102 protein-coding genes (1 of these 102 cut by a window edge) are annotated in these 113,755 nt (G+C 70.1%); 47 read left to right on the top strand and 55 right to left on the bottom strand.

Annotated elements, in window-relative coordinates; genetic code table 11:
• The 7 genes from CIW48_RS12475 to CIW48_RS12445 form a co-directional block, all read left to right on the top strand.
• On the top strand, positions 1-852 hold the 3' portion of the coding sequence (locus CIW48_RS12475) for a LysR family transcriptional regulator (RefSeq protein ID WP_149311060.1). 42 nt of this gene lie to the left of the window's left edge; the window shows 852 of its 894 coding nt (coding positions 43-894); its start codon lies off the left edge, out of view; its stop codon occupies positions 850-852.
• A gap of 164 nt (positions 853-1,016) precedes the next feature.
• Positions 1,017-1,832 (top strand): putative hydro-lyase, encoded by an 816-nt coding sequence (locus CIW48_RS12470; protein ID WP_149311059.1) that lies wholly within the window; start codon positions 1,017-1,019, stop codon positions 1,830-1,832.
• Between the two features lie 43 nt (positions 1,833-1,875).
• On the top strand, positions 1,876-3,147 hold the full coding sequence (locus CIW48_RS12465; RefSeq protein WP_149311058.1) for an MFS transporter: 1,272 nt from the start codon (positions 1,876-1,878) through the stop codon (positions 3,145-3,147).
• Between the two features lie 28 nt (positions 3,148-3,175).
• Positions 3,176-3,937, top strand: a complete 762-nt coding sequence (locus tag CIW48_RS12460; protein ID WP_149311057.1) for a 5-oxoprolinase subunit PxpA — start codon at positions 3,176-3,178, stop codon at positions 3,935-3,937.
• Positions 3,934-4,668, top strand: coding sequence for an allophanate hydrolase subunit 1 (locus CIW48_RS12455; RefSeq protein ID WP_149311056.1), 735 nt, complete (start codon positions 3,934-3,936; stop codon positions 4,666-4,668). Before CIW48_RS12460 ends, CIW48_RS12455 begins: the two co-directional genes overlap by 4 nt.
• Positions 4,668-5,684 (top strand): biotin-dependent carboxyltransferase family protein, encoded by a 1,017-nt coding sequence (locus CIW48_RS12450; RefSeq protein ID WP_149311055.1) that lies wholly within the window; start codon positions 4,668-4,670, stop codon positions 5,682-5,684. The genes CIW48_RS12455 and CIW48_RS12450 overlap by 1 nt, the downstream gene beginning before the upstream one ends.
• A gap of 93 nt (positions 5,685-5,777) precedes the next feature.
• The gene (locus CIW48_RS12445; protein WP_149311054.1) at positions 5,778-6,566 is read left to right on the top strand and encodes an aldolase; all 789 of its coding nucleotides are present in this window, start codon (positions 5,778-5,780) and stop codon (positions 6,564-6,566) included.
• Positions 6,567-6,573: 7 nt separating this feature from the next.
• Here the strand turns inward: CIW48_RS12445 and CIW48_RS12440 are convergent, their stop codons facing one another.
• Positions 6,574-7,857 carry a lytic murein transglycosylase gene (locus tag CIW48_RS12440; protein ID WP_149311053.1) on the bottom strand — a complete coding sequence of 428 codons (1,284 nt, stop codon included), beginning with the start codon at positions 7,855-7,857 and terminating at the stop codon, positions 6,574-6,576.
• 154 nt (positions 7,858-8,011) lie between these two features.
• On the opposite strand from CIW48_RS12440, the gene CIW48_RS12435 reads away from it, so the two are divergent.
• The 3 genes from CIW48_RS12435 to CIW48_RS12425 all read left to right on the top strand — a co-directional run bounded on the left by CIW48_RS12435 (position 8,012) and on the right by CIW48_RS12425 (position 10,294).
• A complete protein-coding gene (locus CIW48_RS12435; RefSeq protein WP_149311117.1) occupies positions 8,012-8,506 on the top strand; it encodes an SRPBCC family protein in 495 nt (164 codons plus the stop codon).
• A 151-nt stretch (positions 8,507-8,657) separates the two neighbouring features.
• The gene (pyk, locus tag CIW48_RS12430; RefSeq protein ID WP_149311052.1) at positions 8,658-10,070 is read left to right on the top strand and encodes a pyruvate kinase; all 1,413 of its coding nucleotides are present in this window, start codon (positions 8,658-8,660) and stop codon (positions 10,068-10,070) included.
• A gap of 95 nt (positions 10,071-10,165) precedes the next feature.
• Positions 10,166-10,294 carry a TFIIS helical bundle-like domain containing protein gene (locus CIW48_RS12425; protein ID WP_149311051.1) on the top strand — a complete coding sequence of 43 codons (129 nt, stop codon included), beginning with the start codon at positions 10,166-10,168 and terminating at the stop codon, positions 10,292-10,294.
• Between the two features lie 81 nt (positions 10,295-10,375).
• Here CIW48_RS12425 and CIW48_RS12420 read toward each other — a convergent pair whose 3' ends face one another.
• On the bottom strand, positions 10,376-11,563 hold the full coding sequence (locus CIW48_RS12420; RefSeq protein ID WP_149311050.1) for a patatin-like phospholipase family protein: 1,188 nt from the start codon (positions 11,561-11,563) through the stop codon (positions 10,376-10,378).
• Positions 11,564-12,001: 438 nt separating this feature from the next.
• On the opposite strand from CIW48_RS12420, the gene CIW48_RS12415 reads away from it, so the two are divergent.
• Positions 12,002-12,529: a GcrA family cell cycle regulator gene (locus CIW48_RS12415; RefSeq protein WP_149311049.1), complete on the top strand. Its 528-nt coding sequence runs from the start codon at positions 12,002-12,004 to the stop codon at positions 12,527-12,529.
• Positions 12,530-12,541: 12 nt separating this feature from the next.
• Here the strand turns inward: CIW48_RS12415 and CIW48_RS12410 are convergent, their stop codons facing one another.
• Positions 12,542-13,558, bottom strand: a complete 1,017-nt coding sequence (locus CIW48_RS12410; RefSeq protein ID WP_246695214.1) for a TAXI family TRAP transporter solute-binding subunit — start codon at positions 13,556-13,558, stop codon at positions 12,542-12,544.
• 212 nt (positions 13,559-13,770) lie between these two features.
• On the opposite strand from CIW48_RS12410, the gene cysK reads away from it, so the two are divergent.
• The 5 genes from cysK (at position 13,771) to CIW48_RS33225 (ending at position 16,289) form a co-directional block, all read left to right on the top strand.
• Positions 13,771-14,745: a cysteine synthase A gene (gene cysK, locus CIW48_RS12405; protein WP_149311048.1), complete on the top strand. Its 975-nt coding sequence runs from the start codon at positions 13,771-13,773 to the stop codon at positions 14,743-14,745.
• 308 nt (positions 14,746-15,053) lie between these two features.
• The gene (locus tag CIW48_RS12400) at positions 15,054-15,551 is read left to right on the top strand and encodes a hypothetical protein (protein WP_149311047.1); all 498 of its coding nucleotides are present in this window, start codon (positions 15,054-15,056) and stop codon (positions 15,549-15,551) included.
• Between the two features lie 89 nt (positions 15,552-15,640).
• Positions 15,641-15,820 (top strand): hypothetical protein, encoded by a 180-nt coding sequence (locus CIW48_RS12395; protein WP_149311046.1) that lies wholly within the window; start codon positions 15,641-15,643, stop codon positions 15,818-15,820.
• The gene (locus tag CIW48_RS33925; RefSeq protein ID WP_149311045.1) at positions 15,820-16,134 is read left to right on the top strand and encodes a hypothetical protein; all 315 of its coding nucleotides are present in this window, start codon (positions 15,820-15,822) and stop codon (positions 16,132-16,134) included. The genes CIW48_RS12395 and CIW48_RS33925 overlap by 1 nt, the downstream gene beginning before the upstream one ends.
• On the top strand, positions 16,131-16,289 hold the full coding sequence (locus tag CIW48_RS33225) for a hypothetical protein (RefSeq protein ID WP_173009250.1): 159 nt from the start codon (positions 16,131-16,133) through the stop codon (positions 16,287-16,289). Before CIW48_RS33925 ends, CIW48_RS33225 begins: the two co-directional genes overlap by 4 nt.
• 428 nt (positions 16,290-16,717) lie before the next feature.
• On the opposite strand, the gene typA is transcribed toward CIW48_RS33225, so the two are convergent.
• Positions 16,718-18,541 (bottom strand): translational GTPase TypA, encoded by a 1,824-nt coding sequence (gene typA, locus CIW48_RS12380; protein ID WP_091781123.1) that lies wholly within the window; start codon positions 18,539-18,541, stop codon positions 16,718-16,720.
• Between the two features lie 406 nt (positions 18,542-18,947).
• Between typA and CIW48_RS12375 the strand changes: the two genes are divergently transcribed.
• Positions 18,948-21,596: an ABC transporter ATP-binding protein/permease gene (locus CIW48_RS12375; RefSeq protein ID WP_149311044.1), complete on the top strand. Its 2,649-nt coding sequence runs from the start codon at positions 18,948-18,950 to the stop codon at positions 21,594-21,596.
• Positions 21,597-21,673: 77 nt separating this feature from the next.
• Positions 21,674-23,110 carry a cytochrome P450 gene (locus CIW48_RS12370; protein WP_091781117.1) on the top strand — a complete coding sequence of 479 codons (1,437 nt, stop codon included), beginning with the start codon at positions 21,674-21,676 and terminating at the stop codon, positions 23,108-23,110.
• Here the strand turns inward: CIW48_RS12370 and CIW48_RS12365 are convergent.
• The 5 genes from CIW48_RS12365 to minC (CIW48_RS12345) form a co-directional block, all read right to left on the bottom strand.
• The gene (locus CIW48_RS12365) at positions 23,100-23,984 is read right to left on the bottom strand and encodes an alpha/beta hydrolase (RefSeq protein WP_149311043.1); all 885 of its coding nucleotides are present in this window, start codon (positions 23,982-23,984) and stop codon (positions 23,100-23,102) included. The genes CIW48_RS12370 and CIW48_RS12365 overlap by 11 nt on opposite strands.
• 162 nt (positions 23,985-24,146) lie before the next feature.
• Complete coding sequence (gene minE / locus CIW48_RS12360; protein ID WP_091781111.1) at positions 24,147-24,488, bottom strand: cell division topological specificity factor MinE; 342 nt, start codon at positions 24,486-24,488, stop codon at positions 24,147-24,149.
• Entirely contained in the window at positions 24,485-25,300 is an 816-nt protein-coding gene (gene minD / locus CIW48_RS12355) for a septum site-determining protein MinD (protein WP_149311042.1), read from the bottom strand. The genes minE and minD overlap by 4 nt, the downstream gene beginning before the upstream one ends.
• 13 nt (positions 25,301-25,313) lie before the next feature.
• Positions 25,314-26,042 (bottom strand): septum site-determining protein MinC, encoded by a 729-nt coding sequence (minC, locus tag CIW48_RS12350; RefSeq protein ID WP_149311041.1) that lies wholly within the window; start codon positions 26,040-26,042, stop codon positions 25,314-25,316.
• 301 nt (positions 26,043-26,343) lie between these two features.
• A complete protein-coding gene (gene minC, locus CIW48_RS12345; protein ID WP_149311040.1) occupies positions 26,344-27,108 on the bottom strand; it encodes a septum site-determining protein MinC in 765 nt (254 codons plus the stop codon).
• A gap of 115 nt (positions 27,109-27,223) precedes the next feature.
• Between minC (CIW48_RS12345) and addA the strand changes: the two genes are divergently transcribed.
• Both addA and trxA read left to right on the top strand, forming a co-directional pair.
• Positions 27,224-30,721: a double-strand break repair helicase AddA gene (gene addA, locus CIW48_RS12340; RefSeq protein ID WP_149311039.1), complete on the top strand. Its 3,498-nt coding sequence runs from the start codon at positions 27,224-27,226 to the stop codon at positions 30,719-30,721.
• A gap of 225 nt (positions 30,722-30,946) precedes the next feature.
• A complete protein-coding gene (gene trxA, locus CIW48_RS12335; protein WP_091781096.1) occupies positions 30,947-31,270 on the top strand; it encodes a thioredoxin in 324 nt (107 codons plus the stop codon).
• A 121-nt stretch (positions 31,271-31,391) separates the two neighbouring features.
• Here trxA and CIW48_RS12330 read toward each other — a convergent pair whose 3' ends face one another.
• From CIW48_RS12330 to trpA, 4 genes are all read right to left on the bottom strand, one after another.
• Entirely contained in the window at positions 31,392-32,291 is a 900-nt protein-coding gene (locus CIW48_RS12330; RefSeq protein WP_091781093.1) for a porin family protein, read from the bottom strand.
• A gap of 233 nt (positions 32,292-32,524) precedes the next feature.
• Positions 32,525-33,850 carry a folylpolyglutamate synthase/dihydrofolate synthase family protein gene (locus CIW48_RS12325; RefSeq protein WP_149311038.1) on the bottom strand — a complete coding sequence of 442 codons (1,326 nt, stop codon included), beginning with the start codon at positions 33,848-33,850 and terminating at the stop codon, positions 32,525-32,527.
• 7 nt (positions 33,851-33,857) lie between these two features.
• Positions 33,858-34,754: an acetyl-CoA carboxylase, carboxyltransferase subunit beta gene (gene accD / locus CIW48_RS12320; RefSeq protein ID WP_149311037.1), complete on the bottom strand. Its 897-nt coding sequence runs from the start codon at positions 34,752-34,754 to the stop codon at positions 33,858-33,860.
• A gap of 76 nt (positions 34,755-34,830) precedes the next feature.
• The gene (trpA, locus tag CIW48_RS12315; protein ID WP_149311036.1) at positions 34,831-35,670 is read right to left on the bottom strand and encodes a tryptophan synthase subunit alpha; all 840 of its coding nucleotides are present in this window, start codon (positions 35,668-35,670) and stop codon (positions 34,831-34,833) included.
• Positions 35,671-35,879: 209 nt separating this feature from the next.
• On the opposite strand from trpA, the gene CIW48_RS12310 reads away from it, so the two are divergent.
• The 3 genes from CIW48_RS12310 (at position 35,880) to CIW48_RS12300 (ending at position 40,203) form a co-directional block, all read left to right on the top strand.
• On the top strand, positions 35,880-36,545 hold the full coding sequence (locus tag CIW48_RS12310) for an HAD-IA family hydrolase (protein WP_149311035.1): 666 nt from the start codon (positions 35,880-35,882) through the stop codon (positions 36,543-36,545).
• 102 nt (positions 36,546-36,647) lie between these two features.
• A complete protein-coding gene (locus tag CIW48_RS12305) occupies positions 36,648-37,430 on the top strand; it encodes a fumarylacetoacetate hydrolase family protein (RefSeq protein WP_149311034.1) in 783 nt (260 codons plus the stop codon).
• Between the two features lie 100 nt (positions 37,431-37,530).
• Entirely contained in the window at positions 37,531-40,203 is a 2,673-nt protein-coding gene (locus tag CIW48_RS12300) for a glucosidase (protein ID WP_149311033.1), read from the top strand.
• A gap of 43 nt (positions 40,204-40,246) precedes the next feature.
• Here CIW48_RS12300 and CIW48_RS12295 read toward each other — a convergent pair whose 3' ends face one another.
• Positions 40,247-40,654 carry a MucR family transcriptional regulator gene (locus CIW48_RS12295; RefSeq protein ID WP_149311032.1) on the bottom strand — a complete coding sequence of 136 codons (408 nt, stop codon included), beginning with the start codon at positions 40,652-40,654 and terminating at the stop codon, positions 40,247-40,249.
• 302 nt (positions 40,655-40,956) lie between these two features.
• On the opposite strand from CIW48_RS12295, the gene CIW48_RS12290 reads away from it, so the two are divergent.
• Positions 40,957-42,054, top strand: coding sequence for an NAD(P)/FAD-dependent oxidoreductase (locus CIW48_RS12290; protein ID WP_149311031.1), 1,098 nt, complete (start codon positions 40,957-40,959; stop codon positions 42,052-42,054).
• A 4-nt stretch (positions 42,055-42,058) separates the two neighbouring features.
• On the opposite strand, the gene CIW48_RS12285 is transcribed toward CIW48_RS12290, so the two are convergent.
• The 6 genes from CIW48_RS12285 to CIW48_RS12255 all read right to left on the bottom strand — a co-directional run bounded on the left by CIW48_RS12285 (position 42,059) and on the right by CIW48_RS12255 (position 46,787).
• Positions 42,059-42,775: an LrgB family protein gene (locus tag CIW48_RS12285; RefSeq protein ID WP_149311030.1), complete on the bottom strand. Its 717-nt coding sequence runs from the start codon at positions 42,773-42,775 to the stop codon at positions 42,059-42,061.
• 3 nt (positions 42,776-42,778) lie between these two features.
• Positions 42,779-43,183, bottom strand: coding sequence for a CidA/LrgA family protein (locus tag CIW48_RS12280; protein ID WP_149311029.1), 405 nt, complete (start codon positions 43,181-43,183; stop codon positions 42,779-42,781).
• A 15-nt stretch (positions 43,184-43,198) separates the two neighbouring features.
• The gene (locus CIW48_RS12275; RefSeq protein WP_091781064.1) at positions 43,199-43,660 is read right to left on the bottom strand and encodes a TerB family tellurite resistance protein; all 462 of its coding nucleotides are present in this window, start codon (positions 43,658-43,660) and stop codon (positions 43,199-43,201) included.
• Between the two features lie 272 nt (positions 43,661-43,932).
• Positions 43,933-44,631 carry a thiaminase II gene (tenA, locus tag CIW48_RS12265; protein ID WP_149311028.1) on the bottom strand — a complete coding sequence of 233 codons (699 nt, stop codon included), beginning with the start codon at positions 44,629-44,631 and terminating at the stop codon, positions 43,933-43,935.
• Positions 44,632-44,634: 3 nt separating this feature from the next.
• On the bottom strand, positions 44,635-45,309 hold the full coding sequence (locus CIW48_RS12260) for a response regulator transcription factor (RefSeq protein WP_012320334.1): 675 nt from the start codon (positions 45,307-45,309) through the stop codon (positions 44,635-44,637).
• Positions 45,306-46,787, bottom strand: coding sequence for an ATP-binding protein (locus CIW48_RS12255; protein ID WP_149311027.1), 1,482 nt, complete (start codon positions 46,785-46,787; stop codon positions 45,306-45,308). The genes CIW48_RS12260 and CIW48_RS12255 overlap by 4 nt, the downstream gene beginning before the upstream one ends.
• Positions 46,788-47,066: 279 nt before the next feature.
• On the opposite strand from CIW48_RS12255, the gene CIW48_RS12250 reads away from it, so the two are divergent.
• The gene (locus tag CIW48_RS12250) at positions 47,067-47,948 is read left to right on the top strand and encodes a hypothetical protein (RefSeq protein ID WP_149311026.1); all 882 of its coding nucleotides are present in this window, start codon (positions 47,067-47,069) and stop codon (positions 47,946-47,948) included.
• A 52-nt stretch (positions 47,949-48,000) separates the two neighbouring features.
• On the opposite strand, the gene CIW48_RS12245 is transcribed toward CIW48_RS12250, so the two are convergent.
• Positions 48,001-49,752 (bottom strand): DEAD/DEAH box helicase, encoded by a 1,752-nt coding sequence (locus CIW48_RS12245; protein WP_149311025.1) that lies wholly within the window; start codon positions 49,750-49,752, stop codon positions 48,001-48,003.
• 403 nt (positions 49,753-50,155) lie between these two features.
• On the opposite strand from CIW48_RS12245, the gene CIW48_RS12240 reads away from it, so the two are divergent.
• Positions 50,156-51,253, top strand: coding sequence for a calcium:proton antiporter (locus CIW48_RS12240; RefSeq protein ID WP_149311024.1), 1,098 nt, complete (start codon positions 50,156-50,158; stop codon positions 51,251-51,253).
• A 102-nt stretch (positions 51,254-51,355) separates the two neighbouring features.
• Here CIW48_RS12240 and CIW48_RS12235 read toward each other — a convergent pair whose 3' ends face one another.
• Positions 51,356-52,117, bottom strand: coding sequence for an FAD-binding oxidoreductase (locus CIW48_RS12235; protein WP_246695213.1), 762 nt, complete (start codon positions 52,115-52,117; stop codon positions 51,356-51,358).
• Entirely contained in the window at positions 52,092-52,697 is a 606-nt protein-coding gene (locus CIW48_RS12230) for a sulfite oxidase-like oxidoreductase (protein ID WP_149311023.1), read from the bottom strand. Before CIW48_RS12230 ends, CIW48_RS12235 begins: the two co-directional genes overlap by 26 nt.
• A gap of 158 nt (positions 52,698-52,855) precedes the next feature.
• Between CIW48_RS12230 and CIW48_RS12225 the strand changes: the two genes are divergently transcribed.
• The gene (locus CIW48_RS12225; protein WP_149311022.1) at positions 52,856-53,158 is read left to right on the top strand and encodes a hypothetical protein; all 303 of its coding nucleotides are present in this window, start codon (positions 52,856-52,858) and stop codon (positions 53,156-53,158) included.
• On the opposite strand, the gene CIW48_RS12220 is transcribed toward CIW48_RS12225, so the two are convergent.
• The 3 genes from CIW48_RS12220 to CIW48_RS12210 form a co-directional block, all read right to left on the bottom strand.
• Positions 53,128-54,096: a DMT family transporter gene (locus CIW48_RS12220; protein WP_149311021.1), complete on the bottom strand. Its 969-nt coding sequence runs from the start codon at positions 54,094-54,096 to the stop codon at positions 53,128-53,130. The two genes, CIW48_RS12225 and CIW48_RS12220, sit on opposite strands and share 31 nt — an antisense overlap.
• Entirely contained in the window at positions 54,093-54,368 is a 276-nt protein-coding gene (gene infA / locus CIW48_RS12215) for a translation initiation factor IF-1 (protein ID WP_091781030.1), read from the bottom strand. Before infA ends, CIW48_RS12220 begins: the two co-directional genes overlap by 4 nt.
• Before the next feature lie 211 nt (positions 54,369-54,579).
• A complete protein-coding gene (locus CIW48_RS12210) occupies positions 54,580-55,716 on the bottom strand; it encodes a branched-chain amino acid ABC transporter substrate-binding protein (protein ID WP_149311020.1) in 1,137 nt (378 codons plus the stop codon).
• Positions 55,717-55,928: 212 nt separating this feature from the next.
• Here CIW48_RS12210 and CIW48_RS12205 point away from each other — a divergent pair, with 212 nt between their 5' ends.
• From CIW48_RS12205 to CIW48_RS12195, 3 genes are all read left to right on the top strand, one after another.
• Positions 55,929-57,134: an amino acid aminotransferase gene (locus CIW48_RS12205; protein ID WP_149311019.1), complete on the top strand. Its 1,206-nt coding sequence runs from the start codon at positions 55,929-55,931 to the stop codon at positions 57,132-57,134.
• A gap of 6 nt (positions 57,135-57,140) precedes the next feature.
• Positions 57,141-58,178, top strand: a complete 1,038-nt coding sequence (locus tag CIW48_RS12200; RefSeq protein WP_149311018.1) for an NAD(P)-dependent oxidoreductase — start codon at positions 57,141-57,143, stop codon at positions 58,176-58,178.
• Between the two features lie 478 nt (positions 58,179-58,656).
• Positions 58,657-60,660, top strand: coding sequence for a TonB-dependent siderophore receptor (locus CIW48_RS12195; RefSeq protein WP_149311017.1), 2,004 nt, complete (start codon positions 58,657-58,659; stop codon positions 60,658-60,660).
• A 9-nt stretch (positions 60,661-60,669) separates the two neighbouring features.
• Here the strand turns inward: CIW48_RS12195 and CIW48_RS12190 are convergent, their stop codons facing one another.
• The 3 genes from CIW48_RS12190 to CIW48_RS12180 all read right to left on the bottom strand — a co-directional run bounded on the left by CIW48_RS12190 (position 60,670) and on the right by CIW48_RS12180 (position 63,234).
• Positions 60,670-61,467, bottom strand: a complete 798-nt coding sequence (locus CIW48_RS12190; RefSeq protein ID WP_149311016.1) for a TIM barrel protein — start codon at positions 61,465-61,467, stop codon at positions 60,670-60,672.
• A 3-nt stretch (positions 61,468-61,470) separates the two neighbouring features.
• Complete coding sequence (locus tag CIW48_RS12185) at positions 61,471-62,142, bottom strand: aspartate/glutamate racemase family protein (RefSeq protein WP_149311015.1); 672 nt, start codon at positions 62,140-62,142, stop codon at positions 61,471-61,473.
• Between the two features lie 102 nt (positions 62,143-62,244).
• A complete protein-coding gene (locus CIW48_RS12180) occupies positions 62,245-63,234 on the bottom strand; it encodes a LacI family DNA-binding transcriptional regulator (protein WP_246695212.1) in 990 nt (329 codons plus the stop codon).
• Between the two features lie 265 nt (positions 63,235-63,499).
• On the opposite strand from CIW48_RS12180, the gene CIW48_RS12175 reads away from it, so the two are divergent.
• The 7 genes from CIW48_RS12175 (at position 63,500) to CIW48_RS12145 (ending at position 72,881) form a co-directional block, all read left to right on the top strand.
• On the top strand, positions 63,500-64,807 hold the full coding sequence (locus tag CIW48_RS12175; protein ID WP_091781012.1) for an alpha-hydroxy acid oxidase: 1,308 nt from the start codon (positions 63,500-63,502) through the stop codon (positions 64,805-64,807).
• 381 nt (positions 64,808-65,188) lie between these two features.
• Complete coding sequence (locus CIW48_RS12170; protein ID WP_149311014.1) at positions 65,189-66,253, top strand: lactonase family protein; 1,065 nt, start codon at positions 65,189-65,191, stop codon at positions 66,251-66,253.
• A gap of 156 nt (positions 66,254-66,409) precedes the next feature.
• On the top strand, positions 66,410-67,705 hold the full coding sequence (locus tag CIW48_RS12165) for an MFS transporter (protein ID WP_149311013.1): 1,296 nt from the start codon (positions 66,410-66,412) through the stop codon (positions 67,703-67,705).
• A 16-nt stretch (positions 67,706-67,721) separates the two neighbouring features.
• Positions 67,722-68,555, top strand: coding sequence for an NAD(P)-dependent oxidoreductase (locus CIW48_RS12160; RefSeq protein ID WP_149311012.1), 834 nt, complete (start codon positions 67,722-67,724; stop codon positions 68,553-68,555).
• Between the two features lie 311 nt (positions 68,556-68,866).
• Complete coding sequence (locus tag CIW48_RS12155; RefSeq protein ID WP_149311011.1) at positions 68,867-69,568, top strand: substrate-binding domain-containing protein; 702 nt, start codon at positions 68,867-68,869, stop codon at positions 69,566-69,568.
• Positions 69,569-69,774: 206 nt separating this feature from the next.
• Positions 69,775-71,406, top strand: a complete 1,632-nt coding sequence (locus CIW48_RS12150; protein WP_149311010.1) for an AarF/UbiB family protein — start codon at positions 69,775-69,777, stop codon at positions 71,404-71,406.
• 248 nt (positions 71,407-71,654) lie between these two features.
• Positions 71,655-72,881, top strand: a complete 1,227-nt coding sequence (locus tag CIW48_RS12145; protein ID WP_149311009.1) for a PAS domain-containing sensor histidine kinase — start codon at positions 71,655-71,657, stop codon at positions 72,879-72,881.
• A gap of 320 nt (positions 72,882-73,201) precedes the next feature.
• Here CIW48_RS12145 and CIW48_RS12140 read toward each other — a convergent pair whose 3' ends face one another.
• Positions 73,202-73,543 (bottom strand): Hpt domain-containing protein, encoded by a 342-nt coding sequence (locus CIW48_RS12140; protein WP_149311008.1) that lies wholly within the window; start codon positions 73,541-73,543, stop codon positions 73,202-73,204.
• A gap of 539 nt (positions 73,544-74,082) precedes the next feature.
• On the opposite strand from CIW48_RS12140, the gene CIW48_RS12135 reads away from it, so the two are divergent.
• From CIW48_RS12135 to CIW48_RS12115, 4 genes are all read left to right on the top strand, one after another.
• Positions 74,083-74,868, top strand: coding sequence for a YfdX family protein (locus tag CIW48_RS12135; protein WP_149311007.1), 786 nt, complete (start codon positions 74,083-74,085; stop codon positions 74,866-74,868).
• A 574-nt stretch (positions 74,869-75,442) separates the two neighbouring features.
• A complete protein-coding gene (locus tag CIW48_RS12125) occupies positions 75,443-76,900 on the top strand; it encodes a HAMP domain-containing sensor histidine kinase (protein ID WP_149311006.1) in 1,458 nt (485 codons plus the stop codon).
• Positions 76,885-78,285 (top strand): sigma-54 dependent transcriptional regulator, encoded by a 1,401-nt coding sequence (locus tag CIW48_RS12120; protein WP_149311005.1) that lies wholly within the window; start codon positions 76,885-76,887, stop codon positions 78,283-78,285. The genes CIW48_RS12125 and CIW48_RS12120 overlap by 16 nt, the downstream gene beginning before the upstream one ends.
• Positions 78,286-78,431: 146 nt before the next feature.
• Positions 78,432-79,751, top strand: a complete 1,320-nt coding sequence (locus tag CIW48_RS12115) for an MFS transporter (RefSeq protein WP_149311004.1) — start codon at positions 78,432-78,434, stop codon at positions 79,749-79,751.
• A 53-nt stretch (positions 79,752-79,804) separates the two neighbouring features.
• Here the strand turns inward: CIW48_RS12115 and CIW48_RS12110 are convergent, their stop codons facing one another.
• The gene (locus CIW48_RS12110) at positions 79,805-80,032 is read right to left on the bottom strand and encodes a hypothetical protein (protein ID WP_149311003.1); all 228 of its coding nucleotides are present in this window, start codon (positions 80,030-80,032) and stop codon (positions 79,805-79,807) included.
• A gap of 170 nt (positions 80,033-80,202) precedes the next feature.
• Between CIW48_RS12110 and CIW48_RS12105 the strand changes: the two genes are divergently transcribed.
• The 3 genes from CIW48_RS12105 to eda all read left to right on the top strand — a co-directional run bounded on the left by CIW48_RS12105 (position 80,203) and on the right by eda (position 84,224).
• Positions 80,203-81,324: a type II asparaginase gene (locus CIW48_RS12105; RefSeq protein ID WP_149311002.1), complete on the top strand. Its 1,122-nt coding sequence runs from the start codon at positions 80,203-80,205 to the stop codon at positions 81,322-81,324.
• A 421-nt stretch (positions 81,325-81,745) separates the two neighbouring features.
• Positions 81,746-83,572 carry a phosphogluconate dehydratase gene (edd, locus tag CIW48_RS12100; RefSeq protein ID WP_149311001.1) on the top strand — a complete coding sequence of 609 codons (1,827 nt, stop codon included), beginning with the start codon at positions 81,746-81,748 and terminating at the stop codon, positions 83,570-83,572.
• Positions 83,573-83,594: 22 nt separating this feature from the next.
• A complete protein-coding gene (gene eda / locus CIW48_RS12095; RefSeq protein ID WP_173009249.1) occupies positions 83,595-84,224 on the top strand; it encodes a bifunctional 4-hydroxy-2-oxoglutarate aldolase/2-dehydro-3-deoxy-phosphogluconate aldolase in 630 nt (209 codons plus the stop codon).
• An 89-nt stretch (positions 84,225-84,313) separates the two neighbouring features.
• Here eda and CIW48_RS12090 read toward each other — a convergent pair whose 3' ends face one another.
• Together CIW48_RS12090 and CIW48_RS12085 are read right to left on the bottom strand one after the other, a co-directional pair.
• Positions 84,314-86,425: an ABC transporter ATP-binding protein/permease gene (locus tag CIW48_RS12090; protein WP_149311000.1), complete on the bottom strand. Its 2,112-nt coding sequence runs from the start codon at positions 86,423-86,425 to the stop codon at positions 84,314-84,316.
• Positions 86,426-86,577: 152 nt separating this feature from the next.
• Positions 86,578-86,895, bottom strand: a complete 318-nt coding sequence (locus CIW48_RS12085; RefSeq protein ID WP_091780957.1) for a hypothetical protein — start codon at positions 86,893-86,895, stop codon at positions 86,578-86,580.
• 291 nt (positions 86,896-87,186) lie between these two features.
• On the opposite strand from CIW48_RS12085, the gene CIW48_RS12080 reads away from it, so the two are divergent.
• Entirely contained in the window at positions 87,187-87,819 is a 633-nt protein-coding gene (locus CIW48_RS12080) for a 2OG-Fe(II) oxygenase (RefSeq protein ID WP_091780954.1), read from the top strand.
• Between the two features lie 22 nt (positions 87,820-87,841).
• Positions 87,842-88,501: a peptidase inhibitor family I36 protein gene (locus CIW48_RS12075; RefSeq protein ID WP_149310999.1), complete on the top strand. Its 660-nt coding sequence runs from the start codon at positions 87,842-87,844 to the stop codon at positions 88,499-88,501.
• Positions 88,502-88,503: 2 nt separating this feature from the next.
• Here CIW48_RS12075 and lpxB read toward each other — a convergent pair whose 3' ends face one another.
• The 9 genes from lpxB to CIW48_RS12030 form a co-directional block, all read right to left on the bottom strand.
• Positions 88,504-89,664, bottom strand: coding sequence for a lipid-A-disaccharide synthase (gene lpxB, locus CIW48_RS12070; protein WP_149310998.1), 1,161 nt, complete (start codon positions 89,662-89,664; stop codon positions 88,504-88,506).
• Positions 89,661-90,524: a UDP-2,3-diacylglucosamine diphosphatase LpxI gene (gene lpxI / locus CIW48_RS12065; protein ID WP_149310997.1), complete on the bottom strand. Its 864-nt coding sequence runs from the start codon at positions 90,522-90,524 to the stop codon at positions 89,661-89,663. The genes lpxB and lpxI overlap by 4 nt, the downstream gene beginning before the upstream one ends.
• Before the next feature lie 11 nt (positions 90,525-90,535).
• Positions 90,536-91,354 (bottom strand): acyl-ACP--UDP-N-acetylglucosamine O-acyltransferase, encoded by an 819-nt coding sequence (lpxA, locus tag CIW48_RS12060; RefSeq protein WP_149310996.1) that lies wholly within the window; start codon positions 91,352-91,354, stop codon positions 90,536-90,538.
• Positions 91,351-91,827 (bottom strand): 3-hydroxyacyl-ACP dehydratase FabZ, encoded by a 477-nt coding sequence (fabZ, locus tag CIW48_RS12055; RefSeq protein WP_149310995.1) that lies wholly within the window; start codon positions 91,825-91,827, stop codon positions 91,351-91,353. The genes lpxA and fabZ overlap by 4 nt, the downstream gene beginning before the upstream one ends.
• 109 nt (positions 91,828-91,936) lie before the next feature.
• Positions 91,937-92,998 carry a UDP-3-O-(3-hydroxymyristoyl)glucosamine N-acyltransferase gene (lpxD, locus tag CIW48_RS12050; RefSeq protein ID WP_149310994.1) on the bottom strand — a complete coding sequence of 354 codons (1,062 nt, stop codon included), beginning with the start codon at positions 92,996-92,998 and terminating at the stop codon, positions 91,937-91,939.
• Positions 92,999-93,046: 48 nt separating this feature from the next.
• Entirely contained in the window at positions 93,047-95,617 is a 2,571-nt protein-coding gene (gene bamA, locus CIW48_RS12045) for an outer membrane protein assembly factor BamA (RefSeq protein WP_149310993.1), read from the bottom strand.
• Between the two features lie 422 nt (positions 95,618-96,039).
• On the bottom strand, positions 96,040-97,194 hold the full coding sequence (locus CIW48_RS12040) for an RIP metalloprotease (protein ID WP_091780931.1): 1,155 nt from the start codon (positions 97,192-97,194) through the stop codon (positions 96,040-96,042).
• Between the two features lie 166 nt (positions 97,195-97,360).
• A complete protein-coding gene (locus CIW48_RS12035; RefSeq protein ID WP_149310992.1) occupies positions 97,361-98,947 on the bottom strand; it encodes a DHA2 family efflux MFS transporter permease subunit in 1,587 nt (528 codons plus the stop codon).
• Positions 98,948-98,955: 8 nt separating this feature from the next.
• On the bottom strand, positions 98,956-100,206 hold the full coding sequence (locus CIW48_RS12030; protein WP_149310991.1) for an HlyD family secretion protein: 1,251 nt from the start codon (positions 100,204-100,206) through the stop codon (positions 98,956-98,958).
• 138 nt (positions 100,207-100,344) lie between these two features.
• Here CIW48_RS12030 and CIW48_RS12025 point away from each other — a divergent pair, with 138 nt between their 5' ends.
• Positions 100,345-100,983: a TetR/AcrR family transcriptional regulator gene (locus CIW48_RS12025; protein ID WP_149310990.1), complete on the top strand. Its 639-nt coding sequence runs from the start codon at positions 100,345-100,347 to the stop codon at positions 100,981-100,983.
• Positions 100,984-100,992: 9 nt separating this feature from the next.
• Here the strand turns inward: CIW48_RS12025 and dxr are convergent, their stop codons facing one another.
• From dxr to CIW48_RS11960, 13 genes are all read right to left on the bottom strand, one after another.
• Positions 100,993-102,171, bottom strand: a complete 1,179-nt coding sequence (dxr, locus tag CIW48_RS12020; RefSeq protein WP_149310989.1) for a 1-deoxy-D-xylulose-5-phosphate reductoisomerase — start codon at positions 102,169-102,171, stop codon at positions 100,993-100,995.
• Between the two features lie 19 nt (positions 102,172-102,190).
• Complete coding sequence (locus CIW48_RS12015; RefSeq protein WP_149310988.1) at positions 102,191-103,048, bottom strand: phosphatidate cytidylyltransferase; 858 nt, start codon at positions 103,046-103,048, stop codon at positions 102,191-102,193.
• A gap of 19 nt (positions 103,049-103,067) precedes the next feature.
• Positions 103,068-103,631: a ribosome recycling factor gene (gene frr / locus CIW48_RS12010; RefSeq protein ID WP_149310987.1), complete on the bottom strand. Its 564-nt coding sequence runs from the start codon at positions 103,629-103,631 to the stop codon at positions 103,068-103,070.
• 342 nt (positions 103,632-103,973) lie between these two features.
• Positions 103,974-104,696, bottom strand: a complete 723-nt coding sequence (gene pyrH, locus CIW48_RS12005; RefSeq protein ID WP_149310986.1) for a UMP kinase — start codon at positions 104,694-104,696, stop codon at positions 103,974-103,976.
• A gap of 454 nt (positions 104,697-105,150) precedes the next feature.
• Positions 105,151-106,077, bottom strand: a complete 927-nt coding sequence (gene tsf / locus CIW48_RS12000; protein WP_149310985.1) for a translation elongation factor Ts — start codon at positions 106,075-106,077, stop codon at positions 105,151-105,153.
• 118 nt (positions 106,078-106,195) lie between these two features.
• Positions 106,196-107,263: a 30S ribosomal protein S2 gene (locus CIW48_RS11995; RefSeq protein ID WP_091780903.1), complete on the bottom strand. Its 1,068-nt coding sequence runs from the start codon at positions 107,261-107,263 to the stop codon at positions 106,196-106,198.
• Between the two features lie 342 nt (positions 107,264-107,605).
• The gene (locus CIW48_RS11990) at positions 107,606-108,346 is read right to left on the bottom strand and encodes a pseudouridine synthase (protein WP_149310984.1); all 741 of its coding nucleotides are present in this window, start codon (positions 108,344-108,346) and stop codon (positions 107,606-107,608) included.
• Positions 108,343-109,248, bottom strand: coding sequence for a methyltransferase (locus tag CIW48_RS11985; RefSeq protein WP_149310983.1), 906 nt, complete (start codon positions 109,246-109,248; stop codon positions 108,343-108,345). The genes CIW48_RS11990 and CIW48_RS11985 overlap by 4 nt, the downstream gene beginning before the upstream one ends.
• A 151-nt stretch (positions 109,249-109,399) precedes the next feature.
• Complete coding sequence (era, locus tag CIW48_RS11980) at positions 109,400-110,416, bottom strand: GTPase Era (protein ID WP_149310982.1); 1,017 nt, start codon at positions 110,414-110,416, stop codon at positions 109,400-109,402.
• On the bottom strand, positions 110,413-111,192 hold the full coding sequence (rnc, locus tag CIW48_RS11975) for a ribonuclease III (protein WP_149310981.1): 780 nt from the start codon (positions 111,190-111,192) through the stop codon (positions 110,413-110,415). Before rnc ends, era begins: the two co-directional genes overlap by 4 nt.
• Entirely contained in the window at positions 111,189-111,974 is a 786-nt protein-coding gene (gene lepB / locus CIW48_RS11970) for a signal peptidase I (protein ID WP_091780884.1), read from the bottom strand. Before lepB ends, rnc begins: the two co-directional genes overlap by 4 nt.
• 188 nt (positions 111,975-112,162) lie before the next feature.
• Complete coding sequence (gene acpS, locus CIW48_RS11965) at positions 112,163-112,573, bottom strand: holo-ACP synthase (protein ID WP_149310980.1); 411 nt, start codon at positions 112,571-112,573, stop codon at positions 112,163-112,165.
• Positions 112,570-113,319, bottom strand: coding sequence for a pyridoxine 5'-phosphate synthase (locus tag CIW48_RS11960; protein ID WP_149310979.1), 750 nt, complete (start codon positions 113,317-113,319; stop codon positions 112,570-112,572). Before CIW48_RS11960 ends, acpS begins: the two co-directional genes overlap by 4 nt.
• Positions 113,320-113,755 lie beyond the last annotated feature (436 nt).

Raw genomic sequence — 113,755 nt, 5'->3', positions numbered from 1 at the left:
AAACTCTCGAGCTTCCGGCGCGCCAGCGAGAAGGTGAACACCACCCAGCCGGCGGTCTCCCAGCGCATCGCGGCCCTGGAGCATGAGTACGGGACGCTGTTCGAGCGCCGCAGCCGCGACGTCGCGCTGACGGAGCGGGGACGTCTCCTCCTCGGTTTCGCGGAGCGGTTCCTGGCCCTCCAAACCGAGATGAGCGCGGCCCTGCACGAGACCGGCCGGACGCGGGGCACCCTGCGGCTCGGCGTGTCCGAGACGATCGTCCACCTGTGGCTGTCGCGCTTCATCGAGCGCATGCGCGCCGCCCATCCCGGGATCGGCGTCGACATCACGGTGGACATCTCGCCGAACATGCAGGCGGCCCTCGTCGCCGACGAGATCGATCTGGCCTTCCTCGTCGGCCCGATCACCCTGCCGAGCTTCGCCAACAGGCCCCTGTTCAGCACGCCCGTCGCGTGGATCGCCGCGCCCGGCCTGCTGCCGGGCGACGAACCCCTGAGCCTCGGCGCCCTGCTGCACCATCCGCTCATCACCTACCCGCGCAATACCAGCCCCTACGTCGAGCTGCGCGACCTCGTCCTGCAGGAGAACCTCCTGCCGAGCCAGATCCACACGAGCGCCTCGCTGGCCACCATCGTGAAGATGGGCGTCGAGGGCCTCGGGATCTGCGTGATCCCGCCGGCCGTAGTCGAGGCCGAACTCCGTGCCGGCACCCTGCGGGTCCTATCGGCCGAGCCTCTGCTCTCGGACCTGACCTTCACGGCGATGCATACGAAGCGGCCGGCCCACCACTTCGTGGCAGACGCGGCCCGTTTGGCCCAGGACGTCGCCGAAACCTGGGCCGCCGGCCGATAAGACGGCTTTATCGCGCCCATTCGCAATCACGATTGGCGTGCCCCGCAGCGCGATGGGATCGTTGCCGCAGGAAATGAATCGCTGAAGCGATCGGGATCTTGCGGAATCCGGGCGGCCGACACGGCCGGCCCGGCGCTCGACGACCAGCCAGGGAGATCAACGCGGTGAGCCAGCACCCGGGCGTCGACGGCGCCGCACCTGTCTTCGCCGACGCGGCGGACGCGCGGCGCGCGATCCGCGCGGGCCGGTTCCGGGGCCACACCTCAGGTCTCGCGCCCGCCCACGCGCAGGGCAACCTGATGATCCTGCCGCGGGCCATGGCGGAGGATTTCCACCGCTTCTGCCAGCAGAACCCGAAGCCCTGCCCGATCCTCGGCGTCTCGCGGCCCGGCGCCCGCGCCCTTCCGACGCTCGGGACCGATCTCGACCTCGCCACCGACGTCCCGGGCTATCGCGTCTACGAGGGCGGCGAGCTCGTGGCGGAGCTGCCCGACCTGACCGGCGTGTGGCGGGATGACCTCGTCACCTTCGTCCTCGGCTGCTCCTTCTCTTTCGAGGCCGGCCTGATCGAGGCGGGCATCCCGCTCCGGCACGTCGCCCTCGGCCGCAACGTCGCGATGTACCGGACCTCGATCGCCACCCAGCCCTCGGGCCCGTTCCACGGCCCGCTCGTAGTCTCCATGCGGCCGATGAAGGCGGCCGACGCCATCAAGGCCGTGCAGGTGACGGCGCGCATGCCGGCGGTCCACGGAGCGCCGATCCATCTCGGCGACCCGAGCCTCATCGGCATCCGCGACATCGCGCGGCCGGATTTCGGCGACCCCGTCCCGATCGAGCCCGACGAACTCCCGGTCTTCTGGGCCTGCGGGGTCACCCCGCAGGCGGTGGCGATGGCGGCGCGGCTGCCGCTCTGCATCACCCACGCGCCCGGTCACATGCTGATCACCGACCTCCTCAACCGCGACCTGCCGTTCCTGTGACCCTCCCGGCCGCGTGGCGGCCCGTCCGCAAAGGAGTTGCGCCATGTGGGTGAAAGACACGAGTCCGGCGGAACGCCGGGTCCTGGGCGCGGCCTTCGCGGGCTACGGCGTCGATGCGTTCGACTACATGGTCTACACCTTCCTGATCCCGACGCTGGTCGTGGTCTGGGGCCTGACAAAGGTCGAGGCGGGCAACATCGCCACCGCCGCGCTGGTGACCTCGGCGATCGGCGGCTGGGCGGCCGGCGTCTTGGCCGACCGCTACGGCCGGGTGGTCGTCCTGCAGGGCACCGTCGCGTGGTTCACCCTGTTCACGGTGCTCAGCGGCTTCACCCAATCCTACGAGCAGCTCCTCGTGACCCGCGCGCTGCAAGGCTTCGGCTTCGGCGGCGAGTGGTCGGTGGGCTCCGTGCTCATCGCCGAGACAATCCAGGCCCGCTACCGCGGCAAGGCGGTGGGGCTCGTCCAGTCGAGCTGGGCGGTCGGCTGGGCCTGCGCGGCGATCGCCTTCTGGGCCGTGTTCGCCCTGGCTGAGCCCGCCGTGGCGTGGCGGATCCTGTTCTGGCTCGGTGCCCTCCCCTCGGTGCTGATCTTCTGGATCCGCCGCAACATCGAGGATCCCGAGGTGTACCGGCAGACCCGCGCCGCCATGCGGGACGTCGGCGATACCGGCAGCTTCCTCGACATCTTCTCCCGGCCCCTAATCGGCCGGACCGTGCTGGCGAGCCTGCTGGCGACCGGCATGCAGGGCGGCTACTACGCGGTGACCACCTGGCTGCCGACCTACCTGAAGACCGAGCGTAACCTCTCGGTCCTGAACACAAGCGGCTACCTGCTGATGCTGATCTTCGGGTCGTTCGTCGGGTACCTGACCAGCGCCTACCTCTCCGACCGCATCGGGCGCCGCCTGGGCTTCGTCCTGTTCGGCTTCTGCGCCGGCATCCTCGTCCTGGCCTACACGCTGATCCCGATCACCGATCCGGTGATGCTGGTCCTCGGCTTCCCACTCGGCTTCTTCCTCTCGGGCGTCTTCTCCGGGATGGGCGCCTTCCTGAGCGAGCTGTTCCCGAGCCGGATCCGCGGCTCCGCGCAGGGCTTCTGCTACAATTTCGGCCGCGCCACGGGGGCGACCTGCCCCGCCCTTGTGGGCCATCTCAGCGGCTCGCTGACACTCGGCATCGCCATCGGCGTCGTGGCGGCGGGCGCCTATTGCCTCGTGATCGTCGCGGCGCTTCTCTTGCCCGAGACGGTGGGCCGCGCGCTCGATTCTTGCAGCGAGGATCCGGCCGAGCCTGAGCCCGTTGCGGCCCTATGAGACCCGATCGGCACGCGGAGCAGCGGCGATGACCAGCGTGGACCTGAATTCCGACCTCGGCGAGGGCTACGGCGCCTACGCCTGCGGCGACGACGCGGCGATCCTCGGAATTGTCACCTCGGCCAACGTCGCCTGCGGCCTCCATGCCGGCGACCCCGAGATCATGGCCCGGACCTTCGCGCTGGCGAAGGAGCGCGGCGTCGCGGTCGGCGCCCATCCGGGCTTTCCGGACCTCTGGGGTTTCGGGCGGCGGCGGATGCCGTTCAGCCCGGCCGAGATCGAGCGGCTCGTCGCCTACCAGATCGGCGCCGCGCAGGCGCTCGCCGCCTATGCCGGCCACCGCATCACCTACGTGAAGGCGCACGGGGCGCTGGCCAACGTGGCCGCCGAGGAGCGGCCGGTGGCCGACGCCATCGCCCGCGCGGTCCGCGCGGTGGACCGGGAGCTCGCGCTGCTCGCCATCGCGCTGACCGCCCAAGTGCCGGCGGGCGAGGCCTGCGGCCTCGACGTCCACCAAGAGATCTTCGCCGATCGCGGCTACACGCCGACCGGCCTGCTGATCCCCCGCAGCCAGCCCGGCGCGATGATCACCGATTCCGGCGAGGCGGCCGATCGGGTCCTGCGCATGGTCGAGGCGGGCGCGATCCTCACGGCGGACGGTCAGGCGCTGCCGACGCTGATCCGCTCGATCTGCGTCCACGGCGATTCCGACCACGCTGTCGCCACGGCGCGGGCGGTGCGGACCCGGCTGGAGGGCGCGGGCATCACGCTGGCGCCGTTCCGGCCATGAGCGCGGCGCTGGACGAGCCGCGCCTCCTCGACGCCGGCGAGGCGGCCCTCGTGGTCGAGTTCGGCAGCACGGTCGACCCCGCGATCAGCGACCGGGTGCTGGCGCTCGACGACGCCCTCGGGGCGGACCCGCCGGAAGGTCTGCGGGAGCGCGTGCCGACCTACCGCTCCCTGATGCTGCACTACGATCCGCTGGTTCTCGACCGCGGGACGCTCGCCGCGCGGGTCCGGGCGCTGGTGGCGGGCGCGACCGCGCGCGCGGCCAGCCCGACGCTGTGGACCCTGCCCTGCTGCTACGACGCCCCCCACGGGGAGGACGTCGCGCAGGTCGCGGAGCAGAGCGGCCTGACGGCGGAGACGGTGGTGTCGACCCATGCGGCCACGACCTTCCGGGTCTACATGTACGGCTTCGCGCCGGGCTTCGCGTATCTCGGCGGCCTGCCGAAGTCCCTGGCGGTGCCCCGGCGGGCGAGCCCGCGGCCGCCGCATCCGCGCAATGCGATCATGATCGGCGGCGGCCTCGCCGCGGTGGCGACCGTGCCGATGCCGACGGGCTGGTACGTGATCGGCGCGACGCCTTCCCGCCTCTACGCGCCGGAGCGCGACCCGAGCTTCTTCGTCGGCGCCGGCGACCTGATCCGCTTCGAGCCCGTCGATGCCGCGACCTTCGACGCCCTGACGGCCCGCGAGGCGGCGGGCGAGCCGGTGGCCCGGCGCGGGGAGGCCCGCTGATGCCCGCCCTCGTCATCGAGTCCGCCGGACCCGGCATCACCCTGCAGGACAGGGGCCGGCACGGCTACCTGCGCTACGGCATCACCGCCGCGGGCCCGATGGATCCGCTGATGCACGCCGCCGCCAACCGGGCGGCGTCAAACGCCCTCGACGCCACCGCCCTCGAGATCTCCACCGGCGGCGTCACCGTCTCGGCGGAGGACGGCGCCGTCGGGATCGCCCTGCTCGCGCCGGGCTTCCGCGTTGCGCTGGACGGCGTGCCGCTGCCCGACACGGTCGCGCTCACCCTGGAGCCCGGCCAGGCGCTCGTCGTGCGCGCCGGCGACGCAGGGGCCTGGGGCTACCTCGCGGTCGCCGGGCGGCTCGACGTGGCGCCGGTCCTCGGCTCGGCGGCGACCCACACACGCTCGGGGCTCGGCGGCCTCGACGGGCGCGGCCTCGCCGCGGGCGACCGCCTTCCCGTCGCCGAGGGCCGTACTCCAGACGGACCGCCGCACCGGCTCGTCGCGCCCTGGCTCGACCGGGACGGCCGGGAGATCCGGGTCGTGCTGGGCCCGCAGGACGATTACTTCGCGCCCGACCAGATCGAGGCGTTCCTGGCCGGTCCCTGGACGGTCTCGCCGCGGGGCGACCGGATGGCGTGCTTCGTCGACGGCACGCCGCTGAAGCACGCCAAGGGCCACGACATCGTCTCCGACGGCGTCGCCATGGGGGCGATCCAGGTGCCCGGCAACGGCCTGCCGATCATCCTTATGGCCGACCGGCAATCCACCGGCGGCTACCCGAAGATCGCCACGGTGATCGGCCCGGATCTCGGGCGGCTGGCGCAGGTCCGGGGCGGGGCGAGCCTGTCGTTCCGGCGCGTCTCGGTCGAGGAGGCGGTCGCGGCGCGGCGCGGCGAGCGCGATCTCCTGCGCGAGGCGTTGCCGCGCGAGCCGGTCATCCGCACGGATTTCGCGTCGGATTTCCTCCTCGGCCTCAACCTCGTCGGCGGCGTCACCGACGGCCGCGCCTGAGCGCATAGCGGCTGCGCGGGGGCGAGCGAGCGTCTAGAGTGCGGGACCGACCGAGTCCCCGGCCCGAACCCCGACACAGGAAAGCCCGCACGCATGGCGCACGCCGTTACCGCCCCGGCATCCCCGTCTGCCCGCAGCAACGAGCCCCTGAACGCCGACAGCGTGCGCCGCGCCCGGATCGACCTCGCCGCCTGCCTGCGCTGGGCCGCGCGCAACGGCCTGGAAGAGGGCATCTGCAACCACTTCTCGGCGGTGCTGCCGGAGCGGCCCGACCTGTTCCTGGTCAATCCCTACGGCCTCGCCTTCGCGGAGGTCACCGCGTCGAGCCTGCTGCTCTGCGACTTCCACGGCAACGTCATCGAGGGCGACGGCCAGCCGGAGGCCACCGCCTTCCACATCCACGCCGAGCTGCACCGGCTGAAGCCCCGCGCCCGTGCCGCGTTCCACACTCACATGCCCTACTCGACGGCTTTGGCCATGCTGGAGGGCGAGCCCCTGATGTGGGCGGGCCAGACGGCGCTGCGCTTCTACGGCCGGATCGCGGTGGACGAGGACTACAACGGTCTCGCGCTCGACTCGTCCGAGGGCCGGCGGATCGCCGAGAGCGCCGGCGAAGCGGACGTCGTGTTCCTGAAGAACCACGGCGTGATGGTGCTGGGCGAGACCATCGCGGAGGCTTGGGACGACCTCTACTACCTCGAGCGTGCCGCGCAGGCGCAGGTTCTGGCCATGAGCACGGGCCGCGCACTCAAGGCCGTGCCCGAGGCGATCGTGAAGCGCGTGGCGGCGCAGGAGGCGGCCGGCCGCGCCGAGAGCGCCCGCCTGCACCTGGAGAGCGTCAAGCGGGTCCTGGCCCGGGACGAGCCCGCCTTCCTGGCGTGAGAGGCCGTCAGGGCGCCGCCCGCACCCGGTCCAGCAGCGCCGCGTCGGCGTAGCCGTCCGGCGGCAGGCCGACCGAAACTTGGAAGGCGCGCAGCGCCGCGCGCGTCCTCGGGCCGATCTTGCCGTCGACTCCGCCGGTGGCGAAGCCGCGCTCGGTCAGGCGGGTCTGCAGATCGCGCCGCTCGTCGGCGGTGAGCGGCCGGTCGCCGCGCGGCCAGTCGTGCACCAGGCCCGTGTCGCCGTGCAGGCGATCCGACAGGAGCGCGACGGTCAGCGCGTAGGCCAGGGCCGTGTTGTAGCGGAGGATCACCGCGAAGTTCGGCTGCAGCAGGAAGGCGGGGCCGCGGATCCCGGCGGGCAGGATCAGGGTCGCCTCGGCCGTGTCCGGCACGGCACGGTCGCGGGCGGGCTTCACGCCCAGCGCCCGCCACGCCGCGACGGTGCGGATTGTCGTCTCGTCGGCCAGCGCCGCGTCGAAAGTCTCGGGCAGGACCACCTCGGTACCCCAGCCCTCTCCGGGCTTCCAGCCGTGGCTGCGAAGGTAGTTCGCCGTCGACGCGAGGGCGTCCGGCACCGAGGTCCAGATGTCGCGCCGGCCGTCGCCGTCGAAATCGACCGCCTCGCGCTGGTAGACACTGGGCATGAACTGCGTATGTCCCATGGCGCCGGCCCAGGATCCGGTCAGCCCGACTTGCATCCGGTCGAGGGGTGCCTGGTTCCAGGCCAGGATCTGGAGCGCCGCCGCCAGTTCGTCGCGCCAGTAGGTCGCGCGAGTGGGGTCGCTGCAGCCGAGCGTCGCGAGCGAGCGGACGACCGGCTTCACCACCGCCGCGTTATCGAGCACGGCGCCGTAGCTCGATTCCACGCCCCAGAACGCCACCAGGATGTGGCGGTCGACCCCGTACTGGGCCTCGATGGCCGCGAGCGTGTCGGCGAACTCGGCGAGCTTGCGCTGGCCGGCCTCGATGCGGGCCGGCGTGACGCTGGCCTCGATGTAGTCCCAGATCGGCCGGACGAACTCGCCCTGACTCAGGGTCGCGGCGATCACGTCCGGGTCGGGTGTGAGATTGGCGAGCTGCGCCTCGGCGAGGCTCTGCGGCACGGCCCGCGCCGTGACCCAGGCGATCAGGTCGGCCCGGCAGGCCTCGAAGGCCTGCCGCGCGGCCGGGTCGGGCTCAGCGGCGACCGCCGGCACGACCGTGCCGAAGAGTATCGCGGCGCCGGTCGCCAGGATCGCGCGCGCGGCGCCGCTCCGGGTCGCGAACCGCTTCGGCGCAGCGCGATCGTCCATGGGCATCTCCGGTGATCCAGATCGGCGCGGCGTAGCATACCAGGCCCGCATCGACACCTTCGTGAGGAAACCCGTCGTCGCCCGGGCTCGCCGTGACCGCAGCGTCGCCCCAAGTCGCGTCACGTTGGCCTGATTGCCAGGAGACAGACCCGTGATTCATCCCGCTTCCCTGACGGCGATCGGTGCGGTCGTCCTGGCCGCCGGACCGGCCAGCGCCCTGGAAGTCACCCGCAGCCGCGACATCCCGGCCCCGCCCGCGGCGGTCTGGGCGCTGGTCGGCGAGTTCTGCGCGATCCAGAACTGGCACCCACAGGTCCAGCGCTGCATCCTGTCGGGCGAGGACGACGATGACGGCATCCGCGCGCAGATCCGCGGCCTCGTGGTGAAGGGCGCGCAGGGCACGATCGCGGAAGTCGAGACCGCACGCGACGAGGCGGGCATGAGCTACAGCTACAGCTTCATCCAGGGCCCCCTGCCGGTGCGTGCCTACAATGCGACGCTGGCGGTCCGTCCCAACGGCGAGGGGTCCACGGTGATCTGGAGTGCGACCTTCGACGCAGACGGCATGAGCGACGCCGACGCAGTCGCCAACATCACGGGCGTGTTCGACGCCGGCCTCGCGGGGATCGTTCGGGAATCGGCCAGATAGGCGCCGACTGAATCGGGCCCCGTGCGAAATTTCGCCCGCCGGGCGCCGCGGGGCCTCGCCGCGGGGCCGTCGCGGACCGATGTGAGCGGCGTCGGCGCGACCAAGCGCCTGGCTCGATTCCCAGAGGCAGCCTCAGGAGGCCGAGACCCGCATGCGCCGTCACCGCCACGCCAAGATCGTCGCCACCGTCGGTCCCGCCAGCTCCGCTCCGGACCAGCTCCGCGCCCTGTTCCTCGCCGGGGTCGACACCTTCCGGCTGAACTTCAGCCATGGCGTTCGAGAAGATCACGCCAAGGTCCACGCGGCCATCCGCGTCCTGGAGAAGGAGGTCGGCCGGCCGATCGGTATCCTGCAGGATCTCCAGGGGCCGAAGATCAGGATCGGCACCCTGCAGGGCGGCCGGCTCGATCTTCAGGCCGGCGAGACGGTGCGCTTCGTCCTCGAAGGCGCAGACGGCGACAAGCAGGCAATCCCGCTGCACCACCCGGAGATTTTCGACGCCGTCGTGCCGGGCCAGGAACTCCTCATCGACGACGGGCGGGTGCGGGTGCGGGTCACCGGACCCGAGCGGACCTCCATCACTGCCGAAGTTGTCACCGGCGGGCCGATCTCGAACCGCAAGGGCGTGAATCTGCCGGGCACGCTGCTGGACCTGTCGCCGCTGACCGAGAAGGACCGGGCGGACCTCGCCTTCGGGCTCGATCTTGGCGTCGACTGGGTCGCCCTGTCCTTCGTGCAGAAGCCCTCCGACGTCATCGAGGCACGCGGGATCATCGGTGAGCGCGCCGGCATCATGTCGAAGATCGAGAAGCCGCAGGCGCTAGAGCGCATCGACGACATCATCCGTCTCTCCGACGCCGTCATGGTTGCCCGGGGCGATCTCGGTGTCGAGATCCCGAACGAGGACGTGCCGCGGCGGCAGAAGGAGCTGATCCGCGCTTGCCGGCTCGCCGTGAAGCCCGTGGTGGTGGCGACCCAGATGCTCGACTCCATGGTCAACGCCCCCGCGCCCACCCGGGCGGAGGCGTCGGACGTCGCCACTGCCATCTACGATGGTGCCGATGCCGTGATGCTCTCTGCGGAATCCGCCACCGGCCGCTACCCGGTCGAGGCGGTGGCGATGATGGACCGGATCATCCGGAGCGTGGAGGGGCACAAGCTCTACCACTCGATCGTCGCGGCCTCGGAGCCGGGCGAGGAGGAGACGCCGCCGCACGCGGTGGCGACCGCCACGGCCGACCTCGCCGAGGCCGTGCGCGCCGCCGCGATCGTCGCCTACACGGCGAGCGGGACGACGGCCGCGCGGGTGGCGCGCAAGCGTCCCGCCGCCTCGATCCTGGCCCTGACCCCCAACGTCGCGACCTCGCGGCGGCTCAGCCTGCTCTGGGGGGCGCACAGCGTCCTGACGGAGGACGTCGACAGCTACGAGGAGATGACCTCGAAGGCCTGCCACCACGCGCAGGACGAGGGCTTCGCGCGGCCGCACGACCTTATCGTGGTCACCGCCGGCATCCCGTTCCACACCGCCGGCAATACCAACAACATCCGCCTGATGCAGGTCTGAGCCGTCCCATCCGGCACAGGGCTGGAACGCGGCCCGCGCCTCAACCGTTGTTGGGGAAGCTGCGCCATTTGGGCGCGATCACCGAGGGCCGACCCATGAACCTGATCGGACGTATCGTCACCAAGATCCTCGGCACCGAGAATCGCCCCGTCGACCGCGACGACCGGAACGCCAGCACGGCGACGCCGCTCGGCCGGCTCGTCACGAAGATCCTGGGCAAGTAGGGATCCCGGGCCGGCGAGCACGTCGCCGGCATCACGCCGGCCGCGCGCCCGCCCGGGCGCGCGGTGGAGCCGCTCGGACGATCAGTTCGCCACGGCGCTCGCGGTCGCCTTGAGCAGTGGCGCGGCCGGGATCGTGTGTTGCCAGAACGTGCCGGTCCGACCCTTCTCGTAACCGGCCTCGTACAGAGCCCGCATGTAGACGGTGTCGAAGCCCTTGGCGGCCGACGCCTTTGGGCCGTTCTCGTCGATGTAGGTGAGGTTGAAGCCGATGCCGTTGGCGCGTGCCAGCGCATAGGTCGCCGTCAGGGTCGCGCGGGAGCGGGCGCGGCTCGCCGTCGTGAAGGAGCGCTCGACGATCGAGAGCGTGTTGTCCTTCGTGACCTCGAAGTCCGGCTCCAGGCGGCCGTTGATCACCACGTAGATCTCGGCCTTGCCGCCGGTGCGGATCCGTCTGTCGCGCAGCAGCAGTGTCTGCGGCAGAGTGAAGACCGGGGTCACAACCGACCCGTCCACATGCATCTCCTTGAAGCGCGCATCGCCGGCCGACACATCGATGAACTGCGGCGGGAACACCGCCGGAATACTGGCGGAGGCCGCTAGAACGTCGCGGAACAGCTCCCGGGCATTCGGCACGCCACTCCCCGCGATCGCGCCCATGTTCCAGATCACCGCCCGCTGGGAATCCAGATTCGTCGTCACAACGAGCAGGCGACGCCCCTTGGCGTGCTCCTCGGCGACCGCCTTCAGGAAATCGTCCGTGACGTAGCGGTCGATAAGGCTGCGCAGGCGTCCGTCGCCGAACAGGCCGGATCCGAACAGCACGTTCGCCAGGTTCGGCGAGGCGACCAACTCGCTGGCGACGCCGCTCGTGTAGAACTCGGTCAGATAGGGGTCGTAGGCTGAGCCCAGGAACGCGAAGGGCGCGATCAGTGCACCGGTCGAAACGCCCGAGACCAGGGTGAAGTCCGGCCGCTTGCCGGATGCCGACCAGCCATTGAGCACGCCTGCCCCGTAGGCGCCGTCGCCGCCGCCGCCCGACAGGGCCAGATAAGAGAAGCCCTTGAGGCGCCGCTCCGGATTGGCGGCGAGTTCTGCGATCGTTTCCACCGACGCGTCGGCGAAGACGCGGGCGCCCGGAATGCCCGGCACGGTCGCGAACGCCGCCTGCTCGGCGGTGTAGGGCGTCCGCGGAACGCTGCCGCAGGCCGCCACCTGACCCGCCAGCCCGAACGCAATCGCCATGCGCAGGCTGACCTGACGAACACACATCGTCACTTCCTCGAACCGCGAAACGCGCCCACTCTGCCACACGGAACGAGCTTGGCCGTATCGCCTGTTCCGTCTTAGCCGGCTCAGCGGAGCGATAAGGCCGCGCTGTTGCGGTGAGGTCACGATCACACGCGATCGGGGCGCAAGCGTGGCCGCTGCAGCAGGCTCGCCTGCCGCCGCCGCGCTGCGCCAATGTCGGTGGACAGGCGGCGGAGCGGCATGCGCCCGGAGCCTGCCTGCCCTTGCAAGCCGCGCGAACGCCGCGCTAGGGTTCCCCCGTGGCCTGGCGAGACAGGGTGTCGCACGCGATGCGGCAGCCGGCGCGCGAGGGTGCGGTCTGCGCGGCGACATGGCCGGCCGAGATCCGGCTCCTGTTGGCCTGAAACACACGGACTCGCCTTCGGAAACGCAGCCGAGCCGCACGGGGCGGAGGGGATGATGGAAGCGGGTCTCGGCTGGACGGATGATCGCGTGGCGCTGCTGCGCCGGCTGTGGGAAGACGGGCAGAGCGCGAGCAAGATCGCGGCGCAGCTCGGCGGCGTCACCCGCAACGCGGTCATCGGCAAGGTCCACCGCCTGGGCCTCGCCGGGCGCGCACGGGGCGGCGAGGAGGCTCCCGCCGTTGCGCCGCCCGCGAAGTCCGTCGAGATCGAGACGGCCATTGCGGTGGTCGAGACACAGGCGCCGGAACCGGTCGCGATCCTGACGCACCGTCCGGCCCCGGAATTCCCGGCGCCCGCGCCGACCCCCGAGCCGGTAGCCCTGGCGGTGTCGCAGCGTGTCACCATTATGGATCTGCGTGAATCCATGTGCCGCTGGCCGCTCGGCGACCCGACGACCCCGGAATTTCGCTTCTGCGGCGCCCGGTCGATCACCGGTCTGCCCTACTGCACCCATCACGCCGAGATCGCCTATCAGCCCGCCGCCGAACGGAAGCGCGATCGCCGCGTCGCCTCGTTCCGCTGAGGCGCCGCGCCTTCAGCGCAGGATCACACCGGCTTCCCGGAGGACGCGCGCGGTCCCGGAATTGACCCTGTCGGCCTGGACGAGGCCGACGAGGTTCTTCGGCTGGGCGTTGGTCAGATCGGTCCGCGCCAGAGTCCGGGCGACGCGATAGGCGGTCTCCTCGTCGAGCCCGGGCCGCGCGAGCACGAAGCTCCAGGATCCAACCGTCTCGATCGCGTCCGCCTGTCCAGCGAAGCTACCGGCCGGAACCGTCAGGCGCCGCATCGCCGCGCCGGGCTGGGCGAGGCGGGCGATGGCGGCCTCGGACGGTCCGAAGAAGTGGGCACCGCCCGGGTCGCCGGCCAGGGCATGGAAGCCCGGCCAGTCGAGTCCGCCGCCCCAGAGCGCATCGGCGTGGCCCTCCCGCACCAGGGTCGGACCGTCGCCGGCCCGATCGAGGAAAATCGGCCTGATATCGCGCTCAGGATCGAGGCCCGAGGCGTTGAGGGCGCTCCGGCCCATGACGGTGAGCCCCGATTTGTGTGTGCCGAGCACGACCCTGCGTCCGCGCAGATCCGCCACAGAGCGGATCGCGCTGCCGGCCTGAACCACGAACAATCCCGGCGTGGGATACATCGGCGCCAGAACGGTCAGGCCGCCACCCTCAGCGAGGGCCGGATAAGCGTACTCGCCCTGAACGAGGCCGAGATCGACACGACCGGCGCGAAGGAGGCCGATATTCTCGGCCGACCCGCCGGTCGTGCGCCGCTCGATCGTCACGGCCGGGTCGGTAGCCGTGATGGCGGCGGAAAACGCCTCACCGAAGGCCGGAAACCCGCCCCCCGGCGTCGCGGTGGCGAGGACGACGCGGAACGTCTCCGCCGAGCGCGCCGGCCGCGTCAGCAACAGCCCGACCGCAGCCAGAAGCGCGATCCGGCGAGTCGGCCGCCGGGCCTGATCCCCGTCTTCGGGCACAGCGGACGCCCCGATCCCGGTGGTCGAGTCCGCACGGTCAGGAGAATGAAATTCCATCAGGATCGGATCGCTCAATAAAGGCCTTCCACCCTGTGCCGAACGCTTGCGGAATTCCGGAAAGAACTTTCGACAAGGGCACTTAGCCCAATTGCTCCCGCCGCGGCAACGCGATATCGCAGCCTCCGGTCCGGGACCGGCAGCACTTTCCTCGCAAGGACGATCCCTTGGCGGGATCTGTCCCGGACACGACATCTGTCCGACCCGTCACCACGAGCAGGAGTTCCGCGATGGCCGATACCCTCAACGCACCGGCGAAGGTCGGCCACGGCCGTGTCTACGGCTCTATCACAGAAACCATCGGCAACACGCCTCTGGTACGCCTGAATCGGCTGCCGAAGGAGCACGGGGTCGACGCCGAGATCCTGCTCAAGCTCGAATTCTTCAACCCGATCGCCAGCGTAAAGGACCGCATCGGCGTCAACATGATCGATGCCCTGGAAGCCTCGGGCAAGCTCCAGCCCGGCGGCACGCTGGTCGAGCCGACCTCGGGCAATACCGGCATCGCCCTCGCCTTCACGGCCGCAGCCCGTGGCTACCGGCTCATCCTTGTGATGCCTGAGACCATGTCCCTCGAGCGGCGCAAGATGCTCGCCTTCCTGGGTGCGGAGCTGGCGCTCACCCCCGGTGCGCAGGGCATGAAAGGCGCGATCGCCAAAGCCGAGGAATTGCTGAAGGAAATTCCCGGTTCGGTGATGCCGCAACAATTCTCGAACCCGGCCAATCCGGAGATTCACCGGAAGACCACCGCCGAGGAGATTTGGAGCGACACTGGCGGCCAGCTCGACGCCTTCGTAGCTGGTGTCGGTACCGGCGGCACCGTGACGGGCGTCGGCGAGGTTCTGAAGCCGCGGCTCCCGAACCTGAAGATCTTCGCCGTGGAGCCGGAGGATTCCCCGGTGATCTCCGGCGGCCAGCCCGGCCCGCACAAGATCCAGGGCATCGGTGCCGGCTTCATCCCGGACAATCTGCACACCGACATCCTGGACGGCGTCCTGAAGGTCACCAACCAGGCTGCCTTCGAGACGGCTCGGGCGCTGGCCCGGCTGGAAGGCATCCCCGGCGGCATCTCCACCGGCGGCAACGTCGCCGCGGCGTTGGAACTGGCCAAGCGGCCCGAGTTCCAGGGCAAGCGCATTGTCACCGTCGCCTGCTCGTTCGCCGAGCGCTACATCTCATCGGCCCTGTTCGACGGGATCGGCTAAGGCAGACACCGGAGCGGCCCGCGCGCCGCTCCACAAACGGAACGCACCAAGATCGCGCCGACGCAGGCCGGCGTGAGACTCCGCCGGGGGCTGAGCGTGCCTCATCACCTCGATCGTCCAAATGTTCTTTATCTGCATTCGATGTGTGAATATGACCACGAAGTTACAAGATTAACGCGTGGACGATCATTGTTTTTCGTGGGGTGATTGTATTCATCCCTGCAGGGCGTTGCCTTCAGGGTCTGGGCCTGGATTCAGAAACATCTTTCCGCTAACGCCGCACCAAGCGATCGGACGGTAATTCCTTCATGCGCGGCCTCTTGATACTCCTGTTCAGCCTCTGGGCTCAGGCAGCGATGGCGCGGGGCTTCGCAACTCACGACCTCACCGGGCTGGCCGAAGTTGCCCGAACGGCGCTCGGGCCGGACGCCACAGCACAGGTTGCGGCCCTGCATCTCAGCCTGCACTGCGCGGCCTGTACAGGCGCACCGACGCTCGAACTGCAGCTCGGGCGCCTGACCGACGGAACCGAAGAGCGGGTCCGCTCCGGCAGGACATCCTCCGCCGCACTGGAGGCGATCTGCATCCGGCGCTATCCGGGTTGCCGACTTTCGACTCTGCCGGCCGGCCGGGCGATCGGCTGGCTGAGCGTCTACACGCTCGACAATGGTGCGGGTGCGACTGCCGTCATCCTGCGGGATGGCGATCTGCTGACGATCGAGGCCCGGGCGGTGGACCGTGGGGCCGCCGAGGACTCGGTGCGGCGCCTGACGCTGACCGTTCTGCCTCAGATCGTCGGGCCCTGACACCCGAACTGCGAGCTTTCGAACGCCGCTTTCCGCGCAACCCTCCTTCCCCGCCTCCGTTGTCCCACGAAGACGCAGAGAGGCGAGCCATGACAGACCAGAGCGGACGACCAGCGCAGGAGGGTGCCGACACCAACGAGACGACAGAGACCAAGATTCCGCGCGAGGTGTTCGGCCACGTCGAAGACCAGGCTAAGTCCGGTACCGATCTGGGCGAGGCCATCGACCGTGCCACTGCGGCCGTCGGCCAGGACGACGGGAAGCGCTGATGGTCAGGCCGACGAGCGAATCCGAAACGGTCACCCGCAAGCCCGACGACAAGGTCGGAACGCGCGGAACGCCAGCCGCCGGGGGCGGCCATCAGACCCCCGAACAAGCGGCGATCACAAACATGGGATCCGATGGAACGCCACAGAGCGAGCCGAAGGATGGTTGGGGTGCCACCGGAGAGCCGGGTCGCACGCCGCCCGCAGTCGGCGGCTCGTCCGGCGGTCACTCGGATCAGAAAGCCTCACGGGGTCCGGCCGCCGACGCGAAGGTCGCCGGCGGTCACTCTCGCGCCGAGCGGGAGAACCCGGAATGACCGAGCGCCGAGACCCCGACCCGCAGTCGGAAAAGCCGAAGAACGTCGCACCCGACGCGGTCAAGGATCCGAACGAGAAGACCGAGGGCAAGCCCGGTCACGGGACCTCGACCGGCGGAACCCAGCACGACGAGACCGACCCCGGCAGCAGCTGACGCAAGCAGGTCGGCCGCTGCCGCCGCAATGGCGGAGCGGCCGCGCCGCCTTCAGGAGAGTCGGAAGGGAATTGGCCCCGTCGCCAGCGGCACGTCCCCGGGACGGCAGCCGGTCTCGATGGAGGCGTAGCGGATCGCATCCTGGCGGCTGCGGAAGATTCCTCCGGCTCGCCCACCGGTCGCCATGGCCACCCAATGTCCCTCGCTGTCCTGGCCGACGAGGTAAGGGGGCGGCGCAGCAGCCGGGGGGACCGGCGGAAGTGGGTTCAACGCGACGGGCATCGATGTCACGGGGTTCACGCGGGCCTCTCCGGGCCGCCGTACCGAGGTATCGTCCCCGGCATAAGCGTTCGATGGGCCCGAGAGCGGCCAGAGATAAGGGCCGCATTAGCAACCGGGCCTGAGAGCCCGGTTGCCGGTTGTTCAGCTCAGGCGGCGTTTTCTTTCGAACGCTCGGCACGCTTGCGGTCGTTCGGATCGAGGATGGCCTTGCGCAGACGGATCGACTTCGGCGTCACCTCGACGAGTTCGTCGTCCTGGATCCAGGCCAGCGAGCGCTCCAGGGTCATCCGGATCGGCGGGGTGAGGCGCACGGCCTCGTCCTTCGACGTCGTGCGGATGTTGGTGAGCTTCTTGCCCTTCAGCACATTCACCTCGAGGTCGTTCTCGCGGTTGTGCTCTCCGACAATCATGCCCTGATACACCTTCCAACCGGGCTCGATCATCATCGGGCCGCGGTCCTCCAGGTTCCACATGGCGTAGGCCACGGCTTCGCCCTGGTCGTTGGAGATCAGAACGCCGTTGCGCCGGCCCGGCATCTCGCCCTTGTAGGGCTCGTAGGCCTTGAACAGCCGGTTCATGATCGCGGTGCCGCGGGTGTCGGTCAGCAACTCGCCCTGGTAGCCGATCAGGCCGCGGGTCGGGGCATGGAAGACGAGGCGCAGGCGATTGCCGCCGGACGGCCGCATCTCCAGCATCTCGGCCTTCCGCTCGGACATCTTCTGCACGACGACGCCGGAATGCTCCTCGTCGACGTCGATCACGACCTCCTCGATCGGCTCAAGCAGTCCGCCCGCCTCGTCGCGCTCGAACACGACCCGCGGCCGCGACACGGCGATCTCGAAGCCTTCACGACGCATGGTCTCGATCAGGATCGAGAGCTGCAGCTCGCCGCGGCCCGAGACGTAGAAGCTGTCCTTGTCGGCCGCCTCCTCGATCTTCAGCGTGACATTGCCCTCGGCCTCCTTGAACAGGCGGTCGCGGATCATGCGGCTCGTGACCTTGTCGCCCTCGGTGCCGGCGAGCGGGCTGTCGTTGACGATGAACGACATCGTCACGGTCGGCGGATCGATCGGCTGGGCCTGGATCGGGGTCTCGACCTGCGGATCGCAGAAGGTGTCGGCCACGGTGCCCTTGATGAGGCCGGCGATCGAAACGATGTCGCCCGCCTCGCCGATCTCAATCGGCGCGCGCTCAAGGCCGCGGAAGGCGAGGATCTTCGACACGCGGCCGGTCTCGACGACCTTGCCGGTGCGGTCCAGCACCTTGATCTGCTGGTTCGGCTTCACCGAGCCGGCCGCGATGCGGCCGGTGATGATGCGGCCGAGGAACGGGTTGGCCTCCAGCAGGGTGCCGAGCATCCGGAACGGGCCCTCGTCGGTCCGGGCCGGGGGGACATGCTTAAGCACGAGCTCGAACAGCGGCTCCAGGCCCACCGACGGATCGGCCTCCGGGGTATCGGCCATCCAGCCGTTGCGTCCCGAACCGTAGAGGATCGGGAAGTCGAGCTGCTCGTCGGTGGCGTCGAGGGCGGCAAAGAGGTCGAACACCTCGTTCACGACCTCGTTGATCCGCGCATCCGGGCGGTCAACCTTGTTGATCGCCACGATGGGGCGCAGGCCGATCTTGAGCGCCTTGCCGACCACGAACTTGGTCTGCGGCATCGGGCCCTCGGCCGCGTCGACCAGCACGATCACGCCGTCGACCATCGACAGGATGCGCTCGACCTCGCCGCCGAAATCGGCGTGGCCGGGGGTATCGACGATGTTGACGCGGGTGTCCTTCCAGAGGACCGAGGTCGCCTTGGCCAGGATCGTGATGCCACGTTCCTTCTCAAGGTCGTTCGAGTCCATCGCCCGCTCCTCCACCCGCTGATTCTCGCGGAAGGTGCCGGACTGGGCCAGCAGCTTGTCGACGAGCGTCGTCTTGCCGTGGTCGACGTGGGCGATGATGGCGATGTTGCGCAGATTCATGGCGGCCCGAAACGGGTTGTGCCGGCTCCCTGGCGGCCGCGCGGCGCGGCCGTCCGCGCCGGTTCAGGTACGGAGTCGTGGTGGTTGCGTCGCAATATAAGGACGCGCGCTCTTGGGCAAGGCCGCTGTTCTCATAGGGGCGCTGCGTGACCCGGAATGCTGGGGGCAGATGCCGGTGCCCGCACCCGGCACGGGCCGCCGTTGCAGGGCAGCCCTGCGCGCCTGATTCTCCGCCATCCGCCCTATATGACTGCGCGATGACACTTCGACCGGCCCGCTTCCGTTCGCATCGGGTTGTATTGGATGAAACCGGATCCCTCGGGTAGCGTATCGACCAGGATCAGTTGTCCGGCTGCGGCGATTCGGCCTTCGGGCCGCCAGGACGGGCTTTCGTCGGAAGGACACGATGCGCGCGCTTGAGCCGCGGCTGTTCCCGTATATCTGGCGCTATTCGAAGGGCGATCAGCTCCGAATCTGCGCCGTGGTGCTGGCGTCGCTCCCGTTCTATTTCGCCTCGCTCGACCTGCCGAAGCGCATCGTCAACGATGCGATTACCGGCAAAGCCTACGCGCACGGCGAGACGACTGCGCCGTTCCTCGAACTCACACTGGAATGGCCCGCATTCCTCGGCGGCGGCACGACACACCTCTTCGAAGGGTTCCAGCTCGACCGGTTCGATCTGCTCCTGGGCCTATCGACCTTGTTCCTCAGCCTCGTCCTGATCAACGGCGCGTTCAAGTTCTGGATCAACCTGCAGAAGGGGATCCTCGGCGAGCGGATGCTGCGCCGCCTGCGCTTCCAGCTGTTCTCGCTGATGCTGCGCTTCTCGCCGGAGACGCAGCGGGAGGTGAAATCCTCGGAGACGGCGACGATCATCCGCGACGAGGTCGAGCCCATCGGCTCCTTCATCGGTGACGCCATCGTGGTGCCGGTATTCCTGGGCACCCAGGCCGCCACGGCGCTGGCCTTCATCATGATGCAGAACATGTGGCTCGGCATCGCGGCCGGCGGCATGGTCGCCGTGCAGATGATCGTGATCCCGCGGCTGCGACGCGAGATCATCCGCCTCAGCCGCCAACGCCAGATCGCGTCCCGGGCTCTCGCGGGACGCGTCGCCGAGGTGCTCGACGGGCTGCAGGCGGTGACGCTCAACGATACCGGCCGCTGGGAGCGCGCGGAGATCGGCGGCCGGCTCTACCGGCTCTACGATCTCCGGCTGCGGATCTACCGCCGCAAGTTCGCGGTGAAGTATCTCAACAACCTGCTCGCGCAGGTCACGCCATTCCTGTTCTACGCCATCGGCGGCTACTTCGCCCTGAAGGGGCAGCTCGATATCGGGCAGCTCGTTGCGGTCCTCGCCGCCTACCGGGACCTGCCCCCGCCCCTGAAGGAGCTGATCGACTGGGACCAGCAGCGGCTCGATGTCGAGGTCAAATACGAGACCGTGGCGGCCCATTTCGGTCCCCAGCGCCTGCTTCCGGCGGAGCATGAATCCGAGCGCGCAGCGCCGCGCCTCGGCAGTCCGCTTCGGATCGAGGGTCTGCAGCTGCGCGATCCGCAGGGCGGCTCGCTGATCGAGGTCGGCGACGCGCAGGTGCCTCTTCCTGGGCGGCTCGCCCTGGTCCCTCCCGGCCCGATCGCGCAGGAATTCGCCCGGACCCTGGCCGGGCTGCAGACGCCTCCCGGAGGAACGATCCGGATCGGCGAGCACGACCTGTCGACATTGCCGCGACGCGACCACACGCGCCGCATCGCCTATGCGGGGGTCCAGCCCGTGCTGTTCCCCGGGACGCTGCGCGACAACATTCTCTACGGCTTGCGCACACACCCCTTGCGCACCAGAAGCCTCGACCTCAGCAAAGCGCGGATCAACGAGGCGGTGAAGACCGGCAATCCCTGCGACAGCGTCGAAGACCCCTGGATCGACTTCAACCGCCTCGGGGTCCGGGATGCCGCAGAACTCGACGATCATCTGATCGATCTGCTCGGCCGGCTCGACCTCGGCGATGAACTCTACCGATTCGGGCTCGGCGCCCTGAGTTCGGTGGCCCACGACACGCCGGTGGGTCAGCGGATGATCGCGGCGCGCGAGCACCTGCGCGAGCACTTTGCCCGGAAGGGCCTCGCCGACCTCGTGATTCCGTTCACCCGGGGCCGCTACAACGATCAGGCGACCGTGGCGGAGAACCTGCTATTCGGCGTCCCCCGTGACCCGACGCTGACGGATCCGCGCCGCTTGGCCGGGGTGCCCCTGTTCCGTGCGGCGCTGGAGAAGGTGAGGCTGCTTGACGACCTCGATCGGATGGGCGTCGCCATCGCCAGCAATCTCAAGGACATCTTCGCCGACGTGCCGCCGGGCCATCCCCTGTTCCGGAGATTCTCGCTGATCACACCGGACGCGCTGCCGGATTACCTCCGCCGGCTCGCGCGCCTGCCGGCGGAGGGACGGCTGAGCGAGACCGACAGCGCAGCCTTCCTGGCCTTGGCCCTGGCCTATGTGGAGCCGCGGATGCGCTTCGGCTTGCTCAATCAGCCGCTGGTCAAGCGGATCGTCGGTGCGCGGGGCGTCGTGCAGGGCTTCATGCACGGGGACGATGGGTGCGACGTCGAATCCTACGATCCGAACCGGATCAACCCGCGCAGCACCGTTCTGGACAATCTTCTGTTCGGCCGCATCGATACGGCGCGGATGCACGGCGAGGCGCTGATCCAGAAGGAAGCCCGTGCGGTGTTCCGGGAGTTCGATCTGGAGCGGCCGATCCAGCGGCGCGGTCTGGAGAAGGAGGTCGGCAATCGCGGGCAGTTGCTCGCCGAGCGTGTCCGGGTTCGTCTCGGTCTCGCGCGTGCGATCCTGCGCGAGCCGGAGATCCTTGTGGTCGATCGGGTGGACGAGCATCTGGAGCGCGGCGTCGAAACGCTCCTCGACGTCACCGAGGCTGCCCTGCCTCGGGCCAGCCTCGTAGCGAGCCTGTCGCCGGAATCGGACCCTGCCCGGTTCCCCGGGCACTTGCCGATTCAGAGTGTCGAAACGCGCCTGCGCACGGCGGCCGAATGACGTAAGCGTGACGGGTCCGCGCAGCGCGCGGGCGGCGGTTTACAGGCCCGCCCGTCTTCGGCACAGGATGGTGCCACATGCCCATACTCTCGGACGCATCCGCGACCCCAGACCGGACGATCCCCAGCCTCGCCGGACTACCGCGCGTGGTGCCGCCGCACCGCGTGCCGCCGGAGCGGGAACTTCCTCTGGCCGCCTACCTGCGCTCAATCCGCGACAACGCGCTGGAAGGCTTTCCGCGGCGCGCCTTCGAGGAACCGGTCACCCGTCGCGGGCTGCTCGGACGGTCGAGCTTCGTGCTGAACGACCCGGAGGCGATCCGCCGGGTGTTGGTCGAGAATCAGGCGAATTACGCGCGCACCACCGGGACGACCCGGATCCTACGCCCGATCCTCGGCGACGGGCTCCTGATCAGCGAAGGTTCGGCGTGGCGGCATCAGCGCCGGACGTTGGCCCCGGCCTTCACGCCGCGGGCGATCGACGGGCTGGTGCCCCATATCGCGGCCGCCGTCACGGCCGGAATGGAGCGGATTGCCACCGAGGCCGCGGCGGGACCGGTTGACCTGTTCACGTCCTTCTACAGGCTCGCCCTCGAGATCGCCGGGCGTGCCATGTTCTCGGTGGGCATGGACGAGCACGGGACCGAGCTGCGCCAGTTCATCGCCGAGTATGCCGAGCGGATGGGGCGGCCGCACCTCCTCGACATCGTGATCCCCCCGGGGTGGCCGGTGCCCCTCGACTGGGCGCGAGGGCGGTTCCGGCGCCGATGGATCCCGTTCCTAGACCGGATCATCGCGGCGCGCCGTGAGGCGGAGCGGACCGAGGCGCATTCGGGCGACCTCCTCGACCTGCTCGCGGCCGCGCGCAATCCGGATACGGGCGCCGCCTTCACGGCCGACGAGTTGCGCGATCAGGTCGCCACCATGATCCTGGCCGGCCACGAGACCACGGCCGGGACGTTGTTCTGGGCGGCCTACCTGCTGGCCCTCGCACCGGAGATGCAGGAGCGGGTCGCCGCCGAGGCGCAGGCCGCCGACCTGACCGATCCCACCGGCTGCCAGAGCGACGGGCGGCTGCCGCTTACCCGCGCGGTGATCGACGAGACCCTGCGCCTGTACCCGGCAGCTTTCGTGGTGGTCCGGCGGGCGCTCGGCCCCGACACCGTGGCCGGCCACGCGGTCAAGGCGAGCGACATCGTCATGGTCAGCCCCTGGGTGCTCCACCGGCACCGGATGCTCTGGCCGGATCCGGACGCGTTCGATCCGGGCCGCTTCCTACCTGGCGCCTCTGCCCCGCGTCGCTTCGCCTACCTCCCCTTCGGAGCTGGCCCACGAGTCTGCATCGGTGCGCAATTCGCCTTGAGCGAGGCCGTCATGTCCCTGGCCTGCGTCCTGAAGCGGTTCCGGCTGGTGCTCGACGAGCAGGAGCCGGTGTTGCCGCAGGCCGTCGTGACGACCCAGCCGGACCGGCCCGCCCGGTTCCGGCTGATCCCCCGCGAGCCCGTCAGCCCTTGATCCCTGTGATCGTCGTCGAGATCGCCCGGGGATCCCGCATCGGCCAGCGGCCGCTATCCACCTGCGCCAGGAACTCTTCGAGAAGGCGGTTATAGGCGTCCGGCTCCTCGACCGAGAGGGCATGGCCGGTATTGGGCAGTATGGCGAGAGCAGCGGAGGGAATGACCCGCTTGAGCATCAGGCTCGGGGCGAGGCAGGGCCAGTCCTCGTCGCCGGCGACGATAAGGGTCGGGACGGTCATGCGGCCGAGGGCGTCCGTGAGATCGTAGAGCGACGGTCGCCCTTTCTGCACGCCGGCCTGGGTGTTGGCCGAGCCGAGGGCCGAGTGCTCGGCGAGCATCCGCTTGAACTCGGCGTGTCCGCGCGGATCCTTGGTCTCGAACTGCACCCGCGTGGGCCCGACGGCGTAGCGCGCCGCGAAGGCCTCCATGCCGTCGCGGAGCAGCATCTCGGCGGTGGCGTCCGCCTCGGCGCGGAACAGGGCCTGCCGCTCGGGCTCCGCGCCGTAGCCGCAGCCGCCGAGGCAGAGCGACAGCGCACGATCGGGGTGCCGCAGGCCGAAATGCAGGGTCGCGAAGGCGCCCATCGAGATACCGGCGACGTGGGCCTTTGGCGCGCCGAGATGATCGAGGACGGCCAGGATGTCGTCGGCGGCGCGTGCCTGCGAGTAGGCCGAGACGGACTCCGGCACGTCGGAGGGCGGGTAGCCCCGGGCGTTGAACGCGACCGCGCGGTAGCGCCGGCCGAAGTGGCGCAGCTGCGCCTCGTAGCTGCGATGATCGCCGGCAAATTCGTGGACGAAGATCAGCGGCGTCCCCTGGCCGCTCTCCTCGTAGTGGAGCCTTATCCCGTCGTCCGTCGTGGCGCTCGGCATGGCGATCCTCTCATCGACCTCCCCCGGGTTTCCGAGATGGCGCGGCGGGGCGCCCGGTCGAGAGTCGACACCGGAGTTCGTGGGGGGAACGACGAAGCCGCACCCGGCGGACCGGGCGCGGCTTGCGGATCTCCCTGCCGGCGGGGACGCTCCCCGCCCGGCTCAAGCGGCCTTCTTGGAGGAGGCCGGCTTGGCCGACCCCTTGTTGGCCGCGACCTCGGCGAGCTTGGCAGCCAGCTTGGCGTCGAGCTTGCTCGAGGCACCGAGCGGCAGCTCGATGTCGAGGCCGAGGGTCGAGACGCCCTCGCCGCGCTCCAGGGTGACCTTCACCTTGTCGGGCTCCACCGCGACATGGTTGGCGATCACCGCCAGGATTTCCTCGCGGAGCTGGATCACGAGGTCGGGGCGACCCGACTCCGCGCGCTCATGGGCGAGGATCAGCTGCAGGCGGTCGCGGGCGACGGCGCCGGAGCTGCGCTTCTGGAACAGACCCAGGATGCTCACGCCGCCCTCCGCATGAACAGCTTGTCGAGGAAGGACTTGCGCTCGACCGGCAGGCTCATCGGCACGGTCTCGCCCTTGAGCCGGCGGGCCGCGTCGGCATAGGCCCGCGCCGGGGCGCAGAGCGGGTTGTTCAGGGTCACCGGGCAGCCGAGGTTCGAGGCGCGCAGCACCTCCTGGCTCTCCGGAATGATCGCGAGCAGCGGGATCGACAGGATGTCGAGCACGTCCTCGGTCTTGAGCATGTCGCCGCGATCGGCCCGCATCGGGTCGTAGCGGGTGAGGATCAGGTGCTTCTCCATGTCCTCACCCTTCTCCGCCTTGGCGGTCTTGGAATCGAGGAGACCGATGATCCGGTCGGAGTCGCGCACCGAGGACACCTCGGGGTTGGTCACGACCACCGCCACGTCGGCGTGGTGCATGGCGAGCTGGGCGCCGCGCTCGATGCCGGCGGGGGAGTCGCAGATCACCCAGTCGAACTTCGCGCGCAGCTCGTCCATCACCCGGGCGACGCCCTCATCGGTGAGCGCGTCCTTGTCGCGGGTCTGCGAGGCCGGCAGCAGGTGCAGGGTCTCCAGCCGCTTGTCCTTGATCAGCGCCTGCGGGAGCTTGGCGTCGCCGTTGACCACGTTGATGAGGTCGTAGACGACCCGGCGCTCGGCACCCATGACGAGGTCGAGATTGCGCAGGCCAACGTCGAAGTCGACGACGCACACGCTCTGCCCGCCCTGGGCCAGGGCCGCTCCGAGGGCTGCGGTCGTCGTCGTCTTGCCGACGCCGCCCTTGCCCGATGTGACGACGAGAACCTTTGCCACGCGTCGATCTCCCTTAATCCAGGCTTGCCATTCGGATGTTGCCGCCATCGAGCCAGACCTGGGCGGCCTTGCCGCGCAGGGCCGTGCCCATGTCCTCCGCCGTCCGCACGAGGCGGTCGATCCCCAGCAACTCGGGTTCGAATTTGCGGCAGTAGATTCGTGCGCGCGGGTTGCGCGCGGCCCCGGCGATCGCGCGACCGCGCAAGGCGCCGTAGACGTGGATGGAACCGCCGGCCAGGATCTCGGCCCCCGAGGAGACCGAACCCATCACGGTGACGTCACCGGTCGGGTTGATGACGCTCTGGCCGGATCGGACTGAGCCCTCGACGGTGATCGAGGTGACCACCTGCAGCTCCGGCTCGGCCGGGACACTCGGGATCTCGATCGTCTCGGACGGATGTCCCTTCACCAGAAGCGGCGGCAGGCCGTCCGAAACCGCGTCGGAGCCCTCGATGCCCAGGACCACGATGCCGCGCGCCTTGAGCTCACGCATGAGCGTTTCGAGGGCGTCCGGCTCGGGCTTGAGCTGGGCGCAGTCCAGGATGACGGCCCGGCCTTTCAGCAGGGTCGGCGAGCGCTTGAGCGCCGCGTCGAGGCCCGCGAGCCACTCGGGAAGCGGTGGCTCGGGGGAAAGGGCCAGGGCCTTGAAGGCCCGTCCGCGCAGGCTGAGCGGCCGGGGCGCGGAAGGAGCCGCCGCTTGGGCGGTCTCCGGATCGATCGGCTCGGGGTGGGTCTCGCTCATGTCCGCCCGTTAAGAGTCCTTACCGGACCATTGACGGCGGGTATGGTTACCGAAGGGTTAAGTTTCTGATCCGGTCGGCAAATTCTGCCGGGATCCTGGTATCGGGGCAGCGGAGGACGCTTTCACGACCCGATCAGGACCGTCGCAAAGGGGGACGTGCGCACTCTGTCCCAGCGCGCAGGGTTGCGCCCAAGCCTGGTGCGATATCCTCGAGCGTGGCGCAGCTGGTTTGCTACGCTGCGCTCGCTCGGACGGACCTGGTCTTGGACCGGCTGCGCGAACGCCGTCGGCGGAACGCGTCTTAACCCCGCTCGAACAGGTTGAGCTTGATCGCGTCCTCCAGCAGCCGCACCTCCACTGCCTGCCCCCGGAAGGCCGGATCGAGGTCGTCGGCGGCACGATAGAGGCCGTCGATCGCCACCAGCTCGGGCTCGAACCGGCGGCACCAGATCCGCGCCGTCGGGTTCCCGGCCGCGCCCGCGATAGCGCGGCCGCGCAGGGCGCCGTAGACGTGGATCGAGCCCCCCGCGATGACCTCGGCGCCCGACGCTACGGCGCCCAGCACCGTGACGTCGCCTTCGAGGTGCAGCACGGTCTGGCCGGAGCGCACGGGCGCGTCGAGAATCAGCGAGCGGGCCGTCTCCTTGGCCGGCGGCTCGCTCTCCGAGGACGCGTCCGCGGCCGACTCGTCAGGAGTGGCGATCTCTCCCGCGGGCCGCCCGCCCGCCAGGGCCGGCGGTGTTCCGGAGTCCAGGAGCGACGGTGCGGCGCCCTCGATCCCCAGGACTGCGATGTGGCGGGCGGCCAGCTCGGCCAGCAACCCGTCGAGATCCTCGCGGGTGAGCCGCAATCCGGACAGGTCGAGGATCACGGGCCGGCCGGCGAAGAAGTTCGGAGCGCGGCGGTTCAGGGCATCGAGGTCACCAAACCAATCGGCCACCGGTGGTATCGGCGCCAGGACGGTGGCCATGAAGGAGCGGCCGCGGAAACGGATCGGCGGGCGCGCCGGCTCGGATGTCGGCTGGGTCACGGGCGTGTTCGGTGTCGCGGAAGGGATCGTCCGCATCCATGCGGCGGCGGCGCGTCGGGGGCAATCCCGCAACGTCTGGTGTGACGCCTTGGCGGGTCCGCGGACGCGTTTCTGTTGTAGAGAGAGCCGGCAGCCGAGCCGGACCGGACCGTTGAGCAGCGCCACCCCGCACGCCCCCATCCCCTTCGTCGTCGATGACCTCACCCGCGCCAACCAGCGGCGGGCGGCTGACCCGCGCGCCTCTGCCTGGGTCTCGGCCAATGCCGGCGCGGGCAAGACCAAGGTTCTCACTGACCGGGTGGTGCGGCTGCTCCTCGACGGCGCCCCCCCGGGCCGGATCCTCTGCCTGACCTTCACCAAGGCCGCCGCGGCCAACATGGCGATCCGCGTCTTCCGGCTCCTCGGCCGGTGGGTTACGCTGGATGACGAGGCCCTCGCGGCCGAACTCCTCGACCTCACCGGCGAGCGCGCCGGGTCCGAGCGCCTGCGGCTGGCCCGCCGCCTCTTCGCCCGGGCGGTGGAGACGCCGGGCGGCCTCAAGATCGAGACGCTGCACGCCCTGTGCGAGCGGCTGCTCCACATGTTCCCCTTCGAGGCGAACGTGCCGGCCCGCTTCGTGGTGCTCGACGAGGCCAAGGCCCGGGAAGTGTTCGACATCGAGATGGCCAACGTCCTGGCCGATGCCGTGGCGAACGGCGACACGCCCCTGAGCGCCGCTCTCTCGCGGGTCACGCCGGAAGCCACTGGCGACACCCTGCGGGCGGCGATCCGGTCGGCCATGCGTGCGCGGAGCTTCATCGGCGATGCCGCCGCCCTCGATCGGGCCTTCGGACGGCTGCACGGGGCGCTGGGGCTCGCGGCCGAGGAATCCGCCGAGCGGATCGAGGCCGCGATCCTCGAGGGCGGCCCCGGGTGCCGTCCGGAGGAGCGCGCCGCGCTGATCGCGGCGCTCCGCACCGGCAAGGCCAACGACGAGAAGCTCGCCGACGCCCTGGAGGCCGCCGAGGCCGAGCGGGTTCGCGCGACGGACCTTCCCGACCGAGCCGAGGCGCTGGCCCTCTACCGGTCGGTGTTCTTCACCCAGAAGGACGAGCCCAAGGCCGACAGCAGCCTCGGGACCAAGAGCGTGCCGGCCGGTGCCAAGGCGGCATTGCTCGCCGAGCGGGACCGGCTGGAGCCGCTGTTCGACCGCCTGCGCGCCGCGCGGGCCCATGCCCGCACGCAGGCGCTGTTCCAGATCGCCGCCGAGATCCACCGCCGCGTGGAAGCGCAGAAGGCGCGCCTCGGCGCCCTCGATTTCGACGACCTGATCCACAAGGCGCTGGACTTGCTCGGCCGCGTCGGGGCCGGCTGGGTCCTGTACAAGCTCGACCGCGGCATCGACCACGTCTTGGTCGACGAGGCGCAGGACACGAACCCGGAGCAATGGGCGATCCTGCGGGCGATCACGCAGGAATTCGCCGCCGGTGAGGGCGCCCGCTCCGGCAGCCGCACACGCTTCGCGGTGGGTGATCCCAAACAGTCGATCTACGGCTTCCAGGGGGCCGAGCCGCGGGAATTCGCCCTCACCCGCGCGTCCTGGATCGCGGAATCGCGCTCGGCCGGCCTGACCTTCGAGGACGTGCCGCTCACCCTGTCGTTCCGCTCGACCAGCCTCGTCCTGCGCGCGGTCGATGCGGTCTTCGCCCTCGACGCGCACAACGAGGGCCTGTCCTTCGAGGACACGGTCCGCACCACAGTCCATGCCAGCGCCCGGCCCGGCGCGCCCGGCGCGGTGGAACTGTGGCCGATCGCCGAGCCGGAGCCGACCGCGGAGCCGGATGCCTGGACCGCACCCGTGGACGCGCCGGAGACCAGCGCCCCCGCGATCGTCACCGCCCGCCGGGTGGCGCAGGCGGTGCGTAGCTGGACCAACACGGGCGACGCGACCGGCCGGATCTGGCGTCCCGGGGACGTCCTGATCCTGGTCCGGAAGCGTGGACCCGCCTTCGAGGAGGTGATCCGCGCCTTGAAGGGGCTGGGGGTCCCGGTCGCCGGGCAGGATCGGCTCGAGGTCTCCGCGCATATCGCCGTGGCCGATCTGGTCGCCGCCGGGCGGGCAGGCCTCCTGCCGGCCGACGACCTGACCCTCGCCACCGCCCTCAAGACACCGCTGGTCGGCCTCACCGACGAGGATCTCGTGCGGATCGCCGCCCGTCGCGACCTCGCCGAGACCCTCGAGGATGCCCTACACCGCCTTGCCGCCGCGGGCGACGCGGCGGCAAGGCGCGGGCTGGAAGCCCTGTCGAGCTGGATTGCCCTGGCGGGGCTCCACGGCCCATTCGGCTTCTACGCGCGGCTCCTCGGCCCGCAGGGCGGCCGGGCGAAGCTGGTGGCCCGGCTCGGCGGTGAGGCCGGGGATGCTATCGACGTCTTCCTCGCTGCCGCCGCCCAGGCAGAGACCGGCGAGGACGCCCCGTCCCTCGGGGGCTTCCTCGCCCGCTACGTCGGCGCCGAGGCCGGGCACACGGTCAAGCGCGACCTCGAATCGGGCCGGGACGAGGTCCGGGTGATGACGGTCCACGGTGCGAAGGGGCTGGAGGCGCCGGTCGTGGTGATCCTCGACGGATGCGAGCCCCTCGGCCGCAACGATCCCCCCCTGTTGCCGCTGCCGGAGACGGAGATCGCGCTGCCGCCGGTCTGGTCCGGCGGGCGGACCCAGGATTGCGCGGCGACCGATGCCGCGCGAGCCGCCCTGCTCGCCAAGGCTCGGCAGGAGCACAACCGTCTGCTCTACGTCGCCATGACCCGCGCGGCCGACCGGCTGATCGTGGCCCCGTTCCGCGGTCACGAGCGCGAGAGCGAGGCGGCGTGGTGCCGCATGATCCATGCCGGCCTCGAGGCGGCCCTCGGCGCAGGTCGGGCGCTGGATCTGCCCTACGGGCCGGCTTTTCTCTGGCAGGACGGTGCGACGCCGATTGCGGCAGTGGCGCCAGCGGCCTCCGCTCCCGCGCCGGATCCCGACCGGGATCCGGATTGGCTGCGCAGCCCGATCCCGTCTGAACCGGAGGTCCAGACCCTCAACCCGTCCGGCGCGCTTCAAGCGGCGGACGGCGCGCGCGTACCGCCACCGCGCCTCGCGGACGCACAGGCCCGGCGCCGTGGGATCCTCACGCACGCCTTGCTGCAGCACCTGCCCCGGGTCGAACCCGCTCGACGGGAGGCGGCCGGCCTCGCCTTCGTTCGGGCTCGCGCACCCGGCCTGCCGCACGCGGCCCCGCGCGCGATCGTCCGATCGGTGCTTCGCATCATCGGCGACCCGGCGCTGGCGCCCCTCTTCGCCCACGACGCCCGCGCGGAGGTGGCGCTTTCGGGGCGGGTTCGCGCGGCCGGCACGGAACGCGTAGTCCAGGGACGTGTCGATCGCTTGGCGGTGACGGCGGACACGGTGCGCATAGCCGATTTCAAGACCGGCCGCCCGCCCGAGCCCGGCGCGCCACTGCCAGCGGCGGAGGCCGGCCAGATAGCCCTCTACGCACGCCTCCTCGCGCAGATCTATCCGGATCGAATGATCCTGCCGATCCTGGTCTGGACGTCCGGTCCGGTGATCCGCGCCCTCGACCCCGATGACGTCACGGCGGCGCTGGACCAGGTCGGGATCGAGGCGTGACGGGGACTCGAATTTTCTCCACGCAGAGACGGTTCCCGCATGCGCCGCCGCACATCACGATGCGCCAGCGCGCCCGCGAGGGCGATCTGTCCGAGCGGCCGCGGCCAAGCCCAGGGCCGGGACTTCTTGACCGGGCGCCAGGCCGTCGCCAATTCTGGCAGGACCGCGCGGGCCCCTGCCCGTTCGACGCCGTCCGACGGACGGCGGCTTCCGAAAGGTGACGTTATGGCGACGGTGAAAGTAACCGACGCGAGCTTCGAGCAGGACGTTCTCAAGTCCGCCGAGCCCGTCGTGGTGGATTTCTGGGCGGAATGGTGCGGCCCGTGCCGTCAGATCGGTCCGGCGCTCGAGGAGATCGCCACCGACATGCAGGGCAAAGTGAAGATCGCCAAGGTCAACGTCGACGAGAACCCGCAGATCGCCGCCCAGTACGGCATCCGCTCGATCCCCACGCTGCTCCTGTTCAAGAACGGCGAGCGTGTGGACCAGAAGGTCGGCGCCGCCCCGAAGGGCGACCTGTCGCGCTGGATCGGCGCTCAGACCGCCTGAGCGGCTCGAAGCCTGCAGCAGACAAAAAGAAAGCCCGACCGCAAGGCCGGGCTTTCTCGGTTTCGAGCCCAAGTTATTTTTTCGGGATCCCGGTGCGAGGCCCGGGATCCCGTAGTCAGTCTTAGTACGAGCCGAACTTGTAGTTCAGGCCGGCGCGGACGACGGCGAAGGCGTTCTCGTTCCGGCTCGCGTTGGTGAGCGAGTAGACCGGCACGAGGCCGACCGGCGAGATCGCGGCGCCGACCAGCGGCAGCTGAGCGCGGCCGTTGTTGTTGTCGAGGTTCACGTACAGACCTTCCACCTTCAGCGTCACGGCCGAGGAGCGGAAGAAGTTCAGGAACGAGTCGGTGGGCAGAGCGTATTCGACACCGCCGCCGACCGTCCAGCCGGTCTTGAAGTCGTTCCGGCGGCCAGCGAAGTTCTGAAGGCCGACGCGGGCGCCGTCATCCGTGCCGGTGGCGTAAGCGAAGCCGCCGGTGGCGTACACGAGGGTGCGGTCGAAGGCGTAGCCGAGGCGGCCGCGGACGGTGCCGAAGAAGTCGATGGTGTTGAGGGTGCCGTTGACCGGGATGAAGCCCGGGTTGATCGCCGCAGCGTTGGTGGCGAAGCGGGCGCGACGGCCGAAGTCGAGGTACTGAGCGTCAGCCTCGAAGCCGATCACGGCGCCGTTGCCCGGGGTCAGCTGCCAGTTGTAGCCGATCTGGCCACCGCCCGAGAAACCTTCGCGGCTGTCGTTGCTGTAGGCCAGCGACGAGCCGAACGGGGCCAGGGCCTGGTAGGGGACGAGACCGCCCGGCACGAGAGCGACCGGATTACCGGGCGTCTGCACGAAGCCGCGGTTGGAGTTGCTGCTGGCGTCGAACGCGTAGCCGGCGTTGATACCGAAGTAGGCACCGGTCCAGGTGAACACCGGAACAGGGGTGAACACCGGCGGCGGCGCAGCGCGGCGCGGCAGGTCGGCGGCGGAAGCGGCGGCGGTGAGCGCGGTGAAAGCCGCGAGAGACGTGAGAAGCTTCTTCATTACTGTGATCCCCAGCATAAGCCCGATCGAGGGAGAAATTATGCGATCGGGCCCCGCGTGGATGTAGCCTAGCTGCCACAGCGGGAGGAAAGCGTGGCCGTAAGCCGGTCTCCATCCGGGCGATTGCGGCGAATCGACGGATATCCGAATGCAAAATCCGGACTTCGAAGATGTCCGGTATTCTTGCCAGCCGGTACACCGGTCGCGGTCGGCCCCGACGGACTGGATACGACTCAGACCGGCGGCGTGTCGTTGGCTGCGAGAACCATGCCGGCCAAGTAGAGGGATCCGCAGATCAGGATTCGCGGGGGCCGCTCGAAGGCAATGTCGCGCACCAGGGCGAGCGCCGCCTCGATGCTCGGCGCGGCGTAGGTCGAAAGGCCGACATCCTCGCCGATCCGCGCGACCTCCTCGGCCGGGCGCGCGGCCATCGTTCCGGTGATCGGGACAGCCACGAGAGCCCGGGCCAGACCGACGAAATTGCGCAGGAACCCGTCGGCATCCTTCGTGCCAAGCAGGCCGACCACGAGGACGAGCGGCACGTCGCTCTTCTCGCCGAGATCCGCCATGGCGGCCGCGAGGATCCGGCCGCCGTCGATGTTGTGGCCGCCGTCGAGCCAGAGCTCGGTGCCGGGATCGAGCTGGGCGGCGAGACGGCCGCGGCCAAGTCGCTGCAGCCGCCCCGGCCACTCGACCTCGGTCAGCCCACGCTCCAGGGCCGCTGTGCCGATATCGCCGAATCCGGCCGCGCGCAGGGCGGTGATCGCCGTGCCGGCATTGACCAGTTGATGGCGCCCGGCGAGGCGCGGCCGCGGCAGATCGAACAGGTCGGTCTCGTCCTGATAGACGAGGCGCCCGCGCTCCTCGTGCACGGAGAAGTCCTGGTTGCCCACGAGCAGCGGCTCGGCACCGATCGCCTCGGCACGGCGGCAGAGGACGGCATCGGCCTTGGCATAGTCCTGCGCGGCGATCACCGCCGGGCAGCCGCGCTTGAAGATCCCGGCCTTCTCGGTCGCGACCGATTCGACCGTGTCGCCGAGATACTCGGCGTGGTCGCGGCCGATCGGCGTCACCACCGCGCAGGCGGGCCGATCGATCACGTTGGTGGCGTCGAGCCGGCCGCCGAGACCGACCTCGAGCAGCAGTACGTCGGCCGGGCTCTCCGAGAAGAGCAGGAAGGCCGCCGCCGTCGTGATCTCGAACATGGTGATCGGCTCGCCGCCATTGGCGCTCTCACAGCGCGCGAAGGCGTCGGCGAGGCGATCCTCGTCCACGAAATGCCCGCCGCCGATCCCGCCGATGCGGATCCGCTCGTGGAAGCGGACGAGGTGCGGCGAGGTGTAGACATGGGCGGCCAGGCCTCCGGCCTCCAGGATCGACCGCATGAACGCGATGGTCGACCCCTTGCCGTTGGTGCCGGCCACGTGGATCACGGGCGGAAGGCGGCGCTCGGGATGGTTCAGCCGCGCGAGCAGCCGCTCGATGCGGCCCAACGACAGGTCGATGGTGCGGGGGTGGAGCGCCAGGAAGCGCGCCATCAGGGCGTCGGACGAGGCCATCGCCGGCTCAGGCCGCCTCGGAGGCCGCGGCCGGAGCGCCGGCCTGGGACACGTTGGTCAGGAGGCTGCAGAGACGCGTGATCGTCTCCTTGAGCTGGTGCCGGTGGACCACCTGATCGACCATGCCATGCTCGCGCAGGTATTCCGCCCTCTGGAAGCCGTCCGGCAGCTTCTCCCGGATCGTCTGCTCGATCACCCGCGGTCCCGCGAAGCAGATCAGGGCGCCCGGCTCGGCGAGGTGGACGTCGCCCAGCATCGCGTAGGAGGCGGTGACGCCGCCCGTGGTCGGATTCGTCAGCACCACGATGTATGGGAGCCGCGCCGCGTTGAGCCGTCGCACCGCCACGGTGGTCCGCGGCATCTGCATCAGGGAGAGAATTCCCTCCTGCATCCGCGCGCCGCCGGAGGCCGCAAACAGCACGTAGGGCGTGCGCTTCTCCAGCGCCGTCTCGGCGCCGCGTACGAAGGCCTCACCCGCCGCCATGCCCAGCGACCCGGCCATGAAGCCGAATTCCTGAGCGGCCAACGTCATCGGCAGGCCGCCGACCCGGCCGAAGCCGATCTTGAACGCGTCCTGCAGGCCGGTCTTGGTCCGGGCCTCCTTGAGCCGGTCGACGTAGCGCTTCTCGTCGCGGAACTTCAGCGGGTCGGGGACGACCTCGGGCAGGGCCACATCGATCCACGTGCCCTCGTCGAACATCATCTTCAGGCGCGCCTGAGCGCCCATCTTCAGGTGATGCTCGGAGCCGGGAATGACCCAGTGATTGGCCTCCACCTCCTTGTGGAACACCATCTGCCCCGTGTCTGGGCACTTGACCCAGAGGTTCTCGGGCGTCTCACGCTTGAACAAGGTCTTGATCCGGGGGCGCACCACCTCCGAGATCCAGTTCATAGGTTCGACCATCGACTTGCGTCCGTCCGCTTCAAGCCCGTGCAGATATCAGGTGCGGCGCATCCGGCCGCCAGGGGAGCCTGGTCCGTCAGGCGGCCCGTCCAACACCCGCCGACCGCACGCCCGCGGCGAGTTCGCGCACCAGCTCCGTCACCGCCCCGACGCTTCCGGCCTGCGGCCTGCCCTTGCCGTCAAGGGAGCGCACCAGGGCGTCCACGAGGGCAGAGCCGACCACGACACCGTCGGCGCCCTTGGCGATCGCCGCCGCGTGGGCGCCGGTCTTCACTCCGAAGCCCACGACGACGGGCAGCTCCGTGTGGCGCCGGATGCGGGCGACCGCCTCGGAGACCTTGCCGAAATCCGGCGTCGCCGTCCCGGTGATGCCGGTGATCGACACGTAGTAGACGAAGCCCGCCGTGTTCGCGAGGACGGCCGGCAGGCGCCGCTCGTCGGTGGTCGGCGTGGCGAGTCGGATGAAGGCGAGACCCTTGGCGAGAGCCGGCAGGCACAGCTCGGCATCCTCCTCGGGAGGGAGGTCGACGACGATCAGCCCGTCGACGCCGGCCGCCACCGCGTCGTCGAGGAAGCGGTCGACGCCGTAGGTGTGGATCGGGTTGTAGTAGCCCATCAGCACGATGGGCGTCGTGTCGTTGCCGGCGCGGAAGCGGCGTACGAGGTCGAGGGTGCCAGACACCGTCTGGCCCGCCTTGAGCGCCCGCAGGCCGGCGGCCTGGATCGCCGGGCCGTCCGCCATCGGGTCGGTGAACGGCAGGCCGAATTCCAGGATGTCGGCACCGGCGCCCGGCAGGGCCTTCAGGACCTCCAGCGAGGTCTCCGGATCGGGGTCGCCGGACATCACGTAGGTGACGAGGACGGACCGGTTCTCCGCGCGGGCACGGGCGAAGGTGGCGTCGATGCGGCTCGGCATGGTCGGTCGATATTCGCCTCTGCAGGGCCGCCGACGGCCCGGGGTTGCACCCGCGCTACACCAAAGGCATCGGCCCGTGAAGCGGGCGAGCCTCCGGCGACCGCGCTGCGGCGCGGGACGGCGCCGGCCCCAAGGCTTGGCCCCCAGCGAGATACGGCCATGCGCGCGGGTCTGTTGCCGTAACGACGGCGGCCGCCTAGCAGTCCCGCATGTCCGAGAGATCCCTACCGTCTCGCGCCCTGGCCGCGCTCCTGTTCGACATGGACGGAACGTTGATTAGCTCGATCGCCTCTGCGGAGCGGATCTGGTCGCGCTGGGCGGAGGCGCACGGCCTCGACGTAGCGACCTTCCTGCCGACGATCCACGGCGTGCAATCGGTCGAGACGATCCGTCGGCTGAACCTGCCGGGCGTGGATCCCGTCGCCGAGGCCACCGCGATCACGGAGGCCGAGATGGAGGAAGTCGACGACATCGTCGCGATCGAGGGCGCGCGGACCTTCCTGGAGGCGCTACCGCGCGACCGCTGGGCGATCGTCACCTCGGCGCCCCGGCGGCTGGCGGAGCGCCGCCTCGCGGCGGCCGGCATGCCGGTCCCCGATTTGCTGGTGGCCGCCGAGGACGTGGCGCAGGGGAAGCCCGCCCCGGATTGCTTCCTGATGGCGGCCGAGCGCCTCGGCGTCGCGGCGTCGGACTGCCTCGTCTTCGAGGACGCCCCGGCTGGCATCCGGGCGGCGGAAGCCGCGGGCGCGGGCGTTGTGGTGGTCACCGCGACCCATCGCGAGCCGGTGAGGACCGGTCATCCGGCGATCACGGACTACATCCGGCTCGGCGTCTCCGCGGAGCGGGACGGGATCCGGGTGACACGGACCGCCTGAGCCTTTCCAAGCCGGCCGCGGCCCCGCTGGCGGCCGGTACCGCCTGGTCGTATCGCCCGCAGGCGCCGCGCGGCGCGAGGCATCCGGGCGGAGGGTTAGGCCATGGCAATGATCGATCGGCGTCGCGTGCTCGGGGCAGTCGCGACCGGCGCCGCCGCGGGCCTCGCCCCCGCCGCGGCCGCCGAGGCGCAGCCGGGCCCGCTGTTCCCGCTGCCGCAGGCGACCATCCCGATCCTGGGCGAGGCGCAGGGCTTCCCGGTCCGCAGGATCTATTGCATCGGCCGCAACTACGCGGCCCATGCCCGCGAGATGGGCTCCGACCCCTCGCGCGAGCCGCCTTTCTTCTTCCAGAAGCCAGCCGATGCCGTGCAGGTCGTCGCGGGCGGCGTCGCCGACCATCCCTACCCGTCGCTGACCCAGAACTACCACCACGAGATCGAGCTCGTCGCCGTGCTGAAGTCGGGCGGGCGGGACATCCCGGCCGCGCAGGCGCTCGACCACGTCTACGGCTATGCCACCGGTCTCGACATGACCCGCCGGGATCTCCAGCGCGGCATGGGCAACCAGAAGAAGCCCTGGGAGATCGGCAAGAGCTTCGACCATTCCGCGCCGCTCACGCCGATCCTTCCCGTCGCCCAGGCCGGCCATCCGGGGCGCGGGCGGATCCGACTCGCCGTGAACGGCACCGTGCGGCAGGACGCCAACCTGTCGGACATGATCTGGTCGGTGGCCGAACAGATCGCGGAGCTGTCGCGAGCCTTCGAGCTCCAGGCCGGCGACATCGTCTTCTCCGGCACGCCCGAGAATGTCGGGCCGGTCGTCCGCGGAGACGTGCTCGCGGGCTCGATCGAGGGCCTGCCGGACCTTTCGATCCGCATCGTGTGAGGCAGCCCGCGGGGACCCGGGCACGGTGGGGCGTTGACTTTTCCTGCCGGCATCGCGGCTTTATCCGGTACGGATCCGCGGGGGCAGGAGCAGCGCGCGTATGACCAAGCCCAACGGCGTGCCGCCGAACCTCTTCGAGACCGCCGAGGGCCGCCGTCTCGTGGAGGCGCGCTCCGATCCGGCCTGGCGCCGCTGGGGATCGTATCTCAGCGACCGGCAATGGGGCACGGTGCGGGAGGATTACAGCCCGAAGGGCGACGCCTGGGATTACTTGCCCCACGACCACGCCCGGTCGCGCGCCTATCGCTGGGGCGAGGATGGCATCGGCGGCTTTGGCGATCGCCACCTGAACTGGTGTCTATCGCTGGCCCTGTGGAACGGGCGGGACCCAATTCTGAAGGAGCGCCTGTTCGGCCTGACCAACCAGGAAGGTAATCACGGCGAAGACGTCAAGGAACTCTACTACTATCTCGACGGGGTCCCGACCCACGCCTTCATGCGGATGCTGTACAAGTACCCGCAGGCGGCCTTCCCCTACGAGCACCTGGTCGAGGAGAATGCGCGGCGCGACCTCGACGACCCGGAATTCGAGCTCCTCGACACCGGCCTGTTCGACGAAGGCCGCTACTTTGACATCGAGATCGCCTACGCCAAGGCCGCGCCCGACGACATTCTGATGCGGGTCACCGCCACCAATCGCGGCCCGGGCGCCGCGGACCTGACGCTGCTGCCGCAGCTCTGGGCGCGCAACACATGGTCGTGGAAGCAGGGCACGCCGAAGCCGGAGCTGATGGCTGGCTCGGAGGGCTCGGTCTGGGCGCGCCATCCCGAGATGCCTACCTTCCGCTTCTTCGCCGAGGGCGCGGGCGAGTTGCTGTTCACCGAGAACGAGACGAACACGCACCGGCTGTTCGGCAGCGGGCCGGCCGAGGGCTTCTACAAGGACGGGATCGACCGGTGCGTGGTGGGCGGCGACCGGGCCGCCGTCAACGCCCTGTCGGGCACCAAATGCGCCGCCCGCTACGACCTGCAGCTCGGCCCCGGCGAGACGCGCACCCTGCGCCTGCGCTTGCGCGCCGAGACGGCGCCGGGCGAGCCCTTCGCGGATTTCGACGCCGTCTTCGCCGCCCGTGAGGCCGAGGCCGACGATTTCTACGGGGCGCTGCAGGCGCCAATCGCCGATCCCGAGATGCGGCTGGTGCAGCGGCAGGCGCTCGCCGGCATGCTCTGGTCGAAGCAGCTCTACCATTACGACGTGCGCGAGTGGCTCGCCGGCGACCCCGCGCAGCCCGCGCCGGCGCCGGAGCGGCGGCACGGCCGCAACAGCGACTGGACGCATCTGCGCGCGAACGACATCATCTCGATGCCGGATGCCTGGGAATACCCCTGGTTCGCCTCCTGGGACCTCGCCCTCCAGGCAATCGTGTTCGGGCTCATCGATCCCGACTTCGCCAAGAACCAGCTCCTGCTCCTGGTCGACGAAGCCTATACCCACCCGAACGCCGCGCTGCCGGCCTACGAGTGGGGCTTCGGGGACGCCAATCCGCCGGTCCACGCGATGGCCGCATGGCGGGTGTTCGAGCTGGACCGGGGGCTGACCGGCACGCCGGACCACGCTTTCCTCAAGCGGATCTTCAACAAGCTGACCCTGAACTTCACTTGGTGGGTGAATCGCAAGGATTCCGACGACCGCAACCTGTTCCAGGGCGGATTCCTCGGCCTCGACAATATCGGCATCTTCGACCGGTCGAAGCCGGTCGGCGACGGCGCTACGCTGACCCAGTCCGACGCGACAGCCTGGATGGCGACTTACGCCCTCAACCTGATGCGGATCGCCATCGAGCTGGCCCTCGACGATCCGACCTTCGAGGACATGGCGGAGAAGTTCTTCGAGCACTTCCTCCTCATCGCCGGCGCTACCGGCGCGGGCGTGTGGGACGAGCCGGACGGCTTCTTCTACGACGTGATCGAGACAAGCGACGGGCAGCGCCTGCCCATCCGCGCCCGGACCATGGTCGGCCTGATCCCGATCTTCGCGGTGGCGGTGATCAACGAGTGCGACCTCGCGCGGCTGCCGTCCCTGCGCAGCCGGATGGTGTTCTTCCTCAGGAACCGCCCGGACCTCGCGACCCTTGTCTCGCGCTGGAACGAGCCCGGCGAAGGCCAGACGGTTCTGCTGTCGCTCCTGCGCGGGCACCGGTTGAAGGCTCTGCTCAGCCGCGCCCTCGATCCGAACGAATTCCTCTCGGATTTCGGGCTGCGCGCCGTGTCCCGCGTCTACGCCGACAAGCCGTTCTGCTTCGCGTGGAACGGGCGGGACCTGGGGCTCGCCTACGAGCCGGCCGAGTCGCGCTCGCGCCTGTTCGGCGGCAACTCGAACTGGCGGGGCCCGGTCTGGATGCCGGTCAACTACCTGCTCATCGCCGGATTGAACCGCTTCCACGACTATTACGGCCCGGATTTCCGCGTCGAGGCGCCGACCGGGTCGGGCCGGACCTACGCCCTGCGCGAGATTGCTGCCCACCTGTCACGGCGCCTGATCGGCCTCTCGACACGCGGTGCGGACGGGCAGCGGCCCGTCTACGGCGACAGCCGGATTGAACAGGAAGATCCGCATTTCCGCGATCTGGTCCTGTTCTACGAATACTATCACGGCGATACCGGCCGCGGGGTCGGCGCGTCGCACCAGACCGGCTGGTCGGGCCTCGTGGCTCTGCTCATCCAAGAAGTGGCGACCGCGGCCGCCGAGGCGCCGGGCCCCGGCTGGCCCTGACAGCCCGGTCGCCGGTGCGCCGCACCGGCGGCCGAAGCCCCCGCTATTCCGCGGCAGACTGCATCCGCTGGCGCTGTCCCTGCCCGATCCGGCGGGAGATCATCGAGCGGCGGGCGCTATAGGCCGCGGAGACCAGCGGGTAATCGACCGGAAGTCCCCACTTCGCCTTGTAGACCTCGGGCGTCAGGCCGCGCATCGTCAGGTGCCGCCGCAGAGCCTTGTAGGGCTTGCCGTCCTCGAAGCTGATGAGCGTGTCGGGTCGGATTGAGTCGCGGATCTGGGCCTCAGTCGGGCGCCTGACCTGTGGCTCCGCATGCTTGCGCAAGGCGGTGAGCGAGTGGTGAACCTCAAAGAGCAGGTCGGGCAGCGTTCCCGCGGGAATGTTGTTGCGCGTGACGTAGGCACTCAAGATTTTCGCGGCCAGTTCGACGCTCAGCAATCTCATCTGCATGGTCGTCACCTCGATTCGGCGTGGATCGGATGTGGCTCTCGTTGGGTTTCGTCGGGTTCCGCACCGTCGACCGCAGCTTGATGTCCCGGAACAATGGTGGGTGCGGCCGGAAGCGGCGAACAGGGGCATTATGCGCCAGACCGCCGCTACCACAACCGGGCCGCGCATTCCTTGCGACAATATTTCTACCGGGGATTGAGACCTTCGGTCATCGACGAAGCAGCGGATGCGTCGTTGTTCGGGCCGGAGTGCGGTATTGAGCACTTGCCTGCCGTTCAGGGCACGATGGAGAATTGGAACACATGGAGGCCCTGGTCGTCGGAGCGGGCGTCGTCGGACTTGCCATCGGGCGAGCCCTGGCGCTGCGCGGGCACGCCGTCGTCGTGGCGGAAACCGAGGACGCTTTCGGAACCGGGGTCTCAGCCCGCAGCTCGGAGGTGATCCATGCCGGCATGTATTATCCAAGCGGATCGGAGCGGGCGCACCACTGCGTCGCGGGTGCCCGCCGGCTGTACAGCTTTTGCGAGAGTCACGGTGTCCCGCATCGCGCCTGCGGCAAGCTGATCGTCGCGTCCGACGACGCGGAAGCCGAGAAGATCGCGGCGATCCGCCGACAGGGCGAGGCCAACGGCGTCATGGGCCTGGAGCTTCTCGACGCAGACGCGGCCCGGCGCCTGGAGCCCAATCTTACCTGCACGGTGGCGCTCCATTCGCCGCGCACCGGCATCGTAGACAGCCACGCGCTGATGCTCGCCCTGCTCGGCGAGATCGAGGATCACGGCGGCGCCCTCGCGCTGCGCACTCCGGTCGCGGGTCTCATGCGACGCGACGGGCAGTGGCAGGCCGCCTTCGGAGGCGCCGAGCCCGGCACAATGGCGTTCGACGCGGTTATCAACGCCGCGAGCTTCGGCGCGCCGGTTCTCGCATCGCGCACCGAGGGCTATCCAGCCGAGCGCGTCCCGACGCTGCGCCTCGCCCGCGGCAACTACTTCGGCTGCGCCGGCAAGCCGGCCTTCTCGCGGCTGATCTACCCGGCGCCGCGGATCGACGGCGGCCTCGGCATCCACCTGACCCTCGATCTCGCCGGTCGTACCCGCTTCGGGCCCGACGTGGAATGGGTGGACGGGTTCGACTACCAGGTCGATCCGCAGCGCGCCGAGGCCTTCTACGGTGCGATCCGGCGCTACTGGCCCGCCCTGCCGGATGGTGCGCTCTACCCGGACTATGCCGGCCTGCGTCCGAAGCTGACCGGGCCGGGCGAGCCGGCAGCCGATTTCTGGATCGACGGACCGGCCGAGCACGGATTATCGGGCCTCGTGCACCTGTTCGGGATCGAGAGCCCGGGCCTGACCTCCAGCCTGTCGCTCGCCGAGGCCGTGGCCGATCGGCTGGACGCCTGACGCTTCAGAACAGCAAGTGGAGCGCCAGCGGGGCGAGGATCGCCGTCAGGAAGGCGTTCAGACCCATGGCGATGCCCGCGAAGGTCCCGGCCACCTCGCTGACCTGGAAGGCCCGCGCCGTCCCGATGCCGTGGGCCGCGAGCCCGGCCGCGAAGCCCCGGGCACGCATGTCGCGGATGCGCACGAGGTTCATCATCGGCGTCACGAGGATCGCCCCGATGATCCCGGTGAGGATCACCAGGATCGCCGTGAGCGTCGGGTCGCCGCCCAGCGCCTCGGCAATGCCCATCGCCACGCCCGAGGTCACGGATTTCGGAGCGAGCGAGACGAGGATCGGCTGCGGGATGTCGAGGAGCCGCGCCAGACCGATCACGACGGCGAGCGTGGTGGCCGAGCCCGCCGCGAGGGCCGCCAGCATGGGCGCCAACGCGCGCAGAACCGTGGCCCGCCGCTCGTATAGGGGCATCGCCAGCACCACGGTGGCGGGTCCGAGCAGGAAGTGGACGAATTGTGCGCCCTCAAAATAGGCCGGATAGGGCGTCTCGGTGGCGGACAGGACCGCGCCGACCAGCGCGACAGTGATGAGCACGGGGTTGGCGATCGGGTGCCGCCCGGTCGCGGCGGCGATCCGATCCGCCAGCACGTAGGCGGTCAGCGTCACGGTCAGCCACAGGAGCGGCGTCTTGGCGAGATAGACCCAGAGCGAGAAGTCGCCGCCCATGCGTCAGGATTCCCCGTCGGGCTTGCGCCGCTCGACCAGTGCGGCGACGGCGCGGAAGACCAGGACGGTGACCAGCAGCGACAGCGCGGTCGAGACGATCAGGACGAGGGCGAGCTTGGCGCCCTGCGCCCGCAGCAAGTCGAGACGGCCGACCACCCCGACGCCAGCGGGCACGAACAGGAGCGACAGGTTCATCAGCAGGCCGCGCGCCGTCGATTCGAGCGTCCCATCCGTCAAGGGCTTCGGCAGGTAACGCGGCAGGCCGAACCGCGCGCTGTCGCGCAGCAGCAGGAACGCGAACATCAAACCCATGCCGATCACCGGACCCGGCACCGGCACCCCCGCGCCGCGCGCCAGGGCCTCGCCCAACAGCTGGGCCAGCAGGATCAGCGCAAGACTGGCGATCATCGCGGGACGCCGAGGCTAGGCGGCCGCGACACCCTGCTGACCGCTCCGCCGGGCCGCCGCGATGGCGGCCTCGTCGAAGCCGAGCAGACGGCCGAGGCGCTCGACCAGCGCCTCCTCGAATTCATCGACGTTGCCGTCAGCCGCCGCAACCGACCAAGCCATGGTCAGCAGTTCTTCGCGTTCGGCCCGGTCGGCCTCGTGCGGGATCATCTCCACGAGGCTCGCGACGTCGCGCACCTCTGAATCCATGGCGGCGGCCCGCTCGATCAGCGCCCGCGCCGCATCCGGACCATCGGCGTAGTGCCCCTGCACGAGGCGCGACAGGCGCTCGCTCTCGGCGGGAGCCAGGATGCCATCGACGCGGGCGACGTGGACGAGGAGCGCGGTGGCCGCGAGATGCGTCTCGTCCACGGCCTCGGGGTTGCCGACGCCGAGAGCCTCGGCCGCGTAGGCGCGCAGGCGTGCGATCAGGGACATGGCGGCTCCGGGGGATCGTGCACCGCAACAGTTCGGTCCCCGGACTCTCCCCGTCAAGGACGGTGCCGCACGCGGCGCAGGACCGTGGCCGAGTTGCATCGCCGGCGCCGCCCTCGACGGCACTCGACGGCGATTGCGGGCGCGCAGCGGCCTCGGCGCCCCTGACCAGCGGCGCGAGTATCGCCTCGGCCGCCCAAACCACGGCCGGACCGGCCTTGGCCGGCGTACCGGCCCGAAAGGGCGGCGCGGGGGCATGTACTGTGCCGGGCGGGTCACAGGGGCCAGGCCGCATCGCGGTAGGCACCGTCCCAGAACTGCCATTCGAGGCGCGTGGCCTGCGCGAAGGCCTGATGCATGCGCGCGCGCTCGGGATCCGAAGCGGCCAGGGCTGCCCGGTCGGTGGCGGCGATCATGGCCGCGACCGCCTCCGCAAAATCCGCACCCGCGTAGGTGTCGATCCAGGCCCGGTAGGGGTTGCCGGGTGCGGCGCGGGCGAAGATGTCGTCACCCACGGCCTTGTAGATCCAGAAGCAGGGCAGCAGAGCCGCGCACAGCACTGCGAACGATTCGGCATAGGCGGTGGCGAGCAGGTAGCAGACGTAATGATCGCACGCGGGTGTCAGAGGCGTGGCCGCGAACATCTCCGGCCCGATGCCGTAATCATGGAAGAAGCCGCCGTGGAGCGCGCGCTCGACGACGATCGCCTCCTGCGCGGCGCGGGAGAATTGCACGATCGCGTCCGGATCCGGCGCCTTCGCGGCGGCAAGGCTCAGCGCCCGGCCGAAGCCGATGAGGTAGTGCGCGTCCTGCACGATGTAGTGCCGGAAGCGACCCTGCGGCAGCGTGCCGGCGGCAAGCTCAGCGTTGAAGGGCATCGACCGGATGGTCTCGTAGGCAGCGGCGTTGCGCAGCCACGCCTCCTGCGAGAACGAGCCCGGACCGCCCGCCCACACCGTCCCGGGAGACGCCATGCCCTAGCCCTGCCGCTGCGCGTGGGTGACGGCCACGTGGATCAGCTCGGCCAGAGTGCGAACGCCGAGCTTCTGGCGCATCTGTGAGCAGGCGTTCGTCACGGTCTTGTAGCTCACCGACAGGTCGGCCGCGATGGCGCCGTAGGAGCGCCCCTGCGCCAGGCGGGCTAGGATCTGCTGCTCGCGGGGGGTCAGTTGCGATTCCGGCGCCCGGCGGGCGTCGGCCCTCAGCATCGCCACCTCGGTGGCGAGCCGCCGGTCGAGATAGACCTCGCCGACACGCACCTTGGCGAAGGCCTCGAAAAGCTCGGCCGAGGCGTGGTCCTTGAGGACGTAGCCGAGGGCTCCCGCCTCGAGGGCGCGGGCGACGATCACCGGGTCGTTGTGCATGCTGAAGACCAGGATGCGCGTCTCGGGCGCGACCGCCCGGATGCGCCGGATCAGGCCGAGGCCGGCCATGCCGCTGCCCTGGAAGGTCAGGTCGCAGATCACGACCGGCGGACGGAGCCGGTGGAAGATCCGGTAGCCGCCGACAACGGTCGTCGCCTCCGCGATGGTCTCGACGCCGGAATCCTCCAGGACGCGCCGACAGCCCTGCAGCACAATCGGATGGTCGTCGATGACGAGAACCGGCAGGCGCGTGGCGGCGGCGTCGATTTGAGATGCGATGGCGTTCATGCGCTCGGCGCGGTGTTGTTCTCGTCGCCCCGTTCAGGCGGAACGGGGATCGTGATCCGGACGATCGCCCCGGGGCCGGCATTGTCAAGGGCGAAGGTGCCGCCGAGTGCCTCCACGCGCTCGCGCATCCCCGATAGACCGAGCCCGGATCCGTGATCAGGTGAGATCCCGGTGCCGTTGTCGCGGATCGTGAGTTCGAGCCTGCCTTGAGTCTCAGTCGCCACGGCTTCCACCCGGGTCGCGGCGCCGTGCCGCACGGCGTTGGTGGCGCTTTCCTGCACGCAACGGAAGACTGTGAGATCCACGAGGTCGCCGTAGCCCCGGGCCAGAGCGTCGAAGCGGCCCGCAAAAGCGATACCGGGGTGGCGCTGCCCGAAGCCACGGAGCAACAGATCGAGGCAGGTCGCCAGCGGCGCCTGACCGAGCCCGTGCGGCCGTAGGCGGTTCAAGAGTTCCCGGTTGACGGTCTGGACCTGACCCACGATGGCGCTGATCTCGGCCGCCCGGGACGCGAGCTTCTCGCGACTGGGTTCGGCGGCACCGGAGGCGATGCGACCGATCGAGGCGGCATTGGCCTCCAGAGCGAACAGGCATGGGCCGAATTCGTCGTGCAGCTCCAAGGCGGTGCGGCGGCGCTCGTCGTCCTGCGCCGTCAGAAGCTGGCGGTTAAGACGGCCGTTGGCGGCGCGGACCTCGCCCAGGGCTTCGGCGACCTTGTTGAACCGCTCGGCGATCACCGCCAGCTCTCGGGCGCCGGGGGAGTCCAGGCGGGCGGTGTAGTCGTGATGCTCCAGCTGAATCAGGCCGGCGCCGAGCCGCCGCAGCGGCGCGAGGATCCGGCCCAGCGCGATGTAGAGAGCGATCAGCATCGCGGCGTTGATCGCCAGCGTGGTCAGCGAGAGCGCGCGGGCATAGCCCCAGATCTCGTCGATCTCGTCCATCGGCTGCGTGGTGATCTGCGCCGTGCCTAGCCGCTGCCCGTTGACGACGATCGGAAGGGCGTGGCGCTCGATCGGCGGCATGATCAGGTCGGCGAACCAGTGCGGCGCCTCCCGGTCTGCGCGCGCCGGCGGCAACGGTCGCCCGACCTGATCGCCGTCCGCATCGAGCACAGCGACACGGACGTGCCGCAGGACCTTGAAGCGGAGATCCAGGGTCTGGAGCAGCGTGTCGGGCGAGGCCGTATCGGACAGTCGGATGGTGTCGGCTACCAGCGACTCGACGGTGGCAAGCGAGGCGCGGGTCTCGACGCGCACGGCCGAGCGGGCGTTCAGCACGATGACCGCGCAGGAGATCAGCGCCGCGAACGCGTCAATGAGCAGGACCACCGCGACGAGCCGGGCGCGCGTGGACCAGGCCGACCAGGGCCAACGGCGGAGTCGCGGGTGGGGCGGCGCGGCGGCCGTCACGGGCTTCGGGTTCAGGTTCGGTCGTGTGTCCACACCGAGACGCATAGCGACCGCACCGATGAAGTCCATGCCGCCCGCATTGGGTGGCCCACCGACGGTAGCGCCCGGTACGCCGCGCCTGTACGGCGTGGGCGAGCCGAACACGGATTCTTAAGCGGCGCCGCGTAATCTTGTGGATAGCCGAGCAAGGACTGGCTGGGCGGGCAATTCGGGCCGACATCATTGCGCCGTATTGCAGCTCCTTTATGGCGGCCTGAGTCGAACCACCTTCGAATCCTCGGAGTGTGGCGGCCGGTCATGGGGAGCCCGGTCGCGCGCGGCGTGCATCGTGTCTAGAGACCCCGGCCCATGATCGCTCTCAATCTCGACGCATCCGAGACCCGGCCCAACCGGATGCCGGCGGCCAAGTCCGGGTCGTCGATGAACCTTAAGGTGGTCCTGTTCGGTCTGGTCGGCGCCAGCGCGCTGGTCGGCTTCGGCGTCGCCGCCTCGACCGTGCTGGCCGGGCTTGCGGCGCCGGCGCCCGTCAAGATTGTCTCGTCGGGCAAGGCCGCAGACTGGCCGGAGCTGAAGGATGGGCTTCCGGTCATCGCAGGCTCCGTCCCGGCGGCGCCCGCTCCGCCGAAGCCGGCCCAGCCCGAGACGCCGGCCCTGCGGATGGCGTCGTTGCCCGAGGCCTTCACCCCCATCGCAGCCCCGGCGGAGACGACCGCCGCGCCAAAGCCCGTAGCCTCGAAGCCCGCGAAGGTCTCCGCGGCCCCGGTTCCGCCGACGCAGCGCATTCCGGTTCCCACCTCCGTAACGCCCTTGGTGACCACACGGGAGGTCGCGCCGCTGGTTCCGACCCGCACGGCCGCGCTCCAGACGCCGCGCGCCTCCGAGACGGTCCGGGCCCGCGAGCTGGTCGATGCGGCCATGCCGTCACCGGCCAGCGACAAGCCGGCGCGCGTCGAAAAGGTTGAGCGCTCCGAGAAAGCCGGGCGTTCCGAGAAGTCTGAACGCACCGAGAAGGCGGCGGCCAAGGCGGCGGCGACCCGCAAGGCGGCCACGCCGGCCCGGGCGATCGACAAGCCCAAAGGCGCTACGCCCGCAACTGTCGCTCAAGCGGAGCCCGCCGAGGCAGAGGATACCGAGGTGCTCGGAATCAAGATCCCGTCCTTGGCACCGGCGGGGCGGAAGCTGAAGGAGAGCGTCGACGCCCTCGGCGACGCCGTCAAGAACGTGTTCTGATCCGCTGCACCGGCCCCGAGCGCGGGGCCGGACACTGATCCCAATCCACCGCTCAGGCCCGGCCGGTTTGGCGCCCGGCCTTGTCGCCCCTCGGCCCGGTGCGCTCGGCCTTGCGCTGATGCTTTCCGGCGCGCGGGCTCGCAAAACCCTTCGGACCGGTGGGACGATCCTTGCGTTCGGCTGGCCCGGCATCGCCCACCAGTGCCTCGACCTGGATCTCCGGCGAACCGTTGCGGGCGAACGCTTCAGCAAAGCGCGCAGCCGCGTTACCCCGGACCTCGAACTTGGTCTCGCGGTCGAAAATCCGGATCGCACCAATCTCCTGGCGGCCGATGCCGCCGCGGCGGGTGAGCATCGGCAGCAGGCGGCGCGGGTCAGCGTTGTCGCGGCGGCCGAGATTGAGCCGGAACCACACCGCCGGACCCATGGCGGCGATTCGCTCCGGATCCATTGGGTCGTAGGGTGGACGCTCGCCCCGCGGCGCGCGGCCCTCTCCGGGATCGCTGACCTCCTCGGGGGCCGGCAGGCGGGTGCGGTAGACCCGGGCCAGGAGCGCGGCCAGCTCCTCCGGGCTCTTGCCGGCGAGCAGCGTCTCGGCCAGCGCCACATCCTCCTCGGCCGGCGGCTCGGCAAAGAGCGGGTCGGAGAGCATCCGCTCACCGTCGAGCCGGCGGATCTCGTCGGCCGAGGGCGGCCCAGACCATTCGGGGCTCACCTTGGCGATGGCGAACATCTGCTCGGCCCGGCGGCGGCGGGAATTTGGGATCAGCAGCACCGAGGTGCCCTTGCGGCCGGCACGCCCGGTGCGGCCGCTGCGGTGCTGAAGCACCTCGGCGTCGTGCGGCAGGTCGGCGTGGATCACGAGGCTGAGGGACGGCAGATCGATGCCGCGCGCGGCCACGTCGGTGGCGACGCAGACCCGGGCGCGGCCGTCGCGCAGGGCCTGGAGCGCGGCGTTGCGCTCGCCCTGGCCGAGTTCGCCTGACAGCGCCACTACCGAGAAGCCCCGCTCGGTCAGGCTCGCCTGGAGATGGCGCACGGCGTTACGGGTGTTGCAGAAGATGATCGCGGTCGCGGCATCAGCCTCGCGCAGGAGGTTGAGCACGACGTGCTCGGTCTCCCTCGGCATGATCCGCACCGCCCGATAGGCGATGTCGGCATGCCCCTTGGTCTCACTCTTGATCGCCAGACGAAGGGCACCGCGCTGGTAGCGCTCGGCCAGGGTTTCGATCGCCTTCGGCAGCGTCGCCGAGAACAGGTAGGTGGCCCGCTCCGGCGGTGTCGCCGAGAGGATGAATTCAATATCCTCGCGGAAGCCGAGATCGAGCATCTCGTCGGCCTCGTCGAGGACCACGGCGCGCAGCGCCGTTGGGTCGAGGTTGCGGCGCTCAAGATGGTCGCGCAGGCGGCCTGGCGTTCCGACAACGATGTGAGTGCCCTCGCCCAGCATCCGGCTTTCCCGGCGGGGATCCATGCCGCCAACGCAGGCCGCGACCCGGCCGCCGGCAGGGCCGTAGAGCCAGGCTAGCTCGCGCTGCACCTGGAGGGCGAGTTCCCGGGTCGGGGCAATCACCAGGGCGAGCGGGGCGGCCGGGGGCGGCAACATCTCCGCGTCACCCATGAGGATGCTCGCCATGGCGAGGCCGTAGGCCACGGTCTTGCCAGAGCCGGTCTGGGCAGACACGAGGAGATCGCGGACGCCGGCGGCCGCCTCCAGCACGGCGGCCTGGACCGGTGTGGGCTCGGCGTAGCCGCGGTCGGCTAGGGCCCGCGCGAGGGGGGCGGGCAGGGTCGGGAAAGGCAAGCTTCGTGAACTCTCAACGGCCGCGCCGCGCCCGGCAGCGCGCCATCGCGCGGCGGGGGAATCAGACGCCGGACTTTATTCGGGTGCCGAGAAGGTAACGCTTCGCGTGCCGACTGACCACTCCCGTCGCAGCATGGGGCGGTTGCACGGGCTCAACCCAGGGCCGCAGAGGCACATGTCCTCGAACTTCCCACCCAACGATCTGCCGCAACTCTCCGTCTTCGCGAGCGCCGCGAAGCAACCCACCTTGGCCACGTTCACCGAGAGGTCGCGTTGCATCAGCTTGCTCCGCTCCGCTCGCGAAGACGAGGCGGGGCCGATTTAGCTGCCGCTACTTGATAAGGCATAGTCAAGTATCGCACATCGCAGCGTTAACGCAGCCCGACCGGAGAGCACCACGGACATGATGGCAGGCCTGCGGGTGACGGTAGCCTGGGCGACGGTTCTCGCCTTCGCGTGGTTCGGCAAGGATTGGCTCGGGGACCTGTCGCAGCCCTTCTTCGCCGGGGGCCTGTTCGCGTGGCTGCTCGCGGTGATCGTCTGGGCGGCCTTCGGCGTGGTTCACGAGGCCGAGGAGCTGGCCCATCGCCTCGGCGAGCCGCTGGGCACCCTGGTCCTGACGCTGTCGATCGTCATCATCGAGGTAGCGCTGATCTCCGCGGTCATGCTGTCGGCAAAGGATGCGCCGACTCTAGGGCGCGACACGATGTTCGCGGTCCTGATGATCGTGCTGAACGGCGTGGTCGGGCTGGGTCTCCTGGTCGGCGGCCTTCGCCATCACCAGCAGCGCTACAACCTTCAAGGCGCGTCAGCCTTCCTGTCGGTGATCATCCCGCTCACCACCATCGCGCTGATCATCCCGAATTTCACCAGCTCCACAAGCGACGGGACGCTGACGATTCTGCAGGCGGTGACGTTCTCGGTGTTCACTCTCGCCCTCTACGGCGTGTTCCTGCTGATCCAAACCGGCCGTCACAGCGAGTTCTTCATCGACGCGGAGGCGCGCGAGGAGTCCGAGCCGTCCCACGGCGCGGCCCCGGTCTCGGGCGGCAGCGTCGCCAAGCATGTCGGCCTGCTGCTCGCCAACGTCCTGCCGATCGTCATCCTGGCCAAGAGCCTCGCGGTAATCCTGGATCACGGCATCGCGGCACTCGGCGCACCGACGGCACTCGGCGGCGTGCTGATCGCCGCCATCGTGTTCACGCCGGAGGGGATTTCGGCACTCAAGGCGGTGGCCCGCAACGAACTCCAGCGGGCGATCAACCTGTGCCTGGGGGCGGCCACCTCGACGGTCGGCCTCACCGTGCCGGCGATCCTGACCATCGGGCTGCTCACTGGCCAGACCGTGGTGCTCGGCCTCAAGCCCACCGAGATGACCCTGCTCGCCGTGACGCTGATCCTCAGCGCGCAGACCTTCTCGGGCTCGCGCACCACCGTGCTGGAGGGCGCGGTGCACCTCGTGCTGTTCTTCGTCTACCTCGTGCTGATCTTCAGCCCCTGACCCTCGCGGGGACCGAATCCGGCCGCGGCGCCCCGGAATGACGGTGCGGTCCACGCAACTCAGGGCATACCCGTCCGCGGCGGTGACGGCGCAACCCGGAGGTCAGGCGCCGAATCGCTCGGTGCGGATCAGGCCTGGCGCGACGCCCTGCGCCAGGATCAGGTCGGAGGCCGCGGCCACGAACCGGTTCGAGCCGCAGAGGAACACCTTACCGGGCGCTCCGATTCGGGCCAGCGCGTCGGCGACAAGGGCCGCGTCGATGCGCTTGCCGCCGGCCTCGCGGGTCGTCGCGAGATGCAGGGAGAAGTTGGGATCCGTTTCGGCGAGCCGCTCCAGCTCGGCGACCGCGATCGCCTCCGCGCGGGTGCGGACCGAGTAGATCAGCGCCGCCGGGATTGCCCGCCAGCGCTGCGCCCGCCGCCGCAGCATCGCCAGGAGCGGAACGACGCCCGACCCGCCGCCGCCCAGGAGCAGCGGCCCTCCGTCGGACCCGTCCCAGGAGAAGGAGCCGCCGATCGGCCCGCGCAGCTCGACCCGGTCGCCGATTTCGGCGCAGTGCGAGAACCAGCCGGAAACCTCGCCGTCCGGCAGGGCCTCGATCATCAGCTCCAGAGTGCCGCTGGCGTCCGGCGCCGAGGCGATGGAGTAGCTGCGCTGCGCCTGATAGCCGTCCTCGGCGGTCAGCCGGACATCGACGTGCTGCCCGGCCCGGTAGGCCTCGGCGAGGCCGCAGCGCAGCCGCACGCTCTTCACGTGCGGCGTGACCGGCGCGATCGCGGTGATCTCCGCCTCGTGCCAGCGAAAGACGATGGGCTCGACCACCGAGTCAGTCGCCGCGTCAGTCACCGATGTAGCGCTGCTCACGCCAGGGATCCCCGTACATGTGGTAGCCGCGCAGCTCCCAGAAGCCGGCCGTGTCGGTCTGGGTGAACCGGAGGCCCTTCACCCACTTGGCGCTCTTCCAGAAGTAGAGATGCGGCACGAACAGCCGCGCCGGGCCACCGTGATCCGGGTGGATCGGCTGGCCCTCGTAGCGCGTCGCCACCAGGGCGCGGCCACCCACGAGGTCGGCCACCGGCACGTTCGTGGTGTAGTCGTCGTGGGATTCTGCAAGGAGGTAGCCCGTCGGCGCCGTGATCCCGGCATCCGCCAGGATGTCGTCGAAGCTGACGCCCTCCCAGGTCGTGTCGAACTTCGACCACTTGGTGACGCAGTGGATGTCGCCGTGCCAGGTTGTCCGGGGCAGCGCCTCGAACGCCTCCCAGCTCCACGCCTTGATCGGCCGGGACCCCTCGCGCAGCGTGAACCGCCACGTGGCCATGTCGACGATCGGGTTCGGGCCGATCTGGAGGATCGGGAAGTCGTCGGTCAGGTACTGACCCGGCGGCAGGCGCGCGCCGGTCTCGGGCGGCTGCCTGCGCCCGACGAAGCCCCGTGTCACCATGACGGTCGCCGCTCCTCTTGCTGTCCCCCGGGTTTGGTGCGGCGGAACACCCCACGTCAAGCCGGCATGTGCGGCCGAACAAACGCCCCAAAGCTCGGGTGTGGTAGCAGCTCTGTGCCGATCGATCGGCACGAATCGCCTGCTTTCAGGGGGATGTCATGAAGTACCTTCTCGCGACGAGCCTTTTCGTCGGGAGCCTCGCCACGCTCGCGCCGGCCGCCCAGGCCCGCGACGGCATCGGCGCCGGCGGCGCGGCCGCCCTTGGCGTGCTCGGCGGCCTGGCCGTCGGCGGCGCCATCGCGTCGGCCAACAACGGCTACTACCCGGGCCGCCCGGTCTACCGCGCCCCGCCGCCGGTCTACGTCGAGGAGGATTACGGCCCAGTCTGCCACTTCGAGCGCCGCCGGACCGTCGATCCGTACGGCGACGTCTACATCCGCCGCGTCCGCGTCTGCGAGTAGGCGGCCTCCGCGGTCGCCGCCGCGGCGGGCGCCGGTTTTAGGCGCTCGGCGCAGGCGATCCCGCCGAGAACCAGGGCCAGGGCGAGGGCCTCCGTCGCCCCGAACGGCTCGCCGACCAGCAGGACGGCGAGGATCGCGCCAAAGATCGGCACGAGGTTGACGAACAGGCCGGCGCGGTTCGGGCCGATGGTCTCGACGCCGCGCATGAAGAACAGCTGCGCCAGCAGCGACGGGCCGAGGCCGACGAAGGCGACCATGAGCCAGCCCTCGCGATTCGGCCAGACGGCGTGGCCCGTCGCCCACTCGACGGCGAGCGGCGGCAGCGAGGTGACGAACGCCGCGACCGCCATCGCGGCGAAGAACACCAATGCCGGCACCTGCGGACGGGTCGGCAGGAAGATCGTGTAGCCCGCGTAGAGCAGGCAGGCGCCGAAGACGAGCACGTCGCCCCGGTTGAATGCGAGGGTCGTGAGCACGGACAGATCGCCGTGCGTGGCGGCGAGACCGGCCCCGATCAACGTCAGGATCACACCCAGCACCTGCCCCGGCGTGACCGGCACCCGGTAGGCGAGCCGGTTCAGAACGATCACCAGGACCGGGATCGCCCCCTGGAACAGGGCGAGGTTGATCGCGCCGGTATGCGCGCCGGCCGCGTAGAACAGGCAGTTGAAGGCCGTGTAGCCGAGGCCGCCCATCAGCAGGATGCGCAGCCCGTGCGGCCGCAGGAGCGGCCACGCGGCGACGAGGCGGCGCCCGGCGACGGGCATGAGCACCAAGCAGGCGACCGCCCAGCGGAGCGTCGTGATAACCTGGGGCGAGACGTGACCGGGCGCCCAGCGGCTGGTCACGGCGTTGCCGGCCCAGAGAAGCGCCGTGACGGTCAGCAGCAGGTAGGCGGGCGCGGCCGAGGAAGTCCGGCTCGCGCGCGCGATCGTCAACGGCGGCGGAACTGGCCGCCCCGAACCTGCGGACGGGGGCCGGACGAGCGCTCGTCCTTGTGGCGGAACACGAGCCGCCCCTTCTCGAGGTCGTAGGGCGACATCTCGACCGTCACCCGGTCGCCAGCCAGCGTCTTGATGCGGTTCTTCTTCATCTTGCCGGCCGTGTAGGCCACGATCTCGTGGCCCTGGTCGAGCTGCACGCGGTAGCGCGCATCCGGCAGGATCTCGATCACGAGACCATCGAACTGCATCAATTCTTCTTTCGCCATGCACCTTCTCCAGTCGGACCGTCTGGCAGCAGGCGTTCCGGCAATGCGTGTTCGGCTGTCATCGAGCTCGGGAAACGCCGCAGGGCGCGGATCCGATCCGGTGGACCGCCCGCGCCAGCTCAGCAGCACCGCCCGCATGTAGTCCCCGCGGGAACCCGCCGCAAGTCGCGGACGCCGAACACGTTCCGTCATCGACACGATTCGCCGGCTTTCACGGCTCCGCGTCGTTGCCGGCATAGTCGAGGCGCCCGTCCGGCGTCCGGCGCCAGACTCGCAGGGCGATCGGAACTCCGGCGCGGTCACCCCTCGCATCGAAGGCCACCGATCCGAGCAGCGTGCGCGACGGCCCCGCCCGCAGGGCCTCGGCCACCTTGCGGCCGTCGGCGATGCGGCCGGTCTTCGGGTCGGCGGCGTGGGCGCGCTCGGTCGCCTGTGCGAGGAGCTCCACGGCCGCGTAGGCCCCGGCCGCGACGCTCTCCGCCTCGGGGGAGCGCGGCGCCGGGCGGGCGCCGCGGGCTTCGGGCAGGCGCGGCGGGTCGGGAACCAGCGTCATGACGGCGCCCTCCCCGTCCCCGCCCGCCGCGGCGGCGAAGGCCGGATCGAGGATGCCGTCGCTCGCCACCAGCGTCGTGCCCAGGCCGGCCTCGCGCATGGCGTGGAGCAGGGTCGCGGCCTCGGGCGCGAGGCCGCCGAAATACACTGCGTCGAGGCGCGCCGCCTTCAGCCGTGCGACGAGATCTGCGAGGTCGCGGGTGCCCCGGGGAAAGCCCTCGAACAGCACCTCCGGCGTGCCGGCCTCCTTCAGCCGCGCCGCCACCACGTCGGCGAGGCCGCGGCCGAAGGTTGAGCGGTCGCTGAGGATCCCGACCCGGCGCCCCGCGAAGGCCTTCGCCAGGAAGGCCCCGGCCGCCCGGCCCTGCTGGGCGTCGCTCGGCCCCAGGCGGAACAGGTTCCATAGGCCGCGCCCGGTCAGAGGCCCGTAAGCCGCCGCGGGCGCCACCGTGACGGCGCCCGCCTCCTCGTAGACGGGGGTCGCGGCCGCGACCGCCCCGGATTCGAGAGGCCCAACCACGAGGCGCACGCCGTCGGCGGCGAATTTTCGTGCGGTTGCAACGGCCTGCCGGGCCTCGCCGCCGTCGTCGGCCGGGACCAGGACCCAGCGCGGGCGCCCGCCCGCGGCGCGGTTGAGATCGGCCACCGCCTGCTCGGCACCCTGCCGCAGACCCAGTCCGTAGGCGGAATCCGGTCCGGTCAGCGGCGCCGACAGCCCGATTCGGATCGGCGCCTGCGCGACGGCCGGGGCGGCCGCGAGGAGGCCGGCGAGGAGCGGAACGAGGCGACGCATCATGGCGCCACTCTAGGGCCGTCGGAGCCCCGACTGGAAGGGCGCTGAGGCCGGATCGGTGCCAGATCGTTGAGCGGATCGGGACGCTGATGCGCGCGGAAGCGCTGGCGGGCGGGCGCGATGTGCGGAATAAGGGCGTCGGTCCGGCCCGTCGCCGGGCGTGCCGGCACCTCTCCACCCGTGCAGGCCGAGACCCTCTGGGACGATTGACGATCATGACCTCGCTGTTCGCCGGCATCCAGGACGCGCCGCTCGACCCGATCATGCGCCTGTTCGAGGCCTTCAACGCCGACCCGAGCCCGAAGAAGCTCAACCTCGTGGTCGGCGTGTACACGGATGCCGAGGGCAAGGTGCCGCGCCTGCGCGCCGTGCAGACGGCCGAGAAGCGCTGGATCGAGAAAGGCCTGCCGAAGACCTACCGGCCGATCGAGGGCACCAAGCCGTTCCGCGACGCCGTCCAGGAGCTGCTGTTCGGCAAGGGCGCGCCGATCCTGTCCCAGAACCGGGCTGCGACGCTCCAGAGCATCGGCGGCACCGGCGCCCTGAAGACCGGCGCCGACCTGCTGGCCAAGCTCTATCCGGGCGCCACCGTGGCGGTGAGCAACCCGAGCTGGGAGAACCACAAGGCCCTGTTCAGCCAGGCCGGCTTCACCGTTGTCGACTATCCCTACTTCTCGGCCGAGACCGGCGGCGCCGACTACCCGGCCATGAAGGCCTATCTCCAGGATCTGCCGAAGGGCGCGATCGTGGTGCTGCACGCCTGCTGCCACAACCCGACCGGCGCCGATCTCAGCCTCGACGAGTGGCGCGACCTCGTTCCCCTGATGGCCGAGCGCGGGCTGATCCCGTTCCTCGACATCGCCTACCAGGGCTTCGGCAACGGCCTCGACGCCGACGCGGAGCCGGTGCGCCTGTTCGCGGACTCAGGCCAGGAATTCCTGGTCGCCTCCTCGTTCTCGAAGTCATTCTCGCTCTACGGCGAGCGCGTCGGCGCCCTGACCATCGTGGCCGAGAACCCGGCCGCGAAGACCAAGGTCGAGGCCTTCGCCAAGCGCCTCGTCCGGGCGAGCTACTCGAACCCGCACACCCACGGCGCGGCGATCGTCGAGATCGTGCTGACCGATCCGGAGCTGCGCGCTGACTGGGAGCGGGAGCTCGCCGAGATGCGCGACCGGATCCGCGCCATGCGCGAGCGGATGGCCGACAGCCTGCAGCAGCGCCATCCCGAGCGCGGCTTCGACGCCATCAAGACCCAGAAGGGCATGTTCTCCTACACGGGCCTGAGCCCAGCCGAGGCCACCCGCCTGCGCGAGGAGCACGAGGTCTACGCGCTCGAGACCGGCCGGATCTGCGTGGCGGCGGTCAACACCCACAACATCGACCACGTCATCGACGCGATCGACGCGGTGGTGAAGGGCTGAACCCGCGTGGCGGCCCTCAAGCGCGTCTGCCGATTCAACGTCTGGATCAATCCGGTCTTCGACGCGCGCCTGGGGGCCGAACCCGACATCGATCTGCAGGTCGGCGACCTGCGGGGACCGGAGGACGCGCTCGCGACGCTGCTGGCGCAGTCCCACGTCCTCCACGTCTCGCCGGCGCGGGATGAGCTGCCGCGCCGCTGGCACGTGACCGACGCGCTGCTCGCCGACTGCCCGAGCCTCCTGGCGGTCTCCTCGGCCGGGGCAGGCTTCGACACGGTGGACGCCGCCGCCTGCACCCGGGCCGGCGTCGCGGTGGTGAACCAAGTGGGCGGCAATGCCCGCTCGGTGGCGGAGCTGGCGATCGGCCTGATGCTCGCCGTCTCGCGCAAGATCTGCTTCTCGGACCGACTGCTCCGGACCGCGCGCGGCTTCACCCGCGAATCGCTCATGGGTCACGAGATCGGCGGCGCGACGCTGGGCCTCGTCGGGATCGGGCATACCGGCCGGGAGGTGGCCAAGCTCGCGCGCGGCTTCGACATGCGGGTTCTCGCTCACGATCCCCTGCTCTCGGGCGATGAGATCCGGGCCCGCGGGGCGGAGCCGGTCGACCGGGCGCGGCTCCTCACCGAGTCCGACATCGTGTCCCTGCACTGCCCCCTCGACGACACAACCCGCGGCAGCTTCGACGCCGCTGCCTTCGCGGCGATGAAGCCGGGGGCGCTGTTCATCACCACCGCCCGGGGCGGCGTGCACGACGAGGCCGCACTCGCCGCGGCGCTGACCGCCGGCCATCTCGCGGGGGCGGGCCTCGACGTCTGGGCGCCGGAGCCGCCGCCCCTCGACGCGGCCCTGCTGCGGCTCGACACCGTGGTGGCGACCTACCACACCGCCGGCGTCACCCACGAGGCGCGGCGCAACGTGGCCGCCTGGGGCGCCGAGCAGATCGTCGGCCTGCTCCGGGGCGAGACGCCGCCGCGGCTCGTCAACCCGGAGGTCTGGCCTACCGTGCTGGAGCGTCGGGCGCGGCTGCTCGGCGGCGCCTGATCGAGAACGGGTCCTGCTCCGCGCTGTCCCGGCAGCGCGCGAACCTGTCTTGATCTTTCGGACGACGCCACAGGCGTCGGCGGTGCAAGTGCCCTGCGGTTCGGCATGTCCAGAGCCCGGCCGCCGCAGCGGCCCCCTCTGACCGAACCGGCGACGAAGGCGGCCTGGTGCGCACCCGGCGCAACCGCACCGTCGATCCCACCCAGATTGTAGTTATTCAAAATCTAGCCTTGAGAGACTTTCCGCCAGCAAGCTTGACCGTGAATGTTTCCAAACCGTATCTGGCGCCACTCGAAACGGATTGGTCGACATCGTGGTAAGGCGTAACTGTGCAAGGTCTTGCACGCAGGCAGCGCGCGGCGTTTCCGGGCGCGCAGCCAAGCTCTCTCTCTTCCTCGCTCCGGCATTCCTCCCCACCTCAGGCTGGGCACAACTTGCCGCTGACAGTGCCCAGGAGGTGCAACTCGAGGAACTCTCGGTGGCCGGGACCGGCGTCGGGACGGCGCGCGTCGACGGCTACCGGGCCACGCGGGCAGTGAGCGCCACGCGGACCGACACGCCCGTGCGCGAGGTGCCCCAGACCATCGTGGCGGTGCCGCAGGAGGTGCTGGAAGACGCGGCGGCCACGCGGATCGATACCGCCCTCGACCTCGCGGGAGTCGGCCGCGGCAACAATTTCGGCGGCCTCGGCCTGACCGAGTTCACGATCCGCGGCGTGGCCACCGGCGAGTATTACCGCAACGGATTTCCGATCAATCGCGGCTATCCGAACAGCCCAGACATCGTCTCCATTGAGCGCATCGAGGTGCTCAAGGGCCCGTCGGCCTTCCTGTACGGGCGCGGCGACCCCGGCGGCACCTTCAACATCGTGACCAAGCAGCCCCTCGCGGAGCGCTCCCTCACGATCGGCACGCAGTACGGCAGCTTCGGCGCCAAGCGGAGCACCTTCGACGCCACGGGCGCCCTCGACGAAAGCGGGCAGGTGCTGGCGCGCGTCACCGGCGCCGTCGAGGACAACGGCAGCTTTTGGGACTTCGTCACCAGCGACCGCTACGCGCTCGCTCCTGTCATCGCCTGGAAGCCGAATGCGGACACGACCATCACCCTGGAGGGTGACTTCATCAGCACGGCGCAGACCTTCGACCGCGGCATCGCCCCGTTGGGGGGCAACGTGCGCGCGCTGCCCCGCAGCCGCTTCATCGGAGAGCCGGGCCTGCCGCCGGCCCATGTCGACAACGCCCTCGGCCAGTTGCGCGTCGAGCACCGGTTCGACCAGGATTGGGTGCTGAATGCCGGCGCCCAGGTGCTTGGCGGGAACCTGTCGGGCTATGGGGTCGGCGCCATCGGCCTGCTGCCGGACGGGCGGACCCAGCGGCGAACCCTGGAATGGCGAGACCTGACGTGGTCCGACCTCGACCTGCAGGTGAACCTCGCGGGCAAGTTCGAGACCGGCCCGTTCCGCCACACGCTCCTGCTCGGGCTGGAATACGACAGCTACCGCTATCGCGAGGTGTTCAACCGCTCGAACGTGGCGACGAACCCGTTCCTCCTCGACCTGCTCGCGCCCCGTTACGGCCAGCCGCTGCCGCCGATCACGGCGCGGGTCACGAACTTCCTGCAGAAGACGCAGAGCTATGCCGGCTACGTGCAGGACCAGATCGACATCACGCCCCGCCTTCACGCCCTGGTGGGTGTCCGCGTCGAGGATCTGGGACTGGTCTCCACGAACAACCTGACGAAGGGGACCACAAGCCTGCAGGGGACAGCCGCCACGCCGCGCTTCGGCCTGCTCTACGACCTGACCGACACGGTCGCGGTCTACGGCAACTACGCGCGCTCCTTCCGGCCCAATACCGGCACGGATCGCAGCGGCCGGCCCTTCGCGTTCGAGGAGGGCGAGGGCTACGAGGCCGGCGCGAAGGTCAGCCTCCTCGACGGCCGCCTCGATGCCACCGCCGCCCTGTTCGAGATCCGGCGCTCCAACGTCCTGAGCACCGATCCGGTCGACTCGAATTTCAGCGTCGCCACCGGCACGGTCCGCAGCCGCGGCTTCGACCTGACGGCCGCCGGCTACCTGGCCCCGGGCTGGCGGGTGATCGGGACGTACACGCATGTCGACGCGGCCGTCGCCCGCGACAACACCCTGCCGGTCGGCACGCGCATCGCCAACGTGCCCGCCAACAGCCTCGCGTTGCAGACCGTCTACGAGTTCCAGAGCGGCGAGCTCAAGGGGCTCGGCTTGGGCGGCGGCCTCGACTTCGTCGGCCGGCGCGTTGCGGGGACGGCGCTCACGACCTTCAACCTGCCGCAATACACGCTGGTCAACCTGATCTCGTACTATCAGATCGCGCCGGGCGTGCGGATCTACCTGAACGTCGACAACGTGTTCGACGCATCGTTCTACGACCGCGCGTTCCAGAACCGCTACGCGACGCCAGGGCAGCCCCGCACGATCATCGGCGGCGTCGCCGCCCGGTTCTGACGCCCGGCGCTAGGCCGAGGCCGCCCGCATCCAGCCGAGCCCCGCCTCGGTGCCGGCGGCGGGATGGTACTCGCAGCCCACGAACCCGGAATAGCCGACCTCCTCCAGTGCGGCGAAGATCGGGTCGAAGGCGATCGTGCCGGTCCCGGGCTCGTGCCGCCCGGGATCGTCGGCGATCTGGACATGGGCGATCAGCGGCGCGTGCGCCCGGATCAGCTCCGCCGGATCGTGGCCGAGACACACGCAGTGATAGGCGTCGAACAGCAGCTTGACGTTGTCGCGGCCGATCGCACGAATTGCCTCAACCGCCACCAGCGGGTCGTCGATCACGTAGTCGGCAATCGAGCCGGGGCCGATCGGCTCGACGATCACCGTCATGCCGCGCGCCTTGGTGGCGTCGGCCGCGAAGGCGAGGTTGTCGAGGTAGGTGTCCCAGAGCCGCGCCCGCTCGACCCCAGCGGGCCGGACGCCCGCCATCGGGTGGACCATCCGGCAGCCGAGCTGCGCGACGTAGTCCAGAGTCGGCTCGATGGTGGAGCGATAGTAGTCGACCCGGTCGGGCAGCGCCGCGAAACCCTTCTCGCCCTTGGCGGCGTCGCCGGCCGGGAAGCCAGTCTGGACCAGCGGCACGCCCGCCCGCTCCAGCCAGCCCGCGACCTCCCGGGCCGGCGTCGCGAACAGATTCGGATGCTCGACGGCGCGGAACCCGGCCCGGGCCGCCGCCGCGAAGCGCTCGGCCAGCGGCAGCTCCGTGAACAGGAAGCCGCAATGGCCGCTGAGACGATCGTTGAAAGCACCGAGCTTCATGGGTCAGGCGCTCCTGCCGGTCTCGATCATCGCCCGCATTCGGTCCACCGCCGCGTGGGGCGCGGTCAGGACTGAGATGGACACCGCCTTTCGCACAGCCTCGGCGGCCCGGGAGGTGGAGAAATGCGCCAGCATGATCGCGTCGCAATCGGCGAGTTCCGGCGCACGCTCCGCGATCAGGCGATTGTGGGTTTCGGCGTCGCCCGCCCGCAGGCGCGCCATGGCGTCGTCCACGAGGATCGTCCGGAGGGTCGCCGGGCGCCCCGACTGGCCGACGAACTCCTCAAACTCGTCCGTCATCGTGCCGACCGAGGGGCCGAAGGTCGCCAGCATGCCGATGCGCGCGCCCTGCGCGATCGCCGCGCGGAACATCGCCTCGTTGGGCTTGAGCACGGGCACCGGCACGGTCTCGATCAGCCGGTCGATGGCCGGCCCGAAAGCCGAGCAGGTGATCAGGATGCCGTCGGCGCCCATGTCGTGGCCGTAGCGGCCGAATCGCACGAAGCGATCGATCATCCCCTCTGAAATCTCGCCCGGCTCCTTCGCACGGTCGAGAGACAGGCCGTCATCGAGCAGGTTGACGGTCTCGGCTTCCGGCCAGCACTCGGCGAAGGCCGCCTGGATCGGCGCCATGGCGACCGGCGTCGCGTGCAAAAGGACGATGCGGGGAGCCATGCTCGGTCTCGGGTTAGGCGCGCCGGCCACGGACCGACACAGGTCATCAACTTGTAAGCGATTTCAGGCAAGGAGCAAGATAGCGCAGGCTGTGACCGAGGCCTAGCGCGGCGGCGCCGTGCTGGCGCGCAGGATCAGCTCGGCGTCGATCTCGGTGAGGCGGACCATCGGCCGGCCCTGGATCCGGGCGATGAGGTGGTCGCCGGCGGCGTGGCCGATCTCGACGGAGTGGATGCGGATCGTCGTCAGCGGCGGGTCCAGGAAGGGCGCGAAGTCCGAATCGTTGTGGCCGATGACCGACAGGTCTCCCGGGATGGACAGCCCCCGGGCGCGGGCCTCGATCATCGCCCCGAAGGCGATCTGGTCGGTGCCGCAGATGATCGCGGTCGGCGGCGGCCCGCCGGCCAGCATCTGGCGGAATCCATCGCGTCCCCCGCCGATCCCGTAGGAGATCTCGATGTCGTGCTGCGGGGCGAGCCGCAGGCCGCGGGCCGCGAGCGCCGCCGCGATGCCCGTCACCCGGGCGCCGCCGCGGTCGTTGTCCTTGCGCAGGCCCGAGATCACCCCGATCCGCCGATGACCGAGATCCATCAGGTAGTTGGCCGCGCGGGCCGCCGAGGCGGCGTTGTCGAAGCCGACGCAAGGGCGCTCGCGGGACAGGCTGAAGGTCTGGACCACCGGAATTCCGGCGCGGGCGATCCGGGCATGGAGGTCCGGGTGGTGGATGTCGCCGACCAGCATCAGCCCGTCGACACCGCGCTCAAGCAGGAAGGTGGCCTCCCGAAGCTCATCCTCCAGGTCGTAGCCGGCATTGGCCGCGACCAGGGTGTAGCCCGCCTGCCGCAGCCGCTCCTGGAAGCTCGACAGGACGCGCACGAAAGCCTCGTTCTCAATGTTGGGCACGACCGCGCCGACCGCCATGAAGCGGCGCGTCGAGAGCGCGCGAGCCGCCCCGTTGGCGACGAAGCCGAGATCCTGCGCAGCCCGGATCACGGCCTCGCGCTTGTCGGCCCGGACACCGGCGAAGCCGTTGAGCACCCGCGAGACGGTGGCGGTCGAGACGCCGGCGCGGCGGGCGACATCCCGCGCCACCGGCCCTCGGGATGGCGGGTCGAGGATCTCTCCCGGCAAATCCCCGGTCAGTTCCAGTGTCGAAATCGGCCGCCCCCTCACCCTGCATCGACGTTCATCGCGATGCGCATCATCCCACATTCACGGCACATCCGCAGTGCGGCGATGCGCGACGCGCGGCAGCCGGTCTGCCGAACCGGCAGTATATTGACACCCCTCCCGTCCCCTGGCTATCTGAAAGCGCTTTCAAGAAGCGACCCGCTTGGGCGGCCCGCAGGAGGATCCGATGGCGACGCTCGACCGGCCGGCCTCGGGGTTGGGAGCGCCCGAGCGCACGGCGCCGACGGTCGGCGGAGCCGATTCGACCGCGGCGGGCATCGCCGCCCCGCAGGCCATCGTGACCAGCCTGAAGCGCAGCGACGCGGTCACGCCCTACCGGTTCCGCGACCTGCTGGCCCTCGACGATTTCGAGCGGCACGCGCGCAAACTCCTGCCGCCGATGATCTTTCAATACGTGGCGGGCGGGGTCGAGACCGGCTCGGCGCTGGCGCAGAGCCGCGGCGCCTATGCCGATTACGCCCTGCTGCCGCGGCTGATGCGGGACACCTCGGCGCGCGACACCGCCACGACGCTGTTCGGCCAGACCTACGCGGCGCCCTTCGGGATCGGTCCGCTCGGCGGGGCCGCCTTCATCGCCTACCGGGGCGACCTCGTCCTGGCCGAGGCGGCGCGGCGGATGAACCTGCCGATGTGCCTGAGCGCCTCGTCGCTGATCAGGCTGGAGGATGTCCACGCCCAGAACCCGCAGGCCTGGTTCCAGGGCTACCTGCCGGGCGATCAGAACCGGATCGATCGCCTGCTCGACCGGGTCGCGGCCACCGGCTACCGGACCCTCGTGGTCACCGCCGACACGCCGACGCTGGGCAACCGGGAGCACAATACCCGCAGCGGCTTTTCCATGCCGATCAAGGTCACGCCCAAAGTCGCGTGGCAGAGCGCGACCCACCCGCGCTGGCTGCTGGGCACCGTCGCCCGGACCTTCCTCAAGCACGGGGCGCCGCATTTCGAGAACACCGAGGCCGAGCGCGGGCCGCCGATGATGTCGCAGGGCGCGGTGCGCAACACCATCGCCCGCGACCAGCTCTCGTGGAAGAACCTGGAGGCGATCCGCAAACGCTGGTCCGGCAACCTGCTGGTGAAGGGGCTCCTGGCGCCGGAGGATGTGGAGATCGCCCGCGCATGCGGCGCCGACGGCGTGATCCTGTCGACCCATGGCGGGCGCCAGCTCGATTACGCCATCGCGCCGCTGGACGTGCTGCCGGAGATCGCCGCCCGCAAGGGCGGCCTGAAGATCATCGTCGATAGCGGCATCCGCCGGGGCACCGACGTGATGAAGGCGCTCGCGCTCGGCGCCGACTTCGTCCTGCTCGGCCGGCCCTTCATGTTCGCCGCCGCGCTGGGCGGGGTGGCGGGGGTCGAACTCGCCATGCGGATCCTCAAGGAGGAGCTCAACCGCGACATGGCGCTGATCGGCGTGAACCGCCTGTCGGAGCTGAACCCCGATTTCCTCCGCCGCATCCCGCGGCGGACTTGAGCCGAGGGGGGGAGGATTGCACATGATCGTCTCCCCAGCGACCGTCACCGCGGCGGACCATTCGGGCCATCCGCCATTCGGGGGCGCCGCAGGCGGGCGCGAGCCCGAAGGGGCATGCCGGAGGTGGACGCCCCGCCCCCGCCGTCGGCGCCCTGCCCCGGCGCTTCCGCGTGTCTGTGTCCCGGGCTCCGCTGCGGAGCCGTGGGATGACGGAAAGGCTGTCATCCTCGGGAAGCGGGCATGTCGGCGCCGTCGCTCCGGCGGGCTGCCAGGGCCGCGCTCCCGTCCTTGCGAGCGCAGCGAAGCGACCAGGGGCTGCGCGCCACCCGCAAGGACGGCGCGCGCCTCACAGCACCCCGCTCCTCCAACCGGACACGCCGCATGACCGATGCCGTGCCAGCCCCTCTGGGCCTCGCCTTCGTGGGCTGCTTCACGACGGAGCGGCGCCGGGCCCGCGGCCGGGGCATCGACATCTACCGGACCGGTAGCAGCCTCGCCGACTGGACGCATCTCGGCCGGGTCGAGGGGCTGACGAACCCGTCCTTCCTGGTCACCGATCCCGGGCACGCCATCCTCTACACGGTCCAGGGTGACGGCGAGGCCGCGAGCGCCTTCGCGGCGGCGGCGGACGGCAGCCTGCGCGCCCTCGGCGCGGCGGCCACCGGCGGCACCAACAGCGTGCATCTGGCCCTCGATCCGAGCGGCCGCGCCCTGATCGTCGCCAATTATGCCAGCGGCTCGGTCGCCCTGCTGCCGGTGCGCGGCGATGGCGGGTTGGAGGCCGCACGCCATGTCCTGCCGCTTCCGGGCGAGCCCGGCCCGCACCGGACCGAGCAGGCCTGCGCCCACCCGCACCATGTGGTTCTGGCGCCGGACGGTCGCCACGCGATCGTGCCCGACAAGGGCCTGGATCGGGTCTTCGTCCTGCGGCTCGAGGGTGAGCGGCTCGCCATCGCCTCCGAGACCGCGATGCGCCCGGGCGCCGGACCGCGCCATATCGCGTTCCATCCGAACCGGCCCCTCGCCTTCCTGGTCAACGAACTGGACTCGAGCGTCGCCTCCTGCCGCTGGGACGGGGAAACCGGCACGCTGACACCCCTGCACCTCGCCCCGACGCTGCCGCCCGACTTCTTCGGCGCGAGCACGGCCGCGGCCATCGTGGTCACGCCGGACGGCCGGTTCGTCTACGCGTCGAACCGCGGTCAGGACGGAATCGCGCGGTTCCGCGTCGTGGCGGAAGCCGGGCGGCTCGATCCCGCCGGCTGGACGCCGGCCGGTGGCCGCGACCCGCGCTTCATGACGCTCGCGCCGGGCGGGAGGCACCTCCTCGTCGCCAACGAGCAGGGCGACAGCCTCGTCGAATTCGCCATCGATCCCGCGAGCGGAGACCTCACCCAAACGGGCTCACGCCCCAGCCTCAGCCCCTGCACCATCGCGTTTCTGTAGGAGGCACGTCGCCGTGTGACCGGGCAATGCGCGGCTGCCCCGCTCTCCGACGCGCCCTCACCCGCCGCAGAGAGGAGAGAGGGAAGCGGGACGGCTTTCGACCCATAAAAACAAACAAGAAATCAGAAAAACCGTAAACCACCTGGAGGAAACGCCATGTTCGCCAAGCGCTACAGGTTCGTCATCGCGTCCCTGCTGTTCATCGCCGGGATCATCAACTACATGGACCGCGCCGCCCTCGGCGTCGCGGCGCCGTTCGTCAAGCAGGACCTGAATCTGTCGCCCTCCGAGCTTGGGGTGATCTTCAGCACGTTCTTCTTCGGCTACGCATTGTTCGCCTTCGTGGGCGGTCAGCTCGCCGATCGCTACGGGCCGCGCAGCGTCTACACCTGGGCCGCCGCCTCATGGTCGATCCTGTGCATGCTCACGGGCGCGGTGACCGGCTTCGCCCAGATGTTCATCGTCCGCGCCCTGTTCGGCTTCGCCGAGGGGCCGATGAACTCGACCACGAACCGCACCATCACCACGTGGTTCCCCCGCGAGGAGACCGCCCGGACCATCGGCTTCACCTTCTCGGGCCAGACGGTCGGCAGCGCCATTGCGGCCCCCGTGGTCGGGCTGCTGGCGATCCAGTACGGCTGGCGCGTGGCCTTCGTCGCCATCGGCGCCATCGGGCTGCTCTGGGTCGTGGCGTGGCGCCTCCTGATGACCGACCGCCCGCAGGACAATCCCCGGGTCGACCCGGCGGAGATCGCCCTCGTCGAGCGCAGCCGGGCCGTCACTCACCTCGCGCCGTCCGACCACGCGCGCTCGCTGAAGGAATACCTGTTCCTGCCGAGCACCCTGTCGCTCGGCCTCGGCATGTTCGCGGTGAACTACACGCTCTACATCTTCCTCTCGTGGCTCCCGAGCTACCTCACCGACGCCCTGCACATGCCGGTGAAGGAGATGGCTCTGGTCGCCTCGATCCCCTGGGCCTGCGGCTTCGTCGGCTATGTCGGCGGGGGCATCGTGGCCGATCTCGTCTACAAGCGCATGGACGACAAGCTCGCCGCGCGGAAGATCACCACGATCGTGCCGCTCGCCATCGCGGGCGTCGCCCTGATCGCGGTCAACGCCGCGACCAGCACCGCCATGGCGGTCTCGCTCATCGCGCTCGCCGTGCTGATGCTGACGAGTTCCGTGCAATCCTGCTGGGCGACGATCCACGAGCTCGTGCCCGAGGCGCGGGTCGGCGGGGTCAGCGGCTTCATCCACCTCCTGAGCAACATCTCAGGGATCATCGGACCGACCGCCACGGGCTTGGCGGTGCAGTATCTCGGCGGCTACGCCAGCGCCTTCGTGATCGCCGCCCTGATCGCGGCTGCCGGCGTCGTCGCCATGGCGATCTTCGTGCGGCGGCCGCGCAATCCGGCGGAAGCCAGCCCCCTCACTGCGGCCAAGGCCGTCTGACTCAGGAGCAGCACCCATGAGCGCCGAGACCGTTCCGCAGAAGCCCGTCCTCCTCACCGGAGCGTCGGGAGCCCTCGGGCGCGTGCTCACCCGCGCGCTGGGCGAACAGGGCTGGCCCCTCCGGCTCACCGACCGCGTCCCCTTCCCCGACCCGTTGCCGGAGGGCGCGCGCTTCCAGCTCGCGGACCTGGAGGACGGGCCGGCGATCCTGCGGTTGGCGGAGGGCTGCGGCACGATCCTCCATTTCGGCGGGATTTCGGTGGAGCACCCGTTCGAGACCGTGATCGGCCCCAATATCCGCGGCCTCTACCACGCCTACGAGGCGGCCCGCCGCGAGGGGGCGCGGATGATCTTCGCCTCCTCGAACCACGCCGTCGGGTTCCACACGCGGTCCGAGATCCTGGACGACACGTGCAGCCTCGCGCCGGACGGCTATTACGGCCTGTCCAAGGCCTACGGCGAATTGATGGGCGGGCTCTACCGCGACAAGCACGGGGTCGAGAGCGTGTTCCTGCGGATCGGCTCGTGCTTCCCGGAGCCGACCGATGCGCGGATGCTGGCGACCTGGTTGTCCTTCGCCGACCTGAGCCGGCTGATCACCCGCGCCACCCTGGCGCCGAATCTCGGCCCGGCCGGGTCGGTGGTGATCTGGGCCGCCTCGAACAACAGCCGCATGACGTGGTGGCGGCACGACGGGCGCGCCGTGATCGGCTGGGCGCCGCAGGACAGCGCGGATTCCTACGCCGCGGCCCTGGAGGGCAAGACCAGCGGCAATCCGGTGGTCGAGCGCTATCAGGGCGGCGGCTTCACGGCGATCGATTATTCGCGGCGGGATACCGGCGCAGCCTGATCTGGCAGCCTCACCTGGCAGCCTCACCTGGCAGCCTCACCTGGCAGCCTCACCTGGCAGCCTCACCCAGCAGGACCGGATCGCCCCGAGTCGCCTCGCCCGTCATCCCCGAGCCGCGCAGCAGTGCCCGGGATCGAGGGCCGCCGTTAAGCCGGCGCAGGCGACCGCCGGAATTCTGGTTTCCGGCCTCGCCCGCGTCGCTCCGGGAACGACGGTGCGGGTCCTGCGGTCGGGGTTCGAGGCCGAGTCGAACCACCCAACACATCGGCGCGTGGCCTGAGGGCGCGTCGGACACCGAGATGGGACACACCATGGCAGACGAGCAAAACCCGACGCGGCTGAAATGCGCCCTCGTGGTGCGCGGCGCCTTCGATGCGCATGTGATCCCGGCCTTCGAGGCCGCGGGTGGCCGGGCGGCAATCCACTGGGCGCCGACCACCGTGATCATGAAGGCTCTCGCCGAGGGGGAGACCGCCGACGCGGCGCTGGTCCTGTCGGACGCCATGGACCGGCTGATCGCCGAGGGCCGCGTCGAGCCGGAGACCCGGGTCGACGCGGTGCGCTCCCGCTACGGCATCGCCGTGAAGGCCGGGGCGCCGCATCCGGACATCGCCACCGTCGAGGCGCTGAAGCGCACCCTCACGGAGGCGCGCTCCGTGGCCTATTCCCGTGCGGGCGCCAGCGGCATCTACTTCGCCGGGCTGCTGCCGCGGCTCGGCCTCGCCGAGGCGGTCAACGCCCGGGCGACCATCATCCCGCAGGGATTCACCGCGGAAAAGCTCGTCTCCGGCGAGGCGGACATCGCCGTCCAGCAGATCAGCGAGCTGATGGTGGTGCCCGGAATCGAGGTGGTCGGGCCGTTCCCGGAGCCGGTGCAGGAGGTGACGACCTTCGCGGCCGCGATCCTGCGCGGCGCGACGGATCGGGACGGCGCCGCCCGGTTCCTGGCCCGGCTGACGACGCCGGAGGCTGCTGCGGCGTACCGCGCGAGCGGGCTGGAGCCGGCATTCTGAAATCCAATCCGGCGGAGACGCCGGATCCGCGTCGCCTTTGCGCGCGTCGCGAAGCCACCGCGGGCGGCGCGACGCCGAACATCCGGCGGCGCCCGCGACCGCATTGTCGACCCGCTCGCGGACCTCCTGGGCTTCGCGACCGCAAAAAAGTCCTTATGCTCGTGCTGTCCGGACACCCAATCTCGTCCGACCGGATCGCTCCACTCATGCTGAAGACAGCCTTCGTTGCCGCCCGCGACCGCCAAAGGCTGTCGGAGATCGCGACGATCCTGATCGGCTTCGGCGTCACCCGCGTCGTGGACCGCCTCGGCCTGCGCTACCTGCCGCTGCTGCCGCGCCGTCAGCCCCGGCTCGACGTCACCCGCCTGTCCGAGCCCGAGCGTCTGCGCCGGGCGATCGAGGCGCTCGGGCCGACCTTCATCAAGTTCGGGCAGGTCCTGGCCAGCCGGCCGGACCTGCTGTCGCCGGCCTGGACCGAGGAGCTGCAGAAGCTCCACAGCCAGGTCGTGCCGGTGACGTGGGAGCAGATCGGCCCGCAGCTCGAACTCGATCTCGGCGCCTCGCCCATGGAGATCTTCGCCGAGTTCGACACCAACCCGATCGCCTCGGCGTCGATCGCCCAGGTCTACCGCGCGCGGCTGCACTCGGGCGAGGACGTGATCGTCAAGGTGCTGCGGCCGAACCTGCGCAAGATCATCGAGGCGGATCTGCGCCTGATGGCGCACGGCGCCCGCATCGTCGAGAACGAGTGGCCCGACATGGCCCGCTACCAGCCGCGGGAGCAGATGCGCCACCTCGCCGACGGACTCAACGGCGAGCTCGACCTGCTCAACGAGGCGCGCAACTGCGAGCTGCTGGCCCAGATCTTCGAGGACCGCGACGACATCGTCTTCCCGAAGATTCACTGGGAATACTGCTCCGAGCGCGTGCTGGTGCAGGACTTCATCCACGGCATCCCGCCCAACGACGAGGCGGCCCTGCGCGCGGCAGGCATCGACAAGAAGCTGCTGGCCCAGAAGGGCACCGACGCGTTCCTGCAGATGGCGCTGATCGAGGGCGTGTTCCACGCCGATCCGCATCCCGGCAACATGCTGGCCCTGCCCGGCAACAAGATCGGCTTCATCGATTTCGGCATCATCGGGCGGCTGTCGCAGCGGCGGCGCTCGCAGCTCCTGGTGCTGATCGGCGCCATGCTCAAGCAGGATGCCGACGGCCTCATGGCCGTGCTCCTCGACTGGACCGGCACCAGCAACCCGGACCTGACCCGTCTCCAGGTCTCGGCCCAGTCCTTCGTGGAGAGCCACTCGTCGATCCCGCTGAATCTCGGGCTCGTGCTCACCGACTTCATGAACATGGCCCGCGAGAACGACCTCGCCATGCCGACCGACCTCGCCATCCTGTTCAAGGGGCTGGTGACCGCCGACGGCGTGATGCGCCATCTCGACCCGAACTTCGACCTGTTCGCCGCCGCAGGTCCCACGGTCCGGGCGAGCATGCAGACGCAGTTCTCGCTCTCCGCCCTCAAGCAGAAGGCCGAGGCCCTGGGCGTCGGCCTCTACGGCGCCGCCTCGGAATTGCCGACCCTGATCCACCTGATGCTGGTGCGGCTGAAGCAGGGCCGCGTCACCGTCGAGATCGAGGTGAAGGGCCTCGACAAGGTCACCCGCGGCATCGAGCGCGCGGCCGCGCGGGTGGCGGTCGCCCTGGTGGTGGCGGCCTTCGCCACCCAGCTCGCGCCCCGCCTGATCGACCTCGGCACGCCGGTCTTCGTCTCGATCGGATTGATTATCTTCATCCTGGGGATCGGCTGGCTCGTGCTGCTGATGCGAAACAAGTAGCTGTCTTCGCACCCGCACAGGCGAACAACATAAGTTTTGACCAGCGACCCAATACCGGCCTCGTTTGAATATCCCGGCTGTCATGCTAGCGTGACACAGTCAACGATTCGCTCGGCTGCGGGCGGGGAACCGGCACCAGAAGCGGTCTGAGCCGCCTGTGCGTCCCTGCCTCCGACGCCCATCGCCGCACCGGGCGATCGCTGGACCTCCGGCGGCGCGCCGCGAGGACGACGAGGTGGGGGCGGGCGATGGAAGCGGACATCGTACGGCCGCGAATCGACGGCGCGGAGCGCCGGGTCGCGATGCTCGAGGCGGAGAATATCCGCCTGCGCGGCCTGCTCACGCAGGCGACCGCGCAGGCCGATCGGGAACGGCAGCGGAGCCGGCGGCTCGGCCACATCATCGAAGCCGCGAGCCGCGTGGAGGCCGGACGCCTGGCGACCGAGCGGGTCGAGGCGCCCTGCGAGCAGGCCGGGCCGGGCCCGGAGGCGCGCCCGCGCATGCCGGGTCGTGTCGGCCCGTTCAATCCGCCGCAGATCCCCAACGATTACCTCGAATTGCTGGACGGCGAGGGGTGCCTGATCACCGCCAGTGCCAACGGCCCGGCCCTGTCGGCCGCCGAGGACGAGGCGGAGGCGATCGGGCGGCCCTGGATCGACGCCTGGACCCGCGCCGAGGACCGGGCGGCCGTGGCCGCGGCCCTCGACGGGGCGCGGATCGGACGACCGAGCCGGTTCCAGGCACAGTCGGAGACCGGCGGGACGATCCGGTGGTGGGACGTGGCGGTCACGCCGATCGGCGCGGCACCGGACCGGCCCGCGCGCATCCTGGCCGTGTCGCGCGACATCACCGAGCTGAAGCTGACCGAGGCGCGCCAGACGCTGCTGATGCAGGAACTCGCCCACCGGATGAAGAACACGATGGCCATGGTCCAGGCCGTCGCGGCGCAGACCATGCGCAACGCGCCGTCGCTGGAGGCGGCCGGCGAGGCCCTGGCCGCGCGGCTGCTGGCCCTGGCCAAGGCCCACGACGTGCTCCTGCAGGGTTCCTTCGCCCGGGCGTCCCTGACCGGCCTGGTCGAAGGGGCCGTGTCCCTCCACGGCGACGGCGTCGCGGGCCGCTTCCGCATTGCCGGACCCGACCTGACGCTGGGCCCGCGGCACGGCATGACCCTGGCGCTGATGCTGCACGAGCTCGGCACCAACGCGGCCAAGTACGGCGCCCTGTCGGTGGCTGCGGGTTGGGTCTGCGTCACCTGGAACGTGGCCGAGGCGGAGAACGGACAGACCCTCCGGTTCCGCTGGGAGGAGAGCGGCGGGCCGCCGGTCACGCCGCCGACCCGGACGGGCTTCGGCACCCGGCTGATCGCCCGCAGCCTCGCCCACAGCTTCGGCGGGACCGCCCACATGAGCTATCCCCGCGAGGGCGCGGTGCTGACCTTCGAGGCGCCCCTCGACACGGTGATGGCGGCCTGACCCGCGCACGCGTGTCCGGCGCCGCGTCCATGCGGGCACGACGCCTCGCTCAGGGCTTTACGGTGGGTGCATCGCCACCGTCTCACTCCATCGCCGCGCAGCGGAGCCCGGCACCCAGACGGGCCGACGCGACCGGCCTCTGCACCGGCAGCGGTTCCCGATCCCAGGCCCGCCCGCGACGCCCCGGGGATGACGGCGCGGATCAAAAGATGAAGATCGGCACGGCGCTGGATTGTCCGCCCACCAACCCTGCAGCCCGCCGCAGAGACGGGGACGTGCGCCCCGTTCGGCGGCAGATCCGGCGCCGAGCGAGAGCGGCGCTACACGCTGCGGCGGGTCTCCGCCTGAAGGGCCCGCAGGGCGGCGATCGTCCGGTCGCGCAGGGTTCTGAGGTCGACCAGCGTTCCCGTCAGGTCGACGCCAGCCTTGGCGGATTCCTCGAGGCCGCGGCAGGCCCGGGACAGCTCGGCACAGCCGAGCATGCCCGACATCGAGACCAGCGTATGCGCTTCGCGGCCGTAATCGTCGTTGGCGCGATCCGCCCCCTCGAAGGCGGTGGTGAGACTGACGACGAACCGGTCCAGGATGCGGACGAGCTTTTCCGTGCCGATCACGGCCGTGAGTTCGTCGAGCGCGTCCCGGTTCACCAGGGAGTGCGACACCGCCGGTCTCCAATTGCGGATCCGCGACGCGATCCGTGCGAGGCACGCAACCGAGGCGCCGCCCAACGTCCAAGTTTGCACAGAAGCGTTTACACCGGCCTACAGCAGCCTTTCAACGAAGCGTGACCGTTCCGCGCTGTGTGCAGGATTGCCTGCGGCGCATGGATGGGCCGGCGCCCGCGTGCGTGCGGCTGGCCGCATCCCGCCTTTCCCCGGCTCTGCCCGGCTCAGCCGCCCCTGAACCCTATCCCGTCCGATGCAGCCGGCACGCATCCTCGCGACGATGCGCCTCTGTCGCTCGGAACCGACGCGCCGCGCGTCGGGCACATGCATCTCGCTGTCCTCTCCCCGGCGGGCGACCGCGTTCCGTCGCGTCCTGCGTTCGACACCCGGGATTCCGGCACCCCGCGCCACCGCATTGCCGTTTTTTAATCCTTGGGACATGAGACCAAATCATCGGCCGGCTATTATCTGAACACGGACTGAATAAGGCCAGTGCAGATGAAGGCCTTATCTCCGCACCGGAAGGAGATAGTAAGATGTCCTACCGCACATCCATGGCTGCGGCCCTCGTACTGACCACAATCCTCGGTGGAACTGCCTTCGCGGCTGAACAGGCGGCCCAGCATGACGGCACGCAGATCAATGCGCGCCAGACCGTGATCGACAAGGATGTCGGCAAGCTCTCGAAGGATGGTGCGCAGGGTTTCCGGGATCTTCAGCTCACCCGCCTGGCGATCTTCGAGGCCAATCCCACCCAGGCCAAGGACATGATCGCCAAGGCTCAGGCGGCCTTCGCGAAGGCCAGGACCGACGACGCGGTGTTCACCAAGGCCGAGGTCGAACTCAAGTCGCCCGCCGATATGGCCGCCCGCAAGGCGACCGCGCAGACCGACAAGGCCGACGCCAAGCCGGTCTCCAAGGAGCAGGTCGCCTGGGTCCCGGTCGATGCGCAGCTGACCTTGGGCGACGATTTCGTGGCCACACCCATCAAGGCCTCCGCGGTGACTGAGGCCAACAAGAACCTCGCCCAGGGCGACCAGAAGGGCGCCTTGGAGAAGCTCAAGCTCGCCCATGTCGACGTCAACTTCACCATGGCGGTCCTGCCGCTGAACAAGACCATTGCGGGTGTCGATCAGGCCGCGACTCTGATCGGACAGGGCAAGTATTACGAAGCCAACGCGGCCCTGAAGTCGGCCCAGGACAACATGCGCTTCGAGGTGATCGATGCGGTTGCCGTGCCGCAGACGGCCAAGGCTGCCCCGGCCGACGCGACGGCGCCGCAGGCCACCGGCACGACCGCGGGGGCCAAGGTCGGCCAGTGAAGGGCCTCTGACGTTCAAGGCCGCGCCTGACCGATCGCAGGCGCGGCCGACTTGGACGGGAGAAAGCCGCATGGGACGTTTCTTGATCTCGACCTTCCTGGGACTTGAACTGATCCTCTGCGGATCCGCCGTCGCCTCCGCGCGGACAGCGGGAATCCCGGATTTCAAGATCCGGGCGATCTGCGCGCCGGAGCATCGCGCCGGGTCCGACCCCGTCGACCGAGCGAGCTACCGGGGTTGCCTGTCCGACGAGGCCGCCGCGCGGCGCACCTTGATCAAGCGGTGGGCGACCTTCGACGTGGCGGAGCGCCGGGACCTGCCGGACGGAGAGCCAGATCGGCGGTGCCCCCTCCTACGTGGCGATGCTGACCTGCGTGCAGCTCGGAAGCGGCGCGCTGCCGGTCCAGCCATCGGGCCGGCCCTGAGATGCCGGCCTCCGTGCGGGATCCGGAGCCGAGGCTCGATCGTCGCCGCCGGTTGAGTGGTCATAGGGCCGGGCCATGGCTTAGGAATCGGGTTCGGGCGTGCACGACACCGCCGCAGGAGCCAGCGTCATGCCCGGTCGGATCTTGCCGTGACGGCCTACAGCCTGCGTGCCCGGCTGCTCGCCCTCTGGGTCCTGCTGCTCGCCTCGGCGGCCGCCACCGCCTACCTGATGTGGGGCGTCTACAATCAGTCGACGGGCGTCCAGGTGGCGCAGGCCGATCTCGCGGTCGGACGCGCCTGCCGCGAGATCATCGACCGGTTTGCCGCGCAGGCCGGCGCCCACGGGATCGCGGAGGCCGATCTTGCCGGACTCGTGTCCGCCGCGCTGGCGCGCTTTCCCGGTATCGAGGGCGGGATCTGGAGCGCCTCGCGCGGGCCGCTGGCCTACGCCTATCCGACCTACGAGGGATCCGGACCGAAGACCGACCTTCCGGCGGCCGAGCACGACACCATCGCGGCGCTGAACGGGCAGGTGCTGCGCGTCGACCACGCGGTCTCGGTCCGCCGGCCGAGCCGGACCCAGGTGCTGATGCTCCAGGGCTGCCCCCTGCACGGGCCGGCGCCCGGCCTGACCGCGTGGGCGATGGCGCGCGCGCATGTCAATGATGGCCCGACCTACACGCGCTTCCTCGCGGGACTGGGTTTCCTGGCCGCGACCGTGCTCGGATCGGCGGCCTTCCTGGGCTGGTTCCTGTACGGCTTCTCCGGACGGATCGCCCGGCTCGAAGCCAAGCTCGCCGCGCCGCGCCCGGACGGCGAGGACCTGCCGCATCTCGACCATACCGGCGAGCGCGAACTCGACCGGCTGGTGGACGCCCTCAACGCGGCCGGCGGGCGCCTGCGGGAGGCCCAGGCCCGGATCGTGGCGGCCGAGCGTCTCGCCGCCGTCGGCCGGCTGGCGGCGAGCATCGCCCACGAGATCCGCAACCCCATCGCGGCGATGCGGCTGAAGGCAGAGAACGCCTTGGTCAGCGGCGATCCGCACCGCGCCGCGGCCGCCCTCGAGACCGTGCTGGGCCAGATCGCCCGGGTCGACACGCTGCTGCGCGACCTCCTCAACCTGACGCAGGCGCGCGCGCTCAACCGGATCCCCACGCCGGTGGCGCCGTTGCTCGCCGCGTGCGCGCAGCTGCACGAGGATCTGGCGCATGCGCGCTCGGTGCGGATCACGGTCGCCGCCGACGGGCTGCCGGCGACGGACCATCCGCATCTCGACCGGGCGCAGACCGCCCGGGCCCTGGACAACCTGCTGCTGAACGCGCTGCAGCACGCGCCGCCGGGCGGCCGGGTCCGCCTCGGTGCCGAGCGGGTCACGGTCGACGGCGCCGTGCGGCTGCGGCTCAGCGTCGCCGATACCGGCGCCGGGATCGACCCGGCGATCCGCGCCGGCCTGTTCGAGCCCTTCGTCACCGGACGGCCCGACGGCACCGGCCTCGGACTCGCGATCGTGCGCGAGATCGCCCTGGCGCATCGCGGCGAGGCCAGGCTGGTCGAAGGCGCGCCCGAGACCACCTTTGTCCTGGATCTGCCATGGCAACCATCCTGATCGTCGACGACGACAGAGCCCTGCGTGACGGGCTCGCCGAGACGGTGACCGATCTCGGGCACACGCCGCTTCCGGTCGCCTCCGGCTCTGAGGCGCTGGCGCGGCTGCGCGAGACGTCGGTGGCGGCGGTGCTCCTCGACCTGCGCATGCCCGGCGACCTCGACGGCATGGCCACGCTGGAGGGGATCCGCGCCCTGCCGGAGCCGCCGCCCGTGACGGTGCTGACCGCCTTCGCGAGCCCGGCCAACACCATCGAGGCGATGCGGCTCGGGGCGCACGACCACCTCACCAAGCCGATCGGCCGCGCCGACCTCGCCGCCGTGATCGAGGCGATGCTGCGCGACGCCCGCACCGAGCCGGGGAGCGCCGCCCCGCCGCCGGGTCATCCGGTCCTGATCGGGTCGAGCGCGGGCATGCGCAAGGTCCAGAAGACCATCGGCCTCGTCGCCGACAGCGCGTCCACCATCCTGATCCAGGGCGAGACCGGCACCGGCAAGGAGGAGGTCGCCCGGGCCCTGCATGCCTTCTCGCGGCGCCGCGCGCGGCCGTTCGTGCCGGTGAACTGCGCGGCGATCCCGGCCGAGTCCCTGGAAAGCGAGCTGTTCGGCCATGTCCGGGGCGCCTTCGCGGGTGCCGCCGCGGACCGCGCCGGCGCCTTCCATGAGGCCGAGGGCGGCACCCTGTTCCTGGACGAGATCGGCGACATGCCCGCCGCGATGCAGGCCAAGATCCTGCGGGTGATCCAGGATTGCGTCGTGACGCCGCTGGGGGGCCGGTCCGCTCGGGTCGACGTCCGCCTCGTGGCGGCGACGCATTGCGACCTGCCGGCACTGGTCGCCGAGGGTCGCTTCCGCGCCGACCTGTACTACCGGCTGAACGTCGTGCCGATCACCCTGCCGCCCCTGCGCGAGCGCCTCGCCGACATCGTGCCGCTGGCCGAGCACTTCCTCATTCCCTCGGGCAAGCGCCTGAGCGGCGGGGCCGCCGCGCGCCTGCTGGCCTATGATTGGCCCGGCAATGTACGCCAGCTGCGCAACGTGGTGGAGCAGGCGGCGATGCTGGTGCGCGGCGGCGCCATCGCGGCCGAGGCGATCGACCTGCCGGCGGCACGGCCGGAGCAGCGCGGCGACGACGCGGCGGTCGACTGGCTCGCCGGCGACCTGCCCGGAGCCGTCGCCCGCCTGGAGCGGACCATGATCGCGGCCGCGCTCCGCGAGGCCGACGGGAACCGTGCCCGGGCCGCCCGCCGCCTCGGCATCCAGCGGCAGCTCCTCTACGCCAAGATCGAGCGCTACGGCCTCGGCGCGCCGGGCGCCGATCTGTCGGAAGAAACGACAGATGGTGTCGGAAATCCCGACGTTTCGGCGGGCACCGACCCGGCCTGAAGCCTCATCGGCCGGAGAATCGTTCACATCCCGCGTGAGGCCCGGACCGTGCGGGAACCGATCCCGCGCGCGGGCGTCGAGCCCCGCGTGTGACGGCGCCGCCCGGATCGGGCCGCGCCGTGCGTCGGTCGGGGGATCGCGGCAGGATGGACAGGATCGAGACGGGCGCCCGCGGCGCCGGCAGCCGGACGCCCTCGGCCAGGGCCCTGCGCGGCCTCGACGCGCTCAACTTCTTCCTCGCCGACGTGCGCGACGGCCTCGGCCCCTACCTCGCCATCTACCTGATCGCCGTGCGCGGCCCGGACCAGGGCTGGAACGAGGCCACGACCGGCCTCGTGATGACCGTCGCGGGCATCCTCGGCCTCGTGGCGCAGACGCCCGCCGGCGCGCTGATCGACGCCACCAACCACAAGCGCGCGGTGGTGATCGGCGGCGCCATCGCGGTGACGGCGAGCTGCCTCGTCCTGCCGTTCATCACGAACTTCTATCTCGTTACCGCCACCCAATCGATCGCCCACGTCGCCGGGACGATCTTCCCGCCGGCGCTGGCCGCGATCACGCTGGGCCTCGTCGGGCCGAAGATGTTCGCCAAGCGGATCGGCCGCAACGAGGGCTTCAACCACGCCGGCAACGCGGTCTCGGCCGCGCTGGCGGGCGGGCTCGCCTACTTCTTCGGGCCGGTGGTCGTGTTCTGGCTCATGGGCATCCTGGCGGCGCTGTCGATCGGCGCCATGCTGCTGGTACCGGCCGACGCCATCGACGACGACCTCGCCCGGGGCATGACCGAGGAAGAGGATCAGGCGCAGGACAAGCCCTCCGGCCTCGCCACCCTGCTGCAGAACCGGCCGCTCCTCGTCTTCGCGGTGCTCTGCGCGATCTTCCACCTCGCCAACGCGGCGATGCTGACCTCGGTGGGCCAGCTCCTCACGCACATCTCGGGCAAGGACCACGCGACCTCGCTGATCGCGGCCTGCATCGTGGCGGCGCAGTGCGTGATGGTGCCGGTGGCGATCTTCGTGGGGGCGAAGGCCGACGTGATCGGCCGCAAGCCGATCTTTCTCACCGCCTTCGGCATCCTGGCGCTGCGCGGCGTCCTCTACACCTTGTCGGACAACCCGTTCTGGCTGGTGGGCGTCCAGCTCCTCGACGGGATCGGGGCGGGCGTCTACGGCGCGCTGTTCCCGATCGTGGTCGCCGACCTGACCCGGGGCGGCGGCCGGTTCAACGCGGCCCAGGGCGCCGTGGCCACGGCCCAGGGGATCGGCGCGGCCTTGAGCGCGACGCTCGCCGGCGTGATCATCGTGTCCGCCGGCTATTCCACCGCGTTCCTGGCGCTGGCGGCCATCGCGGCGCTCGGGTTCGTCCTGTACCTCGCGCTGATGCCCGAGACACGCACCACGGTGCGCGCGGGCGGCGAGCCCGAGAGCGGCGCCGGCATCCCGCCGGCCGTGCCGGCGAGCGCCTAAACGCGGCACCGACGCCCTCGAACGGACGGGGCCCCGGCCCTGTCAGCTGCGCCTTAGGATACGGCGGCGAGTTCCGGCGCGGCGCGTTCCGGCCCGGCTTGCGCCGGGGCGACCGCCTCCGGCGGCGCCTTCCGCGAGACGTAGTGGATGTCGACGGCGCGCCAGAACGCCCCCTGCTCCTCCATCGAGCGGCGCGCGAGGGATTTCTCGAGGATCGACATCGCGGCCCGCGCGGGCTCGCTCCGCTCGAGTTCCTCGAGCAGGCTGGCGAGATGCAGCATGGGGCTTTCCTCCGAGCGGACGGCAACCCCGATTAACGCCCGAGCGTGCGTAACGATCCGTTACGCCCTGCATGTCGGCGCCCTGCATGATCCTTGCCTCGGCCCGGGGCGCGGCTACCATCCCCGCGTCGAGTCCGACTCGCTCTCCCGTCAACCACCGAGGATCTCCGATGTTCTCCTGCCGAAGCGGCACGGCTCTTCCCCTGCGCGGAGCGGTCTTTGCCCTGGCCCTGGCCAGCGGATTCGGGGCGGTCCCCTTGAGCGCCCGCGAGATGCCCGAGGCCGGCACCGCGGCAGCGGCGAAGAAGCCGAACGTCGTGATCCTCGCCACCGGCGGCACGATCGCCGGCGCCGGGGCGGACGCCGCCAACAGCGCCACCTACACGGCCGCCAAGGTGCCGGTCGACAAGCTCATCGCGGCCGTGCCGCAGGTGAACACCATCGCCAATGTCCGCGGCGAGCAGGTCTTCCAGATCGCCTCCGAGAGCTTCACCGACGCCCAGCTCGTCCAGCTCGGCAAGCGCGTGTCCCAGCTCCTGAAGCAGGACGACGTCGACGGCGTCGTCGTCACCCACGGGACCGACACCCTGGAGGAGACCGCGTTCTTCCTCGACCTCGTGGTGAAGAGCGACAAGCCGATCGTGGTGGTGGGCTCGATGCGGCCGGGCACGGCGATCTCGGCCGACGGCGCCCTCAACCTGCTCGACGCCGTCACGGTCGCGGCCAGCAAGGAGGCGATCGGCCAGGGCGTCACCGTGACGATGAACGACTACATCCAGTGCGGCCGCGACGTGAACAAGCGGACCAACATCGTGCCGAGCGCCTTCTACAGCCAGTGGGGCCCGCTCGGCATGGTGGTCGAGGGCAAGACCTACTTCTTCCGCTCGCTGACGAAGCGGCACAACATGAGCTCCGAGTTCGACATCGACCAGATCGACAGCCTGCCGCTCGTGGGCATCGTCTACGGCTCGGGCAACATGATCCCGGGTGTCTACGACGCCGAGGTCCAGGCGGGGGCCAAGGCGATCGTCAATGCCGGCACCGGCAACGGCTCGGTGCCCGGCTACCTCGTCGACAAGCTGAAGGACATCCGCTCCAAGGGCGCCATCGTGATCCGCTCGTCGCGCGTGCCGGACGGCTTCGTCCTGCGCAACGCCGAGCAGCCCGACGACAAATACGATTGGGTGGTCGCCCACGACCTGAACCCCGCCAAGGCCAAGGTCCTGGCGGCCGTGGCGCTCACCAAGACGAACGACACCAAGGAGCTACAGCGGATCTTCTGGGAGTATTGAGCTCAGGGACGCGCCGCGTCTCTGAGGTCCGATCCCATCCTGAGGCATGCCTCGAAGGAGCGCTTTGAGGCGTGCTGAGGTCGGGCGTCCAGGATGACCGGCCGCCACTGCCTCCGGACGATGGCGTGAGGTCACCGTCTTTGCGAGCGCAGCGAAGCAATCCAGGGTCGCGCTGTCCTGGGTCACTTCGCTCCGCTCGTGATGACGATGCGGGGGCATCGATCGCAACCGTGAGCGAACGCTGACGTGGATTTGGGGTTTCCTGAGCCGGCGGGCAGGCCACATGTCGTCACCCGCGCTCACCCGGGTTACATCCCGCGGCGCACCCCCTAGATACCGGTCACCGACGCGGCTGCCTGGGCCGTGCCCGAATCGCGGCATCAGCCTTGCGCCCGTCGGCATCGAGCCTGGAGGAACGAGCATGACCGAGCTTCATCCCGAAGTTGCGGCGGTCACCGAGCGCGTCGTGGCGCGCTCCCGCGAGACCCGGCGCGCCTATCTCGACCTGATCGCCCGCGAGCGGGAGGCGGGGGTCCGGCGCGGCAAGCTCGCCTGCGGAAACCTCGCCCACGGCTTCGCGGCCTCCGGTGAGGACAAGGCGGCGATCCGCGACGAGCGGACGGTGATGAATATCGGCATCGTCACCGCGTACAACGACATGCTCTCGGCCCATCAACCCTACGGACGCTACCCGGACCAGATCAAGCTGTTCGCCCGGGAGCGCGGCGCCACCGCGCAAGTTGCGGGCGGCACGCCGGCCATGTGCGACGGGGTCACGCAGGGGCAAAGCGGCATGGAGCTGTCGCTGTTCTCCCGGGACACGATCGCGCTCTCCAGTGCGGTGGCGCTGAGCCACGGCATGTTCGATGGCGCGGCGCTGCTGGGCATCTGCGACAAGATCGTGCCGGGTCTGCTGATCGGCGCGCTCCGCTTCGGCCACCTGCCGACGATCCTGATTCCGGCCGGGCCGATGCCGTCCGGGTTGGCCAACAAGGAGAAGCAGCGGATCCGCCAGCTCTATGCCGAGGGCAAGGTCGGCCGCGCCGAACTTCTCGAATCCGAGTCGGCCTCCTACCACGCGGCCGGGACCTGCACGTTCTACGGCACGGCCAACTCGAACCAGATGATGATGGACATGATGGGCCTGCACATGCCGGGCGCGTCCTTCATCAATCCCGGCACCAAGCTGCGGCAGGCCGTGACCCGCGCGGCGATCCACCGGCTCACCGAGATCGGCGGCGCCGGCAACGATTACCGGCCGCTTGGCCTCTGCGTCGACGAGAAGGCGATCGTGAACGCCGCGGTCGGCCTGCTCGCCACCGGCGGCTCCACCAACCACGCGATCCACCTGCCGGCCATCGCCCGCGCCGCCGGAATCGTGATCGACTGGGAGGATATCGACCGGCTCTCCAGCGCCGTGCCGCTGATCGCGCGCGTCTACCCGAACGGGGCCGGCGATGTGAACCATTTCCACGCCGCGGGCGGCATGAGCTTCGTGATGGCCGCGCTCCTCGATGCCGGCATGCTGCACGACGACATCCTGACGGTGGCGGGCCAGTCGCTGCGCGACCATGCCCGCGATCCGAAGCTCGACGGCGACGAGTTGGTCTTCGAGGACGCCGTGCCGGAGAGCCTCGACGACACGATGCTCCGCCGGCCCGGCAACCCGTTCCAGCCGGATGGCGGGATGCGGCTGGTCAAGGGCAATCTCGGCCGGGCGACGTTCAAGACGAGCGCGGTCGAGGAGCACCGCCGCAACATCGAGGCGCCGGCCCGGGTCTTCTCCGACCAGGACGAGGTGCTCAAGGCCTTCAGGGCCGGCGAGCTGGAGCGGGATGTCGTGGTGGTGGTCCGCTTCCAGGGCCCGAAGGCCAACGGCATGCCCGAGCTGCACAAGCTCACCCCGCCGCTGGGCGTGCTGCAGGACCGCGGCCACAAGGTCGCGCTGGTGACCGACGGGCGCATGTCGGGGGCATCCGGCAAGGTTCCGGCGGCGATCCACGTGAGTCCCGAGGCCCTGGGCGGCGGTCCGATCGGGCGGATCCGCGACGGCGACATCGTCCGGCTCAGCGCCGCCGAGGGTCTGCTGGAGGTGCTGGTCGATGATGCGGAGCTGGCTGCCCGGCCGGAGGCCGAGGCGCCGGAGCCCGTACAGGGCACCGGGCGGGAGTTGTTCGCGTTCATGCGCCAGGGGGCCGATACGGCGGAGCGGGGCGCTTCGGCGATGCTCGCCGCCGCCGGCCTCTGAGATTGACGAGGAGGTGCCGACCATGAACGATCTGACCAGCATCGACGCGCTGATGCGCTCCGTGCCCGTCATTCCGGTCCTGGTGATCGACGACGTGTCCCAGGCCCGGCCCATCGCCGAAGCCCTGGTGAAGGGCGGCCTGACCGCCCTGGAGGTCACCCTGCGCACGCCGGCCGCCCTCGACGTGATCCGGGAGATGACCCGGGTCGAGGGTGCAGTGGTGGGCGCCGGGACGGTGCTGAACCCGCGCGATCTCGACAGGGCGCTGGCGGCGGGGGCCGAGTTCATCGTCTCGCCGGGTCTGACGGAGCCGCTGACCGACGCCGCCAAGGCCAACGGCGTGCCCTACCTGCCGGGCGTCGCTACGGCGGCCGACATCATGCGCGGGCTCGATCACGGGCTCGACCGGTTCAAGTTCTTCCCGGCCGAGGCCGCAGGCGGGATCAAGGCGCTGAAGGCGCACGCGGCGGTGTTCGGCGCGGTGCGGTTCTGCCCGACCGGCGGGATCACCGAGGCGACCGCCCCCGACTGGCTGGCGATCCCGTCCGTGCTCTGCGTCGGCGGCAGCTGGGTGGTGAAGCCCGGCACGCCCGATCCGGCGGCGATCGAGCAGGCGGCCCGGGCCGCTTCGGAGCTGCGGAAGGCAGCGTAGGCGGACGGGCCCCTACTGGTGACGCTGGAGCGGAACGCGCGCCTCTGCCTCCCCTCCGCGGGGAGGCAGAGAAGCGGATGCGGACCGCCCTACTCCGCCGGCAGCGGCTGCCTCTGCTCCCGCGGGATGAACACGCCGCCCTCCGGCTCCAGCGTGATGCGTCGGTCGTGGAAGGCGTGCAGCGTCGAGCGGTGGCCGATCGACACGATCGTCGTCCCGGGCAGGCGCTCGCGCAGCATCCGGTAGAGCGCCGCCTCGGACGGCTCGTCGAGCGAAGCCGTCGCCTCGTCGAGGAACAGCCATTCCGGCTTGGCCAGGATTGCGCGGGCGATGGCCAGGCGCTGCTGCTCGCCGCCCGAGAGCCGCCGCTCCCAGGTGTCGGTCTCGTCGAGATGGTCGATTAGGTGGGCGAGCTGGGCGGCCGTCAGCGCGTCCTGGATCGCCGCGTCCGAAAACTGATCGGTGGTGTTCGGGTAGACCACGGCGCCGCGCAGGCTCCCCTGCGGGATGTAGGGCCGCTGCGGCAGCAGCAGCGCCGATTGCCCAGCGGGCACATCGACCCGGCCCTTGCCGAACGGCCAGATCCCCGCAATCGCCCGGAACAGGGTCGACTTGCCGGAGCCCGAGGGGCCCGTGACCAGGGTCGCACCGCCCCGCGGCAGCGTCAGCGCGTCGGCGGTGACGATCGGCCGTCCGTTCGGCAGGGCGAGGACGAGGCCGCGCGCGGTGACGTCACCCGTGCTGTCGTTGCCCTGGACCAGGCCGTAGCCGGCCGATTCCAGCGCCTCCGCCTTGGTCATCGCCCGGCGGAAGGAATTGAGACGGTTGGTGTTGGCCTTGTAGGCGGCCAGTGTCGTGTAGGAATCCACGAAGAAGGACAGCGAACTCTGCACCTGCCCGAACGCCTGCGAGGTCTGCTGGAGGGCGCCCAGCGTGATCTTCTTGGCGAAGAAGGACGGAGCTGCGATCACGAGCGGGAAGATCACGCTCGCCTGCCGGTAGCTGAACGTGAAGGCGATCAGCTTGATGCGGCGGAAGATGATCCCGATGTAGTTCTCGATGACGCTGTGGAACAGGCTCGAGAGCCGCGAAATCTCCGCCCGCTCGCCGCGCAGCAGGGCGATCTGCTCGGAATAGATGCGGTTGCGAGCCAGCGCGAAGCGGAAATTCGCCTCCACCTTCTCCTGCCGGAAGTCGAGCCCGATGAGCGGCCGCCCGATCAGGTGGGTGAGCCAGGTGCCGACCACCGCGTAGGCGATCACGAGGAAGACCAGGAAGCCCGGGATCACCGTATCGGTGAACGGCAGGACGAAGTCGCGCGACAGCGTCCAGAGGATCACGATGAACGAGACGAGTTGCGCGGCCTGGCTCAGGAGACGGATCGACAGCGTCGTGGTCTGCACGATGAAGCTGTTGACGTCGGCCTGGATGCGCTGATCCGGATTGTCGGCTTCCTCGTCGGTGAACGGAATCCGGTAATGCGTGCCGTTGCCCAGCCAGCGCTCGTACAGGCTGTGGGTCAGCCATGTGCGCCAGCGGATCAGCAGCGAGGAATCCACGAACAGGTCGAACATGCCGATGGCGATGTTCAGCACGGCGATCGGAATGAACACCCAGAGCAGCTGGTACCAGAAGGCGTCCGCGTTGTACTCCTGAAGGGCGTTGAACATGTCGCGGTAGAAGAAGTTGAACCGCAGCGTCAGGGCCACGTCGGCGAAGTTCACGAAGATCGAGAGCGCCACGAGGTTGCGGCCGATCCGGCCCTCCGTGGTGCCGAACCAGCGGAACAGGCCGATCTCCTTGGTCGGCTTGTCGCGGTTGGCGAAATACGGGTCGGCGATGTTGGTGATCGCCCGGATCGGTTCGAGATACGAGATGCCGAGCACGATGGCGGCGAAGACCACCGCGCCGGTGGCCGCGAAGGCGGGCGGGAGCAGCGCCGCGATCACCGGCGGCAGCAGGCCCATGGCGCCGATCGTCTTCGATCCTGCCAGGAGCAGGTAGCCGACGCCGTAGACCGAGACGAAGACCTTCAGGTAGGCCGAGATGCCGTTCGAGGCGATCAGGATGCCCGCCATGACGAAGCCGGCGAGCGAGACGTAGAGCGGCGGGCTCGGGATGCCGGGAAACGCCAGCAGGATCAGCGCGGCCAAGGCTGTGAGCACGGCCTGGATGCCCAGTCCGGTCCTGAGTGCTGCCACGCGTCGATCCCCCATCCGTGCGCGCCCGCTCGTCAGGACGCTGCCGGCGGCCTTGGCCGCAGGTGATGGCCAGATAGTGGCACTGGCCCCGCGCTGTCGCGTGAAACTTTGGTCACGTTTCGGCGGTGCGGCGATTTACGCGGGTGGCGCGGCTACCAGTTCCACTCCTCGAAGCCCGGCTCGCGGCACTGATAGCCGATCGGGCATTGCGGATTGTCGCGCGTGGGGGCGAAGCGCAGCTCCGCGATCTCGGAGCTGGCGCATTGGCCGGGGCCGCTGACGAAGCGCTCCGGCGCTGCCCCGGTGGCGATGACGACGTCGCCCTCGCTCCTCACCAGGGCCATCGCCTCGGCACAGGTCATGCGCGCCGTCATCGAGCCGCGCGGCGGCCGCGATTGGGCACGGGCCTCGATCCCGGCCGCGACGGCGGCGAGGTGGGTGAACAGCAGAGCGAGGGCCAACGGCCTCATCGGTAACGGGTTCCGGCACGCACCCGGGAAGAAAGCCCGCGGGTCTGACGCCATCCTGCACAAGCGGACCGTCCGCGACTGTCACCGGAATGTGCCACCGGGCTGCTTTCGCCGTCGAGCCGCCGCAATCACCGGATTAGGAGATTCCGGGATCGCCGAAAGCAGCTGTAGATTTGTGATCGCGGGTGCCTGCAAGGGCGGCCCCGGCACGACGGCGCGAGCGGCCCCGCGGCACGCGTCTCCGGCGCCCGGCGTGCCGACCGACCCGCGCCGGATCCAAGGGACCCAGCGATGTCCGCTCTCTCGATCCTCGACATCTCCGCCGTGCGCGCCGCGCCCGTCTCCCGCGAGCCCTACGCCTTCACGCTCGGCCAGAACGTCCTGAATCCGGACGCGATCGACGACATCCGCCGCGACTTCCCCGACATCGCCAAGCCCGGCTACCTCACCGTCGACGAGGTCGCCCTCAAGGGCCGTTTCAAGGCGCTGATCGACGAGCTGGAGAGCGACGCGTTCTCCGAGATCCTCGGCGAGAAGTTCGGCATCGACCTCGTGTCCTGCCCGCGCCTGACCACGATCATGCGCCGCAGCCAGCTGAAATACGGCTCGATCCACACGGACGGCCCGTCGAAGGTGCTGACGCTTCTCGTCTACATGAACGACGCCTGGGACGCCCCGGCCGCGGGCCGGCTGCGCGTGCTCTACGACGGCCGCAACTACGAGCCCTTCGCGGTCGAAGTGCCGCCGACCATGGGCACGATGTTCGCGTTCCTGCGGGCCGACAATTCCTGGCATGGCCACGAGCCCTTCGAGGGCGAGCGGCGGGTGGTGCAGGTCGCGTGGCTCAAGGACGCGTCGGAACTGGAGCGCAAGCGCAAGCGCAACCGCACGGCGCAGTTCCTGAAGGGTATCTTCGGCCGCTGAACGGACGACAGGGGGGCGGACCATGGGGGCGGTCGTGCTGGTGGATCTGGGCGACGGGGCGCGTTCCGGCTCCGGGCGTCGCTACGCGCTGCCGACCCTTCTGGTGGTCGGCTGGATCGGCCTCTTCGCCTACAGCGCCGCCTACCTGACGGAGGACCTGCCGTTCCGCCCCGCAGCACCGGAGGCCAGTGCCTCCGCGGCCTCCGCCGGGCAGCGCGCGACCGCGCGCCGGTTCGTGATGCTCGACACGCCCGACGAGGCCGCCGCCGCGCCAGCCGCCGGCGCCGTCACGGCGAGCCCGCAGGTGGCCGCCGCGACGCCGGCCGCGAACGCCCGCCCCGCACAGGCGACAGCGCCTGCCTCCCTCTCGCCCCCTGTTTCCGCACCCGCCGAGTATGTCGGCGTCTGGGGCCCGAGTCCCGAGGCCTGTGGAGCCCAGTCGCGGCGGCGGGGCTATATCCCGGCCACGATCACGCAGGACCGCGCCCGCGCCGGACGCACGATCTGCAGCTTCCATGACACGCGGCGGGTCGGCAGCGCCTGGGTCACCTCGGCCGAGTGCAGCGATCGCGGCCGGCGCTGGTCATCGCAGGTTCGCCTTCAGGTAGACGGGGACAATCTGACCTGGTCGAGCAGCCGCGGGACCTCGGCCTATACGCGCTGCAGCCGCCGCGCCGGCTGAGGTCAGCCGGCGCCGGCCGCGCGCAGGACGATCCGCGCGGCAGCCCGGCTCGGCGTGTCGGCTTCCGCAAGCCGCATCAGCCCGTCGATCCGTGCGAGCGCGGCAAGCTGGGCGTCCCGACCGGCGCCCCCGGCCAGGAGCGGCCTCAGGGCGTCTGCGAGCCGCTCCGGGGTGCATTCGGCCTGGACGAATTCCGGCATGGCGTTCTCGGCGAGGATCAGGTTCGGCAGCACGATGCTGGGGACCTGGATGAGCCGGCGAGCGATGAACTCTTCCGCCCGCGAGACCTTGTAGGCGACGACCATCGGAACGCCCGCGAGCGCCAGTTCCAGCGTGACCGTGCCGGAGGCGGCAAGCGCCGCCCGCGCCTCCCGGAAGGCGGCGTATTTCGCCGCCTCGCCGGTGACGATCCGGACCGGTACCGTCCAGTCGGCGGAGAGCCGCTCAATGAGCGCCCTGTGGCGCGTCACGGCAGGCAGGACCGCCTCGATTGCGAGCCCGGCGGCGACGCGTGCCAGCGTCGCACCGAAGACCGGCATCAGCCGCTCGATCTCGGACCGGCGTGAGCCGGGCAGCACGACGAGGCTGTGGGGAGCAACGTCGCGCCGCCGCAGGTGCGAGGGGTCAGGCTGCAGTTCCGGGAGACGCTCGATCAGCGGGTGCCCGACATAGGTGCAGGGCGGCCCGCCGAGTTGCAGATGTGCGTCCGGCTCGAAGGGGAGCAGGGCCAGGACATGGTCGATGAACGGCCGCATGCCCTTCGCCCGCCAGGGCCGCCACGCCCAGACGCTCGGCGAGACGTAGTCGACGATCGGGATGGCGGGTGCAGCCTTGCGCACCCGCCGCGCCACCGCGTGGGTGAAGCCGGGACTGTCGATGATCACCAGCACGTCCGGCCGGGCGCGGATGGTGGCCTCCACGGTCTCGCGGATACGCCGCAGCAGGGTCCGGGCGCGGGCGAGGACCGGGAGGTAGCCCATCACCGCCACGTCATCGAGAGGGAACAGGGACGTGAAGCCCTCCTCCGCCATGGCCTCACCGCCGACGCCGCCGAATACCGCGTCGGGCTCAGCCTCACGCAGGGCGCGCATCAGCTTGGCGCCGAGCTGATCGCCGGAATCCTCGCCCGCCACGAGCCAGATGGTCCGGTGCCGGTCGGTCACGGCGTCGCTCCGTAGCCGACCACGAAGAGGCCGAGGCGGTCGGCTTCGGCGGCCGTGGCAATCCGGTCGATGATCAGGGTCCCGCCGGCCTCCAGCGCCAGGCCGACGCAACCCGCCCGAGCCGCGTTGCGCACGGTGCGCGGCCCGATCGCGGGGAGATCGATGCGGCGATCCTGGCCGACCTTGGGAGCCTTCACCAGCACGGTGGCGGGCATCGCCCGGCCGAACCCGAACGGGCGCCGGCCCAGAACCCGCGCCCGCGCCAGCATGCGGTCGGTGCCCTCCGGCCCCTCCACCGCGAGGATCCGATCGCCGGCCAAAGCCACCGCCTGACCGAGGTCGTAGGGCGAGAGGGCGTCCAGAACCCCGCGCCCGGAACGGATCGAGGCGGCCGCTCCGGCATCGGGCGTCCGGCGTCCAATCGGGCCTTCCGGGCAAAGCAGATCGGGCGCGGCCTCGTGGACGCCCACGACTCGATGGCCCTCCTCTTCCACCAGCGTGAGGGCGGCCCGCAGGAGCCGGTCGTCGCCCCCGCCGGCGATCGCCCGCAGCGCTTCCCGGTTGCGCAGGGCGGCGCCGGCATTGAGGATCGCGGCCGGGCTCGGCCGGGAGACCCCGCCGGCCGGCACCACCACCGCGGGCCCCCAGCGCCGCAACAGCTTCAGGGTGGCGGCGAGGTCGAGCAGGTCGACCGTGGCATCGGCGCTGGCGCGCAGGGTCGCCCCGGTGAAGCCCCGCAGGGCGATCACCCGGAACGGCCGGCGCGCTCTGCGCAGCGACTCGGCGACGAGTTCGGGCAGGCGGCCGGCCCCGGCGATCAGGACCACGGCACCCTCGGGGGTCGGATCGGCCTCGGTCACCGTCCGGCCGCTCAGGCGGCGCTGATGGGGGTCGGAATCTCGCGCGGCGTGCAGATCGAGCGCTTGCCGCCGAGGCGGATGAAGTCGAGGATCTCGCGGACTGCGGCGTGGGATTCGAAGGTCGCGGCCACGTCCTCCACACGCTCCATCAGCGTGCCCTCGGGGGCGAAGAGCAGGCGATAGGCCCGGCGCAGGGCGTGGATGTCCTCCCGGGCGAAGCCGCGGCGCTGCAGCCCGATGATGTTGAGCCCCGACAGGTAGGCCCGGTTCCCGAGTACCATGCCGTACGGGATGCAGTCGTTCTCCAGACCCGACAGGCCGCCCACGAAGGCATGCGCGCCGACCCGCGCGAATTGGATCACCGCGGCGCCGCCGCCGAGGATCGCGTAGTCGCCGACGCTGCAATGGCCCGCCAGCATGACGTTGTTGGAGAAGATCACGTGGGCCCCGACCTGGCAGTCGTGGCCGACATGCGAATTCGCCAGAAAGGTGCAGTGATCGCCGACCGCCGTTTCCAGGCCACCACCGCTGGTGCCCGGATTCATCGTGACCCCCTCGCGGATCAGGCAATCGGAGCCGATCGTCAGGGTCGAGGCCTCGCCCCGGAACTTCAGGTCTTGCGGCTGGTGTCCGATGGACGCGAAGGGGAAGATCCGGGTCCGGTCCCCGATCGTGGTGCGGCCGGCCAGGACCACGTGGCTGATGAGTTCGCAATCCGGTCCGAGCACGACTTCCGGCCCGACATGGCAGAAGGGACCGATCCGTGCCCCGTCGCCGATCCGGGCGCCGGATTCGATCACGGCGCTCGGATGGATGAACGGCGCGCTCACTCCGTCACCAGCATGGCGCTGATCTCGGCCTCGGCGACCAGCGTGCCGTCGACCCGGGCCTGGCCGCGGAACCACCACATGGTTCGGCGCTGATTCAGCTTCGTCATGTGGTAGCGAACCTGGTCGCCGGGGGTGACGGGCTTGCGAAACTTGCACTTGTCGATGGTCATGAAGAACACCTGCTTGGTGTTCCGCCCATCCGCCCGGATGTGGCGGCAGCAGATCGCGCCCGCCGTCTGCGCCATGCCCTCGATCAGAAGCACGCCCGGGAAGACCGGCATGTCCGGGAAATGACCCATGAATTGCGGCTCGTTGGCGGTGACGTTCTTGATCCCGACACAGGATTCGTCCCGGTCGATCTCGACGATCCGGTCCACCATCAGGAACGGGTAGCGGTGCGGCAGCAGCTCCAGCAACGTCTGGATATCGGCTATGCCCAGCTCGGTGCCGGTCTCGCGCGCCGCCTCACTCATAGAAATCCGCACCTCGACTTGCCGCCCCGGGCGGCCCACAATCCGGCCGCCATGGGCGCACCGACCGCCCTCTTCGGAAGAAATCGCCGGAAGTGCAAGGCCTGCCCGGTCAGGCGTCGCCGCCGGCCGGGTCCTTGCTCGAGCGTTCGGCGAGACGCGCGAGCGTCGTCAGCTCGCGGAACCAGGCTCGCACGGGCTTGGCGGGCGTCCCGCCCCAGCGGCTGCCCGGCGGTACGTCGCGGTTGACGTTGGAGGAGCCGGCGATCTGCGCGCCGCGGCCGATCCGCAGATGGCCGACGACGCCGACCTGTCCGCCGAGAACGACGTAATCCTCCAGCGTGGTCGAGCCCGAGATGCCGACGCCCGACACGATGACGCAGTGGCGGCCGATGACCACGTTGTGGGCGATCTGAACGAGGTTATCGATCTTGGTCCCCTCCCCGATCACCGTGTCGCGAGAGGCGCCCCGATCGACGGTGGTGTTGGCGCCGATCTCGACATCGTCCTGCACGATCACGCGCCCGACCTGCGGCACCTTCAGGTGGGAAGCGCCCATGGCGAATCCGAACCCGTCCTGGCCGAGACGGGCTCCCGGATGGAGGATCACCCGGTTCCCGAGGAGCGCGTGGCTGAGCGTCGTGCCGGCACCGACCGAACAATCGCGCCCGATGCGGACGCCGGGACCGATCACGGCGTTTGGTCCGATCACGGTCCCGGCACCGATCTCGGCGCCCGGCCCGATCACCGCACCGGGATCGACCGTGACGCCGTCCTCGAGCCGGGCCTCCGGATGGACATGGGCGCCGGATGCGACGCCGCGGACGGCGAATTGCGACCCGGGACGCAGGGCGTCCGGATGGAGACGACCGAGCAGGGCCGCATAGGCGCGGTAGGGATCGCGGCTGACAAGGGCGATGGTGGCGGCGGGACAGCGCGCCGCGAACCGGGGCGAGACCAGGCACACGCCCGCCCGCGTCGCCGCGAGGGCGTCGCCGTAGCGGGCGTTGTCCATGTAGGCGAGGTGGTCCGGACCGGCACTCTCCAGGGAGGCCGCGCCGCTGAACCGACGATCCGGATCCGCCCCCTCGGGGAGGCCAGTGCCGGCAGCGGCCGCGATCTCGGCCAGGGTGAGGCCGGTGGCGGCGGCGGTGAGGAAAATGGGATCTGACATGTTCGACAACGCGCCGGCCGGGATAATCCGGCCGGCGCGCGTTTTTTATCAGAAGCGCGAGCCGCCGGAGAAGCGGAACGCCTGGACCTGATCCGCGCCGATATGGCCGAACTTGCCGAGGATCGGGACGAACACCTTCTGACCCTCGTCCTTGGACAGAGCGTAGGCGTAGTCGAACCGGATCGGGCCGAGCGGCGAGTTCCACAGGATGGACGCGCCGATCGAGGAACGGATCGCCGCCGTGTCGCGGACGTTCACGCATTCCGGCTCCACGCCGATTGTGAAGGCGTTGAAGTTGCACTTCCCGGTCGTCGGCGAGATGCCGTTGATGAAGGCGTCGCCGTTCACGTTGAAGTTCCGCTGGCCGTGATAGCCGAACAGCGTGCCGGCATCGGCGAAGAGCGCACCCTTCAGGCCCAGATCGCGCGGAATGAGGGGCAGCGGGAACTGAACTTCGAGGGTACCGCCGACATAGGTCGAGCCGCCGATCGCGTTCGAGCGGGCGTCGGCGATGCCGACGTCGCGCGGACCGATGCCGTTCGGCGCGAAGCCGCGGACCAGCGACGGGCCGAGGAAGAACTGGTCGGTCACCCGCAGCGGATCGTTGTTGAGCGACGAGATGTGGCCGCCCTGGAAGCGGATGAAGCCGACCACGTCCTCGAAGATCTCCTTGTAGTACCGCGCGTCGGCGGTCACGCGGAAGAACTTGGAGTCGCCGCCCAGGCCCGCGACGTCGGGCTTCAGCTCGGCGTAGAGGCCGTTGCGGGGCGCGCCGATCACGTCGAGGGTCGAGTAGGCGAGCGTCAGGCCGGCCAGCGAGGTCAGCGTGTTGCCCTGCGAGCCCTTGATGGCGATCGAGGCTTCGCCGTCATACGCGCAGTTCGGGTAGACCGACTGGCCACCGATGTTCCGGCCCGTGTTCGGGTCGATCGTGCCGGCCGCGTAGGTGGCGGTGTAGCCCGGGATCGGGATCGAGCAGTCGTTGTACGGCCGCTTGAGGGTGTTCGGCACCTTCAGCTCGGTGTTGTACAGCGAGTAGCGCAGCGTGATGCCGAACTCCTCGGTGATCGGCAGGCCGAGGCGCAGCTGACCGCCGTACACCGTGGTCTCGTAGCGCGAGTACCGGGTCAGGTCGGAGTACTTGTAGAAGGCATCGAAGCCCGCCGCGAGACGGTAGCCGAGGAAGTACGGCTCGGTGAACGAGAAGTCGACGCCGCGCGAGTACTGGCCGCCCGTGCCGGCGAGGCGAACGTACTGGCCGCGACCGAGGAAGTTCGACTCGGAGACCGAGACCTCGCCGATGATGCCGTCCTGGGTGGAGTAGCCGCCCGCCACCGAGAACGAGCCCGTGGGCTGATCCTCGACGTCGATATTGATGACCACGCGGTCCGGGGCTGAGCCCGGCTCGTTGGAGAAGCGGACCTTCTTGAAGAAGCCCAAACCGTTGAGGCGCCGCTCGGCGCGGTCGGTCAGCACGCGGTTGTAGGCATCGCCCTCCGCGATATCGAGCTCGCGGCGGATGACGTAGTCGCGGGTGCGGGTGTTGCCGCGGATGTTGATGCGCTCGACGTAGACGTGCGGGCCGTCCTCGACCACGAAGCCCAGGGAGACCTGGTGGCTCGCCGGGTCGCGCTGGCCGGTCGGGCGAACCTGCGCGAACGGGTAGCCGGCGCGGTTGACCTCGCGGGTGACGTTGTTGAGCGTCTTCTCGACGTCGTCAGCGTTGTAGATGTCGCCCACGGAGGTCGCGATGTCGGTGTCGAGCTTCGTGGTGTCGAGGCCCGGCAGGCGCGAATCCACCTGGACGGCGCCGACCTTGTACTGCTCGCCCTCGTTCACCGTGACGGTGATGACGTAGCCGGACTTATCGCCCTCGACGTAGCGCGCGTCGGCGCTGACTACCTGGAAGTCGGCGTAGCCGTTCTTCAGATAGTAGCGACGGACCTGGTCGAGGTCGTTGGTGATGCGGTCGGGATCGTAGACGTCGGAGGTCTTGATGAACGACAGGAAGTTCATCTCCGAGGAGCTCATCAGCCCCTTCAGGGTCCGCTCGGAATAGGCGTTGTTGCCGACGAAGTTGATCGAGATGATACCGGTCTTATCGCCTTCGTCGACCTGGTAGATCACGTCGACGCGGCCGTTGGGCAGGTCGACCGTGCGGTAGGTCACCTTGGCGGTTCCGCGGCCGAAGCGCTTGTAGACGTCGCGGATACGCGCGAGGTCGGCGTTGATGATCGCCTCGCTGTACGGGCCGCGGGCCTTGGCCTCGACGATACCCTCGAGGGTGGCCTTCTCGACCTTCTTGTTGCCCTCGAAGACAACGCGGTTGATCAGGTTGTTCTCGCGGACGGTCACCACCGTGCGGCCGCCCGACTGGGCGACCTTCACGTCGGAGAACATCCCGCTTGCGAGCAGGTTGCGGCGGGCCTCCTCGGCGGAGCCGGACGCCGTCCCGGTCACGTAGGACCGGATCGTGTCCGCATCGACGCGCTGGTTGCCCTGGACGACGATCTGCTGCGCCTGGGCGGCCCCGCTCAGGACAACGCCAAGACCCGCAGTGACTAGGACGATGGTTTTCCGCACCGACTTACGTCGGGGCTTCCCCGTCAACGACATCATGCAATCGCCCGTTTCTGTTCTGGTCGCGGGGGTTAGCCCGTCACAGGCGACCGTTGATCGGCCGTCCCGTCACCTGGTCCAAGCGTGGCTTCGGTCCAAGCGTAGCTCTTAGCGGGATTCCCCTGCCAAGCAAACGCGCGGGAGGCCATCGTCAGGGGATTTTGGGGGGTCGTGGCCTTCGCGCCACTTAACGGTGCGGTCAGCATGCCGACAAACCACAGATCGTGGTGAACGGCGCGTAAACGTCTCAGAGTTCGAGCTATTTCGGCTGGGCTCTCGATCCCGCGAACCCGATCTTAACCCCGTTTCGACGCGCCGCGGCGGCGTCATCCAGGCGGTGTCCGGGCGAGATCGCGGCGGGATTGGGGCAGCGTTTCCGGTGGAGATCCGGCGGGGATCCCTGGATCCCCGCCGAGCTCGGATCAGGTGTTCCGCCAGGAGGCGCCGAGATTGAGGATGTCGTTCCAGGCGGCGAACAGCATCAGCATCAGCACCAGGGCGAGCCCGATGCGGAATCCGATCTCCTGAGCCCGCTCGCTGAGCGGACGGCCGCGCACCACCTCGAAGGCGTAGAACAGCAGGTGCCCGCCATCGAGCAGCGGCACCGGGAACAGGTTGAGCAGACCGATCGAGACCGAGAGCAGGGCGATCAGCCCGACCAGACCGCCGACGCCGCCGGTCTTGGCGACCTCGCCGGAGACGCGGGCGATGCCGATCGGACCCGAGAGCTGGTCGGCCGATTCCCGGCCGGTGACGAGCTTGCCGAGATACGAGAACGTGCGCTCGACGACGAAGTAGGTCTCCTTCACGCCGAGGTTGAGCGAGTCGAGCGCCCCATAGTTCACGAGCCGGGCCTCCGAGCCCGCGGGCGAGCGGATGCCGAGCCGGCCGATCCGGTGGCGACCGAAGGGCGTCTTCTCCTCGAAGGTGGCTGGCGTCGCCTGGATCGTGATGGGCTGGTCGTTGCGCTCCACCGTGAAGGTCAGCGGCGTGCCGGCGCTGCCGGTCACCGTGCGGTACATGGCGTTGAAGTCGCCGATCTTCTCGCCGTCGATGGCGGTGATCACGTCGCCGGGCTGGAAGCCGGCCTGAGCGGCGACGCTGTTCGGCTCCACCGACGAGACCCGGGCGGGCAGCTCGTAGCGGCCGCCGAGCCAGATGGCGCCGGCGAAGAGCAGGATCGCCAGGATGAAGTTCGCCACCGGCCCGGCGGCGACGATCGCGGCGCGCTTGGAGACGGGCTGGGTCGGGAAGCTGATCGCCCGCTCCTGCGGGCTCATCCGGGCGACGGCCTCGGGATCGGGCATGCTGGCGCCGTTCACGTCGCCGTGGAACTTCACGTAGCCGCCGAGCGGGATCGCGCAGAGCTTCCAGCGAGTGCCGCGGCGGTCGTTGAACCCGAACAGCTCGGGGCCGAAGCCGAGCGAGAAAGCATGCACGCCGACCCCGCACCAGCGCCCGACCAGGAAGTGGCCCATCTCGTGCACGAACACCACGACCGTGAGCACGAACAGGAACGGGATCACGGCACCGAAGAAGCCGCCGGCGGTGCCGCCCATCGCGTTGAGGAAGTCCATAAGCCGTATCCTGGCCGTCTCGGCGCCGGCTTCTCGGGCCGGCCATCCGCCCTGTCTAGCAGATCGGCGGTGCCGACCGCCAACCCAATCCTGCAAGCCGGCTGCGGAAGGCCGCACGCACCGTCCGATTCCGCACCCGCCGATCGACCGGGCTCGGAGCTTCCCGTCAGTGGCCTCCGCCGCCGCTCGCCCCGGGACTCGGCCTCCGGATCACGGGAACCGCACAGGCCATCGCCAGGAACAGGATTGTGAGCGCCAGGAACACATCCTCGAAGGCCATCACGAGGCCCTGGATCCGCACCGTGTTGGTCATGGCCTTCAGCGCCATGTCGGATGCGGCGCTGCCATAGGCGTCGAAGCCGCGCTGCATCGTGTCGAGGCGCTCCACCGCGGCCGTGCTCGCCCAGGTGAAGCGCTCGTGCAGCCGCGTGAGGTGGAGGTCCCACCGGTCGTTGAGGATCGTATTGATCAGCGCGAGACCGACCGCACCGCCGAGGTTGCGAGTCAGGTTGAAGAGCCCCGACGCGTTCTTCATCCGCGCCGGCGGCAACGTCCCCAGGGCGATGTTGTTGATCGGGATCATGCACAGCATCAGCGAGCAGCCGCGCAGCACCTGCGGCAACAGCAGCTCGTAGAAGTCCCAGTCCTTGGTCAGGCCGGTGACGATCCACGTGCCGCAGGCGAAGCCGACGAAGCCCACGCCCATCATGATGCGCGGATCGACCTTGCCGGAGAGCCGCCCGGCGATCGGGGCGGTGGCGAACATGCACAGGCCCGAGACGAACATCGTCTCGCCGATCATCAGCGCCGAGTAGCCGCGGACCCGGGCGAGGTAGACCGGGTAGATGTAGGTCAGCCCGTAGAGGCCGATGCCCAGCACGAAGCTCGCCACGCAGCCGCTGGCGAAGTTCCGGTCCGAGAAGGCCCTGAGATCGACGATCGGCTGCTTCGCCGTGAAGACCCGCCAGAAGAACAGCAGCGCCGAGGTTCCGCAGACGATTGCGCAGGCGAAGACCGCCTCGTCCTGCAGCCAGTCGTGGTTCGGCCCCTCCTCCAGCACGTATTCGAGGCAGCCGAGGAAGCCGGCCATGAAGGCGAGCCCGGCCCAGTCGAACGATTTGATCAGGCCGTAATTGGGCTCGTCGAAATCGACCAGGATCCAGGTCGAGACCGTCACGAAGATGCCCGGCACGACGTTGATCAGGAACAGCCAGTGCCACGACAGGAGGTCGGTCAGGTAGCCGCCCACCGTCGGCCCGATCGTCGGCGCCAGCGTCGCCACGAGACCGATCATCGGCGAGACGATGGTCCGCTTCGAGGGCGGGAAGATCGTGAAGGCCGCCGCGAAGACGGTGGGGATCATGCCGCCGCCGATGAAGCCCTGGAGCGCCCGCCAGACGATCATCTCGCCGATCGACGAGGAGGTGGCGCACATCAGGCTCATCGCCGTGAAGCCGCCCGCCGAGATGGCGAACATCCACCGCGTCGAGAGCACCCGCGACAGGGTGCCGGAGAGCGGGATCGAGATGACCTCCGCGATGAGATAGCTGGTCTGGACCCAGGGGATCTCGTCGCCGGAGGCCGAGAGGCCGGCCTGGATCTCGTTCAGGGAGGCCGAGACGATCTGGATGTCCAGGATCGCCATGAACATCCCGAAGACCATGCAGACGAACGCCACCATGCGGCGGCGGTCGAGGGGCGGCTCGGCGGCGCCGGCCGGCGCTCCCGGCGCGAGGGCTGCAGTGGCGGCCATGGCCGGTCTCAGCGGCTCGCGGTGCTGATCGGACGCGCGACCGAAGCCCGGTCCAGGACGGAACGGTCCGCGCCGGCGCGGGTATCGACCCGTACCACCACCGACAGGCCCGGCCGCAGCAGGCCTTCGCGAGCGACGTCCTCGGGCACGCGCACCCGCACGGGCAGGCGCTGGACGATCTTGGTGAAGTTCCCCGTCGCATTGTCAGGGGGAAGCAGGCTGAACACCGAGCCGGAGGCCGGCGAGAACGATTCCACGACGGCGTGGATCTCGCGGTCCGGATAGGCGTCGACCGTGACCGTCACCGGCTGGCCGGGACGCATGCGCTCGACCTGGGTCTCTTTGAAGTTCGCGTCGATCCGCACGCTCTGGAGCGGCACCAGCGCGGCGATTCGGGTCCCCGGCCCGACATAGGCGCCGGCCTCGACGGCCTTGTTGCCCACCACCCCGTCGAAAGGTGCGCGGATCTCCGTGAAGGCGAGGTCGCGGCGAGCCCGATCGACGGCGGTCCGGAGTTCCGCCGCGAGGCTCTGGGCCTCGCGTTTCTGCGCCTGCAGGACATCGACATTGGCGCGGGCCGCCACCAAGCCGGCCTCCATGGCCTTGACGGAAGCCTCGGTGCGGTCGCGGTCGGCGCGGGTCTGATCGATGCGCGACTTGGCGACATAATCCGCCTGCATCTGCGTCGCCCGGGTGAAATCGGCCTGGGCGCGGACTGCGTCGGCGCGGGTCGCGTCGAGTTGCGCGGCGGCCTGGGCGACCTGCGCCTGGGCGGCCTCGGCCTGCCGGGCGATCCGTGCGATCGTGCTCTCCTGCGTGGCGAGCTTGTCCTGAGCCGCCTGCAGCGCGAGGCGGTAATCGCCGTCGTCGAGCTTGGCGATGACGTCGCCCTTCCTGACCGCGAGACCGTTCACCACCGGGACGGATTCCAAGTAGCCGGAGACCTTGGCGGCGAGCACCGAGATATCGGCCTGGACATAGGCGTCGTCGGTGGAGACGAAGAACCGCCCGACGGACCACCATTGCCATCCCTGGTAGGCTCCGCCGCCCAGCGCAGCCGCGAGCAGGGCGAGCAGGACGAGCCTCTTCAAGGGACGCTTGCGGGCCGGACTTGTCCCGGCCGCGGCGGGACTCGGTGCGGACACCGCAACGGGGACGGGCGCTGGCGAAGCGGGCTGCTCGGCGCGCTCCTCGTCACTCGTGGCGATACGGGCTTCAAGACCGGTATCGAGCCGATCGGGGTCCTCGCGCAGGGACATGTCAGCGCCTCGAGATCAATGACCGAACCGTTCGGTCAATAACGAGGCACGACTTGACGCGCCCCCGAAGAAGCCACAGGTTATTTTGACCGAACGGTTCGGTCAAGCGTGGCGGCGTCACGGGCGCGGAGCGGAATGATGGCTCAGGGTGCGGTACTGGAACGGGGTCAGGCCCAGCACGAGGGCGACAAGCGTCAGCAGATTCTCGAGGGCGCGCGGACGGTCTTCCTGGCGGCGGGATTCGACGGCGCAAGCATGGGCGAGATTGCCCGTACGGCCGGAGTCTCCAAGGGCACGCTCTACGTCTATTTCGAGAACAAGGAAGACTTGTTCGAGGCGCTGATCATCCAGGAGAAGAGCAGCCTCGCCGAGGCCCTGTTCACCCTCGACGCGGACGATCCGGATGTCACAGCCGTGCTGACGCGTCTCGGCACCAGCTTTCTCGCCGAGATGTGCCGGCCGCAGCACGTGTCGGTGGTACGGATGGTGATCGGCGCCTGCGAGAAGTTCCCGCGCTTCGGGCAAGTCTTCTACGAAGCGGGACCCGCCTGCGGCGTCGACCGCCTCTCGCGCTATCTGGACGCGCAGGTCCAGGCGGGACGCTTGGTGGTCGCCGATACCGAACTCGCTGCCCGGCACTTCCTCCACCTCTGCCAGGCGGGGCTGCTGACGCGCCTGCTGTTCGCGGCGGGCGGCATCGCCGGCGAGGCCGAGATGCGCCATCAGGTCGACGCGGCGGTGCGGGTGTTCCTGGCCGGCTACGGCCCCACGCGCTGAGCCGGAGGATCAGCCGGCGGCACGCAGCTCGGGCAGGGCCTCGGCGCTCCAGATCCGTACATGCGCGTCGATGGCGAGCGCCTCGTCGACGTCGGCCGGCGCGGTGCGATACTGCGCGGCGAAGTGCGCGCAGGCGCGCTCGACCAGATCGCTGATGCCGTAGAAGCCGATCCGGCCGGCGATGAACGCCGCGACCGCGATCTCGTTGGCGGCGTTCATCACGGTCGGCGCCGCACCGCCCGCGGCCAGCGCCGCCCGGGCGATCCGCAGACAGGGAAAACGCGCCTCGTCCGCCGCCTCGAAGGTGAGCGACCCGAGCTTCACGAGGTCGAGGGGGCGGCCCCGCTGGATGGTCAGCCGGTCGCCGAGGCCGAGGCAGTGCGAGATCGGCACCCGCATGTCGGGCAGCGCCAGCTCGGCCGTCACCGCGCCGTCGAGCCAGTAGACCATGCCGTGGATCACCGATTGCGGATGCACCACGACATCGAGGCGCTCGGGCTCGATGCCGAACAGATGGTGCGCCTCGATCAGTTCGAGGCCCTTGTTCATCAGGCTCGCCGAATCGATGTTGATCTTCATGCCCATCGACCACGTCGGATGGGCGGCGGCCTCGGCCGCGGAGGCGGCGGCGATCCGCTCGCGGGTCCAGGTCCGGAACGGGCCGCCCGAGGCCGTGATCATCATGGTGCGGACATCGGCCAGCGGCCGGCCGGCGAGCGCCTGGCTCAGGGCGTCGTGCTCGGAATCCATCGGCAGGATCGTGGCGCCGTAGCGCGCCGCGTCGCGCATGAAGGCGTCGCCGGCGCAGACGAGGCTCTCCTTGTTGGCGAGCGCCACCTTGCGGCCGAGGCGGAGCGCGGCATGGGTCGACTTCAGGCCCGCAGCGCCGCTCACGGCCGCCACGACGATGTCGGCGTCCCGGGCGGCGGCCTCCATGACGGCCCCCTCCCCCGCACCGTTGGGGATTCCGGAGCCCGACAGGGCCTCGGCGAGCGCAGGGCCGGCGGATTCGTCGGCGAGCGCCGCGAACGAGGCGTTCAGCTCGCGCGCGACCTTGGCCAGGGCTACGGGATCCTTGCCGCCGACCAGGGCGCCGACGCGGAACCGGTCGGCATGCTGGGCGAGCAGGTCGGCGGTGGAGCGGCCGATCGAGCCGGTGGCGCCGAAGACTGTGACGATCTGGGTCACGGGTTCAACTCCCTCATCGTCACGCGATCAGACCGCCCCCGCGCAGGGCGAGATAGAGAGCCGCCAGCACGGCGACCGCGAAGAAACCGTCGAGCCGGTCCATGACGCCGCCATGGCCCGGGATGATCTTTCCGGAATCCTTCACGCCGTAATGGCGCTTGAGACCGGATTCGATCAGGTCCCCCGCCTGGCTCAGGACGGAGGCCAGCGCACTCACGCCCGCCACCACCGGCAGGGAGGCGGCACTGGGCAGGGTCATCCCGGCGAGGTCGGCGACCACCGGAACGAGCGTGCCGGCCGCGACCGCTCCGACGAGGCCGCCGAGGGCGCCCGACCAGGTCTTGTTGGGCGAGACCCGGGGCATCAGCTTGGGGCCGCCGATCTTCCGGCCGGCGAAATAGGCGGCGATGTCGGTGGACCAGACCACCGCGAACATCCAGGCCGGACCGACGAGCCCGATGGCGGGATCGTCGCGCAGGGCCACGGGCACCGCCGCGATAGCGGCGGCGCCAAGCACGCCCACGAAGGCGCGAAAGCGTCCCCGGCCGGTCCGCGCCACCGTGGCGCAAGCGGCGGCGCCGAGCAGAAGGACCGCGAGGCAGGCCGGCGTCGGGGCGCCGCCGCGCTGGCAGAGCAGCAGCGCGCCCAGCGTCGCCGCACCCAGCGCGATCAGAACCTCGCGGGGCTCGGTGCGGCTCATCACCATCCACTCGGCGAAGCCGACGATGCCGGCGGCGAGCCAGATCCCCGCGAAGGGCCAGCCGCCATAGACCAGGGCGGCCAGCACGCCGGCCCCGAGCACGACGCCCGAGGCGACGCGCAGCCACAGCTCGCGCCGCCCCGAGGGACGCGCGGCCGGTGCGGCGGCGGAGGTCACGCGCGTCCCGTCCTTCGCCTCAGACCTGCATGATCTCCTTCTCCTTGGAGGCCAGCACACCGTCGATCTCGGCGATGTACTGGTCGGTCGCCTTCTGCACGTCGGCGGCCTGGCGCTTCTCGTCATCCTCCGAGATGGCGCTGTCCTTCAGGAGCTTCTTGAGATGATCGAGCCCGTCCCGGCGGACGTGGCGCACGGCGACGCGGGCCTCCTCGGTGTACTTGTGGGCGACCTTGACCATCTCCTTGCGGCGCTGCTCGTTCATCTCGGGGATGCGGAGCCGGATGGTCTGCCCCTCCGTCTGCGGGTTGAGGCCGAGGTCGGATTCGCGGATCGCCTTCTCGACGGCCGTAACCATGCTGCGGTCCCAGACCGAGATCGACAGGAGCCGGGGCTCCGGCACGCTGACGGTGGCGACCTGCGCCATCGGCATCATCGCGCCGTAGGCGTCGACCTGGATCGGATCGACGAGCGACGGCGTGGCGCGCCCGGTGCGCAGCGAGCCGAGATCCTTCGAGAGCGAGGCGACGGCGCCCTGCATCCGGCGCTTGATGTCGTTGAGATCGAATTCCGGTGTGGCCATGAGGGTCGTCCCGAGACGTCTGACGGTATCTTGAGCCCGGCGCGGGCAATCGCGGCCTCAATGGACGAATTTTTTCAGGGCCGCAAACCGTCTTCCGGTCGGGACGAGTACAGGCAGGGGGAGTCGATGGGATGGGCCGGCGCGTCGCCCACCGTCATTCCGGGGCGCCGGGGGCGAGCCCGGACCCGAAGGGACACGCCGGAGGCGGGCGACCCAGAAACACAGACGGCGCCTTGCTTTGACTTGTCGGCGCGTCCGGATCCCGGGCTCCGCTGCGCGGCCCCGGGAGGCCGAGGTGGCCTGCAGGCACCGGACCGAGGTCGGACGCAGGGGTCGCCCCGTCTAGGGTGCCACGAGGGTCGAGGGCGCCTCGCCCGACAGGATCGCGGCGATCGAACTCGGCGGGTGCAGCGATCCGACGAGGATCGACAGCTTGCTCTCCCGGGCCAGCGCGAAGGCGGCGGTGTCCATCACCTTGAGATCTCGGGCGATGGCCTCGTCGTGGGTGATGCGGTCGTAGCGTGTGGCGCTCGGGTCCTTCTTCGGGTCAGCCGAGTAGACCCCGTCGACCTGCGTCGCCTTCAGCACCGCGTCACAGCGGAGTTCCGCGGCGCGCAGGACGGCGGCGGTGTCGGTGGTGAAGAACGGGTTGCCGGTGCCTCCGGCCAGGACAACCACCTGACCCTTGTCGAGGTGATGCAGCGCCGGCTGCCGGGCGTAGGTCTCGCAGATGGTCGGCATCGATACCGCTGACATGGTTCGCGCCTGGACGCCGGCCGCGTTCAGCGCCGTCTCGATCGCCAGCGAGTTCATGACCGTGGCCATCATGCCGAGCGAGTCGCCGGTGGCCCGGTCGATCCAGCCGGCCGCCGAGATCCGGGCCCCGCGGATCATGTTGCCGCCGCCGACCACGATGGCGATCTCTGCGCCCGCCTCGATCGTGCGGGCGATGTCCTCGGCCAGTCCCGCCAGGGTTGGCGGGTGCAACCAGTACCCGTCCGGAGCGGCCAGAGCCTCACCCGACAGCTTCAGCAATATCCGGCGAAACGGCGTCGTATCCGGCATCGGGGTTCCCGGCTCCATCCCGCATCGCGCAAACCGGGGAGGCTTCTACGTCAGGCGCGGGAGCCGCGTCGAGGGGCTGAGGCCGATCAGAGGGGTGGCATCGATCGAATTGCAGCGGAGGCACGGCTTGTCGTGAGACAGGCCCCTCGCGTTCCGACGAGGCACCGGCACGATCCTGCGCGCCGGTGCCGGTTTTCAGCTGCCCGCCAGGACGCCAACGGCGCCCAGAACGGTCATGACCAGACCGGACGCGAACACGCCGATCATCAGGTAGGAGAAGGGTTTCAAAGCCATGACCCGACAATAGCGCTGCGCCGCAAACCAAGGTGTGCGGCGCAACACGACGCGTGCGGGAACGCTTTCGTGTGCCGGAAAACGAGAAGCCCCGCCCGGTAGGAGCCGGAAGGGGCTGGTCTCGGTGCAGCCCGGCGCGCCGGGCGGTCGGGACTGAACGTCAGGCGCGACCGGCCTGCTGAGCGACCTCGGTGGCGAAGTCCGGTCCCTCTTCCTTCTCGATGCCCTCGCCCAGCGCGTAGCGGACGAAGCCCGTCAGGGTCACCGGGCCGCCAACCTTGGAGCCGGCTTCCTTCAGGACCTGGCTCACCGTCTTCGAGCCATCGTGCACGAAGGGCTGCTCCAGGAGGGTGACCTCCTTGTAGTAGCTCTTCAGGCCACTCTCGATGATCTTGGCGAGGACGTGATCCGGCTTGCCGGCGTTCTTCTCGCGCAGGATGTTCGACTCGCGCTCCACCGTGGCGGCATCGACACCCGAGGCGTCCAGCGCCACCGGGTTGGTCGCCGCGACGTGCATGGCGATCTGACGGCCGAGGGCCGACAGCGCCTCGACGTCGCCCTCGGATTCAAGCGCCACGAGTACGCCGATCTTGCCGAGGCCCTCTGAGATCTGGCTGTGCACGTAGGAGGCGATCACGCCCTTCTTGACCTCGAGCTTGGCAACGCGCCGCAGGTTCATGTTCTCGCCGATCGTGGCGATCAGGGCCTGCAGCTTCTCCGAGACGGTCTCGGTGGCGCCGGGGAAATGGGCGGCCTGGAGGCCTTCCAACGTGCCGTCGGTGTTGAGCGCGATCTTGGCGGCCTCGCGGGCGAAAGCCTGGAAGGCGTCGTTGCGGGCGACGAAGTCGGTCTCGGAATTCACCTCGACGATCGCGGCATGGTGGCCCGCGGACTCGACCCCGACCAGGCCTTCGGCGGCGACGCGGCCGGCCTTCTTGGCGGCCTTGGCGAGACCCTTCTTGCGCAGCCAGTCGATGGCGGCCTCGATATCGCCCTGCGTCTCGTTGAGCGCGCCCTTGCAATCCATCATGCCGGCGCCGGTCTTCTCCCGGAGCTCCTTCACCATCGCGGCGGTGATGTTGGCCATGGCGGTCCCTTTCGTGTGGTCTGGATGCGAGAGGCCCGGCGCGCGGGTGAGCGGCCGGGCCCGGTATGCCTGGAACCGCGACGGCCCGATGACGGAGCCGCCGCGAGAATCCGATGGATCAGGCCGCGGCGGCGGCCTCGACGAAGCCGCGAGCCTGCGAGACCCACGAATCGCGGTCGATGCGGCCGTTGAGCTTCAGGTCGGCATCGACCTTGGCGACATCCTCGGGGGTCATCGCGGCGAGCTGCCAGTAATGGTAGATGCCGGCGTCGTTGAGCTTCTGCACGATCTGCGGGCCGGCGCCATTGAGCTTGGTCAGGTCGTCCGGCGCGCCGCGCGGGGCGGCGAGCAGCTCGAAATGCTCCGTCGTCTCGGCGAGCATCGCCACATCGGCCGGATCGAGGGCATCGGACTCGACCGAGACGGCCGCGTCGTCGTTGGCCGGCAGCTCCTCGGCCATCGGCTCCTCGGAGGCGCCGAGGTCCATGCCCGACGAGCCCTGCGCGCGCGAGATGCCGTCGATGGCGGCCTTGGCGATCAGGTCGCAGTAGAGCGCGATGGCGCGGCCGGCATCGTCGTTGGCCGGAACGATGTAGCTGATGCCGTCCGGGTTGCAGTTGGTGTCGACGATGGCGGCCACCGGGATGCCGAGGCGGTTCGCCTCCTTGATCGCCAGCTGCTCCTTGTTGGTGTCGATCACGAACAGCAGGTCGGGGACGCCGCCCATGTCCTTGATGCCGCCGAGCGCCTTCTCGAGCTTCTCCTTCTCACGGGAGAGCATCAGGCGCTCCTTCTTGGTCAGGCCCGGGCCGCCGGTCTCCAGCGTCTCGGTGACCTTGCGCAGGCGCGAGATCGAGCCCGAGATGGTCTTCCAGTTGGTGAGCATGCCGCCCAGCCAGCGGGAGTTGACGTAGTACTGGGCCGAGCGCTTGGCCGCCTCGGCGATCGTGTCGGCGGCCTGACGCTTGGTGCCGACGAACAGCACGCGGCCGCCCTTGGCGACGGTGTCGCTCACCGCCTGCAGCGCCTGGTGGAGCGCTGGCACGGTCTGGGCGAGATCGATGATGTGGATGTTGTTGCGGGTGCCGAAGATGTACGGCTGCATCTTCGGGTTCCAGCGGTGCGACTGGTGTCCGAAATGGGCGCCCGCCTCGAGGAGCTGACGCATAGAAAAATCGACGGCCATTCGTTTGTGCTCTCCGGTTATATCCGCCGCGGAGGGATGCAGCCGCCCGAGATTTCGGACGACCACCGGAAACGCCTCATTCAGGCATGAGGCCGGCTCCGCGTGTGGGATGGGCCGGCGCTTAGCAGAGGGCGGGTGGGAAGGCAAGGCGCGGAACGGGCCAGGATCCGGACTCGCGCCGACGGACTGGGAGCCGCTTCGTGGCGCGTCCTCGGCCGGGGCGCGGAGTCACCTGCTTCTGCGTTCCAGGCGTCCGGGAGGGGGCGGCCGACAGAACGGAATCCTTCCCGCCCCCATGCAGCGAAAGCGGACGGGGACCGGGGATCCAGCACACGAAACGGCTCACGCCGTTCCGAATACCGCGGCCACATCTTCCGCGGTCATCACACGGAAATTCCCCGCCGCCAGATCCGCCGGCAGGTCGAGGCCGCCGACACGATCCCTGTGCAGGGCCGCGACATGGTTGCCGACGGCGGCGAACATCCGACGGACCTGATGATAGCGCCCTTCCGTCAGCGTCACGGCACAATGCGTGGCATCGGCGGCGTCGAGCTGCACCGGCAGCAGCGGGCGCTCCTCGCCCTCCAGCATCAGCGCGCCCGACGCGAAGATGTCCGCCTCCTTGCCGGTCAGCGGCCGGTCGAGGGTGACGCGGTAGCGCTTTGCCACCTGGGCCTTCGGACTGATGATCCGGTGCAGCAGAGCCCCATCGTCGGTCATCAGCAGGAGGCCCGAAGTCTCCTTGTCGAGCCGCCCGACGGTGGAGAGCGGCGGGTCGCGACGGCGCCAGCGCTCGGGCAGAAGTCCGTAGACCAGCGCACCGGCCTCCTTGTGCGAGCAGGTCACGCCCAGCGGCTTGTGCAGCATGAGGCACAGGCCCGGCAGCGGATCGAGGGGCGCGCCGTCGATCGTCAGCCGGCCCGGCAGGTCCGGGTCGAGGGCGATCCGGTCGCCGGCATCGTCCAGTTCGGCGCCGTCGAGGCGGATCGCGCCGGCGCGGGTGAGGTTCTGGATCTCACGGCGCGAGCCGTAACCCAGATTGGCGAGGAGCTTGTCGAGCCGGACGGACTTTGCCGCGCTCACCGGCGCGCCTCGTAGACGCGGTAGCCGTTCGCCTGCACGGCGACGGAGACGATCCGGAACGCCTCGCGCAGGGCCGCCTCGTAGGGCAGGTGCGCGTTGGCCACGAGCCAGAGCGTGCCGCCCGGCCGCAGCACCGCGGACGCCCGCGCGATGAAGGCGCGGCCGAGGGATTGGTCCTCGGCTCCGCCTTCATGAAACGGTGGATTGGTGACGATGAAATCGAGCGGGTCCGGCACCACGCCGGGTGTCCGGACATCCGCCCAGTGGATCGTGGCCCGCGGGTCGGCGACGTTGCGGCGCGCCATCTCGACGGCCCGGCGGTCGATCTCCACCAGCGTCATCGCGGTCACCGCCTCGGACGCGAGCACCGCCCGAGACAAGATGCCCAGGCCGCAGCCGAAATCGGCGCCCCGGCCCTTCAAGGCCGGCAGGTTCGCCAGGAGCAGCGCCGTGCCGGGATCGAGCCGGTCCCACGAGAAGATGCCGGGCTGCGTGCACAGGGCGAGGTTGTCGACGTGGCGCGGACCGCCCTCGTCGATCGCCTCGGCGAGGCCGGCCGGGGCCGTCGGGCGCTCGGCCGTGCAGATCCGGTGGTGCCGGCGCGGCTGGTCGGCGGCCGCGCAGCCGAAGGTCGTCAGTTCCTTGGCCAAGCGGGTGCCGCCGCGATCCTTCGGCGCCAGGGCGACCATGCGGCCGCCCGGCCCGAGGGCGCGCAGCACCTGGGCCAGCACGTAGCGCCGCTCGACCGTTCCGGGCGGTGCGAGCACGGTGGCCGAGTCGAGGCTGTTCTCGGACAGATCCTCCAGCCGTTCGGCGCCGGGGATCAATGGGGAAAGCTGGACGGCGTCGCCGGGGACCTCGGCGAGGTCGGCCGGCGGCAGGCCGTAGACGGCATGGCGCATGAACGGTTCGGGATCTGGAGTGCCGGCTCCGGAACGCAAATCCGCGGCGGAGCGGGGTAAACCCGCACCCGACTCGGTTCATCCGGGGGGAACACCGCGTTTATACCGGAACCGGTCGGGAAGCCCAGCCTCCCGCGCGCGGCCCGGCGCGTCAGCCTCGCGGGAATTCCAGGCCCATCTCGCGGTAGCGGGCCGGATCGTCGGCCCAGTTCTCTCGCACCTTCACGTGCAGGAACAGGTGGACCTTGGCGTCGGCCGCCTCGGCGATCTCGATACGGGCCGCCTGCCCGATCGACCGGATGGTCTGGCCGCCCTTGCCGAGCACGATCGAGCGCTGGCTCTCCCGCTCGACGAAGATCGTCTGCTCGATCCGCACCGACCCGTCGGGCCGGATCTGCCACTGGTCGGTCTCGACCGTCGAGCGGTAGGGCAGCTCCTCGTGCAGCCGGTCGTAGATCTTCTCCCGGGTGATCTCGGCGGCGAGCATGCGCAGGGGCGCGTCCGAGACCTGATCCTCCGGATAGAGCCAGGGACCCGGCGGCATCCGGGCGGCCAGCGCCCGGCGCAGGTCGGCGACGCCATCGCCGTTGAGCGCCGAGATCATGAAGGTCTCGGCGAAGGGCGCGGCGGCGTTGAGCTTGGCGGCGAGATCGAGCAGCCGCTCCCGCGGGATCAGGTCGATCTTGTTGAGGATCAGCAGCTTCTCGCGCCTCACCTCGCCGAGCCGCCCGAGCACCGCCTCCACTTCGGCGTCGACACCCTTGCGCGCGTCGACCAGCAGGCAGACGGCATCGGCGTCGGAGGCGCCGCTCCAGGCCGAGTGCACCATCGCGCGGTCGAGGCGGCGCTTGGGTGCGAAGATGCCGGGTGTGTCGACCAGCACGACCTGGGCCGAGCCCTCGATGAGGATGCCCCGCACCAGGGCCCGGGTCGTCTGCACCTTGCGGGAGACGATCGAGACCTTGGTGCCGACGAGATTGTTGAGCAGGGTCGACTTGCCGGCATTCGGCACGCCGATCAGCGCGACGAAACCGGCCCGTGCGTCGGCGGGCGTACCCGGGAGCATGGACGGGTCGCGCGCGGGCTCCTGGCCCGGCCTGCCGCCAGGGCCGTCCTGCGTGTCGTGATCGTCCTGGTCGTCGTGATCGTCCTGGTCGTGCGCGTTCATGCTGTCTCCGTCGGCCCCGCATCCGCAGAGGCCCCGATTCCCTCTCGCTCCATCAACGCCCGGGCAGCGGCCTGCTCGGCGATCCGCTTCGACGTGCCGTCGCCGAGACCGGGCTCGAGGCCCTGCACCTGGACGGCGATTCGGAACCGGGGCGCGTGGTCGGGGCCGGTGCGTTCCACCACCACATAGGTGGGGATCGGCAGGCTGCGGCCCATGGCCCATTCCTGCAGGGCGGATTTGGCGTCGCGGCCCCGCGCCGCCGCCGTCGGCTCGCCCGGGTGGAAATGCGCCTCGACCACCGCCCGGGCGGCATCGAACCCGGCGTCGAGATAGATCGCACCCAGGATCGCCTCGCAGACATCGGCGAGGATCGTCTGATTGCGCCGCCCGCCGCCCATCACCTCGCCCTGGCCGAGGATCAGGTGCGGGCCGACCTCCCAGGAGGCGGCCACGACCGCGCAGGTCTCGCGCCGGACGAGGGCGGCCAGCCGCCGGGAGAGGTCGCCCTCGTCAGCCTCAGGGAAGGCGCCGTAGAGGCGATCGGCGACGGCGAGCCCGAGCACGCGGTCGCCCAGGAATTCCAGGCGCTGGTAGCTGCCGCCCCGGCCGCTGGCCTTGCTGGTATGGGTCAGGGCGCGGGTGAGCAGGTCCTGATCGGCGAAGCTGTGCCCGATCCGCTCCTCGAGTTCGCTCAGGGGCGGGCGGGGCTTGTGGGCCCGGCGGGATCGGGCATTGGCTCGGGGCTGCGCGGCGTCGTCCAAGTCCGGACCGGTCAATGGATCGTCGTGAACAGGCGCGACCAGCGCACATGGGCCGGCCAGTTCCAGACCTGCCAGGCCGGGGTGCCCTCGTCGATCGAGAAGAAGATCATCTCGGCGCGCCCGACCAGATTGGCGAAGGGCACGTAGCCGACATTGGCGAGGTCACGCGAATCGGTGGAATTGTCGCGGTTGTCGCCCATCATGAAAAAGTGACCGGGGGGGACCGTGTAAAGCTCGGTCTTGTCCCAGAACCCGTTGTCGCCATCGCGCTCGATCACCCGGTGGACCACGCCGTTGGGCAGCGTCTCCATATATTGCGGAACCTTGGTGGGTTGCCCGTAGGGATCGGTCGTCTCGTAATCGGCGATCCGCTCGCGCTTGACCGCCTTGCCGTTGATGTTGAGCACGCCGTCGATCATCTGGATCTTGTCGCCCGGCAGGCCGATCACGCGCTTGATGTAGTCGGTCGAGTTGTCCTTAGGCAGCTTGAACACCGCGATGTCGCCGCGCTTCGGGTCCGCGCCCCAGATCCGGCCGTCGGCCTGGATCGGAATGTATTCCGAAAGCGGTAGCGAGTACTTCGAATAGCCGTAGGAATATTTCGACACGAACAGGTAGTCGCCGATCAGCAGGGTCGGCACCAACGAGCCGGAGGGGATGTTGAACGGCTGGAACAGCAGCGTCCGCACCACCAGGGCGATCAGCAGCGCCTGGATGCCGACCTTCAGCGTCTCGCGGATGCTGGCCCAGGTGCCGGTCTCGGCAGGTTTCCTGAGCGGCTTGCCGTCGTAATCCACGCGCGCGTTCCGTCTTCGGTTGAGGTTCGTCGCCCGCCGCCAGCGGGGCGCGGCCCCGCCGCGCGCGGCCTGATATGCGGTTGTCCCGAGGAATGCGCCGCAATCGTGTCCGCCGTGACCGGCGGTCTAGACCATGCGCGAGCCCCCCGCAACGCGCGACCGTGGCCGGCTAATCCGCGAGGACCGCCTCAACCGGCGACAGAGACCGGCACGGCCTCAATGATCACGAAGGCTTGCGCCATCGGCGGATCGTCCGTGAGACTGACGTGCAGGCGCGCCGCGTGCCCCGCCGGCAGGAGTTCCGCGAGCCGCTCGGCCGCGCCGCCCGCGAGCCGCAGGGTCGGCTGCCCGGAGGGCAAGTTCACCACCTCCATGTCGCGCCAGAACACGCCGTCGCTGAGGCCGGTGCCGAGCGCCTTGGCGCAGGCCTCCTTGGCGGCGAAGCGCCGGGCGTAGCCCTCGGCGCGGGCGGCCCGCCGGTCGCAGCGGGCCCGCTCGCCATCGGTGAAGACCCGGTGGGTGAAGCGCTCCCCATGCCGATCCAGGGTCCGGGCGATCCGGCGGATGTCGCAGAGGTCCGATCCGATCCCGACGATCATGCCGGCCGCGCCCGATCCATGGCGGCCCGCATGTCGCGCACCGCTCGGTCGAGCCCCACGAAGATCGCGTCGGCGATCAGCGAGTGGCCGATATTCAGCTCCCGAAGCTGCGGCAGTGCCGCCACCGGGCCGACGCTGCCGAGGGTCAGCCCGTGGCCCGCGTGGATCTCGAGGCCGAGGCCGGCCCCGTGCTCCGCCGCGCGCCGGATGCGGGCGAGTTCGCGGGCTGTGCGGCTCTCATCGTCTTCGAGCGCGGCCTCACAGTAGCTGCCGGTATGCAGCTCAACCACCGGTGCCCCCAGGGCGCGGGCGGCGTCCATCACCGCCAGCTCCGGCTCGACGAACAGCGACACGCGGATGCCGGCTTCCGCGAGGGCGCGGATACGCGGCGCGAGGTGTTCGCGCCCGCCGACGATGTCGAGGCCGCCCTCGGTGGTACGCTCCTCGCGCTTCTCCGGAACGAGGCAGGCGGCGTGCGGGCGGGTGGCGAGCGCGATCGCCACCATCTCGTCGGTGGCCGCCATCTCGAAATTGAGCGGCACGGACAGGCCGCGCTTGAGCGCTTCGATGTCGGTGTCGCGGATGTGGCGCCGGTCCTCGCGGAGATGCGCGGTGATGCCGTCGGCGCCCGCCTCGACGGCGAGCAGAGCCGCCCGTACCGGGTCCGGGTAGTCTCCGCCGCGGGCGTTGCGGACGGTCGCGACGTGATCGATGTTGACGCCCAGGCGCAGTTTTTCGGAGGTCATCCGCTCGTTCGTCCCCGTGTCGGCGCAATGCGACAGGCTTACCGGGGGTTCGGAAGGCTAAGCGCGCCCTCACCCCGTGCCGGCGATATGCGGAGGATCGCGCGCGGCGGCAAGACGGGAAGGGCCGGGTGTTTCACGGTTCGTGTCGCGCTCTCTTCGCAATCGGGAGCAGCTTGACGAAGGACCGACTGCGACGACACGGATCGGGCGCCGCCCGGGTCGGCGGCGCCACGATGCAGGGATGTGGGCGGGCTCTCACGGCAAGCGACCCGGCCTGCATTTCCGGAGGGCCGGCCCGTTCAGGCGAGCCGCAGGCGCGACCGGCCGTCCTTCCGCTCCGGCAATGTGTCGAGGGCTGTCTGGACGATGGTTTTGGCATCGAGCCCGGCCTGGGCGTACATCTTCTCGGGGCTGTCGTGGTCCTGGTAGGTGTCCG

The organism is Methylobacterium sp. P1-11, from assembly GCF_008329595.1.
Classification (GTDB): domain Bacteria; phylum Pseudomonadota; class Alphaproteobacteria; order Rhizobiales; family Beijerinckiaceae; genus Methylobacterium.
The sequence above is the reverse complement of the archived record's forward strand: the minus strand, read 5'-3'. Positions and strand labels throughout refer to the sequence as shown.

What these genes read in the sequence shown, in the direction of transcription:
- CIW48_RS12175 (WP_091781012.1), top strand. Translation starts at nt 63,500, where the DNA reads ATGGCGACGCTCGACCGGCCGGCCTCGGGGTTGGGAGCGCCCGAGCGC.
- CIW48_RS12300 (WP_149311033.1), top strand. Translation starts at nt 37,531, where the DNA reads ATGACCAAGCCCAACGGCGTGCCGCCGAACCTCTTCGAGACCGCCGAG.
- CIW48_RS12240 (WP_149311024.1), top strand. Translation starts at nt 50,156, where the DNA reads ATGATGGCAGGCCTGCGGGTGACGGTAGCCTGGGCGACGGTTCTCGCC.
- CIW48_RS33925 (WP_149311045.1), top strand. Translation starts at nt 15,820, where the DNA reads ATGGTCAGGCCGACGAGCGAATCCGAAACGGTCACCCGCAAGCCCGAC.
- trpA (WP_149311036.1), bottom strand. Translation starts at nt 35,670, where the DNA reads ATGCCGAGCCGCATCGACGCCACCTTCGCCCGTGCCCGCGCGGAGAAC.
- CIW48_RS12030 (WP_149310991.1), bottom strand. Translation starts at nt 100,206, where the DNA reads ATGTCCCTGCGCGAGGACCCCGATCGGCTCGATACCGGTCTTGAAGCC.
- CIW48_RS12075 (WP_149310999.1), top strand. Translation starts at nt 87,842, where the DNA reads ATGGGGGCGGTCGTGCTGGTGGATCTGGGCGACGGGGCGCGTTCCGGC.
- CIW48_RS12325 (WP_149311038.1), bottom strand. Translation starts at nt 33,850, where the DNA reads ATGGCCTCGTCCGACGCCCTGATGGCGCGCTTCCTGGCGCTCCACCCC.
- CIW48_RS12415 (WP_149311049.1), top strand. Translation starts at nt 12,002, where the DNA reads ATGGAAGCGGGTCTCGGCTGGACGGATGATCGCGTGGCGCTGCTGCGC.
- eda (WP_173009249.1), top strand. Translation starts at nt 83,595, where the DNA reads ATGAACGATCTGACCAGCATCGACGCGCTGATGCGCTCCGTGCCCGTC.
- CIW48_RS12145 (WP_149311009.1), top strand. Translation starts at nt 71,655, where the DNA reads ATGGAAGCGGACATCGTACGGCCGCGAATCGACGGCGCGGAGCGCCGG.
- CIW48_RS12115 (WP_149311004.1), top strand. Translation starts at nt 78,432, where the DNA reads ATGGACAGGATCGAGACGGGCGCCCGCGGCGCCGGCAGCCGGACGCCC.
- tenA (WP_149311028.1), bottom strand. Translation starts at nt 44,631, where the DNA reads ATGGCGTCTCCCGGGACGGTGTGGGCGGGCGGTCCGGGCTCGTTCTCG.
- bamA (WP_149310993.1), bottom strand. Translation starts at nt 95,617, where the DNA reads ATGATGTCGTTGACGGGGAAGCCCCGACGTAAGTCGGTGCGGAAAACC.
- CIW48_RS12440 (WP_149311053.1), bottom strand. Translation starts at nt 7,857, where the DNA reads ATGGACGATCGCGCTGCGCCGAAGCGGTTCGCGACCCGGAGCGGCGCC.
- CIW48_RS12465 (WP_149311058.1), top strand. Translation starts at nt 1,876, where the DNA reads ATGTGGGTGAAAGACACGAGTCCGGCGGAACGCCGGGTCCTGGGCGCG.
- cysK (WP_149311048.1), top strand. Translation starts at nt 13,771, where the DNA reads ATGGCCGATACCCTCAACGCACCGGCGAAGGTCGGCCACGGCCGTGTC.
- CIW48_RS12365 (WP_149311043.1), bottom strand. Translation starts at nt 23,984, where the DNA reads ATGCCGAGCGCCACGACGGACGACGGGATAAGGCTCCACTACGAGGAG.
- accD (WP_149311037.1), bottom strand. Translation starts at nt 34,754, where the DNA reads ATGGTCGAACCTATGAACTGGATCTCGGAGGTGGTGCGCCCCCGGATC.
- CIW48_RS12455 (WP_149311056.1), top strand. Translation starts at nt 3,934, where the DNA reads ATGAGCGCGGCGCTGGACGAGCCGCGCCTCCTCGACGCCGGCGAGGCG.
- CIW48_RS12395 (WP_149311046.1), top strand. Translation starts at nt 15,641, where the DNA reads ATGACAGACCAGAGCGGACGACCAGCGCAGGAGGGTGCCGACACCAAC.
- CIW48_RS12285 (WP_149311030.1), bottom strand. Translation starts at nt 42,775, where the DNA reads ATGGGCGGCGACTTCTCGCTCTGGGTCTATCTCGCCAAGACGCCGCTC.
- minC (WP_149311041.1), bottom strand. Translation starts at nt 26,042, where the DNA reads ATGAGCGAGACCCACCCCGAGCCGATCGATCCGGAGACCGCCCAAGCG.
- CIW48_RS12110 (WP_149311003.1), bottom strand. Translation starts at nt 80,032, where the DNA reads ATGCTGCATCTCGCCAGCCTGCTCGAGGAACTCGAGCGGAGCGAGCCC.
- CIW48_RS12445 (WP_149311054.1), top strand. Translation starts at nt 5,778, where the DNA reads ATGGCGCACGCCGTTACCGCCCCGGCATCCCCGTCTGCCCGCAGCAAC.
- CIW48_RS12280 (WP_149311029.1), bottom strand. Translation starts at nt 43,183, where the DNA reads ATGATCGCCAGTCTTGCGCTGATCCTGCTGGCCCAGCTGTTGGGCGAG.
- CIW48_RS33225 (WP_173009250.1), top strand. Translation starts at nt 16,131, where the DNA reads ATGACCGAGCGCCGAGACCCCGACCCGCAGTCGGAAAAGCCGAAGAAC.
- CIW48_RS12035 (WP_149310992.1), bottom strand. Translation starts at nt 98,947, where the DNA reads ATGGCCGCCACTGCAGCCCTCGCGCCGGGAGCGCCGGCCGGCGCCGCC.
- CIW48_RS12370 (WP_091781117.1), top strand. Translation starts at nt 21,674, where the DNA reads ATGCCCATACTCTCGGACGCATCCGCGACCCCAGACCGGACGATCCCC.
- typA (WP_091781123.1), bottom strand. Translation starts at nt 18,541, where the DNA reads ATGAATCTGCGCAACATCGCCATCATCGCCCACGTCGACCACGGCAAG.
- CIW48_RS12250 (WP_149311026.1), top strand. Translation starts at nt 47,067, where the DNA reads ATGATCGCTCTCAATCTCGACGCATCCGAGACCCGGCCCAACCGGATG.
- CIW48_RS12255 (WP_149311027.1), bottom strand. Translation starts at nt 46,787, where the DNA reads ATGGACTTCATCGGTGCGGTCGCTATGCGTCTCGGTGTGGACACACGA.
- frr (WP_149310987.1), bottom strand. Translation starts at nt 103,631, where the DNA reads ATGGCCACACCGGAATTCGATCTCAACGACATCAAGCGCCGGATGCAG.
- CIW48_RS12170 (WP_149311014.1), top strand. Translation starts at nt 65,189, where the DNA reads ATGACCGATGCCGTGCCAGCCCCTCTGGGCCTCGCCTTCGTGGGCTGC.
- CIW48_RS12185 (WP_149311015.1), bottom strand. Translation starts at nt 62,142, where the DNA reads ATGGCTCCCCGCATCGTCCTTTTGCACGCGACGCCGGTCGCCATGGCG.
- CIW48_RS12230 (WP_149311023.1), bottom strand. Translation starts at nt 52,697, where the DNA reads ATGGTGACACGGGGCTTCGTCGGGCGCAGGCAGCCGCCCGAGACCGGC.
- CIW48_RS12165 (WP_149311013.1), top strand. Translation starts at nt 66,410, where the DNA reads ATGTTCGCCAAGCGCTACAGGTTCGTCATCGCGTCCCTGCTGTTCATC.
- CIW48_RS12330 (WP_091781093.1), bottom strand. Translation starts at nt 32,291, where the DNA reads ATGAAGAAGCTTCTCACGTCTCTCGCGGCTTTCACCGCGCTCACCGCC.
- edd (WP_149311001.1), top strand. Translation starts at nt 81,746, where the DNA reads ATGACCGAGCTTCATCCCGAAGTTGCGGCGGTCACCGAGCGCGTCGTG.
- CIW48_RS12025 (WP_149310990.1), top strand. Translation starts at nt 100,345, where the DNA reads ATGGCTCAGGGTGCGGTACTGGAACGGGGTCAGGCCCAGCACGAGGGC.
- CIW48_RS11995 (WP_091780903.1), bottom strand. Translation starts at nt 107,263, where the DNA reads ATGGCCGTCGATTTTTCTATGCGTCAGCTCCTCGAGGCGGGCGCCCAT.
- fabZ (WP_149310995.1), bottom strand. Translation starts at nt 91,827, where the DNA reads ATGAGTGAGGCGGCGCGCGAGACCGGCACCGAGCTGGGCATAGCCGAT.
- CIW48_RS12085 (WP_091780957.1), bottom strand. Translation starts at nt 86,895, where the DNA reads ATGAGGCCGTTGGCCCTCGCTCTGCTGTTCACCCACCTCGCCGCCGTC.
- CIW48_RS12080 (WP_091780954.1), top strand. Translation starts at nt 87,187, where the DNA reads ATGTCCGCTCTCTCGATCCTCGACATCTCCGCCGTGCGCGCCGCGCCC.
- CIW48_RS12400 (WP_149311047.1), top strand. Translation starts at nt 15,054, where the DNA reads ATGCGCGGCCTCTTGATACTCCTGTTCAGCCTCTGGGCTCAGGCAGCG.
- CIW48_RS12150 (WP_149311010.1), top strand. Translation starts at nt 69,775, where the DNA reads ATGCTGAAGACAGCCTTCGTTGCCGCCCGCGACCGCCAAAGGCTGTCG.
- CIW48_RS12290 (WP_149311031.1), top strand. Translation starts at nt 40,957, where the DNA reads ATGGAGGCCCTGGTCGTCGGAGCGGGCGTCGTCGGACTTGCCATCGGG.
- pyk (WP_149311052.1), top strand. Translation starts at nt 8,658, where the DNA reads ATGCGCCGTCACCGCCACGCCAAGATCGTCGCCACCGTCGGTCCCGCC.
- CIW48_RS12120 (WP_149311005.1), top strand. Translation starts at nt 76,885, where the DNA reads ATGGCAACCATCCTGATCGTCGACGACGACAGAGCCCTGCGTGACGGG.
- CIW48_RS12190 (WP_149311016.1), bottom strand. Translation starts at nt 61,467, where the DNA reads ATGAAGCTCGGTGCTTTCAACGATCGTCTCAGCGGCCATTGCGGCTTC.
- CIW48_RS12305 (WP_149311034.1), top strand. Translation starts at nt 36,648, where the DNA reads ATGGCAATGATCGATCGGCGTCGCGTGCTCGGGGCAGTCGCGACCGGC.
- CIW48_RS12105 (WP_149311002.1), top strand. Translation starts at nt 80,203, where the DNA reads ATGTTCTCCTGCCGAAGCGGCACGGCTCTTCCCCTGCGCGGAGCGGTC.
- CIW48_RS12155 (WP_149311011.1), top strand. Translation starts at nt 68,867, where the DNA reads ATGGCAGACGAGCAAAACCCGACGCGGCTGAAATGCGCCCTCGTGGTG.
- acpS (WP_149310980.1), bottom strand. Translation starts at nt 112,573, where the DNA reads ATGATCGTCGGGATCGGATCGGACCTCTGCGACATCCGCCGGATCGCC.
- pyrH (WP_149310986.1), bottom strand. Translation starts at nt 104,696, where the DNA reads ATGCCGGATACGACGCCGTTTCGCCGGATATTGCTGAAGCTGTCGGGT.
- tsf (WP_149310985.1), bottom strand. Translation starts at nt 106,077, where the DNA reads ATGGCCAACATCACCGCCGCGATGGTGAAGGAGCTCCGGGAGAAGACC.
- CIW48_RS12450 (WP_149311055.1), top strand. Translation starts at nt 4,668, where the DNA reads ATGCCCGCCCTCGTCATCGAGTCCGCCGGACCCGGCATCACCCTGCAG.
- CIW48_RS12040 (WP_091780931.1), bottom strand. Translation starts at nt 97,194, where the DNA reads ATGGACTTCCTCAACGCGATGGGCGGCACCGCCGGCGGCTTCTTCGGT.
- CIW48_RS11960 (WP_149310979.1), bottom strand. Translation starts at nt 113,319, where the DNA reads ATGACCTCCGAAAAACTGCGCCTGGGCGTCAACATCGATCACGTCGCG.
- CIW48_RS12135 (WP_149311007.1), top strand. Translation starts at nt 74,083, where the DNA reads ATGTCCTACCGCACATCCATGGCTGCGGCCCTCGTACTGACCACAATC.
- infA (WP_091781030.1), bottom strand. Translation starts at nt 54,368, where the DNA reads ATGGCGAAAGAAGAATTGATGCAGTTCGATGGTCTCGTGATCGAGATC.
- CIW48_RS12210 (WP_149311020.1), bottom strand. Translation starts at nt 55,716, where the DNA reads ATGATGCGTCGCCTCGTTCCGCTCCTCGCCGGCCTCCTCGCGGCCGCC.
- era (WP_149310982.1), bottom strand. Translation starts at nt 110,416, where the DNA reads ATGAACGCGCACGACCAGGACGATCACGACGACCAGGACGATCACGAC.
- CIW48_RS12375 (WP_149311044.1), top strand. Translation starts at nt 18,948, where the DNA reads ATGCGCGCGCTTGAGCCGCGGCTGTTCCCGTATATCTGGCGCTATTCG.
- CIW48_RS11985 (WP_149310983.1), bottom strand. Translation starts at nt 109,248, where the DNA reads ATGCGCCATGCCGTCTACGGCCTGCCGCCGGCCGACCTCGCCGAGGTC.
- CIW48_RS12295 (WP_149311032.1), bottom strand. Translation starts at nt 40,654, where the DNA reads ATGCAGATGAGATTGCTGAGCGTCGAACTGGCCGCGAAAATCTTGAGT.
- minC (WP_149311040.1), bottom strand. Translation starts at nt 27,108, where the DNA reads ATGCGGACGATCCCTTCCGCGACACCGAACACGCCCGTGACCCAGCCG.
- trxA (WP_091781096.1), top strand. Translation starts at nt 30,947, where the DNA reads ATGGCGACGGTGAAAGTAACCGACGCGAGCTTCGAGCAGGACGTTCTC.
- CIW48_RS12425 (WP_149311051.1), top strand. Translation starts at nt 10,166, where the DNA reads ATGAACCTGATCGGACGTATCGTCACCAAGATCCTCGGCACCGAGAAT.
- CIW48_RS12160 (WP_149311012.1), top strand. Translation starts at nt 67,722, where the DNA reads ATGAGCGCCGAGACCGTTCCGCAGAAGCCCGTCCTCCTCACCGGAGCG.
- CIW48_RS12310 (WP_149311035.1), top strand. Translation starts at nt 35,880, where the DNA reads ATGTCCGAGAGATCCCTACCGTCTCGCGCCCTGGCCGCGCTCCTGTTC.
- CIW48_RS12225 (WP_149311022.1), top strand. Translation starts at nt 52,856, where the DNA reads ATGAAGTACCTTCTCGCGACGAGCCTTTTCGTCGGGAGCCTCGCCACG.
- CIW48_RS12420 (WP_149311050.1), bottom strand. Translation starts at nt 11,563, where the DNA reads ATGTGTGTTCGTCAGGTCAGCCTGCGCATGGCGATTGCGTTCGGGCTG.
- lpxD (WP_149310994.1), bottom strand. Translation starts at nt 92,998, where the DNA reads ATGTCAGATCCCATTTTCCTCACCGCCGCCGCCACCGGCCTCACCCTG.
- CIW48_RS12275 (WP_091781064.1), bottom strand. Translation starts at nt 43,660, where the DNA reads ATGTCCCTGATCGCACGCCTGCGCGCCTACGCGGCCGAGGCTCTCGGC.
- CIW48_RS12260 (WP_012320334.1), bottom strand. Translation starts at nt 45,309, where the DNA reads ATGAACGCCATCGCATCTCAAATCGACGCCGCCGCCACGCGCCTGCCG.
- CIW48_RS12460 (WP_149311057.1), top strand. Translation starts at nt 3,176, where the DNA reads ATGACCAGCGTGGACCTGAATTCCGACCTCGGCGAGGGCTACGGCGCC.
- CIW48_RS12205 (WP_149311019.1), top strand. Translation starts at nt 55,929, where the DNA reads ATGACCTCGCTGTTCGCCGGCATCCAGGACGCGCCGCTCGACCCGATC.